Source organism: Bradyrhizobium sp. GW821-FHT13H06 (assembly GCF_058803975.1).
The window spans coordinates 956,490-1,070,088 of record NZ_JBXAPN010000002.1 but is presented as its reverse complement, the minus strand read 5'-3'; the positions used below and the strand labels follow the sequence as shown (position 1 = coordinate 1,070,088).

Below are 113,599 nucleotides of genomic sequence, written 5' to 3'. Positions count from 1 at the left end.
CCCGGCGAACAGTTTTACCCAGAGGGCGTGCATTGGGACGATCCCATCGTCCAGGGTCCGCTCCCGGATCTCCTGTCGAAAGCCGCCGCTGAGCACGGCCCGCGCACCGCGTTGGAATTCCGCGATCGCGCGATCACCTACGCCGAGCTCGCAGCTCAGGCCGAGCGCGCCGCCGCGGCGTTCCTGCGCGCCGGTTGCGGCAGGAACTCTTCCGTCGCGCTGTTCCTCGGCAACACCCCCGATCATCCCGTCAACTTCTTCGGCGCGCTGAAGGCAGGCGCCCGCGTCGCGCATCTGTCACCGCTCGACGGCGAGATCGCGCTGACGCACAAGGTTTCCGACTCCGGCTCGCGCCTGCTCGTCACCTCGAACCTCCAGGCGCTGCTGCCGACCGCGCTGAAATTCCTGGAGAAGGGGCTGATCGATCGCCTGGTCGTCTGCGAGGACGATCATTGGGGCAAGGTCGGCACGCCGCAGGCGGCGATCCCCAACGATCCCCGCATCGTGACCTTCAAGACCTTCGTCGAAGGGGCCGCCGCGCCGGCAGAATGGCCGAAGGTGACCGCCGACGACGTTGCGCTGCTGCAATATACCGGCGGCACCACCGGCCTGCCCAAGGGCGCCATGCTGACGCACGGCAATCTCACCGCGGCGGTGTCGATCTACGACGTCTGGGGCAAGCCGTCGCGCGCGGCGCGTGGCGAGACGATCGAGCGCGTGATCTGCGTGCTGCCGCTGTTCCACATCTACGCGCTCACCGTGGTGCTGTTGTCCTCGCTCAGCCGCGGCAATCTGATCTCGCTGCACCAGCGCTTCGACGTCGAAGCGGTGATGCGCGACATCGAGGTCAAGCGCGCGACCTACTTTCCGGGCGTGCCGACGATGTGGATCGCGATCGCCGCGCTCCCGGACCTCGACAAGCGCGACTTCTCCTCGCTTGCCACCATCGGCTCCGGCGGCGCGCCGCTGCCGGTCGAGATCGCGAATTTCTTCGAGCGCAAGGTCGGCAAGAAGCTGCGCAGCGGCTGGGGCATGACCGAGACCTGCTCGCCCGGCACCGGCCATCCGCCTGACGGTCCCGAGAAGCCGGGCTCGATCGGCCTGATGCTGCCCGGCATCGAGCTCGACGTCGTCGCGCTCGACGATCCCCGGCGCGTGCTGCCGCCAGGCGAAGTCGGCGAGATCCGCATCAAGGGCCCGAACGTCACTGGAGGCTACTGGAACAGGCCGGAAGGATCCACGGATGCCTTCGTCGACGGCCGCTTCCTCACCGGCGACATCGGCTATGTCGACACCGACGGCTATTTCTTCCTGGTCGACCGCAAGAAGGACATGATCATCTCCGGCGGCTTCAACGTCTATCCGCAGATGATCGAGCAGGCGATCTACACCATATCAGGCGTGCACGAGGTGATCGTGCTCGGCATCCCCGACCAGTACCGCGGCGAGGCCGCAAAGGCCTTCATCAAGCTGAAGCCCGGCGCAAAGCCGTTCTCGCTCGACGAGCTGCGCGCGCAGCTCAACGGCAAGCTCGGCAAGCACGAACTGCCGGCCGCGGTCGAGTTCGTCGACGATCTGCCGCGCACGCCGGTCGGAAAATTGTCGCGCCACGAATTGCGCCAGCAGCAGAAACCGTCACAATCCACCAGAACCGCATCAGGAGTCCGTTCTTGACCGACGCCGTCATCGTTTCCACCGCCCGCACCCCGATCGGCAAGGCCTATCGCGGCGCGCTCAATGCCACCGAGGGCGCAACCCTGCTCGGCCACGCCATCGGCGAGGCCGTCGCGCGCGCCAAGATCGATCCGAAGGAGATCGAGGACGTCGTGATGGGCGCCGCCCTCCAGCAGGGCGCGACCGGCGGCAACATCGCGCGCAAGGCGCTGCTGCGCGCCGGCCTTCCCGTCACCGTCGCCGGCACCACCATCGACCGGCAATGCGCCTCCGGTCTTCAGGCCATCGCGCTGGCCGCGCGGTCGGTGCTCTTCGACGGCGTCGAGATCGCGGTCGGCGGCGGCGGCGAGTCGATCTCGCTCGTGCAGAACGACAAGATGAACGGCTTCCACGCCCAGGACCCGGCGCTGCTCAAGATCAAGGGCGAGGTCTACATGCCCATGATCGACACGGCGGAGGTCGTCGCCAAGCGTTATGGCATCTCGCGCGAGAAGCAGGACGAGTATTCGCTGGAGAGCCAGCGCCGCACCGCGGCTGCCCAGCAGGGCGGCAGGTTCAAGGAGGAGATCGCGCCGATCACGACGCAGATGGCGGTCACCGACAAGGCGACCGGCGCGGTGTCGATGAAGGACGTCACGCTGTCGCAGGACGAGGGCCCGCGTCCCGAAACCACGCTCGAAGGCCTTGCCGGCCTCAAGCCCGTGCGCGGCGACGGCTTCACCGTCACCGCCGGCAACGCCAGCCAGCTCTCCGACGGCGCCAGCGCCTGCGTGATCATGAGCGACAAGGAAGCCGCCAGGCGTGGCCTCGCGCCGCTCGGCATCTTCCGCGGCTTCGTCTCCGCCGGTTGCGAGCCGGACGAGATGGGCATCGGCCCGGTCTTCGCCGTGCCGCGCCTCCTGAAGCGCCACGGCCTCACCGTCGGCGACATCGGCCTCTGGGAGCTCAACGAAGCCTTCGCCGTGCAGGTGCTGTATTGCCGCGACAAGCTCGGCATCGACCCCGAGAAGATCAACGTCGACGGCGGCGCGATCGCGGTCGGTCATCCCTACGGCATGTCGGGCGCGCGCCTCACCGGCCACGCCCTGATCGAGGGCCGTCGCCGCAAGGCGAAATACGCGGTCGTCACCATGTGCGTCGGCGGCGGCATGGGCGCGGCGGGGTTGTTCGAGGTGCTGCAGTAACGGGGGCCGTCGTTCCGCGGCATTCGCGCAAGCGAATGAACCCGGAACCTCGAGCCAAAACTTCTGGATTCCGGGCTCGCGCTTCGCGCGCCCCGGAATGACGAATAGGGAACAACGTTCACAGGAGGATCCGATGGATCTCGCATTCACTAGGGAAGAGCAGGCGTTTCGCGAGGAAGTGCGGCAGTTCTTCCGCGACAACGTGCCGCCGGATACGCGGCGCAAGCTGGTCGAGGGCCGCCACCTCTCGAAGGACGAGATGGTGACGTGGTGGCGCATCCTCAACAAGAAGGGCTGGGGCGTCAGCCACTGGCCGAAGGAATATGGCGGCACGGGATGGACCGCCGTGCAGCACTACATCTTCAACGAGGAGCTTCAGGCTCACCCGGCGCCGCAGCCGCTCGCCTTCGGCGTCAGCATGGTCGGCCCGGTCATCTACACCTTCGGCAACGAGGAGCAGAAGAAGAAGTACCTGCCGCGCATCGCCAATGTCGACGATTGGTGGTGCCAGGGCTTCTCCGAGCCCGGCTCCGGCTCCGACCTCGCCTCGCTCAAGACCAAGGCCGAGCGCAAGGGCGACAAGTGGATCATCAACGGCCAGAAGACCTGGACCACGCTCGCCCAGCATGCCGACATGATCTTCTGCCTCTGCCGCACCGACAACAACGCCAAGAAGCAGATGGGCATCTCCTTCATCGTGTTCTCGATGAAGTCGAAGGGCGTCACCGTGCGCCCGATCCAGACCATCGACGGCGGCCATGAGGTCAACGAGGTGTTCTTCGACGACGTCGAGGTGCCCTACGAGAACCTGATCGGCGAGGAGAACAAGGGCTGGGATTACGCAAAATTCCTGCTCGGCAACGAGCGCACCGGCATTGCCCGCGTCGGCGTCTCCAAGGAGCGCATCCGCCGCATCAAGGAGCTCGCCTCCAAGGTCGAATCCGGCGGCAAGCCGATCATCCAGGACGCGGCGTTCCGCGAGAAGCTCACCGCTTGCGAGATCGAGCTGAAGGCCCTCGAGCTCACGCAGCTCCGCGTCGTCGCCGACGAAGGCAAGCACGGCAAGGGCAAGCCCAACCCGGCGTCCTCGGTGCTGAAGATCAAGGGCTCCGAGATCCAGCAGACCACCACGGAGCTGCTCATGGAAGTGATCGGCCCGTTCGCCGCGCCCTACGACGAGCACGGCGATGACGGCTCGAACGAAGCCATGGACTGGACCGCCCAGATCGCGCCGAGCTACTTCAACAACCGCAAGGTCTCGATCTACGGCGGCTCCAACGAGATCCAGCGCAACATCATCGCCAAGGCGGTGCTGGGGCTGTGATTGATTGAATACAGGACGCTGTCGTCCCCCGCGAAGGCGGGGGACCCAGTACGCCGCGGCGATCGTGAGTCCCGCCAGCGCCTGCGTTTACTGGATCCCCGCCCCGGTGCGCAATTGCGCACAAGGCGGGGATGACATCTGAGGGTGAGGCGACGGCAGGGCAATTCCCGCCGATTTGGAGAGAGACATGGATTTTGATCTGAACGAGGAGCAGCGGCTTCTCAAGGAAAGCATTGACGGCCTGCTGACCGATTCCTACGATTTCGAGCAGCGCAAGAAGTACATGAAGGAGAAGGGCGGCTGGAGCAGAACGGTCTGGCTCAAGCTCGCCGAGCAGGGCCTGCTCGGCCTGCCCTTCGCAGAGGCCGATGGCGGCTTCGGCGGCGGCGGCGTCGAGACCATGATCGTGATGGAGGCGCTCGGCAAGGCGCTGGTGCTGGAGCCTTATCTCGCGACGGTCGTGATCGGCGGCGGCTTCCTGCGCCATGCCGGTACCGATGCGCAGAAGGCTGCTCACGTGCCTTCGATCATCGACGGCAGCAAGACGCTCGCCTTCGCCCAGCTCGAGAAGAACTCGCGCTACGATCTCTTCGACGTCTCGACGACCGCGAAGAAGAAGGGCGATGCCTACGTCGTCGACGGCGAGAAGTTCGTCGTGCTCAACGGCGAGAGCGCCGACACGTTGATCGTCACCGCGCGCACCAAGGGCGATCGCCGTGACAAAAGCGGCATCGGCGTGTTCCTGGTGCCCGCGAATGCCAAGGGCGTAGCCAGGAAGGGCTATCCGACCCAGGACGGCCTGCACGCCGCCGACATCACCTTCACCGGTGTCGAGGTCGGCCCGGACGCCGTGATCGGCAATCCCGAGGATTCCCTCGCGCTGATCGAGCGGGTGGTGGACGAGGCCCGCGTTGCGCTGTGCGCCGAGGCGGTCGGCCTGATGGACGAGTCGCTCAAGACCACGGTCGAGTACATCAAGACGCGCAAGCAGTTCGGCGTCGCGATCGGCTCGTTCCAGTCGCTCCAGCACCGCGCCTCCGACATGTTCGTCGCCGCCGAACAGGCGCGCTCGATGTCGATGTTCGCGACCATGGCCGGTGATTTCGAGGACGCCAAGGAGCGCGCGAACGCGATCGCCGCGGCCAAGGTGCAGATCGGCAAGTCGCTGAAATTCGTCGGCCAGCAGTCGATCCAACTCCACGGCGGCATCGGCATGACGATGGAGGCCAGGATCGGCCACTACTTCAAGCGCCTCACCATGATCGAGAACACGTTCGGTGATACCGACTACCACCAGCGCCGTGTCGCCGATGCGGGCGGGTTGATCTGACGCTTGCCGTCATTGCGAGCGAAGCGAAGCAATCCAGGGTCTTTCCGCTGGGACATCTCTGGATTGCTTCGTCGCTTCGCTCCTCGCAATGACGGAGGTCGTTGAAGCATCGAGGCACCAAAAATGAAAAACACCCCGTTCGATCTCACCGGCAAGGTCGCCGTGGTCACCGGCTCCAGCCGCGGCATCGGCCGCTCCTCCGCCGAGCTCCTCGCCAGGCTCGGAGCAAAGGTCGTGGTCTCCTCGCGCAAGGCCGAGGCCTGCAAGGAAGTCGCCGACGGCATCAACGCGTCCGGTGGCGAGGCAACCGTCATTCCCTGCAACATCGCGCGCAAGAACGAGGTCGAAGCGCTGATCGCGGGTGCCACGAAGCATTACGGCAAGATCGACGTCCTCGTCTGCAACGCCGCAGTGAACCCGTATTACGGCCCGCTGCTCGACATCCCGGATGAAGCCTTCGACAAGATCATGGGCTCGAACGTCAAGAGCAACATCTGGCTCTCCGCGCTGGCGATTCCGCAGATGGCGGAGCGCGGCAACGGCTCCGTCATCATCATTTCGTCCATCGGGGGCTTGCGCGGCTCCACCGTGATCGGCGCCTACGGCATCTCCAAGGCCGCCGATTTCGCGCTGTGCCGTTCGCTCGCCGGCGAATGGGGCCCGAAAGGCGTCCGCGTCAACTGCATCGCGCCCGGCCTCGTCAAGACCGATTTCGCCCGCGCGCTGTGGGAAGACGAAGCCATGCTGAAGCGCCGCACCGCCACCACGCCGCTTCGCCGCATCGGCGAGCCCGACGAAATCGCCGGCGCGGTCGCCTACCTCGCCTCCGATGCGTCGAGCTTCATGACGGGCCAGACCATCGTCATCGATGGCGGCGTCACGACGGCCGCGGTGTAGGCCTCTTCCCTCTCCCCTTGTGGGAGAGGGAAGATCGCCGCGTAGCGGCGAGACGGGTGAGGGGTCTCTCTCCGCCCGCACCCCCCACTCGCGATACTCTTCGCGGATAGAACCCCTCATCCGGCGCTTCGCGCCACCTTCTCCCACAAGGGGAGAAGGGAGGCGCGCCGCGGGCACCGCATCCAATCTTGACCTTCCGCCTCCAATCCGCTCCCTTTGGCCCGACAATGATCCCCTTCCAGGGGAAAACGCCAAGGTAAGCCGCCATGTCTTTCGTCCTCGCCATCGACCAGGGCACCACCTCCTCGCGCGCGATCGTGTTTCGCGGCGATATTTCCATCGCGGCCAAGGCGCAGCAGGAATTCCCGCAGCACTTTCCGGCCTCGGGCTGGGTCGAGCACGAGCCGGAGGACATCTGGACCTCGACCGTGATGGTCTGCCGCGAGGCGATCGAGCAGGCCGGCATCAGCGCCAAGGACATCGCTGCGATCGGCATCACCAACCAGCGCGAGACCACGGTGGTGTGGGACCGCGCCACCGGCCAGGCCGTGCACCGCGCCATCGTGTGGCAGGACCGCCGCACCGCCGACATCTGCGCCAAGCTGAAAGCCGACGGCCGCGAGCCGGTGATCTCCAGGAAGACCGGCCTGATCATCGATCCCTATTTCTCCGGCACCAAGGTCGCCTGGATCCTGGATCACGTCCCCGGCGCGCGGGCGCGCGCCGCGCGCGGCGAGCTGATGTTCGGCACCGTGGATTGCTACCTGCTCTGGCGCCTCACCGGCGGCAAGGTGCACGCCACCGACGCCACCAACGCCTCGCGCACGCTGCTGTTCAACATCCACACCGGCCAGTGGGACGACGAGCTGCTGGAGATCATCGGCGTGCCGCGCTCGATGCTGCCCGAGGTGAAGGATTCCTCCGCCCGGTTCGGCGAGAGCACGCCCGATCTGTTCGGCGGCGCGATCGCGATCTCGGGCATTGCCGGCGACCAGCAGGCCGCCACCATCGGCCAGGCCTGCTTCCGCCCAGGCATGATGAAGTCCACCTACGGCACCGGCTGCTTCGCGCTGCTCAACACCGGCACCACGCCGGTCGTGTCGAAGAACAAGCTGCTCACCACCGTCGCCTACCAGCTCGACGGCAAACGCACCTACGCGCTCGAAGGCTCGATCTTCGTCGCAGGCTCGGCGGTGCAATGGCTGCGCGACGGCCTCGGCATCATCAAGCATGCTGCCGAGACCGGACCTCTTGCCGATCAATCGGATTCCATGCAGAGCGTCTATCTCGTCCCAGCCTTCGTCGGCATGGGCGCGCCCTACTGGAATCCCAGGGTGCGCGGCGCGCTGTTCGGCCTCACCCGCAACACCGGCCCGGCCGAGCTTGCCCACGCCGCGCTGGAAAGCGTCTGCTACCAGACCTACGACCTCTGGGCCGCGATGCGCGCGGACTGGCCGAGCTCGGAAACCGCCAGCGTCGTGCTCCGCGTCGACGGCGGCATGACAGCGTCAGACTGGACCATGCAGCGCCTCGCCGATCTCCTGGACGCGCCGGTCGACCGCCCCGTGATCCAGGAGACCACCGCGCTGGGCGCCGCCTACCTCGCTGGCCTCCAGGCGAGCGTCTATCCCGAGCCGACCAGGTTCGCGGACAATTGGCGATTGGAGCACCGCTTCAAGCCGAACATGAGCCAGGCGACAAGAGAGCGGAAGCTCGCCGGCTGGGCGAGGGCAGTGAAAGGCGTGCTCGCGAGCGACGAGGGGGAGGGGTAGCGATAGGCACAGCCTTGCAGGCCGATGCTGCGGGGCGCGCTCAACTGCCTCCACGTCGTCATTGCGAGGAGCTCTTGCGACGAAGCAATCCAGACTGCCTCTGCGGAAAGATCCTGGATTGCTTCGCTGCGCTCGCAATGACGGAGTGCGGTGCTGCTGTCGTTCCTCAAAACGACGCCACACGCTAGCTGTTCCCAAGTGAAGCAACAACCATGATCCTCCTCGACGGCTACTCCGACGTCCCCGCCGGCAAGATCGCGGCAGTCGTCACCCATCTGGAGATGACTGCACCTCCCGCGCGCCGCGCCGATCCGCCAGGCAGCTGGACCCTGCGCAAGGTCGATGCCCCCGCGCTTTCTTGGTACCGCGACATCTTCCGCCGCGTCGGCGAGGACTGGCTGTGGTTCTCGCGAGCACGCATGAATGACGCGGAGCTTGCCGCGATCATCCACGCGCCGGGCATTGAAGTCTACGCATTGGTCGCGGATGGCCGCGACGAAGGCCTGCTGGAGCTGGATTTCCGCGAGCCCGGCCAGTGCGAGCTGACCTATTTCGGCGTCACCGCACCCTTGATCGGCACCGGAGCCGCCCGCTTCCTGATGAACCGCGCGCTGGAGATTGCCTGGTCGCACGACGTCGGCCGCGTCTGGGTCCACACCTGCACTCTCGACCATCCATCGGCCGTTGCGTTCTATCAGCGCTCCGGCTTCCACCCCATCCGCCGCCAGATCGAGATCGCCGACGATCCGCGCCTCGACGGCACCGCGCCGCGAACGGCAGCGAAGCATGTGCCGATCATCGAGTAGGGAACGGCTGCGTCCCCACCGTCATTGCGAGGAGCACTTGCGACGAAGCAATCCAGCAGGCTGTAGCTCGGATGAGAGCAGCGATATCCGGGGGAAGCGCTCACGAGAGCCCCGGCCGGTTGTCCATTGATCCCGCTTTGTTGCGTCGTGCGCAATGCTCTTGTTCCAAGATAGTTGTTGCGGCACCTTCGCATTGACGATGAACTGAGCGGCCCTGCCGTGTTCAACGACTGACAAGAGCGAGAACCATGTTCCTGATCGGCCAATATGATTCCCCCTTCGTCCGCCGCGTCGCGATCGCGCTCCGGCTCTACGGGCTCGCCTTCGAGCACAGGCCGTGGTCGACCTTCGGCGATGCCGACAAGATCGCGCCGTACAATCCGCTGCGCCGGGTGCCGACGCTGGTGCTCGACGACGGCGAGGCGCTGATCGAGAGCACCATCATCCTCGACTATCTCGACGAGCTCGTCGGCGAGGCAAAGGCGATGCTGCCGCGCGGCGGCGCTGAGCGGCGCAGGCATCTGCGCATCTGCGCGCTCGCCTCCGGCCTCGGCGACAAGGCGGTGAGCCTGCTCTACGAGCGCGTGCTGCGGAAGGAGCAGCTCGCGCTCTGGGTCGAGCGTTGCCAGGCGCAGATCGGCGACGTGCTGGGCGTGCTGGAATCCGAGCGCGCCAAGGTGACGACGCCGTACTGGCTGGGCGACCGCATCGGCCATGCCGACGTCGCGGTGGCCTGCGTCGTTCGCTTCACCCGCGAGGCGCACCCGCAGCTGTTCGACGCTTCACGCTATCCGGTGTTGAGCGCCCATGCCGAGCGCTGTGAGGCACTGGCCCCGTTCAAGGAGATCGTGCAGCCGCTGGCGCCGCCGAAGGGGTAGGGCTTCCTTCTCTCCCCTGGAGGGCAGGGTTATCGCATATGAGTTCTTGGCAGGGCCTGAGCGCGCGCCTCGTCCTTCGAGACGGCGCTTACGCGCCTCCTCAGGATGAGGCTAAGTGGCGTCAGTGCCCGTTGAAACTGCTGCCGCACACTCCGTCCTCATCCTGAGGAGCCGCGCCCTTCGCACGGCGTCTCGAAGGATGGCCGCAGGGAGAAGCTCTCGAATGCGATAGACCGGCCCCGCATCTCGCTTCGCTCATGCGGGCTACAGGCGAAGGCAATCAATACGGGCTGGAGCGTGCAACTGCCACAGCAGCCGACGATGGAATATTACCGCTGTTTTGCCCGACGCCGCAACTCGCTTTCGGCTAGACCGAAATTGCTCAGGCTTTTCAACCCCATCGCTACTGTGCATGGGGTTGTTTTCGCGGTTTTTGTTTGGAAGCGCGCTAGCCCGCCCCGGCGCGCTTCTTCTGCCAGACGAGGTGCACCGCGCAGGTGCAGCCCGGCGGGTGCGAGGCGAGGTCTTTCGGCATCTCGTCGTTCGCCGGCTTTGCCGCGAAGGACCTGTCCTGCTGCGACGGGATGTAGTTCAGCACCGGCGCGAGCCAGCGTTCGGTTTCCGCCACCGTCATGCCCTTGCGTGCCGCGTAGTCCTCGACCTGGTCGCGCTCGATCTTGCCGACGCCGAAATAATAGCTCTCGGGGTTCGCGAAGTAGAGCCCTGATACGGAGGAGCCCGGCCACATCGCAAAGCTCTCGGTCAGCTTCACGCCGGCCGTGTTCTCGGCATCGAGCAATTCGAACAGCGTCGCCTTCTCGGTGTGATCGGGCTGGGCGGGATAGCCGGGCGCCGGGCGAATGCCCTGGTACTTCTCCAGGATCAGCTCCTCGCTGGAGAGCGCCTCGTCCGGTGCGTAAGCCCAGAACTCGCGGCGCACCCGGGCATGCATGCGCTCGGCGAAGGCTTCGGCGAGGCGGTCAGCCAGCGCCTTGCACAGGATCGAGGAGTAGTCGTCGTTGGCCATCTTGAAGCGGTCGGCGACCGCGTCTTCGCCGATGCCGGCGGTGACCACGAAGCCGCCGATGTAGTCGGGCACGCCGGCGGGCGCGATGAAGTCGGCGAGCGCCGCGTTGAAACGGCCCTCGCGCTTCTCGAGCTGCTGGCGCAGCGTGTGCAGCGTCGCGATTGGCTTGGCCCGGCTCTCGTCGGCATAGAGCACGATGTCGTCGCCTTGCGCATTCGCCGGCCAGAAGCCGATCGTCGCGCGGGCCCGGAACCATTTCTCCTTCACGATGGTGTCGAGCATCGTGCGCGCGTCGTCATAGAGCGAGCGCGCGACCTCGCCGACCTTGGCGTCGTCGAGGATGGCGGGGAAGCGCCCGGCGAGCTCCCAGGTCTGGAAGAACGGCGTCCAGTCGATGTAAGGTACGAGCTCGGCGAGATCGTATTCGTCGAAGCTGCGGGTGCCGAGGAAGGTCGGCTTCACCGGCTTGCTCTTGGCAAAGTCGACCGGCACGCGGTTGGCGCGGGCGTCAGTCAGCTTCAGGCGCTTCTTGTCCGCCTGCGCCCGCAGATGCGCTTCCGAGATCCTGGCGTATTCGGCCCGCACCTCGGCGGCGTATGCCACACGCTTCTCGGGCGAGAGCAGTGAGGACGCGACGCCGACCGCGCGGCTGGCGTCGTTGACGTGCACGACGGGACCGGCGCGATAGCTCGGGTCGATCTTGACGGCGGTGTGCACGCGGCTCGTCGTGGCGCCGCCGATCAGGAGCGGCAGCTTCAGGCCTTCGCGCTGCAATTCGCTGGCGAAGAACGCCATCTCGTCGAGCGAGGGTGTGATCAGGCCTGATAGCCCGACGATGTCGGCCTTCTCCGCCTTCACCGTCTCGACGATCTTGGCGGCCGGCACCATCACGCCGAGATCGATGACCTCGAAATTGTTGCACTGGAGCACGATGCCGACAATGTTCTTGCCGATGTCGTGGACGTCGCCCTTCACCGTCGCGAGCACGATCTTGCCGGCGGACGAGGAGCCTTCCGTGCCGATGCCGTTTGCGAGGTTGCGCGCCTTCTCCTCCTCCATGAACGGCATGAGGTAGGCAACCGCCTGCTTCATGACGCGCGCGGACTTCACCACCTGCGGCAGGAACATCTTGCCGTCGCCGAAGAGGTCGCCGACCACGTTCATGCCCGCCATCAGCGGTCCCTCGATCACGTCGAGCGGACGCGAGGACTTCTTGCGGGCTTCTTCAGTGTCCTGCTCGATGAATTCGGTGATGCCGTGCACCAGCGAATGCGACAGCCGCTTCTCCACCGGCCATTCGCGCCAGGCGAGATCGGCTTCCCTGCTTTCCGTCTTCTTGCCGCGGAATTTCTCCGCCAGCGCCAGCAGGCGCTCGGACGCGCCGGGATCGCGATTGAGGACGACGTCCTCGCAGGTCTGGCGCAGCTCCGGATCGATGTCGTCATAGACGATCATCTGCCCGGCATTGACGATGCCCATGTCCATGCCGGCCTTGATGGCGTGATACAGGAACACCGAGTGCATGGCCTCGCGCACCGGCTCGTTGCCGCGGAACGAGAACGAGAGATTCGAGACGCCGCCCGAGATATGTGCGCCCGGCAGGTTCTGCCGGATCCAGCGCGTCGCCTCGATGAAGTCGACGCCGTAATTGTTGTGCTCCTCGATGCCGGTCGCGATCGCGAAGATGTTCGGATCGAAGATGATGTCCTCCGGCGGTAAGCCGACGCGGCCCACCAGGATGTCGTAGGCACGCTTGCAGATCTCGGTCTTGCGCGCGAACGTGTCGGCCTGGCCGGCCTCGTCGAACGCCATCACCACCACGGCCGCGCCGTGGCGGCGCGCGATCCGGGCTTCGTGGATGAACTTCTCCTCGCCTTCCTTCATCGAGATCGAGTTGACGACCGGCTTGCCCTGCACGCATTTCAGGCCGGCCTCGATCACGGAGAATTTCGAGGAGTCGACCATGACGGGGACGCGGGCGATGTCGGGCTCGGCGGCGACGAGGTTGAGGAAGGTCACCATCGCAGCTTCGGAGTCGAGCAGGCCCTCGTCCATGTTGACGTCGATGATCTGCGCGCCGTTCTCGACCTGGTCGCGCGCGACCTGCAGCGCGGCGGTGTAGTCGCCGGCGGTGATCAGCTTGCGGAAGCGGGCCGAGCCCGTGACGTTGGTGCGCTCGCCGACGTTCACGAACGGGATGGCGTCGGTCAGCACGAACGGCTCGAGACCCGAGAGCCGCAGGCGCGGTTCGATCACCGGCACGGTGCGCGGCTTGTGCGGGGCGACCGCGGCGGCGATCGCCGCGATATGGTCCGGCGTGGTGCCGCAGCAGCCGCCGACGATGTTGACGAGGCCGTCGCGGGCGAACTCGCCGATCAGGCGGGCCATGTACTCGGGCGTCTCGTCATACTGGCCGAACTCGTTGGGCAGGCCGGCGTTCGGATAGGCGCAGACGAGCGTGTCGGCGACGCGGCCGATATCGGCAATATGCGCGCGCAGATCTTCGGCGCCGAGCGCGCAGTTGAAGCCGATGGTGATCGGCTTGGCGTGCCGTACCGAATTCCAGAACGCCTCCGGCATCTGGCCCGAGAGCAGGCGGCCGGACTTGTCGGTGATGGTGCCCGACACCATCACGGGCACGTCGATGCCGAGTTCTTCGGTGATCTCGGCGATCGCATAGAGCGCCGCCTTGGCGTTGAGGGTGTCGAAGATGGTCTCGACCAGCAGCAGATCGACGCCGCCGTCGATCAGCCCGCGGATCTGCTCGCCATACGACTTGCGCAGGTCGTCGAAGGTGACGGCGCGGTAGCCGGGATTGGAAACGTCCGGAGAGATCGAGGCGGTACGGTTGGTGGGGCCGATGGCGCCGGCGACGAAGCGCGGCTTGCCGTCTTCCGCCGCGACGCGCCGTGCGGCATTGCCGGCGAGGCGGGCGCCTTCGCGCGCCATCTCGTAGACGATGTCGGTGAGGTCGTAATCGGCCTGGGCGATCGAGGTCGTGGAGAAAGTGTTGGTCGCGACGATGTCGGCGCCGGCGCGCAAGTAAGCGGCGTGGATGTCCTCGATCGCCTGCGGCTGGGTCAGGATCAAGAGGTCGTTGTTACCGCGCAGGTCGCGATGAAAGGTCTTGAAGCGCTCGCCGCGGAAGGCGGCCTCGTCGAGCTGGAGATTCTGGATCATCGTGCCCATGGCGCCGTCGAGCACGAGAATGCGTTCGCGCGCGGCGTCGAGGAGGGCGGTTCGCTTGGAGGATACGGGTACGGTCATCTGATCTCACGCAGCCTTCTGGGCGGTCCTGGCGCGAATGCCGAGCAAATGGCTGATCGCGAATACGAGGTCGGCGCGGTTCATGGTGTAGAAGTGGAAGGTGTCGACGCCGTGCTTGGCGAGCTTCTGCACCTGGCCGGCCGCGACGGTCGCGGCCACCAGCTTGCGTGTCTCGGCATCGTCATCGAGGCCGTCGAATTTCGCGGCGAACCAGTCCGGCACGGTGGTGCCGGCGCGGGTGACGAAATTGCGCGCCTGCTTGAAATTGTGCATGGGCATGATGCCCGGCACGATCGGGATGTCGATGCCGCGGGCGCGGACGCGGTCGCGATAGCGGAAGTAGAGGTCGTTGTCGAAGAACACCTGGGTGATCGCGCGCGTCGCACCCGCATCGACCTTGGCCTTGAGCGTGTCGATGTCGGCGTCGAAGTCGCGCGCCTCGGGGTGCTTCTCGGGATAGGCCGACACGCTCACTTCGATGTCGGCGTGCCGCTTCTTGATTCCCGCGACGAGGTCGGCCGAGCTCTGGTAGCCGTCGGGATGGCTCGAATAGGGCGTGCCGATGCCGCCGACGGGATCGCCGCGCAAGGCCACGATGTGGCGGACGCCGACCTCGTGATAGCGGTCGACGATCTCGTCGATCTCGCCGCGCGAGGCGCCGACGCAGGTCAGATGCGCGGCGGGCAGCAGCGCGGTCTCCTTGAGGATGCGGGCGATGGTGGAATGGGTGCGCTCGCGGGTCGAGCCGCCGGCGCCATAGGTCACCGAGACGAATTTCGGCTCGAGCGGGGCGAGCCGCTTGATGGTGTCCCAGAGATTGCGCTCCATCTCCTCGGTCTTGGGCGGAAAGAACTCGAAGGAGATCGCAGGCCGCTTCAGGTGCCCGTCGGCCGTCGCAGGCGTCGTCACGTCAGTCATGGCACCACTCACTCCAATTCCCACCGGCCGTGGGGTCTAGCTTGGGAGGGCCTAAGATAAGGCAAAGGCAGTTTGGCCGACAGCCCATCGATGATGGGAAGTGGCCCACTAGAGCATAGATACTTTGAAATTTGACGCCGATAGGCCTTTCAGTGGGAAGGCGGATAAATCGGAGCAATAGGTTGTATTACAACGATTTTATTGGATTCAAACGCCTCCACGGTGTCCATTGAGTTGGTGGGCATGATGAAGTTCTCGTGTTACGAAGGTAGTTTGTCCCAACCAGCATCGTCCCCGGCGACCCGCCCCTCCGTACTCTCTGACCTGCGCGGCCCGCCGTTGCCGCCGCGCGGTCCTTCGTTAGGGTAATGCGCCATGATCCCGATCTCAGTCCTCGACCTCTCTGTCGTTACGACAGGCACCAAGCCCGCCGCGGCGCTGCGCAACAGCATCGATCTGGCGCGCCATGTCGACGGGCTCGGCTATCTCCGCTACTGGCTCGCCGAGCATCACAACCTCGCCTCCGTCGCGAGTCCCGCGCCCGACGTCATGATCGGGCAGATCGCGGCGGTGACGCAGCACCTCCGCGTCGGCTCCGGCGGCGTGATGCTGCCCAACCACGCGCCGCTGATGGTGGCCGAGCGCTTCAAGATGCTGGAGGCGCTGTTTCCCGGCCGGATCGATCTCGGTCTCGGCCGCGCACCGGGCACCGATGGTGCGACGGCCTACGCGCTGCGCAGCCGGCTCGATCGGCGCGAGGGCGACGATTTCCTGGAGCGCCTGCACGAGCTGATTCTGTGGGAGACCCGCGAATTCCCTGCGGGACACCCCTACAACAACGTCGTCGCGATGCCCGACGACACCAGGTTACCGCCGATCTGGCTGCTCGGCTCCAGCGATTATTCCTCGGAACTGGCCGCACAAGTCGGCATGGGCTTCGCCTTCGCCCATCATTTCGCCACCCACGACGCGATCGATGCGATGGTGCATTACCGCAATCGTTTTCAGCCCTCAGCCTGGCGTGCGAGTCCGCATGCCATTCTCGCGGTCGCCGTCATTGCGGCTGATACCGACGAGGAGGCGGAGAGGCTCGCCTCGTCCTTCGACCTCAACCGGCTGCGCCGTGACCGCGGTCAATATCTGCCGCTGCCGAGCGTCGAGGAGGCGATCGCCTATCCGTATACGGACGCCGAGCGCACCTCGATCCTGCGCAACCGCTCGCGCCTGTTCGTCGGCAGCCCCGCGACGGTGCAGAAGAAGCTTCAGCCGCTGATCCACGCCAGCAAGCCGGACGAGCTGATGGTGATCACCGCCGTGTACGACCACGAGGCGCGCAAGAAGTCGTATTCGCTGCTGGCGGAGGCGTTCGGGTTGGCGAGGCAGGCGGCTTAGCTATTGCTGTCATTCCGGGACGATGCGAAGCATCGAACCCGGAATCTCGAGGTTCCGGGTTCACGCTTCGCGTGTCCCGGAACGACAGGATCATTCCTGCGTCTCGCTGAACGTCGCGCGGAACGGATGTCCCGGATACACGCCGACGATGCGGAATTCGCGCGAGAAGAATTTCAGCTCCTCGATCGCGAAGGCGAGGCCCTTGTCATCAGGGTGGCCATCGACGTCGGCATAGAACTGCGTGGCGAAGAAGTTGCCGTCGACCATATAGCTCTCGAGCTTGGTCATGTTGACGCCGTTGGTCGCAAAGCCGCCGAGCGCCTTGTAGAGCGCGGCCGGCAAATTGCGCACCCGGAACACAAAAGTGGTGACCAGCGGGCCCGCGCCTTGGGGTGCCCATTTCGGCTCGCGTGCCAGCACCACGAAGCGCGTGGTGTTGTGCGCCTCGTCCTCGATGTCCTCGGCGAGAATGTCGAGGCCGTAAATTTTTGCGGCGAGACGCGAGGCGATCGCGGCCACGGTCTTGTCCTTGCGCTCTGAGATGTCGCGGGCGCTGCCGGCGGTGTCGGCGTGCACGATCGGCTTGATGCCCAGCTTGCGGATGATGCGCCGGCACTGGCCGAGCGCATGCACATGGCTCTCGACGCTCTTGATGTCTTCGAGCCTGGTCCCCTTCACCGCCATCAGCTGGTGCCGCACCGGCAAGAACCATTCGCCGATGATGAAGAGGCCCGACGCCGGCAGCAAATGATGGATGTCGGCGACGCGGCCGGCGACCGAGTTCTCGATCGGGATCATGCCGAGATCGGCTTCGCCCGACGAGATCGCCGACAGCGCGTCCTCGAAGGTGGCGCAGGGCATCGGTTCGGCCTCGGGATAGGCCTCGACGATGGCGATATGGGAATTGGCTCCAGGCTCGCCCTGGAATGCGATCTTCAGCTTGCTCATGTCTTGAAGTGCTCCTGCCCGGCCTTGTAGCAGCGGCTCAGGATTTGGAAAGGATGCTGCGGGCGGTTTCGAGGTCGGGCGGCGTGTCGACGCCGCGGGGGACGCTGTCGACGATCATGATATCGATGCGCATACCGGCCTCGATCGCCCGCAACTGTTCCAGGCTCTCCTGGCGTTCCAGGGGCGAAGGCGGCAGCGACACGAACCGCTCCAGCGCCGCGCGGCGATAGGCATAAAGCCCGATGTGGTGGTATCGCGGTCCGTTGCCGTAGGGGGCGGTGGCGCGGGTGAAATATAGTGCCCGCAACCGCTTCGGCCCGATCGGCGAACCGATGGCCTTGACCACGCTCGGCGCGAGGTCTTCCTCCTCGGTGTGGATCTGCGAGGCCAATGTGACGATGTCGACCGCGGGGTCGTCGAACGGCGGCAGCACCTCGCGGATCGTTGCCGGCGTGATGGTGGGAAAATCGCCCTGGAGATTGATCACGATCTCAGCCTTGCCCTCGGGATCGAGCTTCTGCATGGCCTCGTGGATGCGGTCGGAGCCCGACGGGTGGTCGGAGCGGGTCATCACGGCCTCGCCGCCATGGGCGGTGACGACCGAGGCGATCTCCGGCGTGTCGGTGGCCACCGCGACCCTGCCGATTGCCGCGGCTTCGGCCCGGCGCAGCACATGCACGATCATCGGCAATCCCGCGATGTCGGCGAGCGGCTTGCCGGGCAGGCGGGTGGCGGCCATGCGGGCCGGGATCAGCACCAGGATGCGAGGATCGATCATTGGGTTCAAAGGTCTGGGGTCAAGAGCCTGGAAACGGGACGTTTTCCGCGCCGAGAAATGGGGTGGGGACGGGCTGAAAGCCGGCTCGCTTATACGGGTTGCCAGACCCCGGGCAAACCGATATCTCAATGGCAAAACTCGGGGAAACAATAAGGAATGTTTTGATTCTCCCGAGGCTCGTCCTGGCGGCCGCTTGGGCCGCTGTTTCCTTCTTGCGGTGGGGCCTGGCCGGAAATGGACTCTTTCGAACTTAACAAGATTCTCGGTGCCGTGCTCGGCACCTGTCTCTTTCTGCTGGTGACGAGCTTCACCGCGAGCGCGCTGTTCTCCCCCAAGATGCCGGAAAAGCCGGGCTTCGAAATCGCGGTGAAGGAAGATGCCGGCCATGGCAAGGAAGGCGCCGCTGCGGCCGCACCGTCCGAGCCGATCGAGAAGCTGCTCCAGACCGCCTCCGTCGAGAAGGGCGCTGCGGCCGCCAAGAAGTGCGGCGCCTGCCACACGTTCGAGAAGGGCGGCCCGAATCGGGTCGGTCCGAACCTCTATGGCGTCGTCGGCGAGCCAAAGGGCCAGGGCCGTGCTGGCTTCAACTTCTCGGCCGCCATGAAGGCCAAGGGCGGCAACTGGACCTTCGACGACCTCAACAAGTTCATCGCCAATCCGAAGGGCTTCATTCCTGGCACCGCGATGGGCTTCGCCGGCATCCCGAAGGATTCCGAGCGCGCCGACGTTATCGCCTATCTGAACACGCTGTCGGAGCATCCGCAGCCGCTGCCGACGGCCTCCAAATAAGGCCGCCGGAACGCATCTTGGAATGAACGGCCAGGCTGAAATGCCTGGCCGTTTGCTTATCCAGGCCTCGCGGCCAGTTTATCGGGGCGTTTGGCCGCATTCGATCGGCCGTCCGGCCCCCAAGATGAGGAAAAAGCAACACATATTCGGTCGAAACCTCGTCTATATTAGGAACTTAAAGGAGTAGCCTCCTTCAAGACAGGGATGTTGATTTGGCCATCACCCGACGCGATCTTCTGCTCACCGGCACTGCGGTCGCAGTGCTTCCCATCCTCGGTTCCGTGGCGGGCGTTCCCGCCATCGGCGCGGCCGAGGCGCAGTCTTCCAATGAGCTGCCTTGGCGCCACGCGCTGTCCCTGTTCGGAAAGGTCAAGTACCCCGCCGACTTCAAGCGCTTCGACTACGTCAATCCGGACGCGCCCAAAGGCGGCGTCGCGCGCCAGATCGCCGTCGGCACATTCGACAATTTCAACATCGTCGTATCAGGTGTGAAGGGGCAGGTCGCCGGTGCCGTCGCCTTCATCTACGAATCCCTCACCACGCCCTCGCTTGACGAGGTCTCGACCGAATACGGCGCGCTGGCGGAAGCGGTCAGCCACCCGGACGATTTCTCCTTCGTCACTTATCGGTTGCGGCCGCAGGCGAAGTGGCATGACGGCAAGCCCGTCACGCCGGAGGACGTGATCTTTTCGCTCGATTCCTTCAAGAAGCACCATCCGATGTATTCGGCGTACTACAGCCATGTGGTGAAGGCCGAGAAGGTCGGCGAGCGCGAGGTGAAGTTCGTATTCGACGCGCCGGGCAATCGCGAATTGCCGCAGATCGTGGGACAGCTTACGGTCTTGCCGAAGCATTGGTGGGAGGGGACGGACGCGCAGGGCCGCAAGCGCGATGTCTCCGCCACCACGCTCGAAGTGCCGCTCGGTTCGGGCCCCTACAGGGTCAAGGAGTTCGTAGCAGGACGGTCGATCGCGCTGGAGCGCGTCAAGGATTATTGGGGCCGCGACCTCCCCGCCAATGTTGGCCGCAACAATTTCGACGAGCTGCGCTACGAATATTTCCGAGACGCCACGGTCGCGATCGAGGCCTTCAAGGCCGATCAGGTCGATTGGCGCACCGAGAACAGCGCCAAGAGCTGGGCGACGGCCTACGACTTCCCCGCCGTGAGCGAAAAGCGCGTGATCCTAGAGGAATTCGTCAATCGCAGCTCGGGCGTGATGCAGGCGTTCGTGCCGAACCTGCGACGCGCCAAATTCAGCGACCCCCGCGTGCGTCGTGCGCTCAACTACGCCTTCGACTTCGAGGAGATGAACAAGCAGATCTTCTTTGGTCAGTACAAGCGTATCAGCAGCTATTTCGACGGCATCGAGGAGCTCATGGCGACCGGCTTGCCGCAGGGCAAGGAGCGCGAGATCCTCGAAACCGTCCGCGCCCAGGTCCCGCCCGAGGTCTTCACGACGCCCTATAGCAATCCGGTTGGCGGTAGCCCGGAGGCCGTCCGGGAGAATCTTCGCGAGGCGCTGCGTCTGTTCAAGGAGGCTGGTTATGAGGTGCGCGACCGCAAGCTGATCGACGTCAAGACCGGCACCCAGTTTTCGCTGGAGTTGCTGAACCAGGATCCGAGCTTCGAGCGGATCACGCTGTTCTACAAGCCGTCGCTGGAGCGGCTCGGCATTGCCGTCAGCGTGCGGACGGTCGATCCGACCCAATACGAGAACAGGACCCGCGAGTGGGATTTCGACGTCGTCACCAATTCATGGGGCGAGTCGCAGTCGCCGGGCAATGAGCAGCGCGAGTTCTGGTCGTCCAAGACGGCCGACATCGCCGGGTCGCGCAACATCGCCGGCATCAAGAATCCCGCGATCGACAAGCTGATCGAACGGGTCATCTACGCCACCGATCGCGACGACCTGGTGGCCGCAACAAAGGCGCTGGACCGGGTGCTGCTGTGGAATCACTATGTCGTGCCGCAGTGGACCTACAACAAGGTGCGCACCGCGCGCTGGGATCGCTTCGGTCGGCCGGCGGAATTGCCCAGATATGGTCAGTCCGGTTTCCCGTTCATCTGGTGGTACGACGCAGACAAGGCGGCGCGGATCGCAAAGAAGTCGTGAAGGACATTCCCCGCATGACGCAGATGTCACGCCGCCATGTGCTGGCCTTGGGTGTTGGCGGCGCCCTCGGGGCGTCCATTGGTGCGCCGTTGCGCATTGCGTGTGCATCGGAAGCCGGGACCGAGGCTCACGGCATCTCTGCGTTCGGCGATCTCAAATATCCCGCCGATTTCCACCATTTCGACTACGTCAATCCGTCTGCGCCGAAGGGCGGCACGTTCTCGCTCATCCCATCGACGAGGTCGTATAACCAGTCCTACCAGACCTTCAACTCGCTCAACGCCTACATCCTCAAGGGCGATGGCGCGCAAGGCATGGACATGACGTTTTCGCCGCTGATGGTGCGCGGCAGCGACGAGCCTGACGCGATGTACGGGCTTGCCGCAAAATCCGTGCAGATATCGCCGGACAGGCTGGTCTATCGCTTCACGATGCGGCCGGAGGCGAAATTCCACGACGGCACCAGGCTCACCGCCCACGACGCGGCATTCTCGCTGACGACGTTGAAGGCCAAGGGCCACCCGCTGATCATCGTGCAGATGCGTGACTTCGTGAACGCGGAAGCCATCGACGATGCGACGCTCGTCGTCACCTTCGCCAAGGGACGCGCCCGCGACGTGCCGCTCTATGTCGCCGGACTGCCGATCTTCTCGAAGGCCTATTATGCGTCCCGGCCGTTCGATGAATCGACGCTGGATATTCCGCTCGGCTCCGGTCCGTACAAGGTCGGCAGGTTCGAGGTCAATCGCTACATCGAATTCGAGCGGGTCAAGGACTGGTGGGCCGCCGATCTGCCGGTTTGCCGCGGCAGCTACAATTTCGATGTCGTGCGCTATGAATTCTATCGCGACCGCGACGTCGCCTTCGAAGGTTTCACCGGCAAGAGCTATCTCTATCGCGAGGAGTTCACCTCGCGCATCTGGGCGACGCGCTATGACTTTCCGGCGGTGAAGGATGGCCGCGTCAAGATGGAGGTCGTGCCCGATGACACGCCCTCCGGAGCGCAAGGCTGGTTCATCAACACGCGACGCGAGAAATTCAAGGACCCTCGCGTGCGCGAGGCCCTGATCAACGCTTTCGATTTCGAATGGACCAACAAGACCATCATGTACGGCGCCTATGCCCGTACGGTGTCGCCATTCCAGAACTCGGACCTCATGGCAGGCAATGCGCCGCCTTCGCCGGAAGAGCTGAAGCTGCTCGAGCCGTTTCGTGGCCAGGTTCCGGACGACGTTTTCACCGCACCGTTCACGCCTCCGGTCACGGACGGCTCCGGGCAGGACCGCAGCCTCTTGCGCAAGGCGCAGCAACTGCTGAGCGAGGCGGGTGTGCCCATCAAGGACGGCAAGCGGATGCTGCCGAATGGCGAGGTCTTCAAGATCGAGTTCCTGTTGGATGAGCCTTCCTTCCAGCCGCATCATGCGCCCTACATCAAGAATCTCGCGACGCTCGGTATCGAAGCGAACGTGCGCCTCGTCGATGCGGTGCAATACAGGGCGCGTCAGGATGACTTCGATTTCGACATGACGATCCAGCGCTTCAGCATGTCGGCGACGCCGGGCGACGCCATGCGCTCGTTTTTCTCCTCTCAGGTCGCGAATACCAAGGGCTCGTACAATCTCGCGGGCATCGCCAGCCCGGCCATCGACGCCATGATCGAAAAGATCATGGCGGCTGACAGCCGCGAAGAGCTGACCGTCGCCTGCCGCGCTTTCGATCGCCTGTTCCGCGCCGGTCGCTACTGGGTACCGCAATGGTACAACAAGACGCACCGGCTGGCCTATTGGGACCAGTTCGGCCATCCGCAGAAGCTGCCGCGCTATGCCAACGGCGTCGGCGCGCCGGACATCTGGTGGCATGAACCCGCCAAGGCCGCCAAGCTCGAGCAGGCGAAATAGCCATGAGCGCCTATATCGCCCGCCGCATCCTCCTGATGATCCCGACGCTACTCGGGATTCTCTTCGTGTCCTTCATCGTGGTGCAGTTCGCGCCCGGCGGCCCGGTCGAGCGCGTCATCGCGCAGCTTTCGGGCGCCGATACCGGCGGCACATCGCGCATTTCGGGCGGTAGCGATTTTGCGCAACGCGCGCCGGGACAAGTCGGTGCCGGCGGCGATGCCATCAACTCGAAATACCGCGGCGCGCAGGGGCTCGACCCCGATTTCATCAAGAAGCTGGAGGTGCAGTTCGGATTCGACAAGCCGGCACCGGAACGCTTCGCGCTGATGGTTTGGAATTTCGCCCGTTTCGATTTCGGCAAGAGCTATTTTCGCGACGTTAGCGTGATCCAGCTGATCAAGGAGAAGCTGCCGGTCTCGATCTCGCTGGGGATCTGGCTGACACTGATCACCTATCTGATCTCGATCCCGCTCGGCATCCGCAAGGCGATCAAGGACGGCACCCGCTTCGACACCTGGACGTCGACGGTGCTCGTGCTCGGCTATGCCATTCCCGGCTTCCTGTTCGCGATCCTCCTCATCATCCTGTTTGCCGGCGGCTCGTTCTTCAACTGGTTTCCGCTGCGCGGACTTACCTCGGACGGCTGGTCGCAGTTTCCCTGGTATTGGAAGATCATCGACTATTTCTGGCATCTGACGCTGCCGCTGATCGCCATGGGCCTCGGCGCGTTCACCACCATGACGTTCCTGACCAAGAACTCGTTCCTTGACGAGATCCGCAAGCAATACGTCATGACCGCGCGCGCCAAGGGGTGCAGCGAGAACCGGGTGCTGTACGGCCATGTCTTCCGCAATGCGATGTTGATCGTGATCGCCGGCTTCCCCGGGACCTTCATCCACGCCTTCTTTTCAGGCTCGCTTCTGATCGAGACCATCTTCTCGCTGGACGGGCTGGGGCTGCTCAGCTTCGAGAGCGTGCTCAACCGCGACTATCCCGTCGTGTTCGGCACGCTTTACATCTTTTCGCTGGTCGGTCTCGTGATCAACCTGATCTCCGACCTAACCTATATGTGGATCGACCCCCGGATCGATTTTGAGGCGCGGGAGGTCTGATGACGATTACCGCGCCGACACCGGTCGAGACCACGGCGACGTCTCCGCTGGGAGAGGTCGTGCCCATCACGCGAAAGCCGTTCGCGCCTTCGCCGCTCAACAGGCGGCGGTGGCAGAACTTCAAGGCCAATCGCCGCGGCTACTGGTCGTTCTGGCTCTTCATCGCCCTGTTCGTGGTCTCGCTGTTCGCCGAGCTGATCGCCAACGATCGGCCCTTCCTGATCAAGTTCGACGGCCGGCTCTATTGGCCCGCCTTCGTGACCTATTCGGAAACGACCTTCGGCGGCGATTTCGAGACGGCGGCCGACTATCGTGATCCGTACTTGCAGAAGCTCATCAAGGACAAGAACGGCACAATCGTCTGGCCCCTGATCCGCTATTCCTACGATACTCACAATCTCGATTTGCCGACGCCGGCGCCGTCGCCGCCGACCTGGATGTTGACGGAGAAGCAGTGTCAGCCGGTGGTGGAGAAGAAAGGGCTGAAGAGTTGCCGCGACCTCGAATATAATTGGCTCGGCACCGACGATCAGGGTCGCGACGTGGTGGCGCGATTGATCTATGGCTTCCGCATCTCGGTGCTGTTCGGACTTTGTCTCACCATCGTCTCGTCCGTCATCGGCATCGCGGCGGGGGCGGTGCAGGGCTATTTCGGCGGCCGGGTCGACCTCATCTTCCAGCGCTTCATCGAGATATGGACGGCGATTCCCTCGCTCTATCTTCTCCTGATCCTGTCCTCGGTCCTCGTGCCCGGCTTCTTCGTGCTGCTCGGCATCCTGCTGCTGTTCTCCTGGGTCTCGCTGGTCGGTCTGGTGCGGGCCGAGTTCCTGCGCGGGCGCAACTTCGAATATATCCAGGCGGCGCGGGCGCTCGGCGTCTCCAACCCGGTCATCATGTTCCGCCACCTGCTGCCGAACGCGATGGTCGCGACCATGACGTTCCTGCCCTTCATCGTGTCGAGTTCGGTGATGACGCTGACGGCGCTCGATTTCCTGGGCTTTGGCCTGCCGCCGGGATCGCCTTCGCTGGGCGAATTGCTGTCGCAGGCCAAATCCAACGTGCAGGCACCCTGGCTCGGTTTCTCCGGCTTCTTCTCGGTCGCGATCATGCTGTCGCTCCTGATCTTCATCGGCGAAGCCGTGCGCGACGCCTTCGATCCGCGCAAGACGTTCAGGTGAGGGCGTGATGGACGCGATCAACCAGCCCCTGCTCAGCGTGCGCGATCTCTCGGTGGCTTTCCACCAGGGTGGTGGCACCACGCTCGCGGTCGACAAGGTGTCGTTCCAGATCAAGCGCGGCGAATGCGTGGCGCTGGTCGGCGAATCCGGTTCCGGCAAGTCGGTCAGCGCACTCTCGATCCTGAAGCTGTTGCCCTATCCGAATGCATCGCATCCCTCGGGCAGCATTCGTTTCAAGGGGCAGGAGCTGATCGACCGGTCCGAGCAGAAGATGCGCGAGATTCGCGGCAGCGACATCTCCATCATCTTCCAGGAGCCGATGACCTCGCTCAATCCGCTGCACACGATCGAGGCGCAGATCGGCGAGATCATCCAGCTGCACAATCCCACCAGCAATGCCGAGGCGCGCAGGCGGACGCTGGAATTGCTGACGCAGGTCGGCATTCCCGAGCCCGAGACGCGGCTGAAGAGCTATCCGCACCAGCTTTCCGGCGGTCAGCGCCAGCGCGTGATGATCGCGATGGCGCTCGCCAACGAGCCGGACCTTCTGATCGCGGACGAGCCGACGACGGCGCTCGACGTCACCGTGCAGGCGCAGATCCTGGCGCTGCTCGCCGAGATCCGTTCGCGGCTCGGCATGAGCCTGCTGTTCATCACCCACGATCTCGGCATCGTCCGCCGCATCGCCGACACCGTCTGCGTCATGAAGGGGGGCGTGGTCGTCGAGCAGGGACCGGTCGAGCAGGTCTTCAAGACCCCGAAGCATCCCTATACGCGCGACCTGCTCGCGGCGGAGCCGAAGCCGGATCCGGCGCCGCCGCAGCCGGATGCGCCGGTGGTGATGTCGGCCGACGATCTCAAAGTCTGGTTTCCGATCAAGCGCGGCCTGATGCGCAAGACGGTCGGCCACATCAAGGCGGTCGATGGCGTAAGCGTCGCCGTGCGCAAGGGCGAGACGCTGGGGGTCGTCGGCGAATCAGGCTCGGGCAAGACCACGCTCGGGCTCGCATTGCTGCGGCTGATCTCCTCGGACGGGCGCATCGTGTTCCTGGGCAAGGACATTCAGGGCCTGCGCTTCAAGGAGATGCGGCCGTTCCGGCGCGACATGCAGATCGTGTTCCAGGATCCGTTCGGCTCGCTCAGCCCGCGCATGTCGGTGGCCGACATCATCGCCGAAGGCCTGTCCGTGCATCAGCCGAAGCTCTCGCGCGAGGAGCGCGAGGTGCGCGTCGTCAAGGCGCTGGAGGATGTCGGGCTCAATCCGGATACGCGTTTCCGCTATCCGCATGAATTCTCCGGCGGCCAGCGCCAGCGCATCAGCATCGCGCGCGCGGTGGTGCTGGAGCCGGATTTCGTCGTGCTGGACGAGCCGACCAGCGCGCTCGACATGCTGTTCCAGGCGCAGATGGTCGACCTCTTGCGCGAGCTCCAGCGCAAGCGCGATCTCACCTACATGTTCATCTCGCACGATTTGCGCGTCGTCGCCTCGCTCGCCAGCCATCTCATCGTGATGCGCGGCGGCAAGGTGGTCGAGGAAGGCCAGGCCGCCGAGCTGTTCAAGAATCCGAAGACGGATTACACCCGCGCGCTGTTCGCGGCCGCGTTCCGGCTGGAGACGGCCGGGAATGGCTCGGTGGCGACGTAGCTGTCGTCATTGCTGGGCTAAAGCATGATCCGGAAAAGTGCGCAGCGGTTTTCCGACAAGATCATGCTTAAACAACAACCTAAAGCGCGATGACGTTTCATCCTATTCGCATCGCGCTTTACGACCTGTCCGTCGAGGGCGGAGGTCGAAATGCTCATTCGAGGCGCCGCCTCGGCGTCGCCTCAAATCCTGTCGGGGATGCAGGTCCCTAATTCGCGGCGTTACCTGCAGAGATGACGGCGACGGTCTCGACCGATGTAGGTGCCCGTTGCGGGATCGTAGGATCGGTAGCGCTCCGCGCAAGAACGTGAGGCGGCAGCGCCATCAATGCGAGCCAGGGCGTTGTTCGCTCCCTGCGCAGGAGCCGCGCCATCCGGCAACTCGAGGCCTATCCGACCTGCCGGCGTCAGTGTGCCATTCAGGTTGCGATTGGGGTACTCGGCCTCGTACGTATCCGGATGGCTGCTTGCAAAGCCAGACTGCGCGTAGGCGGTGCTTAAGGTCAGGCTCGACAGCAAGGTCGCGGCAGCGAGAATCTTCAGTCCAGTCATAGTCGATCTCCATCACCAGCCGGCGCGTCGTGCAGCCAGCGCGATGAGATGTGGATCGACATGGTGCGGTCAACAAGCTCGTTGTGAGCCATACTTGCTGCCCGGCCCAATGCTGTCGTTCAAACACGGAAAGCGTCGTGTGCTTGTGGAACGAGAGGCAGTGGTCGAGGGAGGCCCGCTAGAGTCGCTTGATCGCGGTGACCTCGCTGCCGGCCTGCCTGATCCGCGCAATCGCGGGCTCGATCGGCTCGACCACGGTCGCCATGTGATATGCATTGGCGTGAACCATGGTGCTGGCATCTCGGACGATGGCGACATGGCCCTTCCAGAAGACCAGATCGCCGCGCAGCAAGCTGCCTCGCTCATGAGGCTCCAGCGTGCGGCCGAGTCCGGCCAGCTGCATGTCACTATCGCGCGGGCAGCCGATGCCTGCGGCGGTCAGCGAGATCTGCACGAGGCCCGAGCAGTCGATGCCGAGGCTGCTCTTGCCGCCCCACAGGTAGGGCGTGCCGACGAAGCGCTCGGCCACCGACACGAAATCTGCCTCGCGATGATCGAGCGGGACGAGATGCGTCCCCGGCAAAAATCTCCCGTCGCGCGTCACGGCGAAAGAGCCGTCCTCGCGCGCCACGGCAATCTTCGATCCCATCACGAGCGTGTCGGCCGGCGGCAGCTTGATCGAGGGACCGGGGAACGCGAAAGTTCTCAGTGCGCCCACCTTGTGCGTCGGCGCGGCCGTCGGTTTCACGAGCGCCGCGTCGGGAAGCCAGCCGACATAGCCATCGCCATTGAGCTGGCCCCAGGCCCACCCCTCGCCGTTGCGGTCGTAGACCGTGACGCGCTCGCCGCGCAGCGCTTCCGTCATCAGCATGGCGTTCGAGGACGGCTGCTCGCGCACCGGTGCGATCGCCTCGACCACCTCGAATTCCTCGCCGGTGACGAAGCGATCCGCCTCGACCTTGCCTTCGAGATATTTCGCGGCGATATCGCCCCGCGCCGGCGTCAGCCGTGGATCATGTTTGGGATCATGCATAGCGCTCGCTCAGCAATGTGTAGAGGGCGCGAGCGGCCTGGCACTCGCCGCCTTCGGGCCGCGCCGGCTTCGCCGACGGCGTCCAACCATAGATGTCGACATGCAGCCAGCTCCCGGCGTGCTCGACGAAGCGCTGCAGGAACAGCGCGCAAGTGATCGAGCCGGCGAAGCCGCCGGACGGCGCGTTGGTGATGGTGGCCGTCTTGGAATCCAGCCAGGCATCGTAAGGCGGCCACAGCGGCATGCGCCACAACGGATCGTTCTCCTTCGCCGCGCAGCGCGCGACGTCGGCGGCCAGCGTCTCATCATTGGTATAGAAGGGCGGCAAATCCGGCCCCAGCGCGACGCGGGCCGCGCCCGTCAGCGTGCCCAGATCGATCAGCAGTTCGGGCTTCTCCTCGTCCGCCAGCGCCAGCGCGTCGGCGAGGACGAGCCGGCCTTCCGCGTCGGTGTTGCCGATCTCGACTGTGATGCCCTTGCGCGAGGTGAAGATGTCGAGGGGGCGGAAGGCATTGCCGGCGACCGCGTTTTCCACGGCCGGGATCAGCACGCGCAGCCGCACCTTGAGCTTCGCGTCCATCACCATGCGCGCGAGCGCCAGCACGTTGGCGGCGCCGCCCATGTCCTTCTTCATGATCAGCATGCCGCTCGACGGCTTCAGGTCGAGTCCGCCGGTGTCGAAACACACGCCCTTGCCGACCAGCGTCACCTTGGGATGATCAGGATCGCCCCAGCCGATGTCGATCAGTCGCGGCGCGCGGCTGGAGGCCATGCCGACGGCGTGGATCAGCGGAAAATTCGTCTTCAGATCGTCGCCGACGGTGCAGGCGAAGCTCGCGCCGAACTCGGTGGCGAGCGCTTGCGCGGCTGCGGCGAGTTCCGCCGGACCCATGTCGTTGGACGGCGTGTTGATGAGGTCGCGCGCCAGTACTGCGGCATCGGCGATCCGCTCGATCTCGGCCGCGTCGACACCGTCAGGCGGCACCAGCCGGACCTCGGGGCGATCCGCCTTGCGGTAGCGGGCGAAGCGGTAGCACCCCAGTGCGAAGGCGAGCGCCGCCAGCCGCGGATCGTGCGGTGCGTTGGCAAAGCGATAGGTGCCCGGCGGCAACAGGCCGGGCAGGGCCCCGGGTCGGAACAGGTCGCGCGATCTTGCACCCTCATCCTCGAGGCCGAACAGCACCTGGGCAATCGTCCCGTCCAGCGCGGGAAGTGCCAGATAGCCGCCAGGCTTGGCGGCAAAGGCGCTCGCGGCGGCAAACTGGCGTTGCGCCGGCGGCAGCGTCTCGGCAATCTGATCCCAGCTCGACTTGGTGACGAAAGTGATCGGGATGGCGGTGGGCGACGTCTCGAAGATAGAGGGCATTGGCGGGTCCGGATCGTCAGATCAAGCGGGGTCATGCGAACTGACGAGACTTCGCAGAGTTTCGGCGCCGCTGCAATCAGCATTGCCGTCACCGTTCAGCGAACTGCTACGCGCCGCAAGGCCATGCTAGGTTCGGGGGTGCGGCCGCCAGATGTGGAGATCGGAGGCGACCGGAGGAAGCGCCGGGAGGAAACGCGATGGAATTTGTGTGGAGCGTGGTCACATTCGTCGGCCAGGCCGTCGAGGCGATTTTTGGCTATATCGAGCATCACCATTGGATCTTCGCGTTCCTTGCCGGCGGCTACGTCTTCTATCTCCACGACCGCTCCGTCCACGCGCGGTTCGATGCGCTCGACAAGCGCATCGACGAAATCCGCCGGCGGCTCGCCATCGAATATTGACCGGGTGAGAGGACGCCGTCCTCGGGCGGATCTCGTATCTCGCGCCGAGACCTACGGTTTGGAAGGGGACGGCCTCACGCCTTTGCGAGCGTTGCGGCCGTGATGCCGCCGCGAGAGGCCAGAGGGCGTCGTTAACCGGCCGTTAGGGTTAACATTCTATTGCTGGCGCGTTCGGCTCGATCAAGCGGTTCCAGAATCAAGGCTTCATGCGTCAACGGATCAGTCCTGCCCGGCTTCTTGCCTCGACGTCGCTGATCGCAGCGGTGGCCATGGGCCTCGGCGGCTGCACGGCCATGTCGAAACTCTCCGACGTGACGGGCTCGGTCGGCCCCCGGGCGGAGACGGCTCCCGCCGACCGCGCGTCCACCGATCCAGCGCGTGCCGTCGACGCCTATGGCGAGCGCTACCGCGCCAATCCCAGGGATGCCAACGCCGCACTCGCCTACGGACAGGCCTTGCGCGCCAACGGCCAGCGCGCCCAGGCCGCCGCCGTGCTCGAGCAGGCGACCATCGCCAATCCCGGCAACAAGGCGCTGCTCGCCCAGTACGGCCGCGCACTCGCCGACAACGGCAATTTCCAGCAGGCTTACGACGTCCTGTCGAAGGCGCATTCGCCCGACAATCCGGACTGGCGCCTGCTTTCGGTGCAGGGCACGGCGCTGGACCAGATGGGCCGTCATGAAGAGGCGCGATCTTACTACGCGAGCGCGCTCAAGATCGCACCGGGTGATCCCGGCGTGCTCTCCAATCTCGGCCTGTCCTACATGTTGTCGCGAGAGCTGCCGAAAGCCGAAGAGGCGCTGCGGCAGGCCTATGCTTCCCCGCGTGCGAGCGCGCGGGTGCGGCAGAACCTCGCCTTGGTCGTCGGTCTCCAGGGCCGCTTCGCGGAAGCGGAGACCATCGTGAAAGCGGACCTGCCACCGGACCAGGCCGCCGCCAATGTCGCCTATCTCAAGGACATGCTCAGCCGCAGCGAGGCCCCGCACGGTGCACCGAAGCGGACGCCGGTTGCTTCGCTCAGCCAGCCCGACTGATCAGATCTGATCGCCCGATCTCAGCCTGAGTGGCGAACCGCGCGGTCCGCTCTCACTCAGTGCAACTCCGTGACCTTGATGGCGGTCGGCCCCAGAATGACCACGAACAGCACCGGCAGGAAGAACAGGATCATCGGCACCGTCAGCTTCGGCGGCAGCGCGGCGGCCTTCTTCTCGGCCTCGTTCATGCGCATGTCGCGGTTCTCCTGCGCCATGACGCGCAGGGAGTGGCCGAGCGGGGTGCCGTAGCGCTCCGCCTGCTGAAGCGCGAGACACACCGACTTGACGCCCTCGAGCCCGGTGCGCCGTGCGAGGTTCTCATAGGCGACCTTGCGATCCTGCAGATAGGACAGTTCGGCCGTGGTCAGGGTGAACTCCTCCGAGAGCGCGATCGACTGACCCACGATTTCGGTCGCGACCTTCCGGAACGCCATCTCGACCGACATGCCGGATTCGATGCAGATCAGGAGCAGGTCGAGCGCGTCGGGAAATGCACGCTTGATCGAGAGCTGACGCTTGGCGATCGCATTCCTGAGAAACAGCATCGGCGCCTGAAGGCCGAGATAGGCAGCGCCGATGCAGATGCCGATCTTGACCGGCAGCGCCTGTTCCATGCGCGCGATCACGAAGACGTAGAGGGCCGAGCCGATGAAGAGCACGATCGGGGCGACCATGCGGGCAAACAGGAACGTGATGTAGGGCGCCTGGCCGCGGTAACCTGCCATGATGAGCTTGTCCCGCGCAGCTTCCTGCGCGAGCCATTTGGTGAGGTTGAAGTCCTCGACCACCTTGGAAACGAGCTGCTTCGGGGTCTGGCGCAGCGAGACTTTTTCGCTCTTGTGAAGACGCTCACGCTCGCGCTGCCGGATGCGCTCACGCTCGCTTGCCACCGCCTTCATGCGCTTGGAGAGGCCCTCGCCGGCGAACAACGGCATCACCAGCGTATACACGGTTGCGCTGGCGGCGACGGCCGCGAGCAGCATGGTCATGAAGCGGACGTCGTGCAGTTTCGAGACGAGGAATTCGACCATACGGCACCGTCAGAAATCGAAGTTGATCATCTTCTTCATCACCATGATGCCGATCGACATCCAGACGACGCAGCCGACCAGCATCAGCTGGCCGGTAGGATGAGTCCAAAGCACCGAGATGTATTGCGGCGTCGTGAGATAGACGAGGAACATCACGATCGGCGGCAGCGAGCCGATGATGCCGGCCGAGGCCTTGGCTTCCATCGACATCGCCTGGATCTTCTCCCGCATCTTCTTGCGGTCGCGCAGCACCTTGGAGAGGTTGCCGAGCGCTTCGGAGAGGTTGCCGCCCGACTTCTGCTGGATCGACACCACGATGCCGAAGAAATTGGCCTCCGGCAGCGGCATGCGCTCGTAGAGCCGCGCGCAGGCCTCGCCCAGCGGCATGCCGATCGCCTGCGTCTCGATGATAGCCAGGAACTCGCTGCGCAGCGGCTCGGGAGAATCGGCGGCGACGACCTTGATCGATTCGAACAGCGGCAGGCCCGCCTTGATGCCGCGAACGATCACGTCGACCGCGTCGGGCAGCGCAGCCAGGAACTTGGCCTCGCGACGCTTCTTCAGGAAGCTGAGCGCCCAGCGCGGCAGGCCGAAGCCGCCGGCAAAGGCGAGCCCGGCGGCGCCGATCATGCCGCCGCCGCCGAACAGAGCGACCGCGAAGAACACGCCCGCCACGACGGCGGACGCGATCCAGAATTTCTGCGGCGTCCAGTCAAGCCCCGCCTGCGACAGGCGGACGCTGAGCGGAGCGCTCTTCTCCTGGGCGCGCCGCGCCTCGAGGTCCTTGAGCGTTGTCTCGACCTGCTCGCGGCGCGAGCGCTGGGTCTTCTCGGCCTGGCGGGCCGTCGGCGCCTCGGCGCGCGCGACCGATGCGCGCCGGCTTTCCGCCTTTCGCTCCCCGGACAGCAACGGATAGAGGAAGACCCAGGCGATGCCACCGACGGCTGCGGTGGCGAGGAAGGCGAGGGCGAGGACCTGCATGTTCATGGCGGCGCTGACCTGCTCACGTCTTCGGAGCGACTTCCGCTGCGTCGAGCGCAGCGGCAAGGCGCTTCTCCTCGCCGTAATAGCGGGCGCGTTCCCAGAACTTCGGACGGCCGATGCCGGTCGAGCGGTGCCGGCCGATGATCTTGCCGTTGGCGTCCTCTCCGACCATGTCGTAGAGGAAGATGTCCTGGGTGATGATGGTATCACCTTCCATGCCCATCACCTCGGTGATGTGGGTGATGCGGCGTGAACCGTCGCGCAGGCGCGCGGCCTGGATGATGACGTCGATCGAGGCGCAGATCATCTCGCGGATCGTTCGCGAGGGCAGGGAGAAGCCGCCCATCGTGATCATGGATTCGCAGCGCGACAGCGCCTCGCGCGGGTTGTTGGCGTGCAGCGTGCCCATCGAGCCGTCATGGCCGGTGTTCATGGCCTGGAGCAGGTCGAACGCCTCGGGTCCGCGGACTTCGCCGACGATGATGCGTTCGGGCCGCATGCGCAGGCAGTTGCGCACCAGTTCGCGCATGGTGACCTGGCCCTCGCCCTCGATGTTGGGCGGACGGGTCTCCAGCCGTACCACATGGGGCTGCTGGAGCTGGAGCTCGGCGGCGTCCTCGCAGGTGATGACGCGCTCGTCGTGCTCGATGTAATTGGTGAGGCAGTTGAGCAGCGTCGTCTTGCCCGAGCCCGTACCGCCGGAGATCAGCACGTTGCAGCGGACGCGACCGATGATCTGGAGGATCTCGGCGCCCTCCGGCGAGATCGCGCCGAACTTGACGAGCTGATCCAGCGTCAGCTTGTCCTTCTTGAACTTGCGGATGGTGAGCGTCGGGCCGTCGATCGACAGCGGCGGCACGATGGCGTTGACGCGAGAACCGTCGGCGAGGCGCGCGTCGCAGATCGGCGAGGATTCGTCGACGCGCCGGCCGACCTGGCTGACGATGCGCTGGCAGATGTTGAGAAGCTGCTGGTTGTCTCGGAAGCGAATGCCGGTGCGCTGGATCTTGCCGCCGACCTCGATGTAGACGGTATTGGCACCATTGACCATGATGTCGGCGATGTCGTCGCGCGACAACAGCGGTTCGAGCGGACCGTAGCCGAGGACGTCGTTGCAGATGTCGTCGAGCAGTTCTTCCTGCTCGGCGATCGACATCACGATGTTCTTGATCGCGATGATCTCGTTGACGATGTCGCGGATTTCCTCGCGCGCGGACTCCGAATCGAGCTTGGCGAGCTGGGCGAGGTCGATCGCTTCGATCAGTGCGCCGAAGATGGTCGCCTTGACCTCGTAATAATTGTCCGAACGCCGGCTCTCCATGGCCGGAGGCGGCGCGACCTTGGCAGGGGCAAGCGGCGGCGAGGCGACGGCCGGCGGAGTTGGGGCGCGCGACATCGTCGGCGCCGGAGCCGGGGCAGGCTCGTGCGACACGGCGCCGGGCTTGGGCGCCCGAAAGTCGGTGTCTGTTCCGCTACGCTTACCGAACACTTAACAGCTCCATGCGGCGCTTATCTTCCCCGCAACTTCTCAATCAGAGGTGAAAGCAGGGACGACTTTTGTTTCTTGGTCTCGCTGCGGCCGGTCAGGCGTTGGGCGATCTGCAGGAACATCTCGATCGATTTGTGGTTGGCGGAGATCTCCGCGATCATCTGGCCGTTGTTGGCTGCCGAGCCGAAGATCTGCGGCTCGAACGGGATCGAGACGACCGGCTGGCTCTCGATCGCCTTGGCGAACTCCGTGGCGGCGATTTCGGGCCGTTTCGGCACGCCGACCTGGTTGAGGCAGTAGAGCGGCGGCCGGTCGTTGGGCCGCGCGGCCTTCAACAGATCGAACAGGTTCTTGGTATTGCGCAGGTTGGCGAGGTCAGGGGCGGCCACGATCAGGATATCGTCCGCTCCGATCAAGGCGCGCTTGGTCCAACCCGCCCATTGATGCGGAACGTCGAGCACGATGCAGGGCATGGTGGAGCGCAGCGTGTCGAACACGGCGTCGAAAGCGTCGGTGCCGAAATCATAGACCCGGTCGAGCGTCGCAGGTGCCGCCAGCAGGCTGAGATGGTCGGTGCATTTCGACAGCAGGCGGTCGATGAAGGCGGTGTCGACGCGGTCGGGCGAGAACACGGCGTCGGCAATGCCCTGCGGCGGATCCTGATTGTAGTCGAGCCCGGCGGTGCCGAAGGCGAGGTCGAGATCGGCGACGACGGCGTCCATCGCGAGGTCGCGCGCGATCGCCCAGGCGACATTGTGGGAGATGGTGGAAGCCCCGACGCCACCCTTGGCGCCGACCACGGCGATGATGCGGCCGACCGCCTTGGCTTCCGGCGCCGAGAACAGGTTGCAGATCGAGCGCACGACGTCGATCGCGCCGACCGGCGCGAGCACGTAGTCGCTGACGCCGCGGCGAACCAGCTCGCGATAGAGCGTGACGTCGTTGATGCGGCCGATCACGACCACGCGGGTGCCGGCGTCGCAGACGGTGGCGAGCTGGTCGAGCCCGCTCAACAGATCGCTGCGGCCGTCGCTCTCGAGCACGATCACGTTCGGCGTGGGAGCCGAGCGATAGGCTTCGATCGCGGCCGCCATGCCGCCCATCTGGATCTTCAGGTGGGCCTTGCCGAGACGGCGATCCTCGCCGGCCGCCTGTACCGCGGCGGCAGTCTCCACGGTTTCGCAGAAGGCCTGGACCGAGACGCGCGGCGCAGGCGCAATATGCTCCTCCATCGGCGGAGGAGCGGCTTGCTGCTGCTCTTCTTGTGTCTGGCGCGCGTAGCTGATCATCTGCCGGTTTCGCTGAGTTTGGCCTTGTCGGCCTCGGGATAGGTCGTTGCCGTCGAGAGCCCTTTGCGATATTTCTCGAAACCGGTGATGCGCCGCGGCGTGTATGACGGAGTTTCGGGCCGCGGCTGCTCCAGATCCGACGGATTGTCGACCATGGCCGCGAGGTTGCGCTGAGCGGCGCAGCCGTAGTTGTAGTAGTCCTTGTTCTCGAACCAGCGCTTGTTCTTCATCGAGGGGCCGATGTCCTCAGGCCACAGGCCGCAGGGACCGGCGACCGCGGCGATCTTGGAATAGGTGAGCCGGATCGGCGGCAGGAAGCGCTTGTCCTCTGGCCGGTAGGGGTGAACGCTGACGCCGCGCGGCGGAACGCCTGCCGCCGCCAGCATCGCCTGGATCTCTCGCATCGTATCCGCGATCGGACGAGCGTTGGGCGTCTGGGACGGTACGTCGATGCGAATGGCGCCGGTGCCTTCGTGCAACCATGCCGATGCGACCCCCATCACGTCGGCGCGCTGGGCGGCGGTCAGTCCACCGCGGGCATGCCCGACGAAGACGACGATCGAGCGATTTTGCTCCTCGATCGCGATCGGATGGCGCTGCTTGTAATCGTCGGGAATGGAGGCCGTGACGACCTCGTCGTGCTGGCAGCCGCCGAGCGCGAGCGCCATGCCGACGAGCGCGCCACCGAGGCGGATGGCGCGTCTGCGAAGCTGGGGTGGTCTCGTAATCATCGTGAAGTCCCCGTTCCGCCTCAGTCGGTGATGAAGCCGTAGGTGCCGCGGTAGCTCTTGCCCGGTTCGGCCCGTCCGGGCACGCCGTAGAGTCGGTTGACATTGCCGATCAGCTGGGCCTGCGGATCCGCAGGCGGAGCGAAGCCGTCATCCGGCCGCGACAGGTCCTTCGGCGCCACCGCGCGAACGACATAAGGCGTCACGATCACGACCAGTTCGGTCGTGTTGTTGACGAAGTCGCGGCTGCGGAACAGCGTGCCCAGGATCGGGAGTTGCATCAGTCCCGGCAATCCGCTGATCGCCTGCTTGGTCTGCTGCTGGATCAGGCCAGCCATCGCCATCGCGCCGCCGGAGGGAATTTCCAGCGAGGTCTCCGCGCGGCGGGTCCTGATCGAGGGCACCGTCAGCGAATTCACCGTGGTCGAGGTCACCGCCTGCGACAGCGTGATCGCATTCTCGTTCGACAGCTCCGAGACTTCCGTCATCACCCGCAGGCTGATTTTGCCTTCACTCAGCACCACGGGCGTGAAGTTCAGCGAGATGCCGAACTTCTTGAAGTTGATCTGGGTTGTACAGACATGAGTGACGGGGTCGCACGCATAGCCTGACGGCACCGGGAATTCACCGCCGGCGACGAACGTCGCCGATTCACCGGAGATCGCGGTCAGGTTCGGTTCGGCCAGCGTGCGGATCACGCCAGCGGTTTCCATCGCACGCAGGGTGGCCTGCACGGATGGCGTCGCGCCGAACTTCGTGGTCAGATTGTTGCCGTCGACAAGGTTGCGGCCATAGGCCGTGAACGGGTTCGAATTGGTGAAGCTCACCACGGAGGTGCCGTAGTTGAGGTTGGCGGAGAGGTCGATGCCGAGCTGCTTGACGATGTTGCGCTGGACCTCGGCCACCGTCACCTTGAGCATGATCTGGTCGCGGCCGCGCACCACGATCGAGTTCACCACCTTGTCGGGGCCGCCGGCCAGGCGCGCGGCGAGCTCGTTGGCCTGCTGAGCTTCCATCGGGTTGGCAGCCGTTCCGGTCAGGACGATGCCGTCGCCGAGGCCATCGATCTGGATGTCTGAATTGGGCAGGACCTGCTTCAGCGCGGCCCGCACGCCGTTGAGGTCGCGCTTGACTGCGATGTCATAGGCCGCAATCTGCTGACCGGCGGAATCGAAGAACACGATGTTGGTCTGGCCGACCGCCGCGCCGATGATGTAGGCGCGCTGCGCCGAACGGACCACCGCATTGGCGATCTTGGGATCGGCGACAAGCACGTCCTTGATGTCGCGCGGCAGGTCGATCACGATGGACTTGCCGATGCCGAGCGAGAGGAAGCGCGCGTTGATCTGGCCGTCCGCCGCGGCCGGCGCCACGGGGCGGTAATCGGCAGCGATCACCGGGTTGAACGCCAGCGCGAAGGCGGCCGAAAACGACAGGGCGCGGACCAGTGAGGTTCGTATCGTCGCCGAATCTGCCCTGCATTTCATATCGACTGTCTTCATCGTGCCTTAGCCGTCTGACTTGGAATGCCGTAGCGAATGATCGAAACGCCGTCTCGCTTCTGTGCGGAGTCGTCGAGCGTGATTTCGCTCAGCTTGACATCGGCGATACTGCGCAGCGCCAGCGACAGCGTGCCGCTCTGCCGCGCCGCGGAGAGCGTTGCGGTCTGCGCTGGATTGAGCTCGAGGGTGACGGTCTTGCCGATCACCGCGTTCTGGCCATCCTTCTCCTTGGGCGCCTGGTCGATGGCCAGGACGCGGATATTGGCCAGGATGATCTCGGAGGTGACGAGGTCGGGGGCGCCGCTGCTCTCGTCCGGGTTCTTCAACCGGCGCGTGAGAAGCACGTCGACGCGATCGTTGGGCAGGATGAAGCCGCCCGCGCCGGTCTCCGGCGAGATCTCGGTCGAGATCGCCCGCATGCCGGTGGGCAGGATCGCCGCCATGAAGCCGGAGCCTTCCGCCTTGACCAGCTTCTGGTCGCGGATCGGCTCACCCTGAATGAACGGTGCGCGCGCGATCGAGCCGCTTACCTGGGTCGCAGCATCGGGACGCTCGTTGCGGCGGATGAAGGTGGTGCTGGCGGTCGCGGCCGGCCAGGTCTGCCATTGCACGTCTTCCGGTTTCACGGTCTGGCCCAGGCCGATGTCGTTCTTGGCGACGAGGACGTCGACGGTCGGCAGCTGCGCGACCGGAAGCGGAGGCGGCGCAGAATTGTCGGTGCCGCTCGCCAGGTACGCGGCGACGCCGCCGGCGCAGATGGCGACCGTCAGGACGACAATGCGTGCCCTATTCATACGCTTCACTTTCCAACAATACGCGGCGACGCTGCCGCCGCCGTGATCGGCAGTTGACCAGCTATTCGTCAAAGCATGGTTAATGAGGCGTATCTAAATCGCCTTAACGCCGGGTTACCCAGTGGGTTCAGCGCAGTGCGAGGTGAGTGAGGTCGATCGCCTTCACCCATTCGGTCTCCGGGTAGACCATCAACGCGCTCAGGGCGAGCGCGATGCCGTAGGGAATGCCGCTCTCCTTGGCGTGCAGCCGTGCGAGCCAGGCCTGACCCGCCAGCCCGTAGGGCAGCGGCCATTGCCGGAACTGGAGCAGAAGCAGCGTCAGCGCGCCGCCGAACAGCGAGGCGTAGAGCAGGAAGTTCATCAGCTGCGCGAAGCCGAACCAGAGCGCGACGGAAGCCGCGACCTTGGCGTCGCCGCCGCCCACCCAGCCCATCGCGAAGCAGGCGAAGGCCACGACCAGGACGAGAGCGCCGGCGCTGACATGACTCATGATTTCGTAAGGTGCCATGCCACCGGCAAGGGCGAGCACGAAGAAGCCTGCGACCAGCGCCAGCGACACGCGGTTCGAGATCGTCATCGTGAAGAGATCGCTCGCGGCGGCGAATGCGATCAAGGCCGGGAAGAGCAGAAGGCGCGCAAGGTCGAGGATCATGGGCTGCGTCTTGAGGCCTGGGTTGGCCGCGGGAGCTGGCGTCGCCGGATGTTAGCGCGTAGTGCTAAACAAACCGACAACGGCGACAGGGACGTGAGGCCAAGGCTGCCGAATGCGTTTTCACCAGAAGCTGGCGATGCGTGCGGCGAGCGCGACGGTCGCAAGCAGCAGCGCAAGGCAGATCCAATAGGCCGGCGAGCCGGCTTGAGCCGCCCCCACCTCTTTCGCCGCGACCGCGGCATCGGTTCTGAACTTGTACAACGCCACTGGAACTTGCCGTCTTCAGAAAAGCAAAGGCCCCGGAGGCCCGGGGCTCTTGTCGTCGGTCTCGGTTCCCTACTTCAGCGACGTGCTGATCGAGGTGAACTTGCCGTTCAGCGCGGTGCCGAGATTGTTGACGACGGTGATGATGGCCAACGCGATGCCGGCGGCGATCAGACCGTATTCGATGGCGGTGGCGCCGGATTCATCCTTCGCGAAACGCGCGATCAAGTTCTTCATGAACAAAACTCCGTCTGGGTGAAATCGCCTCGTTCGGCGCAGCCTGAGGCGAAGACCATGAGAGCCGAGCTCTTTCGGTAAAGTTAAATCGATCGGATAAACCAAGGTCCGGCGCGAAGCTTTCGCGCAGAGTGAATTTCGCCTTAAAACGACAGCTGCGATGCATTCCGGTTCCCGATGCATCGGCAGCGCGATGCCTGCTTCACCCTCCCTTAAATTTCGCGGAGTACGTCTAGGCTGGACTGGAATTCGCAAGAGAGGCGACGATGTCGAGCCTGCCCATGCAAGTCGCCCTGATGCTCGGCGAGACCATCGTCAAGGTGATCCCCGTCACCTTCGTGCTTGCGGCGGTCTTCACCGTGCTGGAGCATTTCTGGGCCTGCAATCCCGGCGCGCCGTGGTGGCGCAAGCGGGAGATCGTCACCGACATCTGCTACTGGTTCTTCGTCCCGGTGTTCGCCCGCACCATGCGGATCGGTCTTCTGATCGTCGGCGCCAGCGTCGTCTTCAACATCCATGACGCCGACGCGCTCATTGCCTTCTACGACAATGGCCATGGTCCGCTGTCGCAGCTGCCGCTGTGGCTCCAGGCCCTGCTGTTCCTGGTGCTGTCTGATTTCATGCTGTACTGGCTGCACCGGCTTTTCCACGACGGCGGCTTCTGGAAGTACCACGCCGTCCATCATTCGTCGGAGGAAATCGGGTGGATCTCCGCGGCCCGCTTCCATCCCGTCAATCTCTTGCTCGGGACGATCAGCGTCGACGTCGTGCTGCTGATGGCCGGGATCTCCCCCAACGTCATGATCTGGGTCGGCCCGTTCACCACCTTCCATTCGGCCTTCGTGCACGCCAACCTGAACTGGACCTTCGGACCGTTCAAATACGTGCTGGCGACGCCGGTATTCCACCGTTGGCACCACACCTCGCTCGAAGAGGGCGGCGACACCAATTTCGCGGGGACGTTTCCGATCTGGGACGTGCTGTTCGGCACCTTCCGCATGCCGGAGGGGAAGCTGCCGCAGGACTACGGCAAGGACGAAGCGACCATGCCGAAGGAGATCTGGGGCCAACTCTCCTATCCGTTCAAACAATAGCCGGCGAGTTTGCGGAACGTTCATGAATTAAAGGCAGGTTGGCCGGGTCGGGCGCCGGCTCCGCTGTTATCTGGTCGCTTCTGCCGGTTTGTGACGTCCCGGGGGTAAGAGTATGCGTAAGGAATTGCTGCGCCGTCATGCGCGCGTGTGTCTTCTGGTTGCCGCTGCGGCGCTGGCATGGCCGGCCGCCGGCCTTGCCGAGTCCACCGCCGACACGATCGCCGTCAATGTCGATCAGGCCAAGCTGGTACGGCTGCCCGGCAAGGTGGCAACCATCGTGGTCGGCAATCCCCTGATCGCCGACGTCACGCTCCAGCCGGGCGGCATGATCGTCGTGACCGGAAAGGGCTATGGTGCCACCAACTTCATCGCGCTCGACCGGGGCGGCGAGATCCTGGTCGACCGCCAGATCCAGGTTGAAGGTCCGAGCGACCGGCTCGTCACCGTCTATCGTGGGATCGAGCGCGAGTCCTACAGCTGCGTACCGCTTTGCCAGCGTCGCGTGACGCTCGGCGACAGCGACGCCTACTTCAACAACACGATGAGCCAGGCCGGTTCGCTGAGCAACAGTGCCAGCGGCAGCGCCAAACCCAACTAAAGCGCGATGCGATCAGGATGAATGGTCGGCGCGCTCTGGGTTATTGTTCGAGCATGATCATTTCGGAAAAGCGCTGCACACTTTTCCGGATCATGCCGTAGAATAAAAGGCCGTGCGCGACGCACGGCCTTCTTGTTTCCTCTGGCTCGGGCCGGTCGGGCCAAGAGCCCGGTGGGCTCAGCCCGCGGCGCGGAGGTTGTCCGCCGCCGACTTGCCGGAGCGGCGGTCGGCCACGATCTCGTAGGAGATCTTCTGGCCTTCGCGCAGCGAGCCGAGACCGGCGCGCTCCACGGCGCTGATGTGAACGAACACGTCCTGGCCGCCGTCGTCGGGCTGGATGAAGCCGAAGCCCTTGGTCGCGTTAAACCACTTCACGGTTCCCATGCTCATGGGGTAGTCCTTCTCAGATAAACACAATGTCGGAGCCCGCTCACGCGGGCAAGTTTAGATCGAATTTCTGGAAGGGTCGTCAGGGTGTCTGAACCGGCTGTACCGGTGGATGCCAATGTCGTCCGGCCGAAAATCGATTAATTCATTTTATCGGAAACGGGGATTCGAAACAATCGGGACGTGCACGATTTTTTGATCCGCCGTGGTGTCAACGGCGGATCAAGATCCAAGTCGGGATTTTATCTCGCGCGTGCGCGCCGCAGCCGATCAGCGGCGGCGGAACTGGCCGCCGCGCTGTCCGGGACGGGGCGGTCCGCCCGCCGTGCTGGGACGTTCGTCCTTGTGGCGGAAAATCAGCCGGCCCTTCTCCAGGTCGTACGGCGACATCTCCACCGTCACGCGGTCGCCGGCGAGCGTCTTGATGCGGTTCTTCTTCATCTTGCCGGCGGTATAGGCAACGATCTCGTGTCCGGCGTCGAGTTGCACGCGGTAACGGGCGTCGGGGAGGATTTCGGTGACCAGTCCTTCGAACTGGATCAGCTCTTCCTTAGCCATGAATTTCTCCAGGTCGTGGACGGCTAGTGCGAATAGGGTTTGCGGTTCGGTTGGCTGTTTGGCCGACTCTCGCGGCGCAAAAAGGCAACGCCTTGTATCCCATCAGGCGTCCCGGCGCTATGCGCGGAACGTTGTTCCGGACGGTCGACGGGCGATGAATGCATCTTACCACCGGAGCGGCGGCGCCGAGAACCCTTCGAAGCATTCGGGCCACCATTGCCGGGTCGTCCGTCAGCATGCCTCGCCTCGGCGTGCCGTCCTTCACCGTGCCTTCCGTCACTTTGCTTGCCGGCACCATGGTGACGCCCGTCGGCATGTCTTTCGTCAGCACGCCGCCCGTCACCGTGCCGTGCCCCTTGCGGGCGTTGGCCCGGGCGGCCGCCCGGCCGGCCCTGCCGTTGCTGCGACGGGGCGGGGCCGGCATCGCGGCGCCCGGCGTCGGTGCGGTGGTCCTCGCGCGGCAGCGCGACGCGGATCAGCCGTTCGATGTCGCGGAGATAGCTGAGCTCCTCGCCGCCTGCGACCAGCGAGATCGCGGTGCCGTCGGCGCCGGCGCGCGCGGTGCGGCCGATGCGATGGACGTAGGTCTCGGGGACGTTGGGCAGGTCGAAATTGATGACATGGGTGATGCCGTCGACGTCGATGCCGCGGGCGGCGATGTCGGTCGCCACCAGGGTGCGGATCTCGCCAGAGCGGAACTGGGCGAGCGTCCGCTCGCGATGGTTCTGGGACTTGTTCCCGTGGATGGCGCTCGCGGCAATGCCGGCCTTTTCAAGGGTCTTCACGACCTTGTCGGCGCCGTGCTTGGTGCGGGTGAAAACCAGTGCGCGGTTGATCGGCTCGTCCTTCAGGAGCTTGGTCAGGAAGGCGGGCTTGGAGGAGAAGTCGACCTGGATGATGCGCTGGTTGATCCGCTCGGCGGTCGAGGAGACCGGGGTCACCGCGACGCGGGCCGGATCGCGCAGCATGGCGTCGGCGAGCTCGGCGATGTCCTTGGGCATGGTGGCCGAGAAGAACAGCGTCTGCCGCTTGATCGGCAGCTTGGCGACGATTTTGCGAATATCGTTGATGAAGCCCATGTCGAGCATGCGGTCGGCTTCGTCGAGCACGAGGAACTCGACGCTTCCAAGCTTCAGCCCGTTGCTCTGCACGAGGTCGAGCAGGCGGCCGGGAGTGGCGACCAGAACGTCGACGCCCTGCATCAGGGCGCGGACCTGACGGCCCATCGGCACGCCGCCGATGGCGAGGGTCGACGCCAGCCGCAGGTGACGGCCATAGGCGTTGAAGCTGTCCAGGATCTGGCCGGACAGCTCGCGGGTCGGAGAGAGCACGAGTACGCGGCAGGTCTTGGGCTGCGGCTTGATGCGGTTCTCGAGCAACCGGTGGAGGATCGGAAGCGCGAAGGACGCGGTTTTGCCGGTGCCGGTCTGGGCGATACCGACGACGTCGCGGCCGGTCAGCGCCAGCGGGATGGTCTGGGCCTGGATCGGGGTGGGGGTGACGTAATTCTCTTCACGAAGAGCGCGCGCGATGGGTTCGGCGAGGCCGAAATCCTGAAACGAAGTCAAAAGAGGGGTTCTTTCCATGTCAAAAGCGAGCGCCCGGCGCATTCGGCGCGGCGCGCGCAAAAAGGTGTCGAGAAGACACCTGCGTGTTTGGGGTGTCGGATGGGCTTGGGAGATATGGGGCAAGCCAGACGCCCGTACGGGCTTAAGAACACGCGGCTCGCTATGACCCCTTGATTCGCAAGAGGTCTGGGTGGTCATATGGAACATCGAAGGGGCGCTTTCAAGGCAGGCGCGCCCGAAATAGCGATTGCGGTGCAAAAATAGTGATGCCGGAAATTTAGCCAGAACTGATGGGTTGCTTAGAAAATAACCTGCATGCCGCTTTCGCATACATTTTGGCCGCCTATAATTTAGTCAATCTGACTATGGCCAAACTTCGATTCCGGCCAATTTCATAAGTAACATCAAAGCGTTGATGGGTGCTCAGCCCATGGCATGGTTCTTGCGATTCCGTTAATCGCAGGCGGCCGTGGGGCCGTTTCGTAGCATTTTCACGTCTGCGTCAGGGAGATGAGACACTCATGTTTAGCAAATCCACTCACGATATAGCGGCTTCATTTAGCCGCCGCGGCGTGCTCGCCGCGACCGCCGGACTGGTGCTCGGTCTGGCTTCATTGACTGGCGCGAAGGCCGCGGACGACACCATCAAGGTCGGCGTGCTCCACTCCCTGTCCGGCACCATGGCGATCAGCGAAACCACGCTGAAGGATACCATCCTCTTCCTGATCGATGAGCAGAACAAGAAGGGCGGCGTGCTCGGCAAGAAGCTGGAAGCCGTCGTCGTCGACCCCGCTTCGAACTGGCCGCTGTTCGCCGAAAAGGCGCGCGAGCTGATCACCAAGGACAAGGTCTCGGTCGTGTTCGGCTGCTGGACCTCGGTGTCGCGCAAGTCGGTGCTGCCGGTCTTCAAGGAGCTGAACAACATTCTGTTCTACCCCGTGCAGTACGAGGGTGAGGAGAGCGAGCGCAACGTGTTCTACACGGGTGCGGCCCCGAACCAGCAGGCGATCCCGGCCGTCGACTATCTGATGAAGGAAGAGAAGGTGAAGCGCTGGGTGCTCGCGGGCACCGACTACGTCTATCCGCGCACGACCAACAAGATCCTGGAAGCCTATCTGAAGTCGAAGGGTGTCGCCCAGGAAGACATCATGATCAACTACACGCCGTTCGGTCACTCCGACTGGCAGACGATCGTGGCCGACATCAAGAAGTTCGGCTCGGCCGGCAAGAAGACCGCGGTGGTCTCGACCATCAATGGCGACGCCAACGTTCCCTTCTACAAGGAACTCGGCAACCAGGGCATCAAGGCAAAGGACATCCCGGTCGTCGCGTTCTCCGTGGGCGAGGAAGAACTCGCCGGCATCGACACCAAGCCGCTGGTCGGTCATCTCGCCGCCTGGAACTACTTCGAATCGATCAAGACCAAGGATGGGTCGAACGAGAAGTTCATCAAGGACTGGCAGGCCTACACCAAGAACCCCAAGCGCGTGACCAACGACCCGATGGAAGCGCACGTGATCGGCTTCAACATGTGGGTGAAGGCGGTCGAGAAGGTGAAGTCGACCGATCCGGACAAGGTGATCGACGCGCTTCCCGGCATCGAGGCGCCGAACCTGACCGGCGGCGTGTCGAAGATGCTGCCGAACCACCACATCACCAAGCCGGTGTTCATCGGCGAGATCAAGGCGAATGGCCAGTTCGATGTGGTTTGGAAGACGCCGGGCCTCGTCGCGGGCGATGCCTGGTCGAAGGAGCTCGATGGCTCCAAGGACCTGATCGGCGACTGGGTCGGCAAGAAGTGCGGCAACTTCAACACCAAGACCAACAAGTGTCTCGGTTCGGGCTCCTGATCCGGATCTGACGTCCATTGCAAGATCGGAGAGGGCGGCGATCCCGCCGCCTTCTCCACTCATTTCTGCCGGGGTCATTCACAGTGCCAGCCCATTTGTCCGCCCGTCTCTGCTCGCTTGCACTCTCGTTGTTTCTGATCGCGTTCGCGCTGCCGGCCTTCGCCGGTCCGTTCGAGGATGCCGTCGCCAAATTCGCCAATGACGATTTTTCCGACACGGAAGAGGCGATCGGCGTGGTCGCCGGCAGCGGCAACCCGTTGGCTTTCCCCATCATCAGCGCGCTCCAGGACGGCCGCCTCATGGCCGATCCTGACAGCAAGAAGGTTTACGTCACCGGCGCCGACGGCAAGTCGGTCGACGCCGCGACGGGCGCGGCCGTCGCCAGCGTTCCCGACAGTGCGAGCGCGGTCCGCCTCAACAACCGCCTGCGTCGCAGCGTCGACGCCGCGCTCGGCGGCCTGACGCTTCAGTCGCCGGACGTCGGAACGCGGCTGCAGGCCGCGCAGTCCGTCTTCAAGTCGCATGAGGAGACTGCGCTCGAGGCGGTCGATGCGGCGCTTGCCAAGGAAACCAACAGATCCGTCAAGACCGCGCTCGGCGAGGCCCGCGCCGCGATCCTGCTGTTCAAGTCCGATGCCACCGAGGTCGAAAAGCTCGAGGCCGTCGCCACCCTCAAGGCGCGCGGCGACCAGGACGCGCTGGCGCTGCTGACCGGCATGGGCGACCAGCCGGCGTCGGTAACGAAGGCCGCCGCGAGCGCGATCGGCTCGATCCAGAGCTCGCTGGCGGTCTGGTCCATGGTGCAGAATGCCTGGTACGGCCTCTCGCTCGGCTCGGTGCTGCTGCTCGCGGCGATCGGACTCGCCATCACCTTCGGCGTGATGGGCGTCATCAACATGGCGCATGGCGAGATGGTGATGATCGGGGCCTACACCACCTTCGTGGTGCAGGAGGTGATCCGCACCCGCTATCCCGGCCTGTTCGACTATTCACTGCTGATCGCCGTGCCGCTCGCCTTCCTCGTCGCCGGTGCCATCGGCGTCTTGATCGAGCGCAGCATCATCCGCTTCCTCTACGGCCGGCCGCTGGAGACGCTGCTTGCCACCTGGGGCCTGTCGCTGGTGCTGCAGCAGGCGGTGCGGACGATGTTCGGCCCGACCAACCGCGAGGTCGGCAACCCCTCCTGGATGAGCGGCGCGTTCGAGCTCGGCCAGATCACCATCACCTATAACCGGCTCTGGATCCTCGTCTTCACGCTCGCCGTGTTCATGATCCTGCTCGCGATGCTGCGCTACACGGCGCTCGGCCTCGAGATGCGCGCGGTGACGCAGAACCGGCGCATGGCGGCCTCGATGGGCATTGCCACCTCGCGCGTCGATGCGCTGACCTTCGGCCTCGGCTCGGGAATCGCCGGCATCGCCGGCGTCGCGCTGTCGCAGATCGACAATGTCAGCCCCAATCTCGGCCAGAGCTACATCATCGACAGCTTCATGGTCGTGGTGTTCGGCGGGGTCGGCAATCTCTGGGGCACGCTGGTCGGCGCCTTCACGCTCGGCATCGCCAACAAGTTCCTGGAGCCGGTCGCCGGCGCCGTGCTCGGCAAGATCGCGATCCTGGTCCTCATCATCCTGTTCATTCAAAAGCGGCCGCGCGGCCTGTTCGCGCTCAAGGGCCGCGCGGTGGAAGCATGACCCCTCACATGCTGACGCGATCGCTGGACCGCAGCGCGACGATCTTCCTCGCCGTCGTCGCGGCCTGCGGCATCCTCATCCCGCTCTCCAACCTGCTGCTGCCCGCGGGCTCGTTCCTGCAAGTGCCGACCTATCTCGTCGCGCTCTGGGGCAAATATGTCTGCTACGCCATTCTGGCGCTCTCGATCGACCTGATCTGGGGCTATTGCGGCATCCTCTCGCTCGGTCACGGCGCCTTCTTCGCGCTCGGTGGCTACGCCATGGGCATGTACCTGATGCGGCAGATCGGCACCCGCGGCGTCTACGGCAATCCGGTCCTGCCCGATTTCATGGTGTTCCTGAACTGGGAGAAGCTGCCGTGGTACTGGTACGGCTTCGACATGTTCTGGTTCGCCGCGCTGATGGTGCTGGTCGTGCCCGGCCTGCTCGCCTTCTGCTTCGGCTGGCTCGCGTTCCGCTCCCGCGTCACCGGCGTGTACCTGTCGATCATCACGCAGGCGATGACCTATGCACTGCTGCTCGCCTTCTTCCGCAACGATTTCGGCTTTGGCGGCAATAACGGCCTCACCGATTTCAAGGACATTCTGGGCTTCAACGTGCAGGCGGAGGGCACCCGTGCGGCGCTGTTCGCGCTGAGCTGCCTGGCGCTGATTGTGGGCTTCCTGATCTGCCGCGCCATCGTCTCGTCCAAGCTCGGCAAGGTGCTGATCGCGGTGCGCGACGCGGAATCGCGGACCCGCTTCCTCGGCTACCGCGTCGAATCCTACAAGCTGTTCGTGTTCACGGTCTCGGCCTGCATGGCCGGCGTTGCCGGTGCGCTCTACGTGCCGCAGGTCGGCATCATCAATCCGAGCGAGTTCGCGCCGGGCAACTCGATCGAGGCGGTGATCTGGGTCGCGGTCGGCGGCCGCGGCACGCTGGTCGGCGCCGCGCTGGGCGCCGTCGTCGTCAACTATGCAAAAACGTTCTTCACGTCCGGCATGCTGGCGCCGTACTGGCTGTTCATGCTGGGCGCGCTGTTCATCCTGGTGACGCTGCTGCTGCCGAAGGGCATCGTCGGCACTTTCAACGCCTGGTGGGACTCGTCGAAGGAAAAACGCACCGCCGCGACCTCCGTGAGCGTGGCGGCCGAGGACGGCGTCACCGAACCCAAGATGGCGGAGTAGCGCGATGAATGTCATGGATACCCGCGCGACTTCCGCGATGCTCTATCTGGACGGGGTGCACGTCTCGTTCGACGGCTTCCACGCCATCAACAATCTCTCGCTGACGCTCGAGCCCGGCGAGATGCGCGCCATCATCGGCCCGAACGGCGCCGGCAAGACCACGATGATGGACATCATCACCGGCAAGACCAAGCCCGACGAGGGCACCGTGCTGTTCGACGGCGTCACCGACCTGACCCGGCTCGACGAGACGCGCATTGCCGAGCTCGGCATCGGCCGGAAATTCCAGAAGCCGACCGTGTTCGAGAGCCAGACCGTGCAGGACAACCTGCTGCTCGCGCTCAATGTCGACCACAGCGTCAAGGCGACGCTGTTCTGGCGCGGCAGCAAGGCGGAAGCCGAGCGCATCGACAAGGTGCTGGAGACGATCCGCCTCACCGAGGCCCGCAACCGCCTTGCCGGCAGCCTCAGCCACGGCCAGAAGCAGTGGCTCGAGATCGGCATGCTGCTGGCGCAGGATCCCAAGCTGCTCCTCGTCGACGAGCCTGTCGCCGGCATGACCGACGTCGAGACGCATCTCACCGCCGAGTTGCTCAAGGAGATCAACAAGACCCACACGGTCATGGTGGTCGAACACGACATGACCTTCGTGCGCGAGCTCGGCGTCAAGGTCACGTGCCTGCACGAAGGCACCGTGCTCGCGGAAGGAACCATCGACCAGGTCTCGTCCAACGAGCGGGTCATCGAAGTCTATCTGGGACGCTGAGCCATGCTTGAGGTCAAGGACATCAACCTGTTCTACGGCGCGGCGCAGGCGCTGCGCGGCGTCTCGATCTCGGCCGAGCCGGGCAAGGTGACTTGCGTGCTCGGGCGCAACGGCGTCGGCAAGACGTCTCTCTTGCGTGCCATGGTCGGGCAGTATCCGATCTCCTCGGGTGCGATCGTGTTCGATGGCAGCGACATCACGGGTCTGAAGCCCTATGAGCGTGCGCGCAAGGGCATCGGTTTCGTGCCGCAGGGCCGCGAGATCTTTCCGCTGCTGACGGTCGAGGAAAACCTCAAGACCGGCTTCGGGCCGCTCAAGCGCGAGGACAGGCATATCCCGGACGACGTCTTCTCGTTGTTTCCGGTACTGCAATCCATGCTCGGCCGGCGCGGCGGCGACCTCTCCGGCGGCCAGCAGCAGCAGCTCGCCATCGGCCGCGCCCTGGTGATGCGGCCGAAGCTGCTCCTGCTGGATGAGCCGACCGAGGGCATCCAGCCCTCGATCATCAAGGACATCGGTCGCGCCATCTCCTACCTGCGCAACCTCGGCAACATCGCCATCGTGCTGGTCGAACAATATCTCGACTTTGCCTGCGAACTCGGCGACAGTTTCGCGGTGATGGATCGCGGCGCGGTGAAGTTCACCTGCGATCGCGCCAACCTGGATCCCGGCGAGATCAGCCGCCAGATGGCGCTGTAAGTCAGGGGCCAATAAGCCAAGAAATCCTGCCGCGGCCGGCTGGGGAGACGGATGCGCAGCGACGCTTTAGCGACGAATTCGGTGTTCGAGGCCAACCGCGCCCGTGGCGCTGTCAGGTTCGACGTGCACGCTCGTGACGGTGTGACGCGCCGCGGGGCCTTGCATGAATCCGGTTCGCTCCGCGTGCGCTTTCCCTCGCCCGAAGACGAGGGCCTCTCCGGCGTGTTCGTCAATACCGCCGGCGGCGTTGCCGGCGGTGATCGCTTCGACATCGAGATATCGGTGGCGGAGAGCTCGCGGCTGACACTGACGACGGCGGCGGCTGAAAAGGTCTATCGCGCGCCGGGCTCGGCGGCGCAGCTCAACATCGCCCTGAAGGCCGGCGCGGGTGCGCGTCTTGCCTGGCTGCCTCAGGAGACGATCCTGTTCGATCGCGCCCGGGTTCACCGCCGCTTCGACATCGCGCTCGACGAGAACGCCTCGCTCCTGCTTTGCGAGATCGTCGTGTTCGGCCGCACCGCCATGGGCGAGCGGATGGAGCAGGGCGAATTCGTCGACCGCTGGCGGATGCGCCGCGGCGGCAGGCTGGTCTTCGCCGAAACGGTCAGGCTCGGCGGCGATATCGGCGCAAAGCTCGCGCGATCCGCGGTCGCCAAGGGTGGCGCGGCGATCGGCACGGCCCTGATCGTGCCCGGCGATGAGGCACTGGTCGAGCGCATCCGCATGGCATCGGAGTCGTTCTCCGGCGAGGTCGGGATATCCGCCTGGAATGGCTTTGCAATGGCGCGGTTCTGTGCCCAAGATGCGGCGCGTTTGCGCGCCGACATGATGGCCGTGCTGGCGCGCACTGGCGTCGCCCTGCCGCGGCTCTGGCTGAATTGAGTGGTTGAATTGACGTGTTGAACGGAAGAGATGTCGCATGAACCTGTCTCCCCGCGAAAAGGACAAGCTTCTGATCTCGATGGCGGCGATCGTGGCGCGCCGCAGGCTGGACCGCGGCGTCAAGCTCAACCATCCTGAGGCGATCGCGATCATCTCCGATTTCATCCTCGAGGGCGCGCGCGACGGTCGTACCGTTGCCGAGCTGATGCAATCCGGCGCGCAGGTCCTGACCCGCGACCAGGTGATGCCGGGGATTCCCGAGATGATCCACGACATCCAGGTCGAGGCGACATTCCCTGACGGAACGAAGCTCGTCACCGTGCACGAGCCGATCCGTTGAAGCGCGAAACTGTATCAACATCGTCATGCCCAGGCTTGTCCCGGGCATCCACGACTGTCAACCAAGCGGCCCCACGTGGATGGCCGGGACAAGCCCGGCCATGACGCAGCGGAGCAAGACGAGGCAGCACATGATTCCCGGCGAACTTTTCATCCAGGACGGCGAGATCGAGCTGAATGCCGGGCGCAAGACCGTGACGCTGACGGTGGCCAACACCGGCGACCGCCCGATCCAGGTCGGCTCGCACTACCATTTCTTCGAGACCAACCCGGCCCTGAAATTCGACCGCAAGAAGGCTCGCGGCATGCGCCTCGACATTGCCGCCGGCACCGCCGTCCGCTTCGAGCCCGGCCAGACCCGCGACGTCCAGCTCGTCGCCATGGCCGGCAAGAAGACGATCTACGGTTTCCGCGGCGACGTGATGGGGAAGCTGTGACATCCGGAGGAACGAGCGCGGCGCGGCACGGTTGAGGCGAGTGCAGTGATCGACAGTGAGGTGAGCACGCCGGTCAGGCTCCCTCCCCCCTTGCGGGGGAGGGTAAACGCATGTGGATTTCACGAGGACTGTCTGCGGGCTTGCTCCGCTTCTCCCGCTTGCGGGAGAGGCCGACGCGCTCGCAGAGCGCGGCGGGTGAGGGCTCTCGCCACGCAGGGACATTCTCCTCAATCCCTGGCAATCCCGACGCGGAGATACCCCCACCCCAGCCCTCCCCCGCAAGCGGGAGAGGGAGCCCAGCGCCGATGCCGCCGCATCGTGCACACCACATGCGATCGCCCTGCCTTGCGGGGGAGGGTTGGGGAGAGGGGTGAGCTACAAACTCCGACGGGAGTAGCCTTGCGAGGCTGCGTCGATCGCGGATGTTGTCGTCGAGGAGTGCTGTGACAGCCATGCTGCCTGCCATCCGCCTCATCTCCGAAGCTGCCGACCTCGCCGCGCACCGCCACAACGGCATGGCGCGCAAGGGGCGCGGCAATGAGCCGTATATCAATCATCTCGCCGAGGTCGCGAACCTGCTTGCGACCGCGACTGAAGGTGCCGACGCCGAGCTCGTCGCTGCCGGCTGGCTGCATGATTGCATTGAGGATACCGACACCACGCGTGAGGAACTCGCGCAGAGATTTTCGGAGCGTATCGCCTCGCTCGTCACCGAGTGCACCGACGACATGAGCCTGCCGAAGGCTGAGCGGCGTCGGCTTCAGGTGCTGGACGCTCCGAAGAAATCCGATGGCGCCAAGCTGATCAAGATCGCCGACAAGATCAGCAATACGGGCGCGCGCATTCAAACCGACCCGAATGCCGAGGAACGCCAGGATCTCGCCGACTACATCGAGTGGGCCACGCAGGTCGTGGCGGGTTGCCGCGGAGGCAATGCGTGGCTCGACGAAAGATTCGATGATGCCGTGAAAGCAGCAAGGGCGCTGCTATGACCCACCAGACATTCCAACGCAAGCGGGGCTCGTGATGTCCGTCAAGATAAAGCGTTCCGTCTACGCCGACATGTTCGGCCCGACCACCGGCGACAAGGTGCGACTGGCCGACACCGACCTCATCATCGAGGTCGAGAAGGATTTCACCACCTATGGCGAGGAGGTGAAGTTCGGCGGCGGCAAGGTGATCCGCGACGGCATGGGGCAATCGCAAGTCACCAACAGGCAGGGTGCGGCCGACACCGTCATCACCAATGCGCTGATCGTCGATCACTGGGGCATCGTCAAGGCCGACGTCGCGATCAAGGACGGCATGATCTCCGGGATCGGCAAGGCCGGCAATCCCGACATCCAGCCGGGCGTCACCATCGTCATCGGTCCCGGCACCGATGTCATCGCGGGCGAAGGAAAGATCCTCACCGCCGGCGGCTTCGACAGCCACATTCATTTCATCTGCCCGCAGCAGATCGAGCACGCGCTGATGAGTGGCGTCACCTCGATGCTGGGTGGCGGCACGGGCCCTTCGCACGGCACCTTCGCCACCACCTGCACGCCCGGCCCGTGGCACATCGCGCGGATGATCCAGTCGTTCGATGCCTTCCCGGTCAATCTCGGCATCTCCGGCAAGGGCAACGCCTCGCGCCCTGCCGCGCTGGTCGAGATGATCAAGGCCGGCGCCTGCGCGCTGAAGCTGCACGAGGACTGGGGCACCACGCCTGCCGCGATCGACAATTGCCTGGCGGTCGCCGACGATCACGACATCCAGGTGATGATCCACACCGATACGCTGAATGAATCCGGCTTCGTCGAGGACACGGTCAAGGCGTTCAAGGGCCGCACCATTCACGCCTTCCACACCGAAGGCGCCGGCGGCGGTCACGCCCCCGACATCATCAAAATCGCCGGCCTGAAGAACGTGCTGCCGTCCTCGACCAACCCGACGCGGCCCTTCACCCGCAACACCATCGACGAGCATCTGGACATGCTGATGGTGTGCCACCACCTCGATCCCTCGATCGCGGAAGATCTGGCGTTCGCCGAAAGCCGCATCCGCAAGGAGACGATTGCGGCCGAAGACATCCTGCACGACCTCGGCGCGCTCTCGATGATGTCCTCGGACTCGCAGGCCATGGGCCGCCTCGGCGAGGTCATCATCCGGACCTGGCAGACCGCCGACAAGATGAAGAAGCAGCGCGGCTCGCTGCCGCAGGACAAGGGCAAGGACAACGACAATTTCCGCGTCAAGCGCTACATCGCCAAATACACGATCAATCCCGCGATCGCGCATGGCGTGTCGAAGCTGATCGGCTCGGTCGAGAAGGGCAAGCTGGCCGATCTCGTGCTGTGGTCGCCGGCGTTCTTCGGCGTCAAGCCGGATTGCATCGTCAAGGGAGGCACGATCGTCGCCGCGCCCATGGGCGATCCCAATGCCTCGATCCCGACGCCGCAACCGGTGCACTACCAGCCGATGTTCGGCGCCTTCGGCAAGGCGCTCACGGCGTCCTCCGTCGTCTTCACCTCGAAGGCTGCCGTCACCGGCGGCCTCGCGCGCAAGCTCGGCATCGACAAGAAGCTCTATGCCGTCCAGAACACCCGCGGCAGAATCTCCAAGAAGAGCATGATCCACAACGATGCCACGCCCAACATCGAGGTCGATCCGGAGACCTACGAGGTGCGCGCCGACGGCGAACTGCTGACCTGCCCGCCCGCTGAGGTGCTGCCGATGGCGCAGCGGTATTTCATGTACTGAAATAGCGCCTCAACGCATGTCCAGGGAGGGAAGTCTGGCCGCGTGTCCGGGGACGGCTTTTTGCGGTTTTGCGTTCGGTCCCGCCTGGTCTAATGTCCCGCCTGGTATCTTAACCTTCAGAAGAAAAGCCGGGAGGATTTCTCGTGATCTACGTCGTTGCCACTTTGACCATCAAGCCCGAAACGCGCGCCGAATTCATTGCAGCGGCCACCGCCTGCATCAAGGAGACGCGGAAGGAGCCCGGCAATATCGCCTATGATCTGCATGAAAGCGTCACCGATCCCAGCAAGATGGTGTTCGTCGAGCAGTGGGAAAACGCCGAGGCTCTGGTGCCGCATCGGGGCATGGAGCACATGAAGACGTTCGGCCGCGTCGCGGTGAAGTGCTTCACGGCGCCGCCGAAGATCGAAGTGATCACCCCCGAGAAGGTCGAGACACGGTAAAGAGGTAGGACGCATGATCCGGGCGACGCAGGTCAGGGGACAGCACCGCTTCACGGAAGCGCCAGCGGATACGGTCGTGCTCGATTTCGACGATCGGCACCGCCGCCGCATGGCGATGACCGGCACGCGGGGGCTCGAATTCCTGCTCGACCTGGAGCATGCCGTCGCGCTGCGCGGCGGCGACGCGCTGGTGCTGGAGGACGGCCGGCTGATCGAAGTGGTCGCGGCGCCCGAGCCGCTGCTGGAGATCCGCGGCCGCGATCCGCACCATCTCGTCCGCGTCGGCTGGCATCTCGGCAATCGCCATCTGCCGACGCAGATCATGGCCAAGGCCCTGCGCATCCGCCGCGACCACGTCATCGAGGCCATGGTGAAGGGCCTCGGCGCGCGCGTGATCGAGATCGAGGCGCCGTTCGATCCCGAAGGCGGGGCCTATGCCGATGCGGGCCACGCGCATGGACACGACGACCATGCGCATCACGACCACGGCCATCATCACCATGATCACGGCCACCACGATCATGATCATGCCGCGCATGATCATGGCCACGGTCACCACCATCACCACGATGAGCACTGCGACCACCCCGACCATCACCACGGCCACAAGCATGCTCATGACCACAAATGAGCCGGTCGGCGCCGGTGCCCTTGCCGAAGGCGAGGCGGCGGCGCTGTACCGGCTGATGACCTGGCTGTCGCCGGCGTTCCCGGTCGGCGGATTCTCTTATTCCAGCGGCCTCGAATGGGCCGTCGAGGCGGGCGACATCACCGACGCCGCCTCGCTGGCGGATTGGCTCGATGCGATGCTCGGCGACGGCTCCGGCTTTTGTGACGCGACGTTTCTGGTCCACGCCTATCGCGCCGCGGAAGCGGGCGAGACCACCGCTTTGAACGAGATCGCCGAACTCGCCGCCGCCTTCGTGCCGTCGCGCGAGCGGCAGCTGGAGACGGCCTCGCAGGGGCGCGCCTTCATCGACATCGCCCGCGCCGCCTGGAATGCCGACGGACTGGATGCCGTGATTGCGGCATGCAGCACGCCACCGGTCTATCCGGTCGCCGTCGGTGTCGTCGCAGCTCAGCACGCCGTGCCGCTGGCGCCGACGTTGCACGCCTTCCTGCATGCGCTGGTCTCGAACTGGATCTCGGCGGCCAGCCGGCTCATTCCGCTCGGCCAGACCGATAGCCAGCGTGTGCTGGCAAGGCTGGAAGCCGCCGTCGCCGCGACCGCCAATCGTGCGCTGAATGCGGCATTGGACGATCTCGGCAGCGCGACGTTCCGGGCCGATCTCGCCAGCCTGCGGCACGAGACGCAGTACACGCGGCTGTTTCGCTCGTGACCGGCGCGGCTTCAACCAATCGAGAGAGAGCGAATCACATGTCGAAATCTCACGGCCCCTTGCGCGTCGGCGTCGGCGGCCCGGTCGGGTCGGGCAAGACCGCGCTGATGGACCTGCTCTGCAAGACCATGCGCGAGCGCTATGACATTGCGGCGATCACCAACGACATCTACACCAAATGGGATGCGGAGTTCCTCGTGCGGTCGGGGTCGCTGACGCCGGATCGCATCGCCGGCGTCGAGACCGGCGGTTGCCCGCACACCGCGATCCGCGAGGATGCCTCGATGAACCTCGCCGCGGTCGCGGACATGCGCGCCAAGTTTCCCGGACTTGATCTCGTGCTGATCGAGTCCGGCGGTGACAATCTCGCTGCCACTTTTTCCCCGGAGCTGGCCGACCTCACCATCTACGTCATCGACGTCGCCGCCGGCGACAAGATCCCGTCCAAGGGCGGCCCCGGCATCACCCGGTCCGACCTCCTGGTCATCAACAAGACCGACCTCGCGCCCCATGTGGGCGCCTCCCTGGAGAAGATGGAGACGGACGCGAGGCGCATGCGCGGCGAGCGTCCTTTCGTCATGACCAACCTGAAGAAAAGCGAGGGGCTCGACCGAATCGTCGGCTTCATCGAAGCCAAAGGCGGCCTGAAACGGCCGGGCTGACGGGACGCGACCACTTGGCGCAGGCATTTCCCCGTCGTTAACGTTTGGGCAGCGCCGTAACCGCGGAACAAATTTCGGACACGGCGATTAACTACCTCCGGCGCCCGGGGGCAGATCCATCCCTGCCAGACCATCGGCCGGGCGGATTAAGCTTTTCAGGCGACCCAAGTTGCGTACTGATGCCTCCTCCTCCATTATCTCCGCCACTGGGGTCTACCCTGTTTCGGCAGACGGCCGTTCGAGCGGCGTTCATATGCTCCGTGTTTATTGCCGACCTCCTGCTTTCGCCTGAGTAATCGCGTGGTCAGGCTCGGTTTCATCATCGGCTTCATCGCTTTGCTCGGGGCCTTGCTCTCCGGGCTTGCAGCCTATCGCGTCCATGACCAGGAGCTGGCGCTGGATCGGATTGCGCTCGCGCGCGCGATCGACGTTCATGCGAGCCTGGTTCAGGACCGCCTCACCGAGCGGGAGCTGCTCGCGCGTGTCGCCTCAGGCCTGTTCCGCACGCCATCCGTGATCAAGCCGAACATGCTGGAGCCGCTGCGCTCGGCGATCTACGCCTTCAAGACCGATTTCGTGGTGGCCGGCTGGATCGCCCGGCTGAAGCCGAACGAGCTCGCGGCGGCGCAGGCCGCCATCGCCGGCGCCGGCTTCCCAAATCCGCAGATTCGGTCCTATGACGACAAGCCGATCAATCCGGCCGAGATCACTCAGCCGATCGACGTGCTGATGGACCTCGAGCCACGCAGCAACGAGACCAAGACGCTGCCTGGCCGCAGCTACGATCAGGATCCGGTTCGCAGTGCCATGCTGACGCGTGCGCGCGCCGAGAAGAGGTCGGTTGCCTCGGACCCGGTGCCGTTGATCCGCGGGGACGGCGCGATCGGCATCATCGTGGCTGCGCCCGTCATTCCCGAGGGAGCAACGGAGCCGGCCGGGTTTGTCACATTTTCCTACGAGCTCGCCTCGCTGATGCTGACCAATGACGACATGTCGTTGTTCGCGGTCGCGCTCAGGGATCCGCGCAAGGAAGGCGGCGAGCTCATCGCCAACGACCAGGGCGTGGTCTCGACGCGCAGGGTTGCAGTGGACGGCCCGGCGCCGTCGGCGACGCGCACGGTGAGCTTCGGCGGCCGTGACTGGCAGCTCAGCTATTATGCGAAAACCAACTCGGCGCGTCGCGCCGAGCAGACCGCCATCATCGTCGCGGCGATCGGCTTTGCGATCACGGCAATGGTGTGCGGCCTGTTCGGCTATGTCGCCTACAACAATCTGCGACTCAGCCGGGAGATACAGGTCAGGATCGGGTTCGAGCGCCGGTTGACTGCGGTCATCGACGAGCTCAACCACCGCGTCAAGAACATCCTGGCGGTGATCCAGTCGATCGTGACGCGCACCTTGCGCCACGGTTCGGACATCGACATCGCGCGCGAGCTGCTGATCGGGCGCATCCACGCCATGTCCAACGTGGTCTCGCTGCTCAGCGAGAGCCAGTGGCAGGGCGTCAAGCTGAAGGGCCTGTTCGAGGCGCGCGCCATCCCGCATGCCGACCGCATCGCCGTCACCGGTCCTGATATCGCGGTCAGCGCACGCGCGGCGCAAAGCCTGTCGCTGCTGTTCTTCGAGCTCGCCTCGCATTCCGACGAGGGCCTGTCGCTGGTTGGAAAGCATCCGCACATCACCGCCAACTGGACGGTGACGGGAGAGGAGGGCAACGAGGTCTTCCATTTCCGCTGGGAGGAGTTCAACACCAGCGAGGCGACGCGTCGGCCGGATTCCGATTTCGGCCTGATCCTGCTCGACCGCGTCGCGCCCGAGGCGCTAGGGGGCACCGCCAAGCGCTTCTTCACCGACGTCTCCTACGTCTATGAATTGACCGCGCCGATGGAGACGGTGGTCGACATGACCGAGCGCGACCGCACGGACAAGATCTCGGCGCCGGTCAGGCCCGTGCGCAGCTAACCCTTCGGCCGCAACACGAGATCGACGAGGTTGCGCGCGTAGGCCGGGGTGACCGGCGTGATGCCGAAGACGTAGCGATAGAACAGGCCGCCATAGATCGCATCGTAGAGATCCTCAGGAAGCCCCTCAGCCAGAATGCTGCCATCCTGCTGGCCCGCGGCGATCATCTCGACGAGCGCGTCGCGGCGGAATTGCAGATAGCGCGCGTAGAACAGCTCCGCCGAGCCGGTCTTCGAGATGCATTCGGAGATGACGGCGAGCTGGACCTTGCCGAACTCGCCCTGGAGCGCTTCGGCATAGGCCGCGGCATGGCGGCGCGCGCGCGCCGCGGGGCTGCCGGAACTCGCCGGCGGCAGCGGCAGCATCTGCGCGGCGTGGTGGAGAAAGGCGTCGATCAAAAGCGCCTCGCGGGACGGCCACCATTTGTAGATCGTCATCTTGGAGACGCTGGAATGGCGCGCGACCGCGTCGATGGTGGTGGCGGCAAGGCCGGTGGAGGCCATCAGCGCATAGGCGCTCTCGAGAATGGCGTTGCTGGTCTCGATTGACCTCGGCCGGCCGCGCCGGGGCGCGCTGTCAGCCTCGTCACCCCCGCCTTTCCCCCTCGCCACGCCCGGTCTCCTCACGCAGACTTTCGGCATAGCGCAGCCATGGCCTTCGGCCTAGCAGAATCGCACGGTTTTGCGACCAAAGCCCGATGCAATCAGGACGAATCGGCATCGCGCTTCAGGTCGTCGTTTAAGCATGGTCTTGTCGGAAAACCGCTACGCACTTTTCCGGATCATGCTTTAGGCCTGCTGCCTCAGGGCGGCAGGCATGTCCTGCCGCTTCGACCAGGCGACGTAGTAGGCGACGGCGGTCATCGCGGCGAAGCCGATGATGCTCACCACGATTTGCATCGCCACCAGATTGGGGCCGGTGATCAGGATGAGATGGCCGGCAAAGGACAGGAACACGCCGACGCAGAACACGGCGAGCCATTCCTCGCCGCATCGTATGACCGCCTGAAGCGGCCTCAATCGCAGGCCGGGGTGATCGGCTGGAACCAGATGGGTCGCGAGCAAGGCGAGCGCGAGGAAGTGAACCACGCGATAAGGCGCGAGATTCTCCTTGTCGGTCGGCGCGATGCCCTCGAGGAGCAGGCCGGGCAGATAGGCGGACAGTTCCGGCGAATGGCGCAACAGGGTGACCGCCATCGCGAAAACGAGATAGCTCCCTGCGAGTAGCCGCAGCCAGGGAAGGTTGCGCAGCGCCCGTGCCGGTGCGCCGGTGACGGCAAACCAGCCGCCCAGCACCATCAGCATCTGCCAGCAGAACGGATTGAAGGTCCACTCCTGGTCGGGAGAGATCCGAAAATTCCACTCGAACCAGCGTGCGGCAAGATACAGCGCGACCGATGCCGCAAGCGTCACGTTCGGCCGTCGCAACAGACCCCACAGCGCGAACGGAAAGAAGGCCATCAGAGGAATCATCAGCTGCAGAAGGTCGAGGTTCAGCGGCTCCTCCTGGAGCACGAGGCCGCGAATCAGGATACGCAGCGGGTGCTCGAGAATCCCCGAGATGTTGTATTGGTGGATGATCTCCGGCGCCATCGATTGCGAGGCGACATAGGCGATGGCGTCGATATAGATCACGAACAGCACGACATAGGCGGCGTAGAGCCGCCAGACGCGGCGAAAGATTCGCGTCGCCGCGACCACGTAGCCGCGCTCCAGCGCCATCCTGCCGTGGATGATGGCGACGCCATAGCCCACCACGAACACGAACAAATCCGCCGCGCCGCTGAAGCCGAAGTTGCGCAGCGTCAGCAGATTGACGACGTTGTTCGGAATGTGGTCGACGAAGACCGACCAGTTGGCGATGCCGAGTGTCAAATACAGCCTGGCGTCGTGATGGAATGCGGCGAGGTTCGCCTTGACGGACGGTTTCATTGAGTAAAATAGCTTTTGGAATCAGGATGATGCTTTTACCGGCAACCTCCTGCCTATCCGAGTAGCGTTTGCGTGAGCAGGACCGGTTTGCACCGGCTGGCGCAAAATTGCGCGGCGTGGCCTCTATCGAATGCCGATAGATGCGCTCGCAGGACTTACGACGAAATTTTCTGACCGGCTCCGACCGCTACTCGGCAGGTTCAGCCGACACCTCGTCGGACACACCGGCGCGGCTTGCCAGGATGCCGAGGGCGACGCCGCCGATCGCCAGGATCGGCAACAGCCGCTTCATGCCGATGGCGCGAACGATCTGGAGTCCGGTGGCGAGGAGCATCGGATCCGCCAGCATGCTCTGCGCGGCCGACTTCGCGGCGCGCTCGGCCGCGATCCGGGCACGCTTCTGCACCTCGCGCTTGTAGCCCCAATAGGAGCCCGCCGCCGCCAGGGTCAGCAGGAAGAAGATGCCCGCGCCGGCCAGGCAGGCCTGCACCGGGCCATATGCCTCCAGGACCGAGATGAAGGCGGCGGCACAAAGGAAGCCTGTCGTCACCAGCAGCGCGAAGGCCGCGCCTGCGGCAAGGGAGGTCAGCCGAATTGTCGTGCCGGTGGATGCACTGATCCCGTCGATGATGCGCTGAAACATGGCCTTGCTCCTCAAGTCCCCCACAAGCCGAAACGTCACAAGCCGACATCGGCGGCGCGGCAGCGCCGCCGTAGCATCCGTTCCGCAACCTTACCGGCGCCAGGCGACGCCGATCAGGAAGCCGATGCCGAGCGCCAGTCCGACGGTCGCGAGCGGTCGCTGCGTGATCGCCTCTTCCAGCGTCTCCTCGATCGAGCCGTAGGCGTCTTGTGCAGCTTCCATCATCGCGCTGCCGCGCTCGGACATGTCGTCCATCGCGGAATCCACGTTTTCGCGCGCCTGGCGATAGCCGCGGCGAGCCTGCTTGCCGGTGGAGTTGGCGAAAGTATTGAGCGCGTCGGTGATCTGGTCGGTGAGGGCGGCGATATCGCTTTTCACGGCTGCTACATCCTTCTCGAGACGTTCTCGGGTGGCTTTGTCGGTCCAGTCTTTCATCCCGGCTTCGGCATTGGGCGTGGACATCGGGAGCTCCAAACTGTTGACGGCTGAGATAGCCGGAGAACGTTTCGTCGTCAGGGAAGTTCCGTCACGGAAACCAGTCAGGCCTGCGGCAGATGCGGCGCGTCCGTCGGCATCAGATGCTCCTTGAGAATCAGGGCCATGATCAGAAGCGGTGATGACAGGAACGCGCCCATGGGGCCCCACATCCAGGTCCAGAAGGCCAGCGCAAGCAGGACCGCAAGTGCATTCAGCGCCAGTCGCCGGCCGATAATGGTCGGTGTGATGAAGTGCCCCTCCAGGAAGGTGAGCCCGCCGAAGGCGAGCGCGGCCATGAGACCGCCGCCGATGGTGGGGAAGGCGACCAGCCCTACCACGACCAGCACCACGAACATCGCGACCGGCCCGATGATCGGGATGAAATTGAGCGTTGCCGCCAGCGCGCCGAGCCCGGCCGGATTGGGCATGCCGGTGAGCGCGCAGATAAGGCCGGTGCCGATGCCGACGCCCACATTGATCAGGGTGACGGTCAGGAGGTAGTTGCCGAGATGAACCTCGATCTCGTTGAGAATGCGAAGGGTGCGCAGGCGCGCGTCGCGATCGCTGAACGTCATGATCATGGCTCGCCGCAGGTCGCGCCAGCTCGCGATGAACAGAATGAGGGTGACGAAGAAGAGCAGAAATTCGGTAAAGGTCGGCGAGAGGAATTCCAGCGTGGGTTGCACCCATTCGACCTTGGGCATCTCAATGCTGGGGAAGCCCTCCGAGCCGCCGATCATGCCCTGCAGCTCTCGCCACAGCGCCAGCGGCCGGTTGAATACGTGCAGCTTATCCCTCAATTGGGCGCCGAGCTCCGGCAGGCGCGTGCTCCACTCCATCACGGGTGAAGCGATCAGGGCGACGACGAAGGCGACCACTGTCGTCCCCGCGATCACGATCAGGACAGCACCGAGCCCCCGCGGCACCTTGTACCGCTCCAGGAAGTTCGCCGCCGGCGACAGCATGGTGCCGGTGACGAAGGCCATCACCACGGGCAGGAAGAACGCCCTTCCGACATAGAGCACGGTGACGACCGCAATCAGCAGCAGGCCCGCGAGCGCGAAAGCGACGAACTCGGTGCGGCGGACCACCGGCGGCAGCTCGCCACGGCTCTCAGGGAGCGGTTCGCCTTCGCTGTTTCCGGACATCAGGCGTTCGCCGGGAAGGACGCGCACAACATATCTCCCGCATGGAAGGCTAGCGATCCGCGCGCCCATTCCATAACGTTGCGGAGGAAGCGCGAGTTCCATCGCAGCTTCGTGAAGATGTGCTCGCTTGACTGTGACCAAGCTGCCGCAGCCTGCGGTGGAACTCGAATCGGCTCCGCTGCGTTGCTTGGATTAGCTGCGTCACCCTGATGCAGACATCCAACGGGGCAGCACATGACGAAATTCTCTGTAGTCCGCCGCAGCTCTGCGCCGCGCGCTGTCGCCGCGTTCGCGCTCGCTACTGCCTTCCTTGCGGTAACCTGTGGTGGCGCGAGCGCGCAAAGCTTCGGCTATGCTCCAATGCAGCCGCAGGCCTATCCGCAGGATCCGGGTTACTCCCAGGGTGACGTCAACGAGGCGCCGCAGCCCGCCGACGAGGACGCCCGGTTGCCCGACCGGCTGCGCAAGCAGATCGTCAGCTTCGACAGGGGCGAGCCGGCCGGTACCATCGTCATCGACACCAACAACACCTATCTCTACTACGTGCTCGGCAATGGCCGCGCGATCCGCTACGGCGTCGGCGTCGGTCGCGAGGGCTTCACCTGGTCGGGCGTGCAGAGCGTGAGCCGCAAGGCGGAGTGGCCGGACTGGCATCCGCCGACCGCGATGATCGCGCGCCAGCCCTATCTGCCGCGCTTCGTCGCCGGCGGCCCCGGCAATCCGCTCGGCGCGCGTGCGATGTATCTCGGCTCCAGCGAATACCGCATCCACGGCACCAACGATCCCTCCACCATCGGCAAGTTCGTCTCGTCCGGCTGCATTCGCATGACCAACGAGGACGTCATCGACCTGTTCAACCGGGTCAATGTCGGCGCCAAGGTCGTGGTGCTGCCGAAGAACGCGCCTTTGATGGCCAGAGGCGCAGATCCCGCGCGAAAGCGCCCGGCCGTGAGCACGCTGCCCACCGGCCGCCAGGCGTTGAACATCACGACGTCGGCCGTGAACTGAGAGTGAGCGAGGTCGTATGAGCAGGCGCGTGGTTGGCAAATTGGCTGGCGGCACAGCGATGTTGATCGTTGTCTCCGCCGGTCTGGCGTCGGCACCGTCGGCGCATGCGGAGGATTTTTTCTCGGCATTGTTCGGCGGCTTCCGGATGCGGCCGCCGCCGGAGATCCGGATGCCGTTCCCGAACGACGACATGCCGCGCTACGACGCGCCGCGGCGGTCCTCCTATGGTGCCGGCACTGCCTATTGCGTGCGCGGCTGCGACGGCCGCTACTTCCCGGCGCAAGGCACCGATGCCGCGAGCAAGGCGCAGTCCTGCAAGAGCTTCTGCCCGGCCTCGGAAACCTCGCTGGTCTACGGCAGTAATATCGACGACGCCACGACGGAGAACGGGAAGTCCTATTCCGACCTGCCGAACGCGTTCCGCTATCGTAACGAGATCGTCGCGGGGTGCACCTGCAACGGCAAGGACCCGGCTGGGCTCGCCCAAGTCAAGGTCGAGGATGATCCCACCCTGCGCAAGGGCGACATCGTCGCCGGCGCCGGCGGCCTCGTGGTCGCCAGCCGCAATGCCAACGACCGCCGCGGCGTCGCGATGAATTTTTCGCCGCTGCCGGACTCGGTGCGCGCCAAATTCCGCCAGGTCCCCGTGGTGGCGAAGGAGTAAGGTTTGCCGCAACGAAGCAGATCCTCGCCCCATAGGCAGTCGTCTCCGGACAAGCTCGCCGTGAGCGCACGCGGGTCCGGATCTGGAAGAATGAAATCGTGAGTGGCTCGGCCAATCGTAGAATGACGGATATTGCGAGAGGTTTCAGTAGGTTGCCGAAGTGGAACCGACTAGTGTGCAGCGCGTTAAGAACAGCGGCACAATTTGCCTGAAGGGGGTCCTGCAATGCTGGTTGGCGTACTCGTTACCTTTCTCGTCGTCATTCTCGTGCTCTATCTCATCAACATGCTGCCGATGGACGGCCGCGCCAAGCAGATCGCGCGCGTGGTTGTCATCATCATCGGCATCGTGTCGCTGCTGAAATATCTGGCGGTATTCTAGCGAAGGTATCGTAGCCCGGATGAGCGAAGCGATATCCGGGACCTCTATTGCGTCTCCCCGGATATCGCTTCGCTCACCCGGGCTACACCTCTAAACAAAAGCCCCGGCCTGAGCCGGGGCTTCGTTTGTGCTGCTTTAGTGCAGCCCCTTGAGCCAGTCGTCGACGTCCTGACGAACCTGGTCCTTGGCCTTGCCGTAGCGTTCCTGGAGCCGGCCTTCGAGCTGCTCGCGCCGACCCTCGATCAATTGGAGGTCGTCGTCGGTGAGCTTGGCCCATTTCTCCTTGGCCGAGCCCTTGAATTGCTTCCAGTTTCCTTCGATCCGATTCCAGTCCATGACCGTCTCCCGTTGGTTGATGGCCGGACAACGCGGTCCACGGTGCAGCCGTTCCGCGGTCCGCCGCGGCGTTTCGCCCACAAAAAAGCCCCGGCGTGAGCCGGGGCTTTTGAAGTTCTCTATCGGTACTCAGCCCGCCGCTTTCGCCTCGCGGCGGCGGGCGGTGAGGATGTATTCGGTGTAGCCGTTCGGCTGCTCGCGCCCCTTGAAGATGAGGTCGCAGGCCGCCTTGAAGGCGACGCCGTCGAAGGCGGGCGCCATCGGCTTGTAGATGGGATCGCCCGCGTTCTGCTTGTCGACGACGACGGCCATGCGCTTCAGCGATTCCATCACCTGCGCCTCGGTGATCACGCCCTGATGCAGCCAGTTGGCGAGATGCTGGCTGGAGATGCGCAAGGTCGCGCGGTCCTCCATCAGGCCGACATCGTGGATGTCGGGCACCTTGGAGCAGCCGACGCCTTGGTCGATCCAGCGCACGACATAGCCGAGGATGCCCTGGCAGTTGTTGTCGATCTCCTGCTTGACGTCATCCGGCGCCCAGTTCGACTTCGACACCGGGATGGTGAGGATGTCCGAGAGCTTCGCGCGCGGTCCGCCCTTGGCGAGTTCCTGCTGGCGCGCGGTGACGTTGACCTGGTGATAGTGCAGCGCGTGCAGCGTCGCGGCCGTCGGGGAGGGCACCCAGGCGGTGGTGGCGCCGGCCTGCGGATGGCCGAGCTTCTGCGCCAGCATGTCCGCCATCTTGTCGGGCGCAGCCCACATGCCCTTGCCGATCTGGGCATGGCCGGGCAGGCCACAGGTCAGGCCCATGTCGACGTTCCAGTCCTCATAGGCCTTGATCCAGGCCTGCGCCTTCATCTCGTTCTTGCGGATCATCGGGCCCGCCTCCATCGAGGTGTGGATCTCGTCGCCTGTGCGGTCGAGGAAGCCGGTGTTGATGAACATGATGCGCTTGGAGGCGCGCTGGATGCAGGCCTTGAGGTTGACGGTGGTGCGCCGCTCCTCGTCCATGATGCCGACCTTGAGCGTGTTCTCGGGCAGGCCCAGCATCTTCTCGACGCGGTCGAAGATCTCGCAGGTCAGCGACACCTCGTCGGGGCCGTGCATCTTCGGCTTGACGATATAGGCCGAGCCGGTGCGGCTGTTCTTGACCTTGGAAAGACCCCTGAGGTCGTGGATCGCGAGCAGGCCGGAGACGGCGGCATCGAGCAGGCCCTCGGGGACCTCCTCGCCCTTCTCGTCCAGCACCGCGTCGGTGAACATGTGGTGACCGCAATTGCGCATCAGGAGCAGGCTACGGCCGTGCAGTCTCACCTCGCCCTTGCCGTCGGGCGTCTTGTAGCTGCGGTCGGCGTTGAGCGAGCGCGTCAGCGTCTTGCCGCCCTTCTCGAAATCGGCCGAGAGCGTGCCGTTCATCAGCCCGAGCGTGTTGCGGTAGACCAGCACCTTGTCCTCGGCGTCGACCGCCGCGACCGAGTCCTCCATGTCGAGAATGGTGGAGACCGCGGCCTCCATGATCATGTCGGCGACGCCGGCCGGATCGTCCTTGCCGATCGCGCTGCTGCGGTCGATCTTGACCTCGACATGCAGGCCGTTGTTGACGAGCAGCACCGCGCTCGGCGCCGCCGCATCGCCCTGGAAGCCGGCGAACTGTGCCGCGTTCTTCAGCGCGGTGGCATTGCCGCTCTTCAGCTTCACCGCAAGCTGGCCCGCGACGACGCTGTAGGCGGTGACGTCGGTGTGGCTGCCGGTGGCGAGCGGCACGGCGGCGTCGAGGAACGCCTTGGCCTTGGCGATCACCTTGTCGCCGCGCGCCTTGTTGTAGCCCTTGCCGCTCTCGGCAGCGTCGTGCGGAATCGCGTCGGTGCCGTAGAACGCGTCATAGAGCGAGCCCCAGCGCGCGTTCGCCGCGTTCAGCGCGTAGCGCGCATTGGTGAGCGGCACGACAAGCTGCGGACCGCAGATCTTGCCGATCTCCTCGTCGACATTGGCGGTCTCGACCTTCTGCGTCGCCGGCTCCGGGACCAAATAGCCGATCTCCTTCAGGAAGGCGGTATAGGCATCGAGGTCGAACGCCTTGCCCTTGTTGGCGCGGTGCCAGTCGTCGATCTTGGCCTGCAGCGTGTCGCGGAATGCGAGCAACTCGCGGTTCTTCGGGCCCAGTTCCTTGATGATGGCGGCAAGCCCGGCCCAGAACGCATCCGGCGCGATCCCCGTTTTCGGGGCCGCTTCGTTGGCGATGAAGTCAAACAGGACGGGGGCGATCTTCAATCCGTGGGCGTCGACGCGTTTCATGATGGGCTTTCTTGTTGGAAATGGCTGTTTTTGGCTGCTTTTGACCCGACAGCAGCAAAATGCGCCCACGCGGGGCGGCTTTCGAGGGTCTATTAGCCCCAAAATCGGGGCGGTGAGAAGACCCTCAAGGGTTTGTCAAAATGTTAAGGCGAGGTCAGGGAGGTTGCTGGTTTTACAGCGATTGAGCCCAGCTTGGCGCCGCGCGCACAACTGCGCTGCCTCCCCCCTTGCGGGGGAGGGCGGGGGAGAGGGGTAGCCAAGCAAAAGGCGTTGGAATTGACGACGAAATCAGCTCACGCTGATGGAGGGGAGTCCCCGTGTGAACCCCTCTCCCTAACCCTCCCCCACAAGGGGGGAGGGAACGTACCGCGTGCGCGGTGGCAGCTAGCCAAACAGTAAGTAGGTGCTTCAAATATTCGCGGCGAGGTCCACGACTTCGTCGAACAGCACGCCGGTCGTCTTCAGCATGCGCTCGATCTCGTCGGCGGCCTCAGTAACCGTTCGCGTCGAGGTATCGATCACCAGCTCCGCCGCCTCAGGCTTCTCGTAGTCGTTGCCGATGCCGGTGAACGAGGCCAGCGCCCCGGCGCGAGCCTTCTTGTAATGGCCCTTGGGATCGCGCTCCTCGCAGATCTCGGCCGGCGTCGCGACATGGATCTCGCGGAACGCGGTGTCGGCGATGCGGCGCGCGGCGGCACGGTCCTCGCGCGCCGGAGAGACGGCGGCGACGATCGCGATATGGCCGTTGCGGGCGAGATGCGTCGCGACCTCGGCGAGGCGGCGGATGTTCTCGCTGCGATCGGGGGCGGAGAAGCCGAGATCGCTGTTGAGCCCGGCGCGTAGCGTGTCGCCGTCGAGCAGGACCGGCGAGCCGCCATTGGTGAACAGCCGCCGCTCCAGCGCTCTTGCCAGCGTCGACTTGCCGGAGGCCGGCAGGCCGGTGAGCCAGACCACGGCACCGTTGTGGCGGTAGCGCGCCGCGCGCTCGTCAGGGCGCAGTGCCGATTCCACCGGCACGATATCGACCGGCACGGCGCGCTGGCCGGCATCGACGGACAGCACCAGGCCGCCGCCGGCGATGCGTCCGGAGACTTCGATCACGAGACGGCCGGTGCGCGGGTTCTCGGTGTAGGGATCGGTGGCGATCGGATTCGAAAGCGAAATGTCGATCTCGCCGACATGGTTGCGGGCGATCGCCTTGTTCTCGGTGCTCGAGAGCTCGCCGGGATCGACCGCCTTCTCGATGGCGACGACGGTGGCGCGGCTCTCCTTCGGACCGCTGCGCACCAGGATCTGGTCGCCCTTGGCGAGCGGCTTGTCGTGCAGCCAGAAGATGCGCGCGCGCAGCCGGCGTGTTTCGCGCGGCGCACTGCCTGCATGCGCGATGATGTCGCCGCGCTCGATGAACAGCTCGCGGTCGAGCGTGATGCCGACCGAGCGGCCCGCGCCCTGCCGTCCCGCCAGCGGCGTCACCGGCCAGCTCTCGACGGTCTTGATCCTGGCGATCTTGCCGGCCGGCATGATCACGATCTCGTCGCCGGCAATCAGGCTGCCGGATTCGATGCGGCCGGCGACGATGCGCCGGTCGTCGAACTTGTAGATCGCCTGCACCGGCAGCCGCAGCGCCAGCGTCCCCAGCGGCCGCGCCGGCTCGAGCCTATCAAGCGCCTCGACCACGGTCGGGCCCTTGTACCAGCCGATCCGGCCCGTGCGCTCCGCGACGCCGTCGCCGTCGCGCGCCGAAATCGGGATCACCGCCGTCGGCGTCACGCCGAGGCCGTTCAGATGCGCGGAGATCTCGTCGCTGATGTCCTTGAAGCGCGCGGCGGAGAAATCGACGCGGTCCATCTTGTTGACGACGACAGCGACCTGCTTCACGCCGAGCAGATGAAGGAGATAGCCGTGCCGCCTCGTCTGGTCGCGCACGCCTTCGAGCGCGTCGATGATCAGCACCGCGCCGTCGGCCTGCGAGGCGCCGGTGATCATGTTGCGCAGGAACTCGGCGTGGCCTGGCGCGTCGATCAGGACGATGTCGCGTGAATTGGTGCGGAAGCGGATCTGCGTGGTGTCGATGGTGATGCCCTGGTCGCGCTCGGTCTGCAAAGCGTCGAGCAGGAACGACCATTCGAACGGCATGCCGCGCCGTGCGCTGACGGCCTTCAGCATTTCGAGCTTGCCCTCGGGCAGGCTGCCGGTCTCGTGCAGGAGGCGGCCGACCAGGGTCGACTTGCCGTGGTCGACATGGCCGACGATGACGATGCGCACCTGGGGACGCGTGGTGCCGTTCGGAGTCGCGGACGAAGCCGGGGTGACGATCATGTTCATGCGGGCGCTCGCGTCCTTGAGGTCAGAGATAGCCGGCGACGCGCAGGCGCTCGAAAGCATCCTCGGTCTCGTGGTCGAGCGCGCGTCCGGCGCGTTCCGGCACCTTGGTCTGTTCGAGCTCGATCAGGATCTCGTCGATGCTGGACGCTGTCGAGGCGACCGGGTTGGTGATGTCCTGATCACCCAGCGAGCGATAGCGCTTGCCGTCCTTGGCGAGATACAGCGGGATGATCGGAATGTTCTCGCGCTTGGTGTAGGCCCAGATGTCGGCCTCGGTCCAATGCAGGATCGGATGGATGCGCAAATGCGCGCCTTGCGGTGGCGACGCGTTGAAATGATCCCAGAATTCCGGCGGCTGGTCGCGCACGTCCCAATTGCCCTCCAACCCGCGCGGCGAGAACACACGCTCCTTGGCGCGCGTTGCCTCCTCGTCGCGGCGGATGCCGGCGATCAGGCCGTCAAAGCCGTATTTGGCGAGCGCCATCTTGAGGCCTTCGGTCTTGCGCGCGGCGGAGCGCGCGGCCGGCGGCAGCGTCGGGTCGACGGCATCGATCGGCGGGCAGGGCTCGACGCGCAAATCGAGATCCCACTCCTTGCCGTAATGATCGCGGAAGCGATACATCTCCGGAAACTTCTTGCCGGTATCGACGTGAAGGGCGGGAAACGGCATCTTGCCGAGGAAGGCCTTCCGCGCCAGCCAGATCATGACGTTGGAATCCTTGCCGAGCGACCACAGCAGGGCGATCTTCTTCAGCCGGGCGAAGGCCTCGCGGAAGATGTAGATGCTCTGCGCCTCGAGCTGGTCGAGATGGTCCATGCTCGGGGCAAGGTCGGCAGAAAATTCTTGCTGGCCCAAGCGCTCGATGAGGGCCGGGCTGCTCACTCCGACAGCAGCGGAATCGTCCTTGAGAAGATGCATCTCTGCCACTTTGCGTTTGGAGGCGAAAATTCTATAGTTGCGGTGCGGAAGAGAAGAAAAAATTTTCTCTTTGCGCGCTCGAAACGAGACATATATAGAAAATAATTCCAGTCAACCCCGTTTGTGGGGAAGCGAGTAGCGCATGCGGTTCTTGCCGGTGTTTCTCGATCTCAAGGCCGGCCCGGTGGTCCTCATCGGCGCGGGTGAGCTTCTGCGCGCCAAGATGCGCGTGCTCGCCGCTGCCGGCGCGCGCCTGCGCGTGCATGCGATCGACGGCAATCAGGATTTTGGCCTCGACTCCGGGGACGCGGCGCGCGTCGAAATCGCGAGCGGCGATCCGCTCACGGCCGATCTCTCAGGTGTCGTCGCCATTGTCTGCGCGGGTGCCGGCGACGTCGGCGTTGCGATGTCCGTGCGGGCGAAAGCGCTCGGTCTGCCCGTCAACGTCATGGACGATCTCGAGCACTCCAGCTTCATCTTCCCGGCGATCGTCGATCGCGGCGATGTCGTGGTCGCGGTCGGCACCGGCGGCACCTCGCCGGTGGTGGCGCGGCGCGTGCGCGAGAAGATCGAGGCGCTGCTGCCGGCCCGCATCGGCGAGCTTGCCGAGTTCATCGGCGGATTCCGCAAATCCATCAACGAGCGCATCGCCGAGTTTCCACTGCGCCGCCGCTTCTGGGAGCGCGTCATCGACGGTCCGATCGGCGCGTCCGTGCTCGCCGGCCGCAAGGGCGAAGCGGACGCTGCGCTCAAGGCAATTGCGGACCCCTCCGAATTCGCGCGCGCCGACAAGCCGGAAGGCTCGGTCGCGCTGGTCGGTGCCGGCCCGGGCGATCCTGACCTTCTCACCATCAAGGCGCTGCGCGCCTTGCAGGATGCGGACATCGTCTTTCATGACGAGCTGGTCTCGTCCGAGATTCTCGATCGCATCCGCCGCGACACCACGCGCGTTGCGGTCGGCCGCCGCGTCGGCAAGCCCGGCATCGGCCAGGACGCCATCAACAAGCGCATGATCGAAGCCGCGCAAGCCGGCCAGCGTGTGGTGCGGCTGAAGGGCGGCGATCCCCTCGTGTTCGGCCGCGGTGGTGAAGAGGTCGAAGCGCTGCGCGCCGCCGGCATCGCCTATTCGATCGTCCCCGGCATCACCGCAGGGCTCGGCGGCGCCGCCGATTTCGAGGTGCCGCTCACCTATCGCCATGAAGCGACCCGCATCACCTTCCTGACCGCGCACAAGGCGCGCGATGCCGAGAATGTGGATTGGTCGACGCTGACCGACACCAGGATGACCGTCGTGGTCTACATGGGCATGACGGCGGCGCCGGCCGTGCGCGCCGGCCTGTTCGCAGCCGGCCGCTCGCCGGAAACGCCGGTCGGCGTGTTCGCCCGCGTCACGCGGCCCGATGCGCAGGGCGCGATCGGCACGCTGCGCGACCTGCCCGAGCTCGTACGGCGGATCCAAGGTGGTCCCGCCATCCTCATCATCGGCGACGTGGTCCGGCATGCCGGCTCGCTTGGCCGTCAAACCCCCAACAAGACCCCGAAGCAAATCATCTCTGACCTCCTGGATGCAGCCGAATGACCTCCCCGCTCGAACAGAAGAAGATCAAAATCGCCGGCCCCTCGGTCGTGACCGCCAACCGCACCTGGGACGGCATCGTCGTCTACCGCACCGCCGCCAAGGGCTGGTCCGCCGAGCTGGCGGAAGCCGCGATCGTGCGCAACTCCGACGAGGCCAGGGCGTTGCTTGCGGAGTCCATCGCCGATGATGTCGGTGCGATCGGCCCCTATATCGCGCCGGTGCAGATCGGCGAGGACGGCAAGATCCTGCCCGGCAATCTGCGCGAACAGATCCGCCGCACCGGCGTCACCATCGGACAGCCGGCCCAGGTTTAAGGCACGCACTAATGTATGCTTACGACGAAATCGACCGCACGCTCGTCAACGAGCGCGTCTCGGAGTTCCGCGACCAGGTGAGGCGGCGCCTCTCCGGCGAGCTCACCGAGGACGAGTTCAAGATCCTGCGGCTTCAGAACGGCGTCTATCTGCAACTGCACGCCTACATGTTCCGCGTTGCGATCCCCTACGGCACGCTGGCGACCAACCAGCTGCGGGCGCTCGCCCATGTCGCGCGCAAATACGACCGCGGCTACGGCCATTTCACCACGCGGCAGAACATCCAGTTCAACTGGATCAAGCTCGCCGAGCTGCCGGACGCGCTCGAAGACCTCGCCAAGGTCGGCATCCATGCGATGCAGACCTCCGGCAACAACATGCGCAACGTCACGTCGGACCAGTGGGCCGGCGTCGCGCCCGGCGAGATCGAGGACCCGCGCATCTGGTCGGAGCTGATCCGCCAGCACACCACGCTGCATCCGGAATTCTCGTTCCTGCCGCGCAAGTTCAAGATCGCGATCACCGCGTCGGACCATGACCGCGCTGCGATCAAGATCCACGACATCGGCCTGCGGCTGATCAAGAACGAGAAGGGCGAGACCGGCTTCGAGGTGCTGGTCGGCGGCGGTCTCGGCCGCACGCCGTTCATCGCCAAGACCATCAAGCATTTCGTCCACGGCCGCGACATCCTCAGCTACATCGAGGCGATCCTGCGCGTCTACAACCAGTACGGCCGCCGCGACAACATCTACAAGGCGCGTATCAAGATCCTGGTGCACGAGCTCGGCATCGAGAAGTTCTCCCGCGAGGTCGAGGAGGAGTGGCAGCACATCCGCAACTCCTCGCTCCAGATCGACGACGAGGTGATCGAGGACATCCGCTCGCGCTTCACCTATCCGGCCTACGAGAAGCTGCCGCACATGCCCGACGAGCTGCGCCAGGCCGCGGCCGATCCGGATTTCGAGGCGTGGCGCAAGAACTCGGTGGCTCCGCACAAGGTGCAGGGCTATTCCATCGTCACGATCTCGCTGAAGCCGACCGGCGGGCCTCCGGGCGATGCCACCGCCGAGCAGATGGACGCACTCGCCGATCTCGCCGACAGATATTCCTTCGGCGAGATCCGCGTCGGCCATGAGCAGAACCTGGCGCTGCCGCACGTCGCCAAGCGCGATCTGCCGGCGCTGTGGAAGGCGCTCGACAAGCTCGGGCTCGCGACGCCCAACGTCAATCTGATCACCGACATCATCGCCTGCCCGGGGCTCGATTATTGCTCGCTGGCGAATGCGCGCTCGATCCCGATCGCGCAGGAGCTGACGCGGCGCTTCGCCAATCACGAGCTCGCCAATCTGATCGGCCGGCTCCACATCAACATCTCCGGCTGCATCAATGCCTGCGGCCACCACCATGTCGGCCATATCGGCATTCTCGGCGTCGAGAAGAACGGCGAGGAAGTCTACCAGATCACCATCGGCGGCCGCGCCGACGAGAACGCGGCGCTCGGGACCTTGATCGGGCCGGGCGTCAAGTTCGACGAGGTCGCCGATGTCGTCGAGGACATCGTGGAGGCCTATCTGGCGCTGCGTGAGCGGCCCGAAGAGCTGTTCATGGACACGGTGAAGCGCCTCGGCGTCGAACCTTTCAAGGAGCGCGTCTATGCCACTCGTTAACGGCGGAAAGATCGTCGACGACGGCTTCGTCAAACTCGCCGTCGATACGCCGCTGCCCGAGCGCGGCGACATTCTTGTGCCGGCCGAGCGTTTCCTCGGCGAGGCCGAGGGCTTGCTCCAGCGCGCCGGCAAGGTCGGCGTGATCTGGCCGAACAATCGCGACATCGCCGAACTCGTGCCGCATCTCGGCAGGATCGCGGCCGTCGCGCTGGTATTCCCGACCTTCCGCGACGGGCGCGCCTACAGCCAGGCACGGCTGCTGCGAGAACGCTACAATTACCGCGGCGAGTTGCGCGCCACCGGCCAGGTGCTGCGCGACCAGTTCGTGTTCATGCTGCGCGCCGGCTTCGACGCCTTCGAGGTCAAGAAGCAGGCGGACGCGGAAGCCTTCATGCAGACGGCCAGGCGCTATTCGGTGTTCTACCAGCCGACCGGCGATGGCCGCATCACGGCGCTGCACCGGCGCATGCAGCTGCGCCATTCCGAAGGTGTCGGCACGTGACCGCGATCGCGCCTCAGGTTTCTACGGTCTCTGCGTTGCCCTCGGCGGAGGAGCTCGATCGCGCTTTGCGCGATGCCTCGCCCGCGGAGATCATCGCTGCGGCGCTGAAGACGGTCGGGCGCGACAAGCTCGCGCTGGTATCGTCCTTCGGTACGGAATCGGCGACGCTGCTGAAGGTCATGGCGGACGTCGATCCCGCGATTCCGGTGATCTTTCTCGACACCGGCTGGCTGTTCGAGGAGACGCTGGCCTATCGCGACACGCTGATCGCGAAGCTGGGCCTGAAGGACGTCCGGTCGATCAAGCCGGCCGACGAGGCACTCTCGCGCGACGATCCCGACCGCGACCTCTGGTTCTCCGATCCCGACGCCTGCTGCCGTATCCGCAAGGTAGAACCGCTGGCGCGGGCGCTGAAGCCGTTCTCGGCCTGGCTCAACGGCCGCAAGCGCTTCCAGGGTAGTGCGCGCGCCGACATTCCCGTCGTCGAGGACGACGGCGCGCGGTTGAAGTTCAATCCCTTCGCCAACGTCTCGCGCGAGGAGATCGAGGCGATCTTCACTCGTGCCAAATTGCCGCGGCACCCTCTGGTTGCGTCAGGATTTCTGTCGGTTGGCTGTATGCCTTGCACCAGCAGAACGGCCGAGGGCGAGGATTCCCGCGCCGGCCGATGGCGGGGCCGCGCCAAGACAGAATGCGGCATTCACACGATGAAGGTTTCGTAGCACGGTTGCGTTGCCACGCTGCGAACAAGAAAATCCGGTTCCGTTGACTTGAGTGCCTTTCGCCCCGAGTTATGCCTGCGTCGATGACACCGATGTCGTCGAGGTGAATGGAGATGGACATGATGCGCCGTATCGTTCCGCTCGCTGCAGGACTCCTCTGGGCAAGCTCGGCTCTCGCTGCTGACGTCAGTTTGCTGAACGTGTCGTACGATCCGACGCGTGAGCTCTATGGCGAGTTCAACAAGGCGTTCGCGAATGCCTATCAGAAGGAGACCGGCAAGAGCATCGAGATCAAGCAGTCGCATGGCGGCAGCGGTTCGCAGGCGCGCGCGGTGATCGACGGATTGCAGGCCGACGTGGTGACGCTCGCGCTCGCCTATGACATCGATGCCATCGCTGCCAAGGGCCTGGTGGCGGCGGATTGGCAAAAGCGGCTGCCGCAGAATTCATCCCCCTATACCTCGACCATCGTGTTCCTGGTGCGCAAGGGCAATCCCAAGGGCATCAGGGACTGGGACGATCTGATCAAGCCGGGCGTCGCCGTGATCACACCGAACCCGAAGACATCGGGCGGGGCACGCTGGAATTATCTTGCGGCCTGGGGCTTTGCGCAGAAGAAGTTCGGCTCGGCCGACAAGGCCAAGGACTTCATCGGCAAGCTCTACCAGCAGGTCCCGGTGCTGGATACCGGTGCGCGGGGCGCCACCGTGACCTTCGTCGAGCGCGGTGTCGGCGACGTGCTGCTCGCCTGGGAGAACGAGGCGTTCCTTGCGCTGAAGGAGTTCGGCGCGAACAAGTTCGAGGTCGTGGCGCCGCCACAATCGATCCTCGCCGAGCCGCCGGTCGCGATCGTGGACAAGGTTGCCGACCGAAAGGGCAATCGCAACGTCGCCGATGCCTATCTGCAATATTGGTACACCAAGGAGGGGCAGGAGATCGCCGCGCGCAACTTCTACCGTCCGCGCGATGCCGAAATCGCCAAGAAGTATGAAAACGCCTTCGCCAAGGTCGAGCTGTTCACGATCGACGACGTTTTCGGCGGCTGGACCAAGGCACAGAGGGAACATTTTGCCGACGGCGGCGTCTTTGATCAGATCTACAAGAACTGATCAGGCGCTGTCTTAAGAGGCTTTTGCAGGGGGCCTGGTGAGCGCAGTTGCAGCACGACGCCGGACATTGCCGGGCTTCGGTCTCACCATGGGACTGACGCTGACCTGGCTGTCCGTGATCATCCTGATTCCGCTCGCCGGCCTGTTCCTGAAATCGCTCGAGCTCAGCCCCGAGCAGTTCTGGAACATCCTTTCCAGCCGCCGTACCCTGAACGCGCTCCGCGTCTCGTTCGGCCTCGCCTTTGCGGCGGCCTGCGTCAATCTCGTCATGGGCAGCATCATCGTCTGGGCGCTGGTGCGCTACCGTTTCCCGGGCCGGCGGCTGTTCGACGCCATCGTGGACGTGCCCTTCGCGCTGCCGACCGCGGTGGCCGGCGTGGCGCTGACCGCGCTGTTCGCCGAGAAGGGCTGGCTGGGCGCGCCGCTTGCCGCGCTCGGCATCAAGGTGGCGTTCACGCCGGTCGGCATCTTCGTCGCCATGATCTTCATCGGTATTCCCTTCGTGGTTCGCACGGTGCAGCCGGTGCTCCAGGATCTCGACCCCGAGATCGAGGAGGCCGCGGGGAGCCTTGGCGCCAGCCGCTGGCAGACCATCTTCCGCGTGATCCTGCCGTCGCTCGCACCGGCGCTGCTCACCGGCCTCGCGCTCGCCTTCGCCCGCGCGGTCGGCGAATACGGCTCGGTGATCTTCATCGCCGGCAATCTGCCCAACGTCTCCGAGATCGCGCCGCTCCTGATCGTGATCCGGCTCTCCGAGTTCCGCTATGCCGATGCGACTGCGATCGCGGTGGTCATGCTGGTCGTGTCGTTCGTGATCATCTTTGCCGTCAACCGGCTCCAGCGCTGGGCGCAGAGCCGGATTCCGGAGCGCTGAGGGCGGATCATGACGATGCAGATCGCAGATTCCATACCGCTCTCGGCCTCCGACGCGAAGGCGCGTGCGCAGGCGGCGGCAGCGCGGGACAATTTGCGTACCGAACCGCGCGCGGTGCGCATCACCATCATCGCGCTCGCGATGATCTTTCTCACTGTCTTCGTCGTGCTCCCGCTCGTCGTCGTCTTTGCGCAAGCGTTCTCGAGGGGCGTCGTCGCCTATCTCGCCGCGCTCGCCGAGCCGGAGGCGCTGGCTGCAATCAGGCTGACACTGCTGGTCGCAGCGATCTCAGTAGGCCTCAACCTCGTGTTCGGCCTCGTCGCCGCCTGGGCCATCGCCAAGTTCGATTTTCCGGGCAAGACGTTCCTGATCACGCTGATCGACCTGCCGTTCTCGGTCAGTCCGGTGATCTCGGGTCTCGTCTTTGTGCTGCTGTTCGGCGCACAGGGCTATTTCGGCAGCTGGCTGCGCGAGCACGACATCCAGATCTTGTTCGCGGTGCCCGGCATTGCGCTCGCCACCACCTTCGTCACCTTTCCCTTCGTGGCCCGTGCGCTGATCCCCCTGATGCAGGAGCAGGGCACTCAGGAGGAGGAGGCCGCGATCTCGCTGGGCGCCTCGGGTCTCCAGACCTTCTTCCGCGTCACGCTGCCCAACATCAAATGGGGGGTGCTCTACGGCGTCCTGCTCTGCAACGCCCGCGCCATGGGCGAGTTCGGCGCTGTCTCGGTCGTCTCCGGCCACATTCGCGGCGAGACCAACACCATGCCGCTCCTTGTCGAGATTCTCTACAACGAGTACCAGTTCGTCGCCGCCTTCGCGATCGCCTCGCTGCTGGCGATGCTGGCGCTGATCACGCTGATCGCGAAGACTGTTCTCGAACGCCATCTGGACGAAGGACAAGAGTCAAGTGACCATTGAAGTCAGAAATCTCGTCAAGTCGTTCGGCAGCTTCAAAGCCCTCGACGGCGTCGATCTCAAGGTCGACAGCGGCGAGCTGGTGGCGCTGCTCGGTCCGTCAGGCTCGGGCAAGACCACGCTGCTGCGGATCGTCGCCGGGCTCGACTGGCCTGATTCCGGCGAGGTCTTGATCAATGGCGAGGACGCACTGGCGCAAGGCGCGCGAGAGCGTCACGTCGGCTTCGTGTTCCAGCACTACGCGCTGTTCCGCCACATGACGGTGTTCGAGAACGTCGCCTTCGGCCTGCGCGTGCAGCCGCGCGCGGTCCGCAAGGACGAGGCGGCGATCCGCGCCCGGGTCAAGGAGCTGCTCGATCTCGTACAGCTCGACTGGCTCGCCGATCGCTACCCGAGCCAGCTTTCCGGCGGCCAGCGCCAGCGCATCGCGCTCGCCCGCGCGCTCGCGATCGAGCCGCGCATCCTGCTGCTCGACGAGCCGTTCGGCGCGCTCGATGCCAAGGTGAGGAAAGAGCTGCGCAAATGGCTGCGCTCGCTGCATCATGAGATCCACGTCACCTCGATCTTCGTCACCCATGACCAGGAGGAGGCGCTGGAAGTCGCCAACCGCGTCGTGGTGATGGACAAGGGCAGGATCGAGCAGATCGGCTCGCCCGATGACGTCTATGCAAGTCCCGCGACCGCCTTCGTCCACGGCTTCATCGGTGAATCGATCGAGCTGCCGGTTGAAGTCGAGGGTGGTGCTGTCACGCTCGGCGGCCGGCCACTTCGGCTCACAGCGGACGGGCTTGCGCCTGGCGCGTCAAAACTGTTCGTGCGGCGACATGACATGCTGGTCGGCCCGCCCGGCAGCGGCGCCTTCGAGGGCGCGGTCCGGCATGTCCGCAATTTCGGCCCCGTCCAGCGCGCCGAGGTCGCGCTCTCGGGCGGCCAGACCATCGAGATCGATGCCCCCCGCGACAAGGAACTTCGCGCCGGCGACATGATCGGATTGGAGCCCCGCCGCTACCGGATATTTGCGGGCTAGAAACCCCCTGTCATTCCGGGGCGATGCGAAGCGAACCCGGAATCCCGAGATTGTAGCGCGAGATTCTCAGGTGCGCGATTGCGCACCATAGTTCGCGCTGACGCGCGCCCCGGAACGACTTGCGTCGATTTTCTTCAAAATTCACCTTTCAGCCACGGTTGATATGCAACAACGGCCCCTCATTTGGGGGCCTCGATTCATGCGCGCTGCGGCCGCAATTCTCGTCATTTTGCTGCTCGCCGGCTGTGCCGGCAACGAAGCACCGGTCCAGCAGCCATCCATGTACACCGACATGGCGGTTCCGGGCTCCAAGCTCGATGCGCAGGCGGCTGCGGTGATGATCTCGCAATACCGCCAGAACAACGGGCTGGGCACCGTCGTGATCGATTCCGACCTGATGCGGCTCGCCGAGTCCCAGTCGGGCGCGATGGCGGCGGCCAACAAGATGGACCACGACGTCCGCGCGCCGCTGGCCAAGCGCCTCGCCGCCGGCGGTTATCCCGCGACCGTGGCGGTCGAGAACATCTCGGCCGGCTATCATACGCTGGCAGAAGCGTTTTCTGGCTGGCGCGACTCGCCGCCTCACCGCGCCAACATGCTCAAGGGCGGTGTCACAAAATTAGGCATCGCGGCGAGCTATGCTCCCGGCACCAAGTACAAGGTGTTCTGGACCATGATCCTGGCCTCGACGGAGCCTCGATAAGCCAGACTTGATCCCGGGATGCATTGACGCCGGAGCGGGGTGTCGCCACGGTGGCCAGCCTTTTGCTATTGTTCCCGAATGACAGATCATAGTCCGGAAATCGCAACAGTCCCGACGAATGCGCAACGCGTCCTGGTTCTCCAGGGCGGCGGCGCGCTCGGCTCCTACCAGGCCGGCGCCTATCAGGCGCTGTGCGGCTACGGATTCGAGCCGGAATGGGTGGCCGGCATCTCCATCGGCGCGGTCAACGCTGCCATCATCGCCGGCAATGAGGGCCAGACGCGCGTCAAGCGGCTCAAGGAGTTCTGGGAGATGGTCTCGGCGCCGGTCCCGTGGAAGCCTCTCGGCAAGAGCGACCACAGCCGCGAGCTGTTCAATTCGACCAGCGCTGCGCTGATTGCGACCTTCGGCGTGCCCGGCTTCTTCACGCCGCGCATTCCGCCGGCGCCGCTCTGGCCGCCGGGGCATCCCGAAGCGGAAAGCTATTACGACACATCGCCGCTGAAGAAGACGCTGGAGCGTCTCGTCGATTTCGACCGCATCAACGATCTGAAGACGCGGCTGTCGGTCGGCGCGGTCGGCGTCACCTCGGGCAACTTCAAATACTTCGACAATTACGAGTTCAAGAAGCTCGGCAAGACCATCGGCCCCGAACACATCATGGCCTCCGGCGCGCTGCCGCCGGGCTTTCCTTCCGTGAACATCGACGGCGAACATTACTGGGACGGCGGCATCGCCTCCAACACCCCGCTCGACTACGTGCTCGATGCCGAGGTCGAACGCGACATGCTGATCTTCCAGGTCGATCTGTTCTCCGCGCGTGGGGATCTGCCGAACTCGCTGCTGGAAGCTGCCGAGCGCGAGAAGGACATCCGCTATTCCAGCCGCACGCGGATGAACACCGACAAGAACAAGCAGCTGCACAACGCGCGCCGCGCCGTGCGTGACCTGATCAGTAAATTGCCGGACTATCTCAAGAACGATCCTTCCGTCGAATTCCTGGCGAAAGTGTCGCGCGAAAGCACCGTCACGGTGGTGCATCTGATCTATCGCAGCAAGAACTACGAATCGTCGTCCAAGGATTACGATTTCTCGCATGTCGCCATGGTCGAGCATTGGGAAGCCGGCGTGCGCGACGTGCATCTGTCGATGCGCCACAGGGACTGGCTCGAGCGGCCCCAGTCCAGCGAGACCATGGTGACCTACGATCTCACGGGGGACGTCACCGCGCCCCCGGCAAAAAGGAGCGAATAGAATGGGTAGTCTGTCAGGCAAGAACGCCGTCGTGACCGGATCGACCAGCGGCATCGGGCTCGCCTATGCGCGCGCCTTCGCCGCCGCCGGTGCCAATGTCGTCATCAACGGCTTCGGCTCGGCCGAGGACATCGAGAAGGAACGCGCCAAGATCGAGTCCGACTTCAAGGTCAAGGCGATCTACTCGCCGGCCGACATGACCAAGCCCGCCGAGATCGCCGGCATGATCGCGCTCGGCGAGAAGACGTTCGGCTCGGTCGACATCCTCGTCAACAACGCCGGCATCCAGTTCGTGTCCCCGATCGAGGAGTTCCCGCCGGAGAAGTGGGACCAGATCATCGCGATCAACCTGTCCTCGGCCTTCCATGCCATCCGTGCCGCCGTCCCCGGCATGAAGAAGAAGGGCTGGGGCCGCATCATCAACACGGCGTCCGCGCATTCGCTGGTGGCTTCGCCCTTCAAGTCGGCCTACGTCTCGGCCAAGCACGGCATCGCCGGTCTCACCAAGACCGTGGCGCTGGAGGTCGCGACCCACAAGATCACCTGCAACTGCATCAGCCCCGGCTATGTCTGGACGCCGCTCGTCGAGAAGCAGATCCCCGACACGATGAAGGCGCGCAACCTGACACGCGAGCAGGTCATCAACGACGTGCTGCTGGATGCGCAGCCGACCAAGGAGTTCGTCACCTCCGAGCAGGTCGCCGCGCTGGCGCTGTTCCTGTGCAGCGACGATGCAGCTCAGATCACCGGCACAAATCTCTCGATCGACGGCGGCTGGACCGCGGAGTAAGCACGACGATGCGGTGGTGCCGTAGGGTGGGCAAAGGCGCGTTGCGCCGTGCCCACCATGCGTCCCCAACGAAGTGAATGGTGGGCACGCTTCGCTTTGCGCACCCTGCGATTCTGGCGTCCGCTCCCGGCCTCAATGGCTCCAGGCCAGAGCCGTGACGATGGCCGACGACAGGTTCAATTCCGCGAAGATGATCCTGCCGGCGACCACGAACAGGACGCAGGCGAGCGTCAGCCGCAGCACCGTCTCGGGCACGCGCGTCGCGCTGAAGCTGCCGACGATGATGCCGGGCAGAGAGCCCAGCAGCAGCACGCCCATCAGGGCCCAGTCGACGTCACCGAGCGCCCAATGGCCGATGCCGGCAACCAATGTCAGCGGCACCGCATGGGCGATGTCGGAGCCGACGATGGTCGCCATCGGCAGGCGCGGATAAAGCAGCAGCAGCACGGTGACGCCGACCGCGCCGGCGCCGACCGAGGAGATCGAGACCAGCACGCCCAGCACGACGCCGGTGATCACGGTCGCAATCGCCGTGGTGCGCGCGTCGACGCGTTCCAGCTTGCTGCGATAGCGCTCCATGATCGTCTTGCGAAAGATCAGCGAGGTCGCGGTCAGCAGGAGCGCGAAGCACAGCACCAGATTGACCAGGCTGCGCTCGGCATCGCTCTTGAGGTCGAGCTTCCACAGCACCAGCAGCGTCACCGCGCTTGCCGGAATGCTGCCGCAGGCGAGCCGCAGCACCGCCGGCCAGTGCACGCTGCGCGACCAGCCATGCACCACGCTGCCGCCGGTCTTGGTGGCGGCGGCATAGAGCAGGTCGGTGCCGACCGCGGTGGAGGGGTGGACGCCGAACAACAGGATCAGCAGCGGCGTCATCAACGAGCCGCCGCCGACGCCGGTCATGCCGACAAGCAGGCCGACGGCGAATCCGGAGGCGACGTAAAGTGGATCAAGCATCTCAGGGAATGTTAGGTTGATCTCATCGGTTGGGCAATATGACGTAGAATAAGCTTTCCCTGCCCGGCAAGCCACTGAGCCAAATAAGAAAAATCTTTCCGCGGCGCGGCGACAGACAGTCGTTTCGCCCAAATCGGTGCCCTCTTGCGAAACAGCCGTTCGCGCTGCTCACGCGCCGACGCCGAGGAAATCCCGCGCCAGGTCAGGGTTGGCGGTGAGCTCGGCGGAGGTGCCCTCGAACACCACATGGCCGTTGTTGAGGCCGTAGACGCGGGTGGCGAAGCTCAGCGCTGCGGCGACGTTCTGCTCCACCACGATCATGGTGCGGCCTTCGCGCGCGAGGCTGGCGGCAACATTGACGAGATCGCGTACGATCAGCGGCGCCAGTCCCTCGAACGGCTCGTCGAGCAGGATGATGCGGGCGTCGCGGATCAGCGCGCGGGCGATCGAGAGCATCTGCTGCTCGCCGCCCGACAGCGTTCGTCCGAGAGACTTGCGTCGTTCCTTCAGGCGCGGAAACACACCGTAGATGCGCTCGAACGACCACGCGTTCGGTGCGGTCAGGGCCGCGATGCGCAGGTTCTCCTCGACCGTCAGGCCGCCGAAGATCGCGCGCTCCTCCGGGACCAGCTGCACGCCCATGTTGGCGATGGCGGATGGAGCGAGGCCGCTGATCGGCTTGCCATCGAGCCGGATCTCGCCGCTCCTCGGGGCGAGCACCCCCATGATCGAGCGCAGCGTCGTGGTCTTGCCGGCGCCGTTGCGACCGAGCAGCGCCACGACCTCTCCCTCCTCGACCCGGATCGAGAGGTCGAACAGGACGTGGGAATCGCCGTAGAGCGTGTTGATGCGGTCGACTTCAAGCAGGCTCATGCGCGTGAAGCCCTCCGAGGTAAGCGTCCTGAACCTGCTGGTTGCCGCGGATCTCGTCCGCCGTGCCGTCGGCGAGCAGGCGGCCTTCGTAGAGCACGGTGATGCGCTCGGCGAGGCCGAAGATCGCGTCGAGGTCGTGCTCGACGATGACGATGGTGCAGGTCCGGGCGATGTCGCGGATCAGTGCGCAGGTCGCTGCGCGTTCCGACGGGCTCATGCCGGCGAGGGGCTCGTCGAGCAACAGCACCTTCGGGCTCGTCGCAAACGCCATGCCGATCTCGAGCCGCCGCTTCTCGCCGTAGGCGAGGATGTGCGCCGGCGTGTCGGCGCGCGCCGTAAGATCGAGCAGCGCCATGATCGCCTCGATCTGTGCCTCCACCTCCGGCAGGCTGTCGGCCGTTCGCAGCAGGTCGATCCGCAGCGGTCCGCGGCAGCGCGCCAGGGCGGCGATGCGCAAATTCTTCCGCACCGAGAGATTTGGAAAGAGCTGGTTCAACTGGTTGGACTTGGCGATGCCGAACTGCGCGGTCCGGCTGACGCCGTGGCCGGTCACCTGCGATCCGAACAACAGCACATGACCCGAGCTCGGGCTGACCTCGTCCAGCAGCATCTTGAACAGCGTGCTCTTGCCGGCGCCGTTCGGGCCGATCACGGCATGAATGGATCCGCAGCGGACCTTGAACGAGACGCCGTCGACGGCTTTCAGCCCGCCATAGTGCCGTGCCAGCGCACAGGCCTCCAGGGCAACGTCGCTGTCGCCGGTGGCGGGTGACGGCAATGGCAGGGCGGTGTCGCGCTCCCTGCTCGATGCGGTTTTCACCGCGCCGGCCTCGATCGCCTCGGTTGCGGCCTCGGCGGCCCGACGTGCGGAAAGGGTCCGGCGCTCGGTCAACCAATGGATGATCTCGCCGCAGATGCCGCGGCGCAGGCCCACGACCAGGACGATGAAGGCAATGCCGAGCACCAGCTTCCACAGCGTGGTGAGGCCGGGAATGAGCTGGAGATTGTCGCGCAGCCAGAGCCAGACCGCGGCGCCGACCAGCGGTCCGATCAGGGTGTTGGCGCCGCCGACGATGGTCTGGACCACGAGCTGGCCGGACGTCTCCAGCGAGAACGCGTCCGGCGGCATGTAGCTCTGGAACGAGCCGAGCAGGCCGCCGGCGAGTCCGGCGTAGAGCGCGGCGATGACGAAGGCTGCGAGCTTGTAGGCCGGCACGTTGTGGCCGAGCATTGCGACGCGCGCGGTGTTCTCCTTGATCGCGAGCAGGATCGCGCCCACGGGAGAGCGGACGATGCGGCGTGCCAGCACGTAGCCACCGAAGAAAATCACCGCGAACAGCACGTACATCGGCAGGCCTGCGCCGATGCGGATGGCATGCTCGCCGAAGCCGAGCACGGGCACCGGCACTCCGGGAATGCCGTTCTCGCCACCGGTGTAGTGCGACAGCGGCGAGTTCTCGATGAAATAGGCCATCTGGCCGAACGCAAGCGTGATCATCGTGAAGTAGATGCCGATGCGGCGCACCGCGAGCCAGCCGACGACGAGCCCGAATGCGCCGGCCGATATCGTGCCGGCGGCGAGCGCCAGCCACACGCTGCTCAGCGCGCCGGAAACCAGCAGATACGCCGTGACGAAGCCGCCGACGCCGTAGAACGCGGCCTGGCCGAACGACAGGAGGCCGGCGAGGCCAAACAGGATGTCGAAGCCGAGCCCGATCAGTCCCCAGTTCAGCACCCGCGTCAGCAGGTCGATGGAGAAGCCGAGATGCGGCAGCACCACCGGTGCCGCAATCAGCGTGGCAAGAATCGCGAGCTCCGGAATGTGGCTCCGCAGCCCGCCCGATCGCGACCTGTTCATACCCGTCCTTCCGAGCCGAACAGGCCTTGCGGGCGCAACACCAGGAGCAGCGCCATCAGCGCGTAGAGCATCACTTCCGAATAGGAGGAGTTGAACGCGCTGGTGAGGCTGACGATCTCGCCGGCGATCAGCCCGCCGACCACCGCGCCCGGGAACGAGCCGAGGCCGCCGAGCACGATCACGACGAAGGACTGCGCCATGAAATTCGCGCCCATGTCCGGCGTCACCGCGACGACCGGAGCATACAGCATTCCGGCGAGGCCGACTGCGACGACGCCGATCGCGAACACCAGCAGGAAGGTGCGCCGCAGGTTGATGCCGAGGATGCCGACCATGCCGGGGTTCTCGATTCCGGCGCGAACCACGAGACCCATCGAAGTGCGGTAGAGCACGAGATAGAGGCCGACCAGCAGCGTTGCGATGATGGCGATGAGCTGGAGGCGGTAGGTCGGATAGATCAGGAAGCCGAGCTGCGTTGCGCCCTGTCCCCATGACGGCGTCGGCACGCGCTGCGCGTTGCCGCCGAAGACGGCGCGCACGCACTCCACGAGCACGATGCCGATGCCGTAGGTGACGAGGATCTGGTCTTCATGCGGCCGGCCGTAGAAGAAGCGGATGATCAGACGCTCGAGCAGGAAGCCGAGCACCAGCATGAAGCCGCAGCCGACCGCGATCGCGAGCAGGAACGACTGGGTGTATTGCAGCATGACGAAGGCGGCATAGGCGCCCACGGCGAACAACGCGCCGTGGGCGAAGTTCAGGACACCGAGCGTGCCCAGGATGATTGTCAGGCCGCTGCTGACGAGCGCCAGCAGCGAACCGAGGGCGAGGCCGTTGAAGGCCTGCGAGGCGAGGGCGGGCCAGCTTGGCATCTGGGCGGCTCAGGTATAGGGGCCGAGCTTGCAGCCGAACAGGTCCGGCGGATTCATCACGCTCTCGCCTTCGGCCACGTCGACGATCTCGTAATAGTCCTCGGGTCCCTTCATCGCCGCCGGCGCCTTGCCGCGCAGGACCGGGATCGGGCGCACCATCTGGTGATCCTCGGCGCGGAAATAGACCTTGCCGATCGTGGTCTCGTAGGGCTGCTCCTTCGAGGCCTCCATCGCCTTGATGACGTCGACCGGATTGAAGCTCTTCACCCGTTCGACCGTCATCGCCCAGAGATAGGTCTGCATGTAGCCGATATGGGCGCCCCAGCGCGGGTGATATTTGTTCTTCGCGACGAAGGCGTCGACGAAGCCCTTCGCGAGCGGATAGCGATCCGACAGCGTCCACCAGAAGTCGCAGCTGCCATAGACGCCCTGCATGATTTCGGCGCCGAGCTCCTTGTCCTGGAACGAGGACAGGTTCGGCACCACCAGTTTCATCTTCTTGAGCACGCCGAATTGCTCGGCCTGCTTGGTCGAGGCGACCGCGTCGGCGCCGAAGGCGATGTTGACGAACACGTCCGCGCCGCTGTTGGCGATGTTGAGAAGCGCCGAGGAATAGTCGGTGGTGCCGAGCGGAACCACTTCCTTGGCGACCTGTTGCCAGCCCTGTTCCTTCGAGAACTTCGCGAAGCTGTCATAGACCGTGTGGCCGTAGGTATAGTCGGGCACCAGGAAGGCGGTCTTCATGTTCTTGCCGAGCGCCTTGGCGACGACGGGCGCGAGCGCCTTGGCGGCCATGTAGGCGTTCTGCTGCGAGCGGAAGCCATAGCGCTGGCAGTTCTTGCCGGTAATGTCGTTGGAGCCGGCGATGCCCACCATGTAGAGCACCTTTTCGCGCGAGCCCAATTCCTCCAGCGCGATTGCGCTGGCGCTCGACACCGAGCCTGAAAGCATGATCGCCTTGTCGCGCTGGATGAACTGCGTGGCGCTCTGCACGTCGAGATTGGGTTTGCCCTCGGTGTCGGACACCTTGTAGCGGATCTGGCGGCCGAGCACGCCCTTGCCTTGCAGGCCCCATTTCTTCGCGGCATCGCCGCCCGCGTTGATCTCCGAGATCGCCAGTTCGTAACCAAGCTTGAGATCTCCGCCGTCGCCGGAGAAGACGCCGGTGAGCGGAATGGTCAGTCCGATGAAGACCGAGTCCGCGGTGACGCCGTCCGGGAAGGTGCCGATGCTGGCCGGCGTCTGCGCCCAGGCGGCGCTACCTGGAAGCACGAGACCGGCAGCGGCGCCGGCGCTTCCGAGCAGAATCTGACGACGATCGAGCTTCATGACTCACCTTCCATGTTTCATCACCGCCGGATCGGCCGGTGCATTGCGGTTGGGTACGAGCCGGGCTCACGACCCGGCATCGATGTGATCGCTCTCCGCGTCCGGCTGGGACGCCGCGCTTCCGGTGAAGGACACGGGATTGAGCCGGCGGCGGTTGACGCTGAGGTCGAAGACGTCGAATCGGTTGTAGTAGCCGACCACGTCGTGAAACTGCTTGGGCTCGACGCAGCGGTTGAGATCGATCTCGGCGTAGAGGATGCCTTCCTCGTCGCGCAGCGCCTCGCCGATCTGCTCGCCGGTCGGATCGAGGAAGAAGGTTTCCGCGCGCGGCGTCGCGTCGAGCACGGCGGCGGCGGAGGCGTCGCGCGCCACCAGCATGTCGCGCGCCGCCTTGTCGAGCACGCCCGCGGTGACGAGGCCGAACACCTTTGCTTCGAAGCAATGCGCGCTCGCCCGGATCCGGGTGGCTGCTGCGATGTGGTAATTGCCGCCACCGGCCGGCCGGCGGGTCGGCCAAACCGGCGGCCAGCTCGAAATATGAAGCTGCTCACCCTGCGCCATCAGCGAATAGCGTGCCAACGGGTTGGTATTCTCGCCGCAGATCAGTTGCCCGATCTTGCCGAGCCTGGTGTCGACGACGCGCAGGCCCGCGCCATCGCCGCCGCTCCAGATCAGCTTCTCGTAGAAGGTCGGCACCAGCTTGCGGTGGTGGTTGAGGATCTCGCCGTCCTCGCCGATCAAGAGGTTGCTATTCCAGATGGCACCGACGCTCGCCGGCGACTTCTCGCTGATGCCGATCGACACCACGACGCCGAGCGCGCGCGCTTCGTCGCGGATCGCCTTGATCTCGGGGCCGTCGACCAGCACGGACTGGTCCGCCATGCGGACGAACAGGTCGTGATTGTCGATCGGAGCCCACAGCGCAGCCCATACCGGGAATGCAGGAATGAACGTCTCGGAGAATGCCACGATCTCGGCGCCGGCGGCGGCTGCCTCACGGATGAGCGAGATTGCCTTCTTTGTGGTCGCCGAGCGGTCTAGAAACACTGGCGCAGCATGGACCGCGGCGGCCTTGAAGCGAGGAAGCATGGCTTTGTCCTTGGTTCAGGACAGGCTAGTGGGGTCCCCGGGGCCTCGATACAGACAATCCTGCAAGACGGCTTGCAGGGGGCGACAATCCGTCCCACCGTACGTCGCTGGCACAACGCTTGCTGTCTGGCGGGCATGCAGGAGTTCAACTCGCTCGACTGGGACGACCTCAAGATATTTCTTCACGCAGCCCGCGGCGGCAGCCTCGGCAGCGCGGCCAAACGTCTGCGGGTCGACCAATCCACCATCAGCCGGCGGATCGCGCATCTCGAATGCGCGCTGGGCGCGACGCTGTTCGAGCGTTCGCCGCAGGGGTTGCGTGTCAACGAAGCCGGCGAACGCCTGCTCTGTCACGCCGAGCGGATCGAGAGCGCCGTCATTGCGATGCATCAGGACGTGCAGCGCGGCGGCAGCCGGATGGCGGGCCGCGTCCGGCTCGCGACGATGGAAGGCATCGCCTCGCTCTATCTCGCTTTCCGCTTCGCACCGCTGCGGCAACGTTATCCGGATCTCACCGTCGAGCTCCTGACCTCGCCGCAGGCCGTCTCGGTCAATCGCCGCGAGGCCGATATCTTCCTGAGCTTCTTCCGTCCGCCGGGACAGGGCATGGCGTCCGAGCGGCTCGGCAGCTTTCAGCTCGCCCTTTACGGCTCCCGGGATTACCTGGCACGCGAGGGCATGCCGGAACGGCCCGCGGACCTCGCGCGCCACAGCTTCGTCACCTACATCGACGATCTGATCCAGCTGGACTCGGTGCGCTGGCTCGACGACATCATCCGCAATCCGCCGGTCAGCTTTCACTCCAACAGCATGATCGCGCAGATGAACGCAGCGGCCGGCGGGAACGGCCTGGTGCTGCTGCCGAGCTTTGCGGTGGCTGGCCGCAGCGATCTGGTTCCCGTGTTGCACGAGAAGATGTCGACGACGCGCGACGTCTGGATCAACGTCCACAGCGACCTCCAGTTCGTGCCGCGCATCCGCGCCGTCTCGAGCTATCTCAAGGCGATGTTCAAGTCCGACCCGCTGATGCAGGCGGATACGTCGGGCCGCAAGATGCTCGACGCGCTGCTGGTGGCGGATGCCGCGGTCGTCGCATTTCAGAGCGGCTGAGGGCGCGACGGCTAAGCCGTGCGGCGGCCGAACGCCAGCACATGCAGGCCGAGCCGCTGCCGCACGATCCAGAACAACAGCACCGTCTCGAAGCTGAGCGAGATCGAGGTTGCGGCCGCGGCGCCGTGGCCGCCATAGCGCGGTACCAGCGCAACGCAGAGCACGAGGTTCATCACGAAGGCCAGTGCATAGGCCAGCGCGCAGATCTTCTGCTGCCCGAGCATGTTGAGCAGCCGCTCCACCGGCCCGATCGCGGAGCGCACCACGAGCCCGATCGCAGCGACGAACATGATGTCGTAGCCGATCACGAATTGCGGCCCGAACAGCCAGAGCAACGGCTTGCCGAGCACGAGCAGAACGATGGTCGCCGCCAGCGACGGCCAGAACGTCCAGCTGATGGCATGCGCCACATAGGCCGAGAGGCGCGCCTTGTCGCCGAGCGCATTGTATTCCGCGAAGCGATGCGCCGTCGTGGCCGACATCGCGTAGTGGATGAACGAGACCAGCGCCAGCGTCTTCACCACGGCGAAATAGACGCCAACCTCGTCCGAGGGACGGAATTGCTGCAGCACCAGCACGTCGGTGTAGGACAAGAGCAGGTAGAAGCTCTCAACCAGCAGGATCGGTAGTGAGACGGCGAGCCAGCCCCTGACGTCGTAGGCCTTGGGTCCCGGCTCGATGTGATCGGCGAGCTTGCGATTCAGCACCAGCATCTGCCCGGTCATCGCGATCCAGACCGCACCTGCGCTCGCAACCATCGCGGCGACCGCGCCGAGATGATAGCCGAGCAGGAAGGCCGCGGCCGTGAGGCCGATGATCAGCGCCTGGCGGATGATGAATTGCGGCATCAGGCCGAGCTGCATCCAGTCATGCGAGCGCGCGATGCCGTCCTGGGTGTTGGCGACGACGAAAGCAGGGAGGGTCATGCAGCCGATATAGAGCGGCAATTCCTCGGCCGGATCGATCCACGGCGACAGCAGCTTGACGATGCCGGCAAGGGCGAGCGAGACCAGCGTCGACACGGCAAAGGTCAGCCAGCGGCTGCCGGAGAGAAAGCCGCGCAGCAGCGCCTGCTCGCCGCTGGTGCGATACTCCGGGATGATCTTCTGCGCGGAGGCGGAGATGCCGAAATCCATCATGCTGCCGAGCAGCAGCACCCAGGTCCAGACATAGACATAGACGCCGTAGTCGGACGTGCCCATCCAGCGCGCAAGCAGAACCTGCGAGACATAGGCGAGCCCCGCGCTGATCACGCGGATGACGAAGATGGTGCCGGCGAGCCGCCGCGTCAGCGACGCCTCGCTCGATCCGCCGGTCAGCTTGGCCCGCAGCCGCGCGATCAGCCCGGCCGGTCCGGTCGTTCCGGGTTGTGCATCCATCACGGCCACGTCGAACAGCCCCCAGGCGTCCCGCATGCTGCGGCATGCCAGGGGACTAGCAACCATTCGTTAAGATTCGGTTGGGTGGACGCTAATTCAAGTTCGTATTGAACTCGTACGCCTTGTCGGGCCCGACCAGCGTGAACTTGAGCGCCGCACCATCCGGCTTGGCGCCCGGCGGCAGCCCGTCGAGCTCGAAAGAAAACCGCATCACCCCAGGCGGGCTGTGCGGCACCAGCGTGGGAATCGGCAGCGCCCAATCGGGCGTCGGCCCTTCCACGAACAGATTGACGTTGCGGCCATCAGGCGTCACCACGTCGACCACGACATTCTTGGGCCCGTCGCGCTTGACGTCGCGAATGGTGAGCGGATTGGGGTCGCCGATATTGGCGGGCTTGGGCACGGTGTCGAGCGCAGCACGCAAGTTCGCATCCTCGGTCGAGGCGACGCTGTTGAAGCCGAGCTCGGCGCTGGCCTCGACGGGAATGCAGAGCTTCTCGCACACCGCGTAATTGATCTCGGCGCGCAAGGTCACGGGCTTGTCGGCGGCCTTGGCGACGATGCGCAGGGGCAGCACGATCTGGTTGTGGTAGCCGATCGAATGGCCGCCCGCGCCGTCGTCGAACTTCAGCGGTGCCGGCCACATGATCGTCACTGCCTCGACATTGTCGGACTTCGAGAAGTCGAACCGCGGTGGCACGCCGGAATCGCCGGGTGTGCGCCAGTAGGTCTTCCAGCCGGGCTCGAGCTGGAACGCAATACCGCCTAGCAGGACCGCGCCGCTGCGCGATCCCGCCAACAACCGCACCGCGGAATGTCCGTCGCGCTGCCAAGGCGACGCGTCATCGGCACGGGCGGCGATGGCCAACGACGACGCAAGCAGGGTTGTCGCGACGCCAATCGCCGCACGCAGGGGAACTCTTGTGAGCATGGTACGTCTTTACAGGGTGGCTCCCGGCCAAACCATTGAATTGCTTGTGATGGTGCACTTGAATCAAGCCCGTGCAAGCCTTGATTTGACAGCGGACCGGCCCGACATCAGGATAGGAATTGAAACCGGAGTGCTTCACCGATGGCTCCCACAGGCAAGAGGACGGGCGAAAGCACCCGCAGCTCGGGCCCCGCACTGCCCAATTCGGCCGGTTATCTCGACGGCCGGCTGCTGATTGCGATGCCCGTGATGGGCGATTCCCGGTTCGAGCGGTCGGTGATCTATCTCTGCGCCCATTCGGCCGAGGGAGCGATGGGCATCATCGTGAACCACCCCGCCGGCAGCATCGACTTCCCCGAGCTGCTGCAGCAGCTCGGCATCATCAGGAAGGGCGAGCACATCAAGCTGCCGGAGAATGCCGAAAGCATGAAGGTGCTGCGGGGCGGACCGGTCGACACCGGCCGCGGCTTCGTGCTGCATTCCAGCGACTTCTACATCGAGAATGCGACGTTGCGGATCGATGATGGCGTCTGCCTCACCGCGACCGTCGATATCCTGCGCGCGATCGCCAACGGCTCCGGCCCCAAGCACGCCATCCTCGCGCTCGGCTATGCCGGCTGGGCGCCGGGACAGCTCGAGACCGAGATCCAGAGCAACGGCTGGCTGCATTGCGATGCGGATGCGGATCTGATCTTCGGCGACGACGTCGACGACAAGTACAACCGCGCTTTGCAGAAGATCGGCATCGATCCCGGCATGCTCTCGAACGAGGCCGGGCACGCGTAGCTGGCGCCGTCGTCCCACCTCCGCTGTCATGCCACGGCTTGACCGGGGCATCCAGTACGCCGCGGCGGATGTGGTGAGAACGATTCCTCAAATGCAGGTCTCTGGAGTACTGGATCGCCCGGTCGAGCCGGGCGATGACACCGGTTGCTGAGCAAATGCTATTCCGCCGCCTGCTGCTGCACCGTCGGCTCGGTTCCCGCCACCGTCGCGCGGCGCATGTCGCGGGGCTGGGACTGGTCGTAGCGGCGGACGCGGTGCATGGTCTGGCGGTTGTCCCACATCACGAGGTCATGCAGCTTCCATTTATGCACGTAGACGAATTCCGGCTGCGTCGCGTGCTCGTTCAGGTCGCGCAGCAGCAGCCGGCCCTCAGGCACGCTCATGCCGACGACCTTGCCGGCATGCGATGAGAGATACAGCGACTTGCGGCGATGGACGGGATGGGTCCGCACCAGCCGTTGCAGCACCGGCTTGAACATCTCCTTCTCCTCGTCGGTGTATTCGGTGAAGCCGAGCGATCCCCGCGAATACATCAGCGAGTGCTCGCAGACGAGGTCCTCGATCTCCGCCTTCGTCTCGTCGTCGAGTGCGTCATAGGCCGCGCGCATGTCGGCGAATTCGGTGTTGCCGCCCTTCGGATTCACCACGCGCGCCGACAAAAGCGAGAATTTCGCCGGGATGGGACGGAACGAGCTGTCGGAGTGCCAGAGGCAGTTGCCGAGATTGAACAGATGCGCGCGGCTGTCCTTCGCAAGCGGCTTGCCGTCCTTGCCGAGATTGGAGACGTCGTTCAGGCCGGATTGCAGCCGGTAGTCCTTCTCCTTGGTCACGGTGCCGCCGCGCGCGTCCTCGCGCCGGCCGAAATTCAGCGCGAAAGCCATCTGCTGCTCGTCGGTGATGTCCTGGTCGTGGAAAACCAGCACCGCATATTTGTCCATGGCCGCCTCGACCTGGCGCGCTTCATCCGGTGTGAGAGGCTTTCGCAAGTCGAGGCCTGAAACCTCGCCGACAAAATGCTTCTGAAGCTGCCGGATGGCGATCGTCATGACGTTCTCTCCCGCGGGTCGCGAGCGGTTACCCCGCTCTGTTGACGAAAAAGCTACTCCCGCGCCAGTCGTTGTCAACGCTTCGAGCGCATGGCTCTCACGCGTTGCGGGCCATCAGCCCGCCATCGACCGGAATCACCGCGCCGGTGAGGAACGATGCCGCTGGCAGGCACAGGCTCAGCGTCATGTGCGCGACCTCTTCAGGATCGCCATAGCGGCCGAGTGCGGTGCGGCGCTTGGCGTAGATGGTCTTGTGCTCCTCGGAGATGCGGTCGGTGATGGCGGTGCGGATCGGTCCGGGGCAGATGCAGTTGACGGTGATGCCCTCGCGGCCGAGCTCCACCGCCAGCGAGCGGGTGAGGCTGGCGACGCCGCCCTTGGCTGCTGAATACGGGCTGTGCAATGCGGTGGCCCCGAGCGCTTCGGTCGAGGCGATGTTGACGATGCGCGGGCTCTTCGACTTGCGCAGGTGCGGCAGCGCAGCACGGATGATGCGCGGATGTGCCGTCAGCATCACGGCGATGCCCCTGGCCCAGGCGTCCTCATAGGCCTCGTCGTCGATCGCAACACGCACGGAGATGCCGGCATTGTTGACGACGATGTCGATTGCCCCGAAATGCGCGGCGACATCGCCGACCACGCGCTTGATCTCGCCGCCGTCGGCGACGTCGAGCTTCCACGCCCTGGCTGAACCGCCGCTCGCCGCAATCTCCTTGGCGACAACATCCGCGCCCTGCTCGTCGAAATCCGTGACGGCCACGTTGGCCCCCTCGGTGGCGAACACGCGCGCCGTCGCGCGCCCCATGCCGCTGGCCGCGCCGGTGACGAGAACCGTGAGGCCCTTCACGGACCGGCTGAGCTCCCTGGAGTCGGACATGCTGTTTTCCTCGCGCCGTGCTTGTTCTTGTTGTGATTGACAAGGCTGGCATCGATCCGCAGACAGGTCAAACAAGCAAGACGAAAGGGGAGGCCGCGATGGCGAACGAACTCGATTTCTCGGGCAAGCAGGTGCTGGTGGTCGGCGGTTCCAGCGGCATCGGCAACGGCATCGCGCAGGCTTTTCGCGCGAGAGGCGCGCATGTCGCGGTTTGCGGCACGCGTGCTCGGCCTACGGAATATTCCATCGAGGAAGGCTCCGATCTCACGGGCCTCGCCTATGCCCAGCTCGACGTCAGCAATGCCGGGGCGATCGAGGCGTTCAAGCCGTCCTTCGACAGGCTCGACGTGCTCGTGCTCGCGCAGGGCGCGGTGCTCTATCGCCGCGGCGAGTTCGAGATGGCTGGCTTTCGCAAGGTGGTCGAGGTCAACCTGATGAGCCTGATGGCCTGCGCGACGCGCTTCCATTCCATGTTGCGGGATTCCAGGGGCTCGCTGATCATCGTGTCCTCGACAGCGGCCTATCATTCCACCATGGGCAATCCCGCCTACAATGCGTCGAAGACCGGCGCAGTCGGATTGACGCGGACGCTGGGCGAGGCCTGGGGCGAGGACGGCATCCGCGTCAACGGCATCGCGCCGGGGCTCGTCGACACCAAGATGACGAAGGTGACGACCGACAATCCGAAGCGGCTCGAAGGCGCGCTTGCGCGCATCCCGCTGCGACGATTGGGCACGCCGGCCGACATGGCGGGCGCGGCGCTATTCCTGGCCTCGCCGCTGTCGTCCTACATCATCGGCCAGACGCTGGTCGTCGATGGTGGTCTCATTCTCTGATCCCGTGGAACTGCACTGCTCCTGATCGGTTACTTGGGCTGACCCCCCGAGGAGGAGCAACATGGATACGGATCGGATTGTCGGATCGGCCAAGGAATATGCCGGACGCGCGGAAGGCGCGATCGGAGACATCGCAGGCGATGCCAAGACGCAGGCGTCGGGCAAGGCACGGGAAGCTGCAGGCACGGTGCAGAATCTCTACGGCCAGGCCAAGGATGCGGTGCGTGATGCCACGGACACCGCGGCAGGCTATGCCAAGGACGCCTACGAGAACAGCGGCGAGACCTTCCGCGACGGCTCGAAGGCGATCGCGCAGAAGGTGCAGGACAACCCGCTCGGCGCGCTGCTGGTCGCCGGCGGCATCGGCTTCGCGCTCGCACTCCTGATGTCGCGACCCGCGCGCCGCCCGCCGCCGCGTTGGCGCTATTGAGGCATGATCCGGGAAAGTGCGCAGCGGTTTTCCGAAAAGATCATGCTTGAGCAACAACCTAAAGTGCGATGACGATTCATCCTGATCGCGTCGCGCTTCAGGGCTCGGCCAAATGCCACGTCAATCCGGGCTCGCGCCTTCCGGTGCGGGCCCGGAGTTCATTCATCGGTCGCGGTGATAGGGCTGATGGGTCCGGGCTCGCGCCGCGGGCGCCCCGTATGACATCTCAAATCAGCAAGGCAGATTACCGGAACATCTCCGCCGCTCGCCCGACATTGGCAGGCGGGCGCGGAATCCCTGGATTGGAATTCGGATTGCGCGGCCCCGGGGCCGGCGTCCATTGGCGCGGCTGCGGAGAGCCGAAGCCGAAGCCGAAGAAGTCCCGGCCTGCGGGCGTCGCCTGGGCCGGCTGCTGCGGCGGGACCTGCGGCTTCTTCGGCGCGAGCTTCGGAGGCGCGATCACCGCGGCCGCTCCTGGCGACCCCTGCGCCGTGCCGCCGTCGGGCGTCGTTGTGGCCATCGGCGTATCGCCCTTGGCCTGCTCACGGCCGACTTCCCGGCGCGGCCAGGCATAATCGTCGGCGCGGCCGGCTGGAGCCGCCAGCGGTTCACCCTTCACCATGGTCTTGGCTGCGAGCGCATCGACGGCGGCTGGACGCGTGCCCGGCCCGCCCAGCAATTGATCGGTCGAAATCGAGGCTGCAACCAAAGGCACGATCGGCCCCGCCAGCGGCCGCGGTGCGGGCTTGCCCGGCTCGGCGCTGGTATCGGGGGTGGCAGGCTCGCTCGGCAGCGCGATCGGACCGGAGCGTGCCGCGAGCAGGCGCGTGATCTCGCGCTCGACATAATGGGCGAGCTTGCGTGCGCCGGCCTTGGTGAAATAGACGCCGTCGGAGCTGCGGAGCTGACGGATCTGGCCTTCGAAGTCCGGGCCCTTCTGGAGGAAGCGGCCGGCTTCGTCGACGAAGCCGTCCCACACGTCGACATAGGTGATGCCGGCCTTGGCCGCGCCCTCTCGGTACAGCGAATCCAGGAACAGCGTGTCCGCGGTGCCCTTCGTTCCGCGAACAGCGGGCAGGCCGACCCAGAGCACCGGCACGCCCTTGGCCTTGAGGATGTTGGCGAGCTCCTCGATCTTCTTGCCGTAGAGCTCGACCCAGCGGTCGTCGCGGAATTCGTAGAGGCCGTTCGGGTTGCGCGCGGTCTTCTCCGGCGCGGCCGCGGGCGTGTCGGCATTGTCGGCATCGTCCTGCGGCAGATCGGCATCGGCAGGCTTGTCGTCCGGCTTGGCCGCGGTATCGGTGCCGGGCTTCGTCTCGCCGGGCTTGGCGTCACCCGGCTTTGCCTGCGGCTTGGCGCGCGCGCCTTTGTCGCTCTTCTTGTCTTTGTCCTTTTCCGCGGCCGCCTTGTCCGTCTTGTCGGCAGCGGGCTCACGGATCGCGGAGCGGTCGTTGAGGCCGAGCATGACGACGATCACGTCGGGCTTCTCGGTCTCGAGAATGCCCCTTGCCGCCGCCGCCCAGTCCGCGGGCTCACCCTTCGGCTGATACTTGATGAGGCCCGACGTGGTCTTGTGCTTGCGGATCACGCCCATATCGGGCTGCTCGCTGTAGGCGTCTTCCAGGCCATAGGCGAGCCAGTCGGCCATGGCATCGCCGATCACCAGCACGTTCTTCTCAGGAATGGTGTCGCGTTTCGCCGGCGCCGGCGCGCGCGAAAAATCCTGACGCGGCGCCTGCGGCTGTTGCGGCGGGTACGGCGCGAAGAAGTCGCCGCCGAACCATCCGCCGCCTCCTCCGCCGCCCCGTGGTGGCGGGGCCGCTCGCTGCGGCGGGCCGCCGAAACCGGGGAAGTTGAAGAACTGCGCCGAGGCAGGTCCTGCGACCGAGACCAGGATTGCAAGCGCCGTCCCCAGCGCGATCAACGGGCCGGTCTCGGTCAGCACCTTGAACAGGGACTTCTTCGACATGCGATCTCGGGCGCGCGCGAGGGGATTGGAAGCAGCTCGATATAATAACGGAATCAGGCCGCAAACGGGCAGATTCTCTTTGCAGATTCTTCTCCATAGGCCGGGGAACGGCCGCCGGCGTCAAGGCCGCCTGTCGAAATCCCGCCTCAGGGTTGCTTTCGGCGCGATTTTACCGCCCGCGCAGCCGGTCCAGCACGTCCGATGAGGCAAATCCGTCGGCGGGGACCCCGATCGAGGCCTGGAAGTTGCGCAGGGCTTCCCGGGTCTGGCCGCCGAACTGGCCGTCCGGGGTGCCCTTGTAGAAGCCGCGCTGGGCCAGCAGCTGCTGCAGTTCCAGCCGCTCGGTGCGCGCCAGCTCCCGCTCCTGGCGCGGCCAGGGTTGGACGAAAGGCTGCCCCCCGCGCAGGCGATCGGCGAAATGACCGATCGCCAGCGCATAGGCCTCGGCCGGGTTGTACTTCATGATGACGCGGTAGTTCTGCAGCATCAGGAAGCCGGGTCCTTGCGCGCCGGCCGGTGCCAGCAGATAGGCTTTCTCCGCCGGGTGCGGGAAGGGCTGCCCCGTCGCCCGCTTCAGCCCAAGCTTCTCCCATTGCGCGATCGTCATCGCCTTGGCGCGGTCGGCCAGCATGTAGTTGAAGCCCTGGGGCACCACGACCTCGTAGCCCCAGGTCTGGCCGGACTGCCAGCCGTCCTTCTTCAGGTTGTTGGCGGTCGAGGCGATCAGGTCGGTGGGATTGTCGACGACGTCGCGCCTGCCGTCACCGTCGCCGTCGACCGCGAAGCGCTTGAAGGCGGTCGGCATGAACTGGGTCGGGCCGAAGGCGCCGGCCCAGGAGCCGCGCAGCTGCTCAGGCCTGAGATCGCCGCGGTTGAGGATCTCCAGCGCGGAGAGGAACTCGTCCTTGAAATAGGCTTGGCGGCGGCCGATGCAGGCGAGCGTCGCGGTCGATTGCAGCACGCTGCGGTCGCCCATCTGCGTCGAGTAGTTGGACTCGATGCCCCAGATCGAGGCGATGATGTAGCGGTCGACGCCGGTGGCCCTTTCGGTGGCCTCGAACTGCGCCTTGTACTTGGCGAGAATTTCGCGGCCCTTGGCGAGGCGGTTGTCGTTCACCAGGATGTCGAGATAGTCCCAGATCGACTTGGTGAACTCCGGCTGCGAGTCCATGAGGTCCATGATGCGCAGGTCGGGACCAAGGCCTGCGGTGAAGCGCTGAAAATTCTCCTGCGTGATGCCGCGCCGTGCGGCATCGGGCCACATCGCGGCGACGCAATTGCTGAAATTGCCGGCGGCCTCGCGGATCGCGGCGGCCGTCATCAACGGATGGCCCGAGGCGCCGTCCTCGCCGCTCCAGGGTTGAGCGCCGCCGGGGCCTGGCGGCGCTTGCGAAGGTGCCGGACTGGAGCCGGAGAAGATGCCGCCGAACAGGTTGGACAGGCCGTTCTGGGCCTGGGCGTGCGCGCAGGCCGGCAGCAGCGAAGCGGCAGCAACCATCGCTGCGCCGGTCAGAAATCCCGCCCGTTTTGCCAGCCCTGCCATCGTTTGCATCATGTCCCACCCGTCGGCCTGAAAAAATCCGCCACAGGAGGCCCGGTTAGCGTTGCCAATAGCTTAACAAAGGTGAAATTTTGGTGACGGCCTTTTTCTTAACTCTGACCGGGCGAGGCCCCACATCCGCCTTTGTTGGCGGCTGCAAACAGGCTAGCAAGAAGCCATTGCTCCCGTCACATGTGCCCCCAGGTATTCGATCAATCACATGAGAATTCGCAAAGCTGTATTCCCCGTTGCCGGCCTCGGCACCCGCGTCCTGCCTGCCACCAAGGCGATGCCGAAGGAAATGCTGACCATCGTCGACAAGCCGCTGATCCAGTACGTCTATGACGAGGCGAAGGAAGCCGGCATAGAGCACTTCATCTTCGTCACCGGCCGCAACAAAAGTGTCATCGAGGATCATTTCGACCGCATGTTCGAGCTCGACACGACGCTGGCCGCGCGCGGCAAGAAGGCCGAGCAGGACATCCTGGCGCAGAACCAGCCGGAAGCCGGCGCCGTCAGCTTCACCCGCCAGCAGGCGCCGCTCGGCCTCGGCCACGCCGTCTGGTGCGCGCGCGACATCGTCGGCAACGAGCCGTTTGCCGTGGTGCTGCCGGACGAGCTCGTGCTCAACACGCCCGGCTGCCTGAAGCAGATGATCGAGATGGCATCCTCGCTTGGCGAGAAATCCAATCTGATCGCGGTCGAGGCGGTGCCCGATCACCTGACCCACCAATACGGCATCTGCGGTGTCGGCAAGCGCAACGGCAAGATGTTCGAGGTTGACGGCATGGTCGAGAAGCCGGCCAAGGGCACGGCGCCCTCCAATCTCTCCATCACCGGCCGCTACATCCTTCAGCCGGAGATCTTCAAGATCCTGGAGACCCAGGAGCGCGGCGCCGGCGGCGAGATCCAGCTCACCGACGCCATGATCGGGCTCGCCAGGACGCAGAAGTTCTACGGCGTCGAGTTCGATGGCGAGCGCCATGATTGCGGCTCCAAGCCGGGCTTCCTGCGTGCCAACATCGCCTACGGCATGAAGCGCCCGGAACTGCGCGACGGGCTGATCGCCGAGATGAAGAAGTATCTGGGGCAGGAGTAGGCGCTATCTCTCCACTCGTCATTGCGAGGAGCGAAGCGACGAAGCAATCCAGGCTGGTTCTGCGGAGACAATCTGGATTGCTTCGTGGAGCCTGTCATCGGGCCGCGCTTCGCGCGGACCCGGTGGCTCGCAATGACGACGGCGAGAGAGTTCGTTAGGCCACCCGCGACAGCTTCGGAATGCTGGCGACCACCGACTGGTTGCGCCCACCGGCCTTCGCGGCATAGAGCGCCTTGTCGGCAGCGGCGACTAGGACCGGCCAGTCCATGCCGGCCGCGGGCACGAGACTGGCGATGCCGCAGGAGACCGTCGAGGCCGCCTGGCCGTCGGACCAGCCCTGCACCTTGAGGCGGATCTTCTCGGCGACCTTGAAGGCATCGTCGGCCGAGGTGTTCGGCAGCAATACGGCGAATTCCTCGCCGCCGTAGCGCGCGGCGCAGTCGCCGGCGCGGCTCACGGAATCTGAAATGCAGATGGCGATGCCGACCAGCACCTGGTCGCCGGCCTGATGGCCGAACGTGTCGTTGTAGGCCTTGAAATGATCGGCATCGATCATCAGGAGCGCGAGCGGCGCCTTCTGGCGCATCGCGCGCCGCCATTCGACGTCGATGACGGTATCGAACTTGCGGCGGTTCCTCAGGCCCGTGAGCGCGTCCGTCGTCGCCATCTCCTCGAGCTTGCGTTCGGCCTCGGCGCGCCGCCCGATCTCGCGCGCGAGCACGAGCGTCGATCCCAGCACGAACAGCGCGAGTGCCAGCACCACGGCGCCGATGCGGAACGCCTCCCTCTGCCAGAGTGCGAACACTGCGGCCAGGGGCCTGCCCGCCACCACGAACAGCGGTCCGCTGTCGCCGCTCCGAACATAGAGCCGCGGCGTCGGATCGACCGGGCCCTGTCCGGAATAGGAGGCACCGGCCGGGAGATTGTCGGCCTTCCAGCTTCGGCGATCGTTCAGGTTCGTGCCGATGATGTCGAGATCGAACGGCCGCCGCATGATGATGGTGCGGTCGCGCTTGAGCACGGTGATGGTGTCTTCAGGGTCCAGGTTCAGCCGCTCGAACAATTCGTGGAAATAGCTGAAGCGGATCGAGCCGGCGACGACGCCGAGGAAGCCGCCGTCGGTATCGCTGATGCGCCGGCTCAGCACGATGGAATAGGCGCCGCGGAACAGCATCGGGCGGCTGATGAAGAGCCCGGCTCCGGGATTGTCGCGGTGGACCGTGAAATAGTCCTCCTGGCTCCGGTTCTCGGCGAGGGGATCGAGCGTGGAAGCGTCGATGATCAGCCGGCCCTCGGCATCGAACACCTGGATGGCGCCGAAATGCCGGGCCGTCGTCGCGTGGTCGAACAGGATCAGGTGGCGGATCGTCTTGGAGACCGTCGCGAGCTCGGGCAGCAGCATGTTGCCGGCGACCGCCTTCAGCGACAGGTCGTAGATCTCGATGTTGCGGCCGATGTCGGACTCGATGGAGGTCGCGAGGTTCTCCAGCGTCTGGCGGGCGAGCGCCTCCTCGCCGCGGCGCATGTCCAGCATGACGTTGACGCAAATGGCCGAGAAGCCGATCACCGTCACCACGGACGAGATGATCAGCAGCTTCGCCGAAATCCGCCATGGCCGCCGGGCCGTGATTTCGCGCCATCCAAAGGGCATCGGTCGCTCCCGCTACCAGTGGATGCGCCCTAAAGCTTGCGTAGTGTTTAAGGCAGGACGGCGCTACCGCAATGAGTTAAGAATCGGTGTATGGGTCGAACGGTTTTTGGCAGATCGGACGGGACTTCGGACGAGAGGACGCTTGTGAACGACTACGACGCGTTGCGCGACTATCTGATGCGGCAGAAGCAGGAGGAGTTCGTGCTGAGCTTCGAGCAGATCGAGGAGATCATCGGCGCCGCGCTGCCGCGCGCGGCGCATCGTGCCTCCTGGTGGGACAGCCTGCGCAGCCCCGACATCCAGATGCCGCAACGCGAAGCCTGCCTCGCCGCGGGCTTCGTGGCGACGCGGATGCCGGACGGTGCGAGCGTGCGGTTCAGGAAGCAGAGGAACGAGCGGCGGCGTTGACGTCGACGAGGCGCGCTCTTCCCCTCTCCCCTTGTGGGAGAGGGTGGCTCGCCGCGAAGCGGCGAGGCGGGTGAGGGGTTCTCTCAGCGCGCTAGTCTCGCGCATTTGAATTCGCGGAACGAACCCCTCATCCGGCGCTTCGCGCCACCTTCTCCCACAAGGGGAGAAGGAAAGACGAGAGCCGTCAGCTCGCCGCTTCCAGCCGCACTTCCGTCAAGAGGCGCATCGCCGCGTCCGCATCCATCGGCTCGCCGAAGGCGAAGCCTTGCGCGTATTCGCAGCCCATCTGGTAGAGCTCGACCGCATCGGAATCGGTCTCGGCGCCCTCCGCCACCACGTCCATGCCGAGATCGTGCGCGAGCGCGATGATCGACTTCAGGATCACCGGGCGGGTGCCGCGGCTGGTGGTGCGCACGAAGGACTGGTCGATCTTGATGGTGTCGAACGGGAAACGCTGGAGATAGGCCAGCGAAGAATGGCCGGTGCCGAAATCGTCGAGCGACAGCCCGGTGCCGAGCTCGCGGATGCGCGTCAGCATCTGCGCCGCGTGCTCCGGATTCTCCATCACCAGCGATTCCGTCAGTTCGAGCTTGAGCGTGCCGCGCGCCACCGAGGAGCGCGACAGCACGGTGCGGATGTCGTGGATCAGATCGTGGCGCAGCAACTGCCGTGAGGAGACGTTGACGGAGGCGAAGATCGGGTCGCGCGAGCGCATCGCGCGCTGCCACACCGAGAGCTGCTTTGCGGTCTGGTCGAGCACGAACATGCCGAGGTCGACGATCAGCCCGGTCTCTTCGGCGATGGTGATGAATTCCGACGGCGCCATGCGGCCGAGCTTCGGGTGATCCCAGCGCGCCAGGGCCTCGAAGCCGGCGATCGAACGATCCTCCAGCCGCACGATCGGCTGATAAAGGATGGTGATCTCCTGCCGCTCGATGGCGCGGCGCAATTCGCTCTCCAGCGTCAGCCGGTCCGTCTTCCGCGCACGCATGGCGGGCTTGTAGACGTCGATGCGGTCGCCGCCGATGCGCTTGGAATGGTACATCGCCAGCTCGGCGTCCTTGATGATCTCGTCCGTGAGCTGCGTCTGCGGATCGGACAAGGCGAGGCCGATCGAGGCGGTGAGGAAGATCTCGCGGTCGTTGAAGGCGATCGGCGCGCGGATGGTCTTGCGGATGGTCTCGGCGAAGGCGGTGATGCGGGCCGGGTCCTGTTCCGAGAGCAGGATCAGGCCGAACTGGTCGCCGGCCAGTCGCGCCAGCGTGTCCTGCGGCTTCAGGATGCGGGTGAGGCGGCGGGCGAGGGTGAGCAGGATGGAATCGCCGACCGCGATGCCGACGGAATCGTTGACCTGCTTGAAGCGGTCGAGATCGATCACCATCAGCGTCGGCCGCAGCGTCGGCATGGTCTTGGAGAAGTTGGCGACAGCGCCCAGCCGGTCCATGAACAGCTTGCGGTTGGGCAGGCCGGTGAGGTTGTCGTGCACGGAATCGTGCAGCAGGCGTTCCTCGGCGTTGCGGAGCTCGGTGACGTCGGTGAGCGTGCCGACGACGCGCGAGACCTCGCCGTCGGAGCCGACCACCGGGCGGGCCTTCAGCGCGAACCACATGAAATGACCGTCCGGCGTGCGCAGGCGGAAATCCTGCACCAGCCGGCCGCGGCGCTGGTCGAGCACGCTGTCGAGCGCGGCGCGGAAACGGTCCTGGTCGAGCGGATGCAGCACTTCGAGCCAGGACGCCGCGGGGCCTTCCAGCGTGCCGCGCTTGAGTCCGAGCAGGGCCTCGGTCTCGGGGCTGGTGAACACCTTGTCGGCGGACACGTCCCAATCCCAGATCAGATCGCCGGAGCCGGCGAGCGCCAGCGCCCGCCGCTCGATGTCGGAGACGATGCCGGTGGTGGCGCCGCCGCCGGCGAAGGCGTGCTGCATCACCGTGAATCCGATCAGCATCACGATCAGCACGAGGCCGCCGAGCAGGGCCGGGCCGACGATGTCGTTGGTGACGGAGCCCGCGACGGTCATGCCGGCCGCGACCACCCAGACCACCAGCAGGAACCAGGTCGGGATCAACAGCACCGCGCGGTCGAAGCCGTGGGTGGAGAGATAGACGATCAGCGCGAAGCCGGCGAAGGCGATCAGCACCAGCGAGATGCGCGCGATGCCGGAGGCCACCGCCGGATCGAACAGCGCCAGCGCCACCAGCGAGCCGAGGAAGGCGAGCCAGCCGATCGTGATGTGGGAATAGCGCACGTGCCAGCGGCTGAGATTGAGGTACGCGAACAGGAACACCAGCAGCGTTGCCGCGAGGATGGCCTCGCCCGCCGCGCGCCAGATGCGCTCGGCGTTGTTCGACATGTCGAGCACCTTGCCCCAGAAGCCGAAATCGACGCCGATATAGACCAGCACCGCCCAGGCCAGCGCGGCGGCGGCCGGGAACATGATGCTGCCCTTGACGACGAACAGGATGGTCAGCACCAGCGCCAGCAGGCCGGAAATGCCGATCACGATGCCCTGGTAGAGCGTGAAGGAATTGACCTTGTCCTTGTAGGATTCCGGCTCCCACAGATAGAGCTGCGGCAGCTTGTCGGTGCGCAGCTCCGCAACGAAGGTGACGACGGCGCCGGGGTCGAGCGTGATGCGGAACACGTCGGCGGTGGCGCTTTCCTGACGCTCGGGCCGGTCGCCGATCGAGGGCGTGATGGTCGCGATGCGCGACAGGCCGAGGTCGGGCCACAGCAGCCCCGAGGAGACAATGCGATAATGCGGGGCGACGATCAGGCGGTCGAGCTGGTCGTCGGTGTTGTTGGCGAGCGCGAACACCACCCAGTTCTGCCCGCCTTCGCGGGCGCGCACCTCGATGCGGCGGACGATGCCGTCGGTGCCGGGCGCGGTGGAGACCTGGATGCGATCGGCATCGCTGCGCTGATGCTCGAGCACGCCGGTGAGGTCGATCGCGGGCGCGTCGCTGCGGACGCTGACGGCGTCCAGCGCGCGCGCGGGATACGCGGCGACAAGAATCATGAGGCCCAGCGCGATGGGCGCGAGGCACCTGATCAGACGCAAGGTCAATTCTCCGCGTTCGACGCAAACTCTGAGTGCAAGGCGAATCTAGAAGGCGATTCAGACCGGACCGAAGTGGTTCGGCGCGTCGCGATAGATGCCACGAAAGCGAGGAAAATCAAAGGGTTTCCGGCCTGGCCTGTGGGCCGGCGGCCTAGGCCTCCAACACAATTTTGCCAATATGTGCGCTGGTTTCCATGCGCCGGTGGGCATCCGCCGCCTTTTCCAGCGGGAAAGCGCTGTCCATGACCGGCTTGATGCGGCCTTCGCGCAAAAGCGGCATCACTTTCGCCTCGATCGCGGCCACCATCGCGGCCTTGTCCGCATTAGTACGGGGGCGCAGCGTCGAGCCGGTATGGGTCAGGCGCTTGACCATCACCTTGGCGATGTTGACGCTGACCTTGGGGCCGTTGAGGGTGGCGATCTGGACGATGCGGCCATCGACCGCCGCGGCATCATAGTTGCGATCGACATAGTCGCCGGCGACCATGTCGAGGATCAGGTTGACGCCAAGGTTGTTGGTCTCCGCCTTGACCACGGCGACGAAATCTTCGGTCTTGTAATTGATGGCACGGTCGGCGCCCAGCTTGAGGCAGGCGTCGATCTTGTCCTGCGATCCCACGGTGACGAACACCTTGGCGCCGAATGCTTTCGCAAGCTGGATCGCCATGGTGCCGATGCCGGAGGAGCCGCCATGGATCAGCAGCGTCTCGCCGGCCTTGAGGCCGCCGCGCTCGAACACGTTGTGCCAGACCGTCATCAGGGTTTCCGGCAGCGCGCCGGCTTCCTTGATCGACAAGGCCGGCGGCACGCTCATCGCCTGGGCATCCTGGGCGATGCAGTACTGCGCATAGCCGCCGCCGGCGACCAGCGACATCACCTTGTCGCCGACCTTGTGCCGCCTGGCATTGCTGCCGACCGCGACCACTTCGCCCGCAATCTCGAGGCCCGGCAGGTCGCTGGCGCCGGGCGGCGGCGGATAGGCGCCGGAGCGTTGCGCGACGTCAGGCCGGTTCACGCCCGCGGCTTCGACCTTGACCAGGATCTCGTCCGGACCGGGCTGCGGAACGGGGCGTTGTTCCGGCACCAGCACCTCCGGTCCGCCGGGCTTGGAGATGGCGATCACGGTCATTTGCGCGGGCAGCTTGTCCATGATGTGTCCTTGAGTGCATGGGATCGGCGGATGGCATATCGCCTTTTCCGCCAAAGTGAAACGACATTAAGGCCCGAACCGCGCTGCCAGATGCCGTGCTCTCTCGAGAGAGATTTTCTCGACCAGTGGACGGATCGGAGCGACGGCCGTGCCGGCACCGCCATCGAGCAGGTCCGCGAGTGGGCCAACGGGCCAGCTAGGAACAGCGTCAATGCGACCGAAGGCGCGCAGCACATTTTCCGACAGGCTGGGTATGATACTCCAAGCCAGCACGGCGCAGACGCTGATCAGATTGAGTCCTGTCCGAGTCACGAGCGCTGCGCGTACCGGATCGGACTTGCTGGCCGTCCATGGCGCGGCGTGCTGCAGGTAAGCGTTCGCGACATCCCAGATCGCGCGAGTTGCCGCCGCCGCCGCACGAAACTCGAGCGCCTCGTGGTGCCGTCGCAGCGTCGCGATACGTTGCTCGAGTTCGCGTGCGAGCAGGTGCTCGGCCGCGCCCGGCGCACCGCCTTCCGGAATTCGGCCGTCGAAGGCCCGATGGGCGAAGCGGACGATGCGATTGACGAGGTTGCCGAAGATGTCAGCGAGATCCTTGTTCACGTCGGCGACGAACTTCGCGATACTGAAATCGGTGTCGGCGCTTTCGGGCGCGTTGGCGATCAGCCACCAGCGCCAGAGATCGGCCGGCAGTTCTTCCAGGGCCTGATCGGTGAAGATGCCCCGATTGCGGCTGGTCGAGAACTTGCCGCCTTCGTAATTCAGCCAGTGGAATCCCTTGACGATATCGACTGTTTTCCACGGCTCGTTCGAGCCGATCAGCGTTGCCGGAAAGCTTACAGTGTGGAATGGGATGTTGTCCTTACCGAGGAACTGGATGTAACGGACGTCATCGGCCTGCCACCACCATTTTCGCCAGTCGCGGCCTGGCGCGGCGGCGGCCCATTCCTCCGTGGCTGCGATGTAGCCGATCGGCGCGTCGAACCAGACGTAGAATACCTTGTTCTCGAATCCCTGGCGCGGAACCGGAATGCCCCAGGTCAGATCGCGCGTAATGCAGCGATCGCGCAAATCAGCCGTGAGCCAGCTTTTCGCAGTTGACACCACGAAGGAAGGCCAGCCGGACCGGCTGTCGATCCACTCGCTCAACGCTGCGACAAGCCGCGACTGCCGCAGGAACAGATGGCGGCTTTCGCGGGTCTGAAGCGCGCGGTCGCCCGACAGCGCAGATCTCGGATCGATCAGTTCGGGCGGATCGAGCAGCGTGCCGCAGTGGTCGCATTGATCGCCGCGTGCGGATGGGTCGCCACAATGCGGGCAAGTGCCGAGCACGTAGCGATCTGGCAGGAAACGGCCGTCCACCGGGGACCAGACCTGTTGCAACGCGCGTTCCTCGATCAGTCCGCCCTGTTCGAGTCTACGATAGAAGTGCTGCGTCAGGGCGCGATTCTGCGGCGAGCTGGTCCGCCCGAAATGGTCGAATGACAGGCCGAAGCGGCGGTAGATGTCGGCCTGGATTGCATGCTGCGTGCTGCAGAAGGTCTGGATGTCCTGTCCGGCGCGAACGGCGCCGAGCTCGGCCGGCGTGCCGTGCTCGTCCGTGGCACAGACGAAGAGCACCTTGTCGCCGGTCTGCCGTCTAAAGCGGGCATGGACATCGGCAGGCAGGAGCGACCCGACCAGATTGCCGAGATGCTTGACGCCGTTCACATAGGGAAGGGCGCTGGTGATGAGAATTTTGGACATGGCTGCGTCTTTCGCGTTTGGTGATGCCGACCCGGAAGAGATCAAACCGGAAAATCAAAAGCCCTCCCGCATGATCGGAAGGGCTTGGGGTCGGCTCATGCCTCACGCGCGTGGACGCGCTCTCATCCCGTCCGGTCAGCCTCCTTGCGGTCGGGCCGGGGCATTCGCGTCAAATGTTGCGCGCTCGCGAAAGTCACTGCACATTTCTCCTTGTACAGAAACGATAGCATTTCGGGATGGAGAACGCCAGATCAGCGTCCTTCAGGACCGCTCGGGAGACACACATGGCCATGGAAGACGACGACCGCCCGCGCAGGAAGATCACGCACGAAATCGGCCAGGATCTTTCACTGTTGTCGGTCGAGGAACTGACCGAGCGCGTCGCGCTGCTCAGGACCGAGATCGCAAGACTGGAGGAAGCCGCCACCAGGAAGCGCGCCTCGCGCGATGCGGCGGACAGCTTCTTCAAGTCGTAGGATTGTCCCGACTCTCGTGTCCCGGACGCGGTGCGGCACGTAGTGACGCGCCGCAGAGCCGGGACCCATGCCTCACCAACACATCGGCCAAAGGGCTGGGCCCCGGCTCAGCAGTGCAGCACTTCGTGCCGCACTGCGTCCGGGGCACGAGACCTCGGCTCGGCCGCTGGCCGACATGGCTAACGAACTCTCAAAAAATTAGCTCGTTTACGGTCGATTAAGCTTTCGGGTTTATGACTGGAACTGTCCTCGTTTGGACACCGAGTGGCTCCTGTCCACTCTGTTTGACGCCTCCCTGTTATCAACTTTCAAAGCCGCCGGTCTCCGGCGGCTCTTTTTTTGCGCAAAGCGCAGCGGATACCGCTTCGCGTCGAGAAGACCTGTCGAAACAAGAATATCCCCTCAGTTGCATTTGCGAGGAATGTCCCGCGGAAACCATATCCGCGCTTGTCACTGGACTCCGCGCTCCGCCCGCGCAATGATTTGTTCATCATAAGCCGGCGCCAAGCCGGACAGTCAAACAGTTGCGTAAGGGGCGTTAACCATGGAACGTTTGCAGGCCGAAGGCGCTCTCGTTCAGCTCAGCGAGCGGTTCACCAATTCTGCGGCGTTCGGCGCTCTGTTCCGTGAAGGCATGGACCTCGTCGAAGAGACCGCCGCCTATCTCGACGGCGCCGGTCGCGTCGAGGCCAAGGCACTCGATCGCGCCGTCAGCCTCACCTATGCGACCGAGAGCATGCGCCTCACCACGCGCCTGATGCAGCTTGCTTCCTGGCTGCTGCTGCATCGCGCGGTGAAGGAGGGCGAGATGACGCTGAGCCAGGCCAACCGCGAGAAGACCAAGGTCAAGCTCACCGCGGCCGATCCTGGTCCCGTCGACACCATCGAGAAGCTGCCCGCGCAGCTCCAGGACCTGATTCATCGCTCGATGAGCCTGCAGATCCGCGTGCGCCGCCTCGACAGCACGATCCACACCCCGCCGGCCGAGCACGTGGCGATCGGCAACCCGCTGGTGCCGCACCTCAACGCGCTGAAGGCCGCGTTCGAGCGATAAGCCTCTCGCTGTCATTCCAGGGCGGCTCGTAGAGCCGAGCTACGGTGCGCACTTGCGCACCTGAGAATCTCGAGGTTCCGGGTTCGATGCTACGCATCGCCCCGGAACGACCGCCCCAAAACAAAAACGCCCCCGGCTTGCGGGGGCGTTTTCGTCTCCAGCCTTGCGGCCGGCTCAATCCTTTTTGAGAAAGCCCGAAAACTTCTTCTGGAAGCGCGAAACGCGGCCGCCGCGGTCCATGATCTGCGTGGAGCCGCCGGTCCAGGCCGGGTGCGACTTCGGGTCGATGTCGAGGTTCAGCGTGTCGCCTTCCTTGCCCCAGGTCGAGCGGGTCAGGTACTCGGTTCCGTCGGTCATGACGACCTTAATCGTATGATAATCCGGATGAATTTCGGCTTTCATGGCAATTCCTCGGCGCTCCGGCGCCTTCTTGGGTGGCTAGCGAATGACGGATTTGGGCGGCTCTATACCGCACGAAACCTTGCAAAACAAGCCGTGTCGGGCCGTCGAACCGGGTTTGCCCCTAAGGGACTTCCCGGATTTGCCACTACCCCTACACCAGCCTATTGGGTGCAAACCAATGCAACAGGTCGGATATCATGAGCGCAGTGGAACGGCTTGATGACCACGATGTCAATCGGCCCGCAATGAACGCCGCGGACATCCCGTCGATCGAGGCCGAGCTGATCGAAGAGCCCGCCAAGGGGCGCGCCAAGCTGCGGCCGCTGCTTGCGCTCGCGCCCTATGTGAGCCGCTATCGCGGCCGGGCGGCGCTGGCCTTCGTCGCGCTCACGGTCGCCGCGCTGACGACGCTGCTGGTGCCGATCGCGGTGCGCAGGATGATCGATTTCGGCCTGACGCCTGAAGGCATCGAGCTGATCAACAGCTACTTCTCGGTGATGCTCGCGGTGGTGGGCGTGCTCGCGCTCGCGAGCGCGGCGCGCTACTACCTCGTGATGACGATCGGCGAACGCATCGTCGCCGACCTCAGGCGCGACGTCTTCGCCCACCTGCTCTCGCTCTCCCCCGCCTTCTTCGATTCCGCCCGCAGCGGCGAGCTGATCTCGCGGCTCACCGCCGACACCACCCAGCTCAAATCGGCCGTCGGCGCCTCGGTCTCGATCGCGCTGCGCAACCTGATGATGTTCCTGGGCGCCGCGGCGATGATGGTGATCACGAGCCCGAAGCTGTCCGGCTTCGTGCTGCTGGCCATTCCCTTGATCGTGCTGCCGCTGGTGGCCTTCGGGCGCTGGGTGCGGCGCCTGTCGCGCAATGCACAGGATACGCTCGCCGAAGCCTCGGCCTATGCCGGCGAGCTGGTCGGCGCGATCCGTACCGTGCAGGCCTATACCAGCGAGCAATTTGCCGAGAAGCGTTTCGGCGGCGAGGTCGAACAGGCCTATGAAGCCGCGCGAACCTCGACCCAGGCCCGCGCCGTGCTCACGGCCATCATCATCTTCATCGTGTTCGCAAGCGTCGTCGCCATCCTCTGGATCGGCTCGCACGACGTGCTGAGCGGCGCGATCACGCCGGGCCGGCTCGGCCAGTTCGTGCTTTATGCCGTGTTCGCCGCGGCGGGCCTCGGCCAGCTCAGCGAGGTCTGGGGCGAGGTCTCGGCCGCCTCCGGCGCGGCCGAGCGCCTGTTCGAGATCCTGCAGGTGAAGCCCGAGATCGCCGCGCCCGCGGCGCCGCAGGCGCTGCCGGTGCCGGCGCGCGGCGAGGTCGGCTTCGATCAGGTCAGCTTCGCCTATCCGGCGCGGTCCGACGTCAAGGTGCTCGATGGCGTGTCGTTCACCGTGCGCCCCGGCGAGAAGGTCGCGATCGTCGGTCCCTCCGGCGCCGGCAAGAGCACGATCTTTCATCTTCTGCTGCGCTTCTACGATCCGCGCAGCGGGACGATCTCGCTCGACGGCGTGCCGGTCAGATCCGCCGACCCGCGCGATTTCCGCGCCCGCATCGCGCTGGTGCCGCAGGACTCGGTGGTGTTCGCCGCGACCGCCCGCGAGAACATCCGCT

Annotated in this window: 104 protein-coding genes (2 of these 104 only partly in view); 58 read left to right on the top strand and 46 right to left on the bottom strand. The window is 65.0% G+C overall.

All coding sequences use genetic code 11. The annotated features are described in order from the left end of the window. The 8 genes from pimA to AC1RQP_RS11910 all read left to right on the top strand — a co-directional run. Positions 1–1,674, top strand: partial view of a dicarboxylate--CoA ligase PimA gene (pimA, locus tag AC1RQP_RS11945; protein WP_492937047.1) — the 3' portion only. 9 nt of this gene lie to the left of the window's left edge; only the last 1,674 of its 1,683 coding nucleotides appear in the window; the start codon falls outside the window, past its left edge; its stop codon occupies positions 1,672–1,674. Further along, positions 1,671–2,858, top strand: a complete 1,188-nt coding sequence (locus AC1RQP_RS11940; protein WP_492937046.1) for an acetyl-CoA C-acyltransferase — start codon at positions 1,671–1,673, stop codon at positions 2,856–2,858. Before pimA ends, AC1RQP_RS11940 begins: the two co-directional genes overlap by 4 nt. 133 nt (positions 2,859–2,991) lie before the next feature. Next, positions 2,992–4,182, top strand: a complete 1,191-nt coding sequence (pimC, locus tag AC1RQP_RS11935) for a pimeloyl-CoA dehydrogenase large subunit (protein ID WP_492937045.1) — start codon at positions 2,992–2,994, stop codon at positions 4,180–4,182. Positions 4,183–4,369: 187 nt separating this feature from the next. Further along, on the top strand, positions 4,370–5,512 hold the full coding sequence (pimD, locus tag AC1RQP_RS11930) for a pimeloyl-CoA dehydrogenase small subunit (protein WP_492937044.1): 1,143 nt from the start codon (positions 4,370–4,372) through the stop codon (positions 5,510–5,512). Between the two features lie 123 nt (positions 5,513–5,635). Further along, on the top strand, positions 5,636–6,409 hold the full coding sequence (locus AC1RQP_RS11925; RefSeq protein ID WP_492937043.1) for an SDR family NAD(P)-dependent oxidoreductase: 774 nt from the start codon (positions 5,636–5,638) through the stop codon (positions 6,407–6,409). A gap of 266 nt (positions 6,410–6,675) precedes the next feature. After that, complete coding sequence (gene glpK / locus AC1RQP_RS11920) at positions 6,676–8,181, top strand: glycerol kinase GlpK (protein ID WP_492937042.1); 1,506 nt, start codon at positions 6,676–6,678, stop codon at positions 8,179–8,181. A 212-nt stretch (positions 8,182–8,393) separates the two neighbouring features. Next, on the top strand, positions 8,394–8,987 hold the full coding sequence (locus AC1RQP_RS11915; RefSeq protein ID WP_492937041.1) for a GNAT family N-acetyltransferase: 594 nt from the start codon (positions 8,394–8,396) through the stop codon (positions 8,985–8,987). A 248-nt stretch (positions 8,988–9,235) separates the two neighbouring features. Then, positions 9,236–9,865 (top strand): glutathione S-transferase family protein, encoded by a 630-nt coding sequence (locus AC1RQP_RS11910; RefSeq protein ID WP_492937040.1) that lies wholly within the window; start codon positions 9,236–9,238, stop codon positions 9,863–9,865. A gap of 448 nt (positions 9,866–10,313) precedes the next feature. Here the strand turns inward: AC1RQP_RS11910 and metH are convergent, their stop codons facing one another. Beyond that, the gene (metH, locus tag AC1RQP_RS11905) at positions 10,314–14,159 is read right to left on the bottom strand and encodes a methionine synthase (protein ID WP_492937039.1); all 3,846 of its coding nucleotides are present in this window, start codon (positions 14,157–14,159) and stop codon (positions 10,314–10,316) included. Positions 14,160–14,165: 6 nt separating this feature from the next. Further along, a complete protein-coding gene (metF, locus tag AC1RQP_RS11900) occupies positions 14,166–15,077 on the bottom strand; it encodes a methylenetetrahydrofolate reductase [NAD(P)H] (protein WP_492937038.1) in 912 nt (303 codons plus the stop codon). 375 nt (positions 15,078–15,452) lie between these two features. Here metF and AC1RQP_RS11895 point away from each other — a divergent pair, with 375 nt between their 5' ends. Beyond that, positions 15,453–16,469 carry an LLM class flavin-dependent oxidoreductase gene (locus AC1RQP_RS11895; protein WP_492937037.1) on the top strand — a complete coding sequence of 339 codons (1,017 nt, stop codon included), beginning with the start codon at positions 15,453–15,455 and terminating at the stop codon, positions 16,467–16,469. Positions 16,470–16,559: 90 nt separating this feature from the next. On the opposite strand, the gene AC1RQP_RS11890 is transcribed toward AC1RQP_RS11895, so the two are convergent. Beyond that, positions 16,560–17,417, bottom strand: a complete 858-nt coding sequence (locus AC1RQP_RS11890) for a prephenate dehydratase (RefSeq protein ID WP_492937036.1) — start codon at positions 17,415–17,417, stop codon at positions 16,560–16,562. Positions 17,418–17,454: 37 nt separating this feature from the next. Beyond that, positions 17,455–18,195: a 3-deoxy-manno-octulosonate cytidylyltransferase gene (locus AC1RQP_RS11885; RefSeq protein ID WP_492937035.1), complete on the bottom strand. Its 741-nt coding sequence runs from the start codon at positions 18,193–18,195 to the stop codon at positions 17,455–17,457. Positions 18,196–18,429: 234 nt separating this feature from the next. On the opposite strand from AC1RQP_RS11885, the gene AC1RQP_RS11880 reads away from it, so the two are divergent. The 6 genes from AC1RQP_RS11880 to AC1RQP_RS11855 all read left to right on the top strand — a co-directional run bounded on the left by AC1RQP_RS11880 (position 18,430) and on the right by AC1RQP_RS11855 (position 26,931). Next, entirely contained in the window at positions 18,430–18,984 is a 555-nt protein-coding gene (locus AC1RQP_RS11880) for a c-type cytochrome (protein WP_492937034.1), read from the top strand. Between the two features lie 212 nt (positions 18,985–19,196). Next, complete coding sequence (locus tag AC1RQP_RS11875; protein ID WP_492937033.1) at positions 19,197–21,098, top strand: extracellular solute-binding protein; 1,902 nt, start codon at positions 19,197–19,199, stop codon at positions 21,096–21,098. A 14-nt stretch (positions 21,099–21,112) separates the two neighbouring features. Then, the gene (locus tag AC1RQP_RS11870) at positions 21,113–22,996 is read left to right on the top strand and encodes an extracellular solute-binding protein (RefSeq protein WP_492937032.1); all 1,884 of its coding nucleotides are present in this window, start codon (positions 21,113–21,115) and stop codon (positions 22,994–22,996) included. Between the two features lie 2 nt (positions 22,997–22,998). After that, positions 22,999–24,108, top strand: coding sequence for a microcin C ABC transporter permease YejB (locus AC1RQP_RS11865; protein ID WP_239627354.1), 1,110 nt, complete (start codon positions 22,999–23,001; stop codon positions 24,106–24,108). After that, entirely contained in the window at positions 24,108–25,286 is a 1,179-nt protein-coding gene (locus tag AC1RQP_RS11860) for an ABC transporter permease (protein WP_239627348.1), read from the top strand. The genes AC1RQP_RS11865 and AC1RQP_RS11860 overlap by 1 nt, the downstream gene beginning before the upstream one ends. A gap of 7 nt (positions 25,287–25,293) precedes the next feature. After that, the gene (locus AC1RQP_RS11855; RefSeq protein WP_239627347.1) at positions 25,294–26,931 is read left to right on the top strand and encodes an ABC transporter ATP-binding protein; all 1,638 of its coding nucleotides are present in this window, start codon (positions 25,294–25,296) and stop codon (positions 26,929–26,931) included. Between the two features lie 221 nt (positions 26,932–27,152). On the opposite strand, the gene AC1RQP_RS11850 is transcribed toward AC1RQP_RS11855, so the two are convergent. The 3 genes from AC1RQP_RS11850 to AC1RQP_RS11840 form a co-directional block, all read right to left on the bottom strand. Continuing rightward, positions 27,153–27,482 (bottom strand): BA14K family protein, encoded by a 330-nt coding sequence (locus AC1RQP_RS11850; protein WP_239627345.1) that lies wholly within the window; start codon positions 27,480–27,482, stop codon positions 27,153–27,155. Between the two features lie 178 nt (positions 27,483–27,660). After that, positions 27,661–28,515 carry a C40 family peptidase gene (locus AC1RQP_RS11845; RefSeq protein WP_492937031.1) on the bottom strand — a complete coding sequence of 285 codons (855 nt, stop codon included), beginning with the start codon at positions 28,513–28,515 and terminating at the stop codon, positions 27,661–27,663. Then, positions 28,508–29,881, bottom strand: a complete 1,374-nt coding sequence (locus AC1RQP_RS11840) for a leucyl aminopeptidase family protein (RefSeq protein WP_492937030.1) — start codon at positions 29,879–29,881, stop codon at positions 28,508–28,510. The genes AC1RQP_RS11845 and AC1RQP_RS11840 overlap by 8 nt, the downstream gene beginning before the upstream one ends. 197 nt (positions 29,882–30,078) lie before the next feature. Here AC1RQP_RS11840 and AC1RQP_RS11835 point away from each other — a divergent pair, with 197 nt between their 5' ends. Together AC1RQP_RS11835 and AC1RQP_RS11830 are read left to right on the top strand one after the other, a co-directional pair. Beyond that, positions 30,079–30,282, top strand: coding sequence for a hypothetical protein (locus AC1RQP_RS11835; RefSeq protein ID WP_028177287.1), 204 nt, complete (start codon positions 30,079–30,081; stop codon positions 30,280–30,282). A 206-nt stretch (positions 30,283–30,488) separates the two neighbouring features. Beyond that, positions 30,489–31,316, top strand: a complete 828-nt coding sequence (locus AC1RQP_RS11830) for a tetratricopeptide repeat protein (protein ID WP_492937029.1) — start codon at positions 30,489–30,491, stop codon at positions 31,314–31,316. 56 nt (positions 31,317–31,372) lie between these two features. Here AC1RQP_RS11830 and AC1RQP_RS11825 read toward each other — a convergent pair whose 3' ends face one another. The 10 genes from AC1RQP_RS11825 to AC1RQP_RS11780 all read right to left on the bottom strand — a co-directional run bounded on the left by AC1RQP_RS11825 (position 31,373) and on the right by AC1RQP_RS11780 (position 40,286). Then, on the bottom strand, positions 31,373–32,347 hold the full coding sequence (locus AC1RQP_RS11825; RefSeq protein WP_239627339.1) for a type II secretion system F family protein: 975 nt from the start codon (positions 32,345–32,347) through the stop codon (positions 31,373–31,375). Positions 32,348–32,356: 9 nt separating this feature from the next. Next, entirely contained in the window at positions 32,357–33,334 is a 978-nt protein-coding gene (locus tag AC1RQP_RS11820) for a type II secretion system F family protein (protein ID WP_131871970.1), read from the bottom strand. Positions 33,335–33,350: 16 nt separating this feature from the next. Further along, entirely contained in the window at positions 33,351–34,820 is a 1,470-nt protein-coding gene (locus AC1RQP_RS11815; protein ID WP_061880985.1) for a TadA family conjugal transfer-associated ATPase, read from the bottom strand. Positions 34,821–34,840: 20 nt separating this feature from the next. Beyond that, the gene (locus tag AC1RQP_RS11810) at positions 34,841–36,109 is read right to left on the bottom strand and encodes a CpaE/TadZ family protein (protein WP_061880984.1); all 1,269 of its coding nucleotides are present in this window, start codon (positions 36,107–36,109) and stop codon (positions 34,841–34,843) included. Next, positions 36,106–36,840: a CpaD family pilus assembly protein gene (locus tag AC1RQP_RS11805; protein WP_492937028.1), complete on the bottom strand. Its 735-nt coding sequence runs from the start codon at positions 36,838–36,840 to the stop codon at positions 36,106–36,108. The genes AC1RQP_RS11810 and AC1RQP_RS11805 overlap by 4 nt, the downstream gene beginning before the upstream one ends. A gap of 20 nt (positions 36,841–36,860) precedes the next feature. Then, positions 36,861–38,324, bottom strand: a complete 1,464-nt coding sequence (locus tag AC1RQP_RS11800; protein ID WP_239629406.1) for a type II and III secretion system protein family protein — start codon at positions 38,322–38,324, stop codon at positions 36,861–36,863. Between the two features lie 11 nt (positions 38,325–38,335). Continuing rightward, entirely contained in the window at positions 38,336–39,133 is a 798-nt protein-coding gene (cpaB, locus tag AC1RQP_RS11795) for a Flp pilus assembly protein CpaB (RefSeq protein WP_492937027.1), read from the bottom strand. A 127-nt stretch (positions 39,134–39,260) separates the two neighbouring features. After that, positions 39,261–39,785 (bottom strand): A24 family peptidase, encoded by a 525-nt coding sequence (locus AC1RQP_RS11790; protein WP_492937026.1) that lies wholly within the window; start codon positions 39,783–39,785, stop codon positions 39,261–39,263. Positions 39,786–39,905: 120 nt separating this feature from the next. After that, a complete protein-coding gene (locus AC1RQP_RS11785; RefSeq protein WP_193374332.1) occupies positions 39,906–40,052 on the bottom strand; it encodes a hypothetical protein in 147 nt (48 codons plus the stop codon). A 69-nt stretch (positions 40,053–40,121) separates the two neighbouring features. Continuing rightward, positions 40,122–40,286: a Flp family type IVb pilin gene (locus AC1RQP_RS11780; RefSeq protein WP_028177277.1), complete on the bottom strand. Its 165-nt coding sequence runs from the start codon at positions 40,284–40,286 to the stop codon at positions 40,122–40,124. 266 nt (positions 40,287–40,552) lie between these two features. Between AC1RQP_RS11780 and AC1RQP_RS11775 the strand changes: the two genes are divergently transcribed. After that, positions 40,553–41,380 (top strand): sterol desaturase family protein, encoded by an 828-nt coding sequence (locus AC1RQP_RS11775; protein WP_239627328.1) that lies wholly within the window; start codon positions 40,553–40,555, stop codon positions 41,378–41,380. Positions 41,381–41,492: 112 nt separating this feature from the next. Further along, the gene (locus AC1RQP_RS11770) at positions 41,493–41,978 is read left to right on the top strand and encodes a pilus assembly protein N-terminal domain-containing protein (protein ID WP_239627326.1); all 486 of its coding nucleotides are present in this window, start codon (positions 41,493–41,495) and stop codon (positions 41,976–41,978) included. A gap of 177 nt (positions 41,979–42,155) precedes the next feature. On the opposite strand, the gene AC1RQP_RS11765 is transcribed toward AC1RQP_RS11770, so the two are convergent. From AC1RQP_RS11765 to AC1RQP_RS11755, 3 genes are all read right to left on the bottom strand, one after another. Further along, complete coding sequence (locus AC1RQP_RS11765; RefSeq protein ID WP_014439634.1) at positions 42,156–42,368, bottom strand: cold-shock protein; 213 nt, start codon at positions 42,366–42,368, stop codon at positions 42,156–42,158. 267 nt (positions 42,369–42,635) lie between these two features. After that, complete coding sequence (gene infA / locus AC1RQP_RS11760) at positions 42,636–42,923, bottom strand: translation initiation factor IF-1 (protein ID WP_024340539.1); 288 nt, start codon at positions 42,921–42,923, stop codon at positions 42,636–42,638. 23 nt (positions 42,924–42,946) lie between these two features. Next, positions 42,947–44,533, bottom strand: coding sequence for a DEAD/DEAH box helicase (locus AC1RQP_RS11755; RefSeq protein WP_239627324.1), 1,587 nt, complete (start codon positions 44,531–44,533; stop codon positions 42,947–42,949). Between the two features lie 479 nt (positions 44,534–45,012). On the opposite strand from AC1RQP_RS11755, the gene urtA reads away from it, so the two are divergent. From urtA to AC1RQP_RS11680, 15 genes are all read left to right on the top strand, one after another. Further along, positions 45,013–46,341 (top strand): urea ABC transporter substrate-binding protein, encoded by a 1,329-nt coding sequence (urtA, locus tag AC1RQP_RS11750; protein ID WP_239627322.1) that lies wholly within the window; start codon positions 45,013–45,015, stop codon positions 46,339–46,341. Between the two features lie 83 nt (positions 46,342–46,424). Further along, the gene (urtB, locus tag AC1RQP_RS11745) at positions 46,425–48,032 is read left to right on the top strand and encodes an urea ABC transporter permease subunit UrtB (protein ID WP_492937025.1); all 1,608 of its coding nucleotides are present in this window, start codon (positions 46,425–46,427) and stop codon (positions 48,030–48,032) included. Beyond that, on the top strand, positions 48,029–49,198 hold the full coding sequence (urtC, locus tag AC1RQP_RS11740) for an urea ABC transporter permease subunit UrtC (protein ID WP_492937024.1): 1,170 nt from the start codon (positions 48,029–48,031) through the stop codon (positions 49,196–49,198). The genes urtB and urtC overlap by 4 nt, the downstream gene beginning before the upstream one ends. A gap of 4 nt (positions 49,199–49,202) precedes the next feature. Beyond that, complete coding sequence (gene urtD, locus AC1RQP_RS11735) at positions 49,203–49,964, top strand: urea ABC transporter ATP-binding protein UrtD (protein ID WP_028177270.1); 762 nt, start codon at positions 49,203–49,205, stop codon at positions 49,962–49,964. A 3-nt stretch (positions 49,965–49,967) separates the two neighbouring features. Beyond that, on the top strand, positions 49,968–50,663 hold the full coding sequence (urtE, locus tag AC1RQP_RS11730) for an urea ABC transporter ATP-binding subunit UrtE (RefSeq protein ID WP_028177269.1): 696 nt from the start codon (positions 49,968–49,970) through the stop codon (positions 50,661–50,663). A gap of 51 nt (positions 50,664–50,714) precedes the next feature. Then, the gene (locus AC1RQP_RS11725) at positions 50,715–51,545 is read left to right on the top strand and encodes an urease accessory protein UreD (RefSeq protein ID WP_492937023.1); all 831 of its coding nucleotides are present in this window, start codon (positions 50,715–50,717) and stop codon (positions 51,543–51,545) included. 37 nt (positions 51,546–51,582) lie between these two features. Continuing rightward, positions 51,583–51,885 (top strand): urease subunit gamma, encoded by a 303-nt coding sequence (locus tag AC1RQP_RS11720; protein WP_007605424.1) that lies wholly within the window; start codon positions 51,583–51,585, stop codon positions 51,883–51,885. A gap of 130 nt (positions 51,886–52,015) precedes the next feature. Further along, a complete protein-coding gene (locus tag AC1RQP_RS11715; RefSeq protein WP_026202067.1) occupies positions 52,016–52,321 on the top strand; it encodes an urease subunit beta in 306 nt (101 codons plus the stop codon). A gap of 452 nt (positions 52,322–52,773) precedes the next feature. Then, on the top strand, positions 52,774–53,313 hold the full coding sequence (locus AC1RQP_RS11710; protein WP_492937022.1) for an HD domain-containing protein: 540 nt from the start codon (positions 52,774–52,776) through the stop codon (positions 53,311–53,313). 34 nt (positions 53,314–53,347) lie between these two features. Then, positions 53,348–55,063: an urease subunit alpha gene (ureC, locus tag AC1RQP_RS11705; RefSeq protein WP_492937021.1), complete on the top strand. Its 1,716-nt coding sequence runs from the start codon at positions 53,348–53,350 to the stop codon at positions 55,061–55,063. A gap of 143 nt (positions 55,064–55,206) precedes the next feature. Beyond that, the gene (locus AC1RQP_RS11700; RefSeq protein WP_027573733.1) at positions 55,207–55,506 is read left to right on the top strand and encodes a putative quinol monooxygenase; all 300 of its coding nucleotides are present in this window, start codon (positions 55,207–55,209) and stop codon (positions 55,504–55,506) included. Between the two features lie 13 nt (positions 55,507–55,519). After that, positions 55,520–56,137, top strand: a complete 618-nt coding sequence (locus AC1RQP_RS11695) for an urease accessory protein UreE (protein WP_492937020.1) — start codon at positions 55,520–55,522, stop codon at positions 56,135–56,137. Beyond that, positions 56,118–56,846, top strand: coding sequence for an urease accessory protein UreF (locus AC1RQP_RS11690; protein WP_492937148.1), 729 nt, complete (start codon positions 56,118–56,120; stop codon positions 56,844–56,846). Before AC1RQP_RS11695 ends, AC1RQP_RS11690 begins: the two co-directional genes overlap by 20 nt. A 38-nt stretch (positions 56,847–56,884) precedes the next feature. Then, complete coding sequence (gene ureG / locus AC1RQP_RS11685; protein WP_035708617.1) at positions 56,885–57,508, top strand: urease accessory protein UreG; 624 nt, start codon at positions 56,885–56,887, stop codon at positions 57,506–57,508. Positions 57,509–57,808: 300 nt separating this feature from the next. After that, the gene (locus AC1RQP_RS11680) at positions 57,809–59,470 is read left to right on the top strand and encodes a CHASE domain-containing protein (RefSeq protein WP_239627310.1); all 1,662 of its coding nucleotides are present in this window, start codon (positions 57,809–57,811) and stop codon (positions 59,468–59,470) included. Here AC1RQP_RS11680 and AC1RQP_RS11675 read toward each other — a convergent pair. The 5 genes from AC1RQP_RS11675 to AC1RQP_RS11655 form a co-directional block, all read right to left on the bottom strand. Then, on the bottom strand, positions 59,467–60,111 hold the full coding sequence (locus tag AC1RQP_RS11675; RefSeq protein ID WP_239627308.1) for a TetR/AcrR family transcriptional regulator: 645 nt from the start codon (positions 60,109–60,111) through the stop codon (positions 59,467–59,469). The genes AC1RQP_RS11680 and AC1RQP_RS11675 overlap by 4 nt on opposite strands. A 147-nt stretch (positions 60,112–60,258) precedes the next feature. Then, positions 60,259–61,401 (bottom strand): OpgC domain-containing protein, encoded by a 1,143-nt coding sequence (locus tag AC1RQP_RS11670; protein ID WP_239627306.1) that lies wholly within the window; start codon positions 61,399–61,401, stop codon positions 60,259–60,261. Positions 61,402–61,588: 187 nt separating this feature from the next. Further along, positions 61,589–62,044: a hypothetical protein gene (locus AC1RQP_RS11665; RefSeq protein ID WP_239627305.1), complete on the bottom strand. Its 456-nt coding sequence runs from the start codon at positions 62,042–62,044 to the stop codon at positions 61,589–61,591. A gap of 90 nt (positions 62,045–62,134) precedes the next feature. Then, positions 62,135–62,506, bottom strand: coding sequence for an ElaB/YgaM/YqjD family protein (locus tag AC1RQP_RS11660; RefSeq protein WP_131871948.1), 372 nt, complete (start codon positions 62,504–62,506; stop codon positions 62,135–62,137). A 77-nt stretch (positions 62,507–62,583) separates the two neighbouring features. Then, positions 62,584–63,696 carry an AI-2E family transporter gene (locus AC1RQP_RS11655; RefSeq protein ID WP_239627303.1) on the bottom strand — a complete coding sequence of 371 codons (1,113 nt, stop codon included), beginning with the start codon at positions 63,694–63,696 and terminating at the stop codon, positions 62,584–62,586. A gap of 207 nt (positions 63,697–63,903) precedes the next feature. Between AC1RQP_RS11655 and AC1RQP_RS11650 the strand changes: the two genes are divergently transcribed. The 3 genes from AC1RQP_RS11650 to AC1RQP_RS11640 all read left to right on the top strand — a co-directional run bounded on the left by AC1RQP_RS11650 (position 63,904) and on the right by AC1RQP_RS11640 (position 65,722). Further along, entirely contained in the window at positions 63,904–64,677 is a 774-nt protein-coding gene (locus tag AC1RQP_RS11650) for a L,D-transpeptidase (protein ID WP_492937019.1), read from the top strand. A gap of 16 nt (positions 64,678–64,693) precedes the next feature. After that, on the top strand, positions 64,694–65,341 hold the full coding sequence (locus tag AC1RQP_RS11645; protein ID WP_239627300.1) for a DUF2865 domain-containing protein: 648 nt from the start codon (positions 64,694–64,696) through the stop codon (positions 65,339–65,341). Positions 65,342–65,566: 225 nt separating this feature from the next. Then, positions 65,567–65,722, top strand: a complete 156-nt coding sequence (locus tag AC1RQP_RS11640) for a Thivi_2564 family membrane protein (RefSeq protein ID WP_007599832.1) — start codon at positions 65,567–65,569, stop codon at positions 65,720–65,722. 135 nt (positions 65,723–65,857) lie between these two features. On the opposite strand, the gene AC1RQP_RS11635 is transcribed toward AC1RQP_RS11640, so the two are convergent. From AC1RQP_RS11635 to cysD, 4 genes are all read right to left on the bottom strand, one after another. Continuing rightward, on the bottom strand, positions 65,858–66,058 hold the full coding sequence (locus AC1RQP_RS11635; RefSeq protein ID WP_061880957.1) for a CsbD family protein: 201 nt from the start codon (positions 66,056–66,058) through the stop codon (positions 65,858–65,860). A gap of 129 nt (positions 66,059–66,187) precedes the next feature. After that, positions 66,188–68,353, bottom strand: a complete 2,166-nt coding sequence (locus tag AC1RQP_RS11630) for a malate synthase G (protein ID WP_492937018.1) — start codon at positions 68,351–68,353, stop codon at positions 66,188–66,190. Between the two features lie 408 nt (positions 68,354–68,761). After that, the gene (gene cysC, locus AC1RQP_RS11625) at positions 68,762–70,678 is read right to left on the bottom strand and encodes an adenylyl-sulfate kinase (RefSeq protein WP_492937017.1); all 1,917 of its coding nucleotides are present in this window, start codon (positions 70,676–70,678) and stop codon (positions 68,762–68,764) included. 22 nt (positions 70,679–70,700) lie between these two features. Then, complete coding sequence (cysD, locus tag AC1RQP_RS11620) at positions 70,701–71,495, bottom strand: sulfate adenylyltransferase subunit CysD (protein WP_492937016.1); 795 nt, start codon at positions 71,493–71,495, stop codon at positions 70,701–70,703. A gap of 244 nt (positions 71,496–71,739) precedes the next feature. Here cysD and cysG point away from each other — a divergent pair, with 244 nt between their 5' ends. The 12 genes from cysG to AC1RQP_RS11560 all read left to right on the top strand — a co-directional run bounded on the left by cysG (position 71,740) and on the right by AC1RQP_RS11560 (position 83,056). Then, positions 71,740–73,176 carry a siroheme synthase CysG gene (cysG, locus tag AC1RQP_RS11615; RefSeq protein WP_492937015.1) on the top strand — a complete coding sequence of 479 codons (1,437 nt, stop codon included), beginning with the start codon at positions 71,740–71,742 and terminating at the stop codon, positions 73,174–73,176. Next, complete coding sequence (locus AC1RQP_RS11610) at positions 73,173–73,490, top strand: DUF2849 domain-containing protein (RefSeq protein ID WP_239627294.1); 318 nt, start codon at positions 73,173–73,175, stop codon at positions 73,488–73,490. Before cysG ends, AC1RQP_RS11610 begins: the two co-directional genes overlap by 4 nt. Before the next feature lie 11 nt (positions 73,491–73,501). Beyond that, the gene (locus tag AC1RQP_RS11605) at positions 73,502–75,157 is read left to right on the top strand and encodes a nitrite/sulfite reductase (RefSeq protein ID WP_492937014.1); all 1,656 of its coding nucleotides are present in this window, start codon (positions 73,502–73,504) and stop codon (positions 75,155–75,157) included. Next, positions 75,144–75,659 (top strand): DUF934 domain-containing protein, encoded by a 516-nt coding sequence (locus AC1RQP_RS11600; RefSeq protein ID WP_492937013.1) that lies wholly within the window; start codon positions 75,144–75,146, stop codon positions 75,657–75,659. The genes AC1RQP_RS11605 and AC1RQP_RS11600 overlap by 14 nt, the downstream gene beginning before the upstream one ends. Further along, positions 75,656–76,381: a phosphoadenylyl-sulfate reductase gene (locus tag AC1RQP_RS11595; protein ID WP_492937012.1), complete on the top strand. Its 726-nt coding sequence runs from the start codon at positions 75,656–75,658 to the stop codon at positions 76,379–76,381. The genes AC1RQP_RS11600 and AC1RQP_RS11595 overlap by 4 nt, the downstream gene beginning before the upstream one ends. A gap of 107 nt (positions 76,382–76,488) precedes the next feature. Beyond that, entirely contained in the window at positions 76,489–77,490 is a 1,002-nt protein-coding gene (locus tag AC1RQP_RS11590; protein ID WP_492937011.1) for a sulfate ABC transporter substrate-binding protein, read from the top strand. Positions 77,491–77,527: 37 nt separating this feature from the next. Continuing rightward, positions 77,528–78,364: a sulfate ABC transporter permease subunit CysT gene (gene cysT, locus AC1RQP_RS11585; RefSeq protein WP_492937010.1), complete on the top strand. Its 837-nt coding sequence runs from the start codon at positions 77,528–77,530 to the stop codon at positions 78,362–78,364. Positions 78,365–78,373: 9 nt separating this feature from the next. Further along, on the top strand, positions 78,374–79,285 hold the full coding sequence (gene cysW / locus AC1RQP_RS11580) for a sulfate ABC transporter permease subunit CysW (RefSeq protein WP_239627284.1): 912 nt from the start codon (positions 78,374–78,376) through the stop codon (positions 79,283–79,285). After that, positions 79,275–80,309 carry a sulfate/molybdate ABC transporter ATP-binding protein gene (locus AC1RQP_RS11575; RefSeq protein WP_239627282.1) on the top strand — a complete coding sequence of 345 codons (1,035 nt, stop codon included), beginning with the start codon at positions 79,275–79,277 and terminating at the stop codon, positions 80,307–80,309. Before cysW ends, AC1RQP_RS11575 begins: the two co-directional genes overlap by 11 nt. Positions 80,310–80,508: 199 nt before the next feature. Then, positions 80,509–81,012 (top strand): CAP domain-containing protein, encoded by a 504-nt coding sequence (locus tag AC1RQP_RS11570; RefSeq protein WP_239627281.1) that lies wholly within the window; start codon positions 80,509–80,511, stop codon positions 81,010–81,012. Between the two features lie 78 nt (positions 81,013–81,090). Continuing rightward, positions 81,091–82,266, top strand: coding sequence for a DUF3734 domain-containing protein (locus AC1RQP_RS11565; protein ID WP_239627279.1), 1,176 nt, complete (start codon positions 81,091–81,093; stop codon positions 82,264–82,266). A 1-nt stretch (position 82,267) separates the two neighbouring features. Further along, entirely contained in the window at positions 82,268–83,056 is a 789-nt protein-coding gene (locus AC1RQP_RS11560; RefSeq protein WP_061025180.1) for a 3-hydroxybutyrate dehydrogenase, read from the top strand. 132 nt (positions 83,057–83,188) lie between these two features. On the opposite strand, the gene AC1RQP_RS11555 is transcribed toward AC1RQP_RS11560, so the two are convergent. The 6 genes from AC1RQP_RS11555 to AC1RQP_RS11530 all read right to left on the bottom strand — a co-directional run bounded on the left by AC1RQP_RS11555 (position 83,189) and on the right by AC1RQP_RS11530 (position 90,034). Then, positions 83,189–84,013 (bottom strand): sulfite exporter TauE/SafE family protein, encoded by an 825-nt coding sequence (locus AC1RQP_RS11555; protein WP_239627278.1) that lies wholly within the window; start codon positions 84,011–84,013, stop codon positions 83,189–83,191. A gap of 168 nt (positions 84,014–84,181) precedes the next feature. Further along, complete coding sequence (locus AC1RQP_RS11550; protein ID WP_131871932.1) at positions 84,182–84,886, bottom strand: ABC transporter ATP-binding protein; 705 nt, start codon at positions 84,884–84,886, stop codon at positions 84,182–84,184. Next, positions 84,873–86,744 (bottom strand): branched-chain amino acid ABC transporter ATP-binding protein/permease, encoded by a 1,872-nt coding sequence (locus tag AC1RQP_RS11545; RefSeq protein ID WP_492937009.1) that lies wholly within the window; start codon positions 86,742–86,744, stop codon positions 84,873–84,875. Before AC1RQP_RS11545 ends, AC1RQP_RS11550 begins: the two co-directional genes overlap by 14 nt. Then, entirely contained in the window at positions 86,741–87,616 is an 876-nt protein-coding gene (locus AC1RQP_RS11540; protein WP_014439677.1) for a branched-chain amino acid ABC transporter permease, read from the bottom strand. The genes AC1RQP_RS11545 and AC1RQP_RS11540 overlap by 4 nt, the downstream gene beginning before the upstream one ends. Before the next feature lie 9 nt (positions 87,617–87,625). Next, the gene (locus tag AC1RQP_RS11535; RefSeq protein WP_492937008.1) at positions 87,626–88,945 is read right to left on the bottom strand and encodes a substrate-binding protein; all 1,320 of its coding nucleotides are present in this window, start codon (positions 88,943–88,945) and stop codon (positions 87,626–87,628) included. 66 nt (positions 88,946–89,011) lie between these two features. Then, a complete protein-coding gene (locus AC1RQP_RS11530) occupies positions 89,012–90,034 on the bottom strand; it encodes a carbon-nitrogen hydrolase family protein (protein WP_492937007.1) in 1,023 nt (340 codons plus the stop codon). Between the two features lie 135 nt (positions 90,035–90,169). Between AC1RQP_RS11530 and AC1RQP_RS11525 the strand changes: the two genes are divergently transcribed. Beyond that, entirely contained in the window at positions 90,170–91,144 is a 975-nt protein-coding gene (locus AC1RQP_RS11525; protein ID WP_492937006.1) for a LysR family transcriptional regulator, read from the top strand. A gap of 11 nt (positions 91,145–91,155) precedes the next feature. Here the strand turns inward: AC1RQP_RS11525 and AC1RQP_RS11520 are convergent, their stop codons facing one another. Together AC1RQP_RS11520 and AC1RQP_RS11515 are read right to left on the bottom strand one after the other, a co-directional pair. Continuing rightward, on the bottom strand, positions 91,156–92,532 hold the full coding sequence (locus tag AC1RQP_RS11520; protein WP_492937146.1) for a flippase: 1,377 nt from the start codon (positions 92,530–92,532) through the stop codon (positions 91,156–91,158). 82 nt (positions 92,533–92,614) lie between these two features. Continuing rightward, entirely contained in the window at positions 92,615–93,454 is an 840-nt protein-coding gene (locus AC1RQP_RS11515) for a protein-disulfide reductase DsbD domain-containing protein (RefSeq protein WP_492937005.1), read from the bottom strand. Between the two features lie 141 nt (positions 93,455–93,595). Here AC1RQP_RS11515 and AC1RQP_RS11510 point away from each other — a divergent pair, with 141 nt between their 5' ends. Then, positions 93,596–94,240 carry a YqgE/AlgH family protein gene (locus AC1RQP_RS11510; protein ID WP_061880942.1) on the top strand — a complete coding sequence of 215 codons (645 nt, stop codon included), beginning with the start codon at positions 93,596–93,598 and terminating at the stop codon, positions 94,238–94,240. A 158-nt stretch (positions 94,241–94,398) separates the two neighbouring features. On the opposite strand, the gene AC1RQP_RS11505 is transcribed toward AC1RQP_RS11510, so the two are convergent. Both AC1RQP_RS11505 and AC1RQP_RS11500 read right to left on the bottom strand, forming a co-directional pair. After that, complete coding sequence (locus AC1RQP_RS11505) at positions 94,399–95,286, bottom strand: TauD/TfdA dioxygenase family protein (RefSeq protein WP_239627266.1); 888 nt, start codon at positions 95,284–95,286, stop codon at positions 94,399–94,401. A gap of 97 nt (positions 95,287–95,383) precedes the next feature. Next, complete coding sequence (locus tag AC1RQP_RS11500; protein ID WP_492937004.1) at positions 95,384–96,163, bottom strand: SDR family NAD(P)-dependent oxidoreductase; 780 nt, start codon at positions 96,161–96,163, stop codon at positions 95,384–95,386. A 98-nt stretch (positions 96,164–96,261) separates the two neighbouring features. On the opposite strand from AC1RQP_RS11500, the gene AC1RQP_RS11495 reads away from it, so the two are divergent. Continuing rightward, positions 96,262–96,999, top strand: a complete 738-nt coding sequence (locus AC1RQP_RS11495; RefSeq protein WP_492937003.1) for an SDR family NAD(P)-dependent oxidoreductase — start codon at positions 96,262–96,264, stop codon at positions 96,997–96,999. Between the two features lie 61 nt (positions 97,000–97,060). Beyond that, positions 97,061–97,429 carry a CsbD family protein gene (locus AC1RQP_RS11490; RefSeq protein ID WP_131871924.1) on the top strand — a complete coding sequence of 123 codons (369 nt, stop codon included), beginning with the start codon at positions 97,061–97,063 and terminating at the stop codon, positions 97,427–97,429. Between the two features lie 244 nt (positions 97,430–97,673). On the opposite strand, the gene AC1RQP_RS11485 is transcribed toward AC1RQP_RS11490, so the two are convergent. Together AC1RQP_RS11485 and AC1RQP_RS11480 are read right to left on the bottom strand one after the other, a co-directional pair. Continuing rightward, complete coding sequence (locus AC1RQP_RS11485; protein ID WP_492937002.1) at positions 97,674–99,398, bottom strand: SGNH/GDSL hydrolase family protein; 1,725 nt, start codon at positions 99,396–99,398, stop codon at positions 97,674–97,676. Positions 99,399–99,567: 169 nt separating this feature from the next. Beyond that, entirely contained in the window at positions 99,568–100,953 is a 1,386-nt protein-coding gene (locus tag AC1RQP_RS11480; RefSeq protein ID WP_492937001.1) for a lytic murein transglycosylase, read from the bottom strand. A gap of 205 nt (positions 100,954–101,158) precedes the next feature. Here AC1RQP_RS11480 and AC1RQP_RS11475 point away from each other — a divergent pair, with 205 nt between their 5' ends. Then, the gene (locus AC1RQP_RS11475; protein WP_492937000.1) at positions 101,159–102,037 is read left to right on the top strand and encodes a UTP--glucose-1-phosphate uridylyltransferase; all 879 of its coding nucleotides are present in this window, start codon (positions 101,159–101,161) and stop codon (positions 102,035–102,037) included. Between the two features lie 154 nt (positions 102,038–102,191). Here the strand turns inward: AC1RQP_RS11475 and AC1RQP_RS11470 are convergent, their stop codons facing one another. Then, on the bottom strand, positions 102,192–103,688 hold the full coding sequence (locus AC1RQP_RS11470) for a sensor domain-containing diguanylate cyclase (protein WP_492936999.1): 1,497 nt from the start codon (positions 103,686–103,688) through the stop codon (positions 102,192–102,194). Positions 103,689–103,832: 144 nt separating this feature from the next. Between AC1RQP_RS11470 and AC1RQP_RS11465 the strand changes: the two genes are divergently transcribed. Continuing rightward, positions 103,833–104,096 (top strand): DUF7662 domain-containing protein, encoded by a 264-nt coding sequence (locus AC1RQP_RS11465; RefSeq protein ID WP_035708505.1) that lies wholly within the window; start codon positions 103,833–103,835, stop codon positions 104,094–104,096. 184 nt (positions 104,097–104,280) lie between these two features. Here the strand turns inward: AC1RQP_RS11465 and AC1RQP_RS11460 are convergent, their stop codons facing one another. From AC1RQP_RS11460 to metG, 3 genes are all read right to left on the bottom strand, one after another. After that, positions 104,281–107,157: an EAL domain-containing protein gene (locus AC1RQP_RS11460; RefSeq protein WP_239627254.1), complete on the bottom strand. Its 2,877-nt coding sequence runs from the start codon at positions 107,155–107,157 to the stop codon at positions 104,281–104,283. Positions 107,158–107,308: 151 nt separating this feature from the next. Further along, positions 107,309–108,307 carry an NAD(P)H-quinone oxidoreductase gene (locus AC1RQP_RS11455; RefSeq protein ID WP_492936998.1) on the bottom strand — a complete coding sequence of 333 codons (999 nt, stop codon included), beginning with the start codon at positions 108,305–108,307 and terminating at the stop codon, positions 107,309–107,311. 66 nt (positions 108,308–108,373) lie between these two features. Continuing rightward, complete coding sequence (gene metG / locus AC1RQP_RS11450; protein ID WP_492936997.1) at positions 108,374–110,053, bottom strand: methionine--tRNA ligase; 1,680 nt, start codon at positions 110,051–110,053, stop codon at positions 108,374–108,376. A 284-nt stretch (positions 110,054–110,337) separates the two neighbouring features. On the opposite strand from metG, the gene AC1RQP_RS11445 reads away from it, so the two are divergent. Together AC1RQP_RS11445 and rcdA are read left to right on the top strand one after the other, a co-directional pair. Beyond that, positions 110,338–110,529 (top strand): DUF1192 domain-containing protein, encoded by a 192-nt coding sequence (locus tag AC1RQP_RS11445; protein WP_492936996.1) that lies wholly within the window; start codon positions 110,338–110,340, stop codon positions 110,527–110,529. Between the two features lie 544 nt (positions 110,530–111,073). Further along, a complete protein-coding gene (rcdA, locus tag AC1RQP_RS11440; RefSeq protein ID WP_239627247.1) occupies positions 111,074–111,583 on the top strand; it encodes a protease adaptor protein RcdA in 510 nt (169 codons plus the stop codon). Between the two features lie 174 nt (positions 111,584–111,757). Here rcdA and rpmE read toward each other — a convergent pair whose 3' ends face one another. After that, positions 111,758–111,985, bottom strand: coding sequence for a 50S ribosomal protein L31 (gene rpmE, locus AC1RQP_RS11435; protein WP_028182497.1), 228 nt, complete (start codon positions 111,983–111,985; stop codon positions 111,758–111,760). A gap of 197 nt (positions 111,986–112,182) precedes the next feature. Between rpmE and AC1RQP_RS11430 the strand changes: the two genes are divergently transcribed. After that, positions 112,183–113,599 carry the 5' portion of an ABC transporter ATP-binding protein/permease gene (locus AC1RQP_RS11430; RefSeq protein ID WP_492936995.1) on the top strand. The gene runs 434 nt beyond the window's last position, so the window shows 1,417 of its 1,851 coding nt (coding positions 1–1,417); its start codon is at positions 112,183–112,185; its stop codon lies off the right edge, out of view.

Excerpts from the sequence above, each read along its gene's own strand:
- AC1RQP_RS11660 (WP_131871948.1), bottom strand. The coding sequence starts at position 62,506 with ATGTCCACGCCCAATGCCGAAGCCGGGATGAAAGACTGGACCGACAAA.
- AC1RQP_RS11455 (WP_492936998.1), bottom strand. The coding sequence starts at position 108,307 with ATGGACAAGCTGCCCGCGCAAATGACCGTGATCGCCATCTCCAAGCCC.
- AC1RQP_RS11485 (WP_492937002.1), bottom strand. The coding sequence starts at position 99,398 with ATGTCGAAGAAGTCCCTGTTCAAGGTGCTGACCGAGACCGGCCCGTTG.
- AC1RQP_RS11480 (WP_492937001.1), bottom strand. The coding sequence starts at position 100,953 with ATGATGCAAACGATGGCAGGGCTGGCAAAACGGGCGGGATTTCTGACC.
- AC1RQP_RS11770 (WP_239627326.1), top strand. The coding sequence starts at position 41,493 with ATGCGTAAGGAATTGCTGCGCCGTCATGCGCGCGTGTGTCTTCTGGTT.
- AC1RQP_RS11775 (WP_239627328.1), top strand. The coding sequence starts at position 40,553 with ATGTCGAGCCTGCCCATGCAAGTCGCCCTGATGCTCGGCGAGACCATC.
- AC1RQP_RS11790 (WP_492937026.1), bottom strand. The coding sequence starts at position 39,785 with ATGATCCTCGACCTTGCGCGCCTTCTGCTCTTCCCGGCCTTGATCGCA.
- AC1RQP_RS11475 (WP_492937000.1), top strand. The coding sequence starts at position 101,159 with ATGAGAATTCGCAAAGCTGTATTCCCCGTTGCCGGCCTCGGCACCCGC.
- urtA (WP_239627322.1), top strand. The coding sequence starts at position 45,013 with ATGTTTAGCAAATCCACTCACGATATAGCGGCTTCATTTAGCCGCCGC.
- AC1RQP_RS11555 (WP_239627278.1), bottom strand. The coding sequence starts at position 84,013 with ATGCTTGATCCACTTTACGTCGCCTCCGGATTCGCCGTCGGCCTGCTT.
- pimC (WP_492937045.1), top strand. The coding sequence starts at position 2,992 with ATGGATCTCGCATTCACTAGGGAAGAGCAGGCGTTTCGCGAGGAAGTG.
- AC1RQP_RS11855 (WP_239627347.1), top strand. The coding sequence starts at position 25,294 with ATGGACGCGATCAACCAGCCCCTGCTCAGCGTGCGCGATCTCTCGGTG.
- AC1RQP_RS11695 (WP_492937020.1), top strand. The coding sequence starts at position 55,520 with ATGATCCGGGCGACGCAGGTCAGGGGACAGCACCGCTTCACGGAAGCG.
- AC1RQP_RS11565 (WP_239627279.1), top strand. The coding sequence starts at position 81,091 with ATGACAGATCATAGTCCGGAAATCGCAACAGTCCCGACGAATGCGCAA.
- metG (WP_492936997.1), bottom strand. The coding sequence starts at position 110,053 with ATGTCCAAAATTCTCATCACCAGCGCCCTTCCCTATGTGAACGGCGTC.
- AC1RQP_RS11915 (WP_492937041.1), top strand. The coding sequence starts at position 8,394 with ATGATCCTCCTCGACGGCTACTCCGACGTCCCCGCCGGCAAGATCGCG.
- glpK (WP_492937042.1), top strand. The coding sequence starts at position 6,676 with ATGTCTTTCGTCCTCGCCATCGACCAGGGCACCACCTCCTCGCGCGCG.
- AC1RQP_RS11490 (WP_131871924.1), top strand. The coding sequence starts at position 97,061 with ATGGATACGGATCGGATTGTCGGATCGGCCAAGGAATATGCCGGACGC.
- AC1RQP_RS11820 (WP_131871970.1), bottom strand. The coding sequence starts at position 33,334 with ATGAACATGCAGGTCCTCGCCCTCGCCTTCCTCGCCACCGCAGCCGTC.
- AC1RQP_RS11545 (WP_492937009.1), bottom strand. The coding sequence starts at position 86,744 with ATGAACAGGTCGCGATCGGGCGGGCTGCGGAGCCACATTCCGGAGCTC.
- AC1RQP_RS11805 (WP_492937028.1), bottom strand. The coding sequence starts at position 36,840 with ATGATTACGAGACCACCCCAGCTTCGCAGACGCGCCATCCGCCTCGGT.
- AC1RQP_RS11910 (WP_492937040.1), top strand. The coding sequence starts at position 9,236 with ATGTTCCTGATCGGCCAATATGATTCCCCCTTCGTCCGCCGCGTCGCG.
- AC1RQP_RS11500 (WP_492937004.1), bottom strand. The coding sequence starts at position 96,163 with ATGTCCGACTCCAGGGAGCTCAGCCGGTCCGTGAAGGGCCTCACGGTT.
- infA (WP_024340539.1), bottom strand. The coding sequence starts at position 42,923 with ATGGCTAAGGAAGAGCTGATCCAGTTCGAAGGACTGGTCACCGAAATC.
- AC1RQP_RS11825 (WP_239627339.1), bottom strand. The coding sequence starts at position 32,347 with ATGGTCGAATTCCTCGTCTCGAAACTGCACGACGTCCGCTTCATGACC.
- AC1RQP_RS11495 (WP_492937003.1), top strand. The coding sequence starts at position 96,262 with ATGGCGAACGAACTCGATTTCTCGGGCAAGCAGGTGCTGGTGGTCGGC.
- metH (WP_492937039.1), bottom strand. The coding sequence starts at position 14,159 with ATGACCGTACCCGTATCCTCCAAGCGAACCGCCCTCCTCGACGCCGCG.
- AC1RQP_RS11560 (WP_061025180.1), top strand. The coding sequence starts at position 82,268 with ATGGGTAGTCTGTCAGGCAAGAACGCCGTCGTGACCGGATCGACCAGC.
- cysG (WP_492937015.1), top strand. The coding sequence starts at position 71,740 with ATGCGGTTCTTGCCGGTGTTTCTCGATCTCAAGGCCGGCCCGGTGGTC.
- AC1RQP_RS11665 (WP_239627305.1), bottom strand. The coding sequence starts at position 62,044 with ATGTTTCAGCGCATCATCGACGGGATCAGTGCATCCACCGGCACGACA.
- AC1RQP_RS11510 (WP_061880942.1), top strand. The coding sequence starts at position 93,596 with ATGGCTCCCACAGGCAAGAGGACGGGCGAAAGCACCCGCAGCTCGGGC.
- AC1RQP_RS11550 (WP_131871932.1), bottom strand. The coding sequence starts at position 84,886 with ATGAGCCTGCTTGAAGTCGACCGCATCAACACGCTCTACGGCGATTCC.
- AC1RQP_RS11445 (WP_492936996.1), top strand. The coding sequence starts at position 110,338 with ATGGCCATGGAAGACGACGACCGCCCGCGCAGGAAGATCACGCACGAA.
- AC1RQP_RS11765 (WP_014439634.1), bottom strand. The coding sequence starts at position 42,368 with ATGAGCATGGGAACCGTGAAGTGGTTTAACGCGACCAAGGGCTTCGGC.
- cysW (WP_239627284.1), top strand. The coding sequence starts at position 78,374 with ATGACGATGCAGATCGCAGATTCCATACCGCTCTCGGCCTCCGACGCG.
- AC1RQP_RS11525 (WP_492937006.1), top strand. The coding sequence starts at position 90,170 with ATGCAGGAGTTCAACTCGCTCGACTGGGACGACCTCAAGATATTTCTT.
- AC1RQP_RS11810 (WP_061880984.1), bottom strand. The coding sequence starts at position 36,109 with ATGATCAGCTACGCGCGCCAGACACAAGAAGAGCAGCAGCAAGCCGCT.
- AC1RQP_RS11470 (WP_492936999.1), bottom strand. The coding sequence starts at position 103,688 with ATGCCCTTTGGATGGCGCGAAATCACGGCCCGGCGGCCATGGCGGATT.
- AC1RQP_RS11530 (WP_492937007.1), bottom strand. The coding sequence starts at position 90,034 with ATGCTTCCTCGCTTCAAGGCCGCCGCGGTCCATGCTGCGCCAGTGTTT.
- urtD (WP_028177270.1), top strand. The coding sequence starts at position 49,203 with ATGAATGTCATGGATACCCGCGCGACTTCCGCGATGCTCTATCTGGAC.
- cysC (WP_492937017.1), bottom strand. The coding sequence starts at position 70,678 with ATGAACATGATCGTCACCCCGGCTTCGTCCGCGACTCCGAACGGCACC.
- AC1RQP_RS11880 (WP_492937034.1), top strand. The coding sequence starts at position 18,430 with ATGGACTCTTTCGAACTTAACAAGATTCTCGGTGCCGTGCTCGGCACC.
- rcdA (WP_239627247.1), top strand. The coding sequence starts at position 111,074 with ATGGAACGTTTGCAGGCCGAAGGCGCTCTCGTTCAGCTCAGCGAGCGG.
- AC1RQP_RS11600 (WP_492937013.1), top strand. The coding sequence starts at position 75,144 with ATGCCACTCGTTAACGGCGGAAAGATCGTCGACGACGGCTTCGTCAAA.
- cysD (WP_492937016.1), bottom strand. The coding sequence starts at position 71,495 with ATGGACCATCTCGACCAGCTCGAGGCGCAGAGCATCTACATCTTCCGC.
- pimD (WP_492937044.1), top strand. The coding sequence starts at position 4,370 with ATGGATTTTGATCTGAACGAGGAGCAGCGGCTTCTCAAGGAAAGCATT.
- AC1RQP_RS11715 (WP_026202067.1), top strand. The coding sequence starts at position 52,016 with ATGATTCCCGGCGAACTTTTCATCCAGGACGGCGAGATCGAGCTGAAT.
- AC1RQP_RS11690 (WP_492937148.1), top strand. The coding sequence starts at position 56,118 with ATGCTCATGACCACAAATGAGCCGGTCGGCGCCGGTGCCCTTGCCGAA.
- AC1RQP_RS11800 (WP_239629406.1), bottom strand. The coding sequence starts at position 38,324 with ATGAAATGCAGGGCAGATTCGGCGACGATACGAACCTCACTGGTCCGC.
- AC1RQP_RS11835 (WP_028177287.1), top strand. The coding sequence starts at position 30,079 with ATGGAATTTGTGTGGAGCGTGGTCACATTCGTCGGCCAGGCCGTCGAG.
- AC1RQP_RS11710 (WP_492937022.1), top strand. The coding sequence starts at position 52,774 with ATGCTGCCTGCCATCCGCCTCATCTCCGAAGCTGCCGACCTCGCCGCG.
- AC1RQP_RS11860 (WP_239627348.1), top strand. The coding sequence starts at position 24,108 with ATGACGATTACCGCGCCGACACCGGTCGAGACCACGGCGACGTCTCCG.
- AC1RQP_RS11830 (WP_492937029.1), top strand. The coding sequence starts at position 30,489 with ATGCGTCAACGGATCAGTCCTGCCCGGCTTCTTGCCTCGACGTCGCTG.
- AC1RQP_RS11515 (WP_492937005.1), bottom strand. The coding sequence starts at position 93,454 with ATGCTCACAAGAGTTCCCCTGCGTGCGGCGATTGGCGTCGCGACAACC.
- AC1RQP_RS11640 (WP_007599832.1), top strand. The coding sequence starts at position 65,567 with ATGCTGGTTGGCGTACTCGTTACCTTTCTCGTCGTCATTCTCGTGCTC.
- AC1RQP_RS11725 (WP_492937023.1), top strand. The coding sequence starts at position 50,715 with ATGCGCAGCGACGCTTTAGCGACGAATTCGGTGTTCGAGGCCAACCGC.
- AC1RQP_RS11610 (WP_239627294.1), top strand. The coding sequence starts at position 73,173 with ATGACCTCCCCGCTCGAACAGAAGAAGATCAAAATCGCCGGCCCCTCG.
- AC1RQP_RS11535 (WP_492937008.1), bottom strand. The coding sequence starts at position 88,945 with ATGAAGCTCGATCGTCGTCAGATTCTGCTCGGAAGCGCCGGCGCCGCT.
- cpaB (WP_492937027.1), bottom strand. The coding sequence starts at position 39,133 with ATGAATAGGGCACGCATTGTCGTCCTGACGGTCGCCATCTGCGCCGGC.
- AC1RQP_RS11780 (WP_028177277.1), bottom strand. The coding sequence starts at position 40,286 with ATGAAGAACTTGATCGCGCGTTTCGCGAAGGATGAATCCGGCGCCACC.
- AC1RQP_RS11755 (WP_239627324.1), bottom strand. The coding sequence starts at position 44,533 with ATGCGCCGGGCGCTCGCTTTTGACATGGAAAGAACCCCTCTTTTGACT.
- ureC (WP_492937021.1), top strand. The coding sequence starts at position 53,348 with ATGTCCGTCAAGATAAAGCGTTCCGTCTACGCCGACATGTTCGGCCCG.
- AC1RQP_RS11895 (WP_492937037.1), top strand. The coding sequence starts at position 15,453 with ATGATCCCGATCTCAGTCCTCGACCTCTCTGTCGTTACGACAGGCACC.
- AC1RQP_RS11845 (WP_492937031.1), bottom strand. The coding sequence starts at position 28,515 with ATGCATGATCCCAAACATGATCCACGGCTGACGCCGGCGCGGGGCGAT.
- AC1RQP_RS11590 (WP_492937011.1), top strand. The coding sequence starts at position 76,489 with ATGGAGATGGACATGATGCGCCGTATCGTTCCGCTCGCTGCAGGACTC.
- metF (WP_492937038.1), bottom strand. The coding sequence starts at position 15,077 with ATGACTGACGTGACGACGCCTGCGACGGCCGACGGGCACCTGAAGCGG.
- ureG (WP_035708617.1), top strand. The coding sequence starts at position 56,885 with ATGTCGAAATCTCACGGCCCCTTGCGCGTCGGCGTCGGCGGCCCGGTC.
- rpmE (WP_028182497.1), bottom strand. The coding sequence starts at position 111,985 with ATGAAAGCCGAAATTCATCCGGATTATCATACGATTAAGGTCGTCATG.
- AC1RQP_RS11670 (WP_239627306.1), bottom strand. The coding sequence starts at position 61,401 with ATGAAACCGTCCGTCAAGGCGAACCTCGCCGCATTCCATCACGACGCC.
- AC1RQP_RS11890 (WP_492937036.1), bottom strand. The coding sequence starts at position 17,417 with ATGAGCAAGCTGAAGATCGCATTCCAGGGCGAGCCTGGAGCCAATTCC.
- AC1RQP_RS11645 (WP_239627300.1), top strand. The coding sequence starts at position 64,694 with ATGAGCAGGCGCGTGGTTGGCAAATTGGCTGGCGGCACAGCGATGTTG.
- AC1RQP_RS11925 (WP_492937043.1), top strand. The coding sequence starts at position 5,636 with ATGAAAAACACCCCGTTCGATCTCACCGGCAAGGTCGCCGTGGTCACC.
- AC1RQP_RS11505 (WP_239627266.1), bottom strand. The coding sequence starts at position 95,286 with ATGACGATCGCCATCCGGCAGCTTCAGAAGCATTTTGTCGGCGAGGTT.
- AC1RQP_RS11605 (WP_492937014.1), top strand. The coding sequence starts at position 73,502 with ATGTATGCTTACGACGAAATCGACCGCACGCTCGTCAACGAGCGCGTC.
- AC1RQP_RS11540 (WP_014439677.1), bottom strand. The coding sequence starts at position 87,616 with ATGCCAAGCTGGCCCGCCCTCGCCTCGCAGGCCTTCAACGGCCTCGCC.
- AC1RQP_RS11635 (WP_061880957.1), bottom strand. The coding sequence starts at position 66,058 with ATGGACTGGAATCGGATCGAAGGAAACTGGAAGCAATTCAAGGGCTCG.
- AC1RQP_RS11840 (WP_492937030.1), bottom strand. The coding sequence starts at position 29,881 with ATGCCCTCTATCTTCGAGACGTCGCCCACCGCCATCCCGATCACTTTC.
- AC1RQP_RS11570 (WP_239627281.1), top strand. The coding sequence starts at position 80,509 with ATGCGCGCTGCGGCCGCAATTCTCGTCATTTTGCTGCTCGCCGGCTGT.
- AC1RQP_RS11720 (WP_007605424.1), top strand. The coding sequence starts at position 51,583 with ATGAACCTGTCTCCCCGCGAAAAGGACAAGCTTCTGATCTCGATGGCG.
- AC1RQP_RS11865 (WP_239627354.1), top strand. The coding sequence starts at position 22,999 with ATGAGCGCCTATATCGCCCGCCGCATCCTCCTGATGATCCCGACGCTA.
- AC1RQP_RS11885 (WP_492937035.1), bottom strand. The coding sequence starts at position 18,195 with ATGATCGATCCTCGCATCCTGGTGCTGATCCCGGCCCGCATGGCCGCC.
- urtE (WP_028177269.1), top strand. The coding sequence starts at position 49,968 with ATGCTTGAGGTCAAGGACATCAACCTGTTCTACGGCGCGGCGCAGGCG.
- AC1RQP_RS11675 (WP_239627308.1), bottom strand. The coding sequence starts at position 60,111 with ATGCCGAAAGTCTGCGTGAGGAGACCGGGCGTGGCGAGGGGGAAAGGC.
- AC1RQP_RS11650 (WP_492937019.1), top strand. The coding sequence starts at position 63,904 with ATGACGAAATTCTCTGTAGTCCGCCGCAGCTCTGCGCCGCGCGCTGTC.
- AC1RQP_RS11630 (WP_492937018.1), bottom strand. The coding sequence starts at position 68,353 with ATGAAACGCGTCGACGCCCACGGATTGAAGATCGCCCCCGTCCTGTTT.
- urtC (WP_492937024.1), top strand. The coding sequence starts at position 48,029 with ATGACCCCTCACATGCTGACGCGATCGCTGGACCGCAGCGCGACGATC.
- AC1RQP_RS11850 (WP_239627345.1), bottom strand. The coding sequence starts at position 27,482 with ATGACTGGACTGAAGATTCTCGCTGCCGCGACCTTGCTGTCGAGCCTG.
- AC1RQP_RS11870 (WP_492937032.1), top strand. The coding sequence starts at position 21,113 with ATGACGCAGATGTCACGCCGCCATGTGCTGGCCTTGGGTGTTGGCGGC.